The 112,013-nt window shown below is 65.0% G+C and carries 104 protein-coding genes, 1 pseudogene and 2 riboswitches (1 of these 107 running past the window's edge); of the genes and pseudogenes, 62 read left to right on the top strand and 43 right to left on the bottom strand.

The genetic code is table 11. The annotated features are described in order from the left end of the window. Positions 1–839: 839 nt before the first annotated feature. The 3 genes from AC1VNY_RS09750 to AC1VNY_RS09760 all read right to left on the bottom strand — a co-directional run bounded on the left by AC1VNY_RS09750 (position 840) and on the right by AC1VNY_RS09760 (position 3,121). Positions 840–1,580, bottom strand: coding sequence for a phosphotransferase enzyme family protein (locus AC1VNY_RS09750; protein ID WP_482404981.1), 741 nt, complete (start codon positions 1,578–1,580; stop codon positions 840–842). Between the two features lie 115 nt (positions 1,581–1,695). Beyond that, a complete protein-coding gene (locus AC1VNY_RS09755; RefSeq protein WP_482404982.1) occupies positions 1,696–2,040 on the bottom strand; it encodes a hypothetical protein in 345 nt (114 codons plus the stop codon). Between the two features lie 52 nt (positions 2,041–2,092). Continuing rightward, the gene (locus tag AC1VNY_RS09760) at positions 2,093–3,121 is read right to left on the bottom strand and encodes a hypothetical protein (RefSeq protein WP_482404983.1); all 1,029 of its coding nucleotides are present in this window, start codon (positions 3,119–3,121) and stop codon (positions 2,093–2,095) included. Between the two features lie 411 nt (positions 3,122–3,532). Between AC1VNY_RS09760 and AC1VNY_RS09765 the strand changes: the two genes are divergently transcribed. Beyond that, a complete protein-coding gene (locus tag AC1VNY_RS09765) occupies positions 3,533–4,972 on the top strand; it encodes a DUF1254 domain-containing protein (RefSeq protein ID WP_482404984.1) in 1,440 nt (479 codons plus the stop codon). Positions 4,973–5,447: 475 nt separating this feature from the next. Here the strand turns inward: AC1VNY_RS09765 and rpmE are convergent, their stop codons facing one another. Next, positions 5,448–5,675 (bottom strand): 50S ribosomal protein L31, encoded by a 228-nt coding sequence (rpmE, locus tag AC1VNY_RS09770; RefSeq protein ID WP_016845230.1) that lies wholly within the window; start codon positions 5,673–5,675, stop codon positions 5,448–5,450. A 194-nt stretch (positions 5,676–5,869) separates the two neighbouring features. Here rpmE and AC1VNY_RS09775 point away from each other — a divergent pair, with 194 nt between their 5' ends. From AC1VNY_RS09775 to AC1VNY_RS09800, 6 genes are all read left to right on the top strand, one after another. Beyond that, on the top strand, positions 5,870–7,726 hold the full coding sequence (locus AC1VNY_RS09775; protein ID WP_482404985.1) for an ABC transporter ATP-binding protein/permease: 1,857 nt from the start codon (positions 5,870–5,872) through the stop codon (positions 7,724–7,726). A gap of 152 nt (positions 7,727–7,878) precedes the next feature. Continuing rightward, positions 7,879–8,271 (top strand): hypothetical protein, encoded by a 393-nt coding sequence (locus AC1VNY_RS09780; RefSeq protein WP_482404986.1) that lies wholly within the window; start codon positions 7,879–7,881, stop codon positions 8,269–8,271. A gap of 153 nt (positions 8,272–8,424) precedes the next feature. Beyond that, a complete protein-coding gene (locus AC1VNY_RS09785; RefSeq protein WP_482404987.1) occupies positions 8,425–9,915 on the top strand; it encodes an amidohydrolase family protein in 1,491 nt (496 codons plus the stop codon). Position 9,916: 1 nt separating this feature from the next. After that, the gene (locus AC1VNY_RS09790) at positions 9,917–10,840 is read left to right on the top strand and encodes a CobW family GTP-binding protein (protein WP_482405066.1); all 924 of its coding nucleotides are present in this window, start codon (positions 9,917–9,919) and stop codon (positions 10,838–10,840) included. Between the two features lie 213 nt (positions 10,841–11,053). Next, a riboswitch (cobalamin riboswitch) is annotated at positions 11,054–11,249 on the top strand. Between the two features lie 106 nt (positions 11,250–11,355). Beyond that, positions 11,356–13,638 (top strand): TonB-dependent receptor, encoded by a 2,283-nt coding sequence (locus AC1VNY_RS09795; RefSeq protein WP_482404988.1) that lies wholly within the window; start codon positions 11,356–11,358, stop codon positions 13,636–13,638. A 2-nt stretch (positions 13,639–13,640) separates the two neighbouring features. Beyond that, positions 13,641–15,140 (top strand): PepSY domain-containing protein, encoded by a 1,500-nt coding sequence (locus AC1VNY_RS09800; protein WP_482404989.1) that lies wholly within the window; start codon positions 13,641–13,643, stop codon positions 15,138–15,140. A gap of 7 nt (positions 15,141–15,147) precedes the next feature. On the opposite strand, the gene AC1VNY_RS09805 is transcribed toward AC1VNY_RS09800, so the two are convergent. Together AC1VNY_RS09805 and gspD are read right to left on the bottom strand one after the other, a co-directional pair. After that, positions 15,148–15,621 (bottom strand): tetratricopeptide repeat protein, encoded by a 474-nt coding sequence (locus AC1VNY_RS09805; RefSeq protein WP_482404990.1) that lies wholly within the window; start codon positions 15,619–15,621, stop codon positions 15,148–15,150. Positions 15,622–15,697: 76 nt separating this feature from the next. Further along, positions 15,698–18,085, bottom strand: coding sequence for a type II secretion system secretin GspD (gene gspD, locus AC1VNY_RS09810; RefSeq protein ID WP_482404991.1), 2,388 nt, complete (start codon positions 18,083–18,085; stop codon positions 15,698–15,700). Positions 18,086–18,421: 336 nt separating this feature from the next. On the opposite strand from gspD, the gene AC1VNY_RS09815 reads away from it, so the two are divergent. From AC1VNY_RS09815 to AC1VNY_RS09860, 10 genes are read left to right on the top strand one after another with little or no spacing between them, the layout of a single operon-like run. Then, positions 18,422–20,098 (top strand): GspE/PulE family protein, encoded by a 1,677-nt coding sequence (locus AC1VNY_RS09815; RefSeq protein ID WP_482404992.1) that lies wholly within the window; start codon positions 18,422–18,424, stop codon positions 20,096–20,098. A gap of 5 nt (positions 20,099–20,103) precedes the next feature. Beyond that, positions 20,104–21,315, top strand: a complete 1,212-nt coding sequence (locus AC1VNY_RS09820) for a type II secretion system F family protein (RefSeq protein ID WP_482404993.1) — start codon at positions 20,104–20,106, stop codon at positions 21,313–21,315. A gap of 18 nt (positions 21,316–21,333) precedes the next feature. Continuing rightward, the gene (gspG, locus tag AC1VNY_RS09825; protein ID WP_482404994.1) at positions 21,334–21,849 is read left to right on the top strand and encodes a type II secretion system major pseudopilin GspG; all 516 of its coding nucleotides are present in this window, start codon (positions 21,334–21,336) and stop codon (positions 21,847–21,849) included. 15 nt (positions 21,850–21,864) lie between these two features. Continuing rightward, positions 21,865–22,329: a type II secretion system protein gene (locus AC1VNY_RS09830; protein WP_050386340.1), complete on the top strand. Its 465-nt coding sequence runs from the start codon at positions 21,865–21,867 to the stop codon at positions 22,327–22,329. Continuing rightward, a complete protein-coding gene (locus tag AC1VNY_RS09835; RefSeq protein WP_157788057.1) occupies positions 22,304–22,714 on the top strand; it encodes a prepilin-type N-terminal cleavage/methylation domain-containing protein in 411 nt (136 codons plus the stop codon). Before AC1VNY_RS09830 ends, AC1VNY_RS09835 begins: the two co-directional genes overlap by 26 nt. Continuing rightward, the gene (locus AC1VNY_RS09840) at positions 22,711–23,418 is read left to right on the top strand and encodes a PulJ/GspJ family protein (RefSeq protein WP_482404995.1); all 708 of its coding nucleotides are present in this window, start codon (positions 22,711–22,713) and stop codon (positions 23,416–23,418) included. Before AC1VNY_RS09835 ends, AC1VNY_RS09840 begins: the two co-directional genes overlap by 4 nt. Continuing rightward, positions 23,418–24,332: a type II secretion system minor pseudopilin gene (locus AC1VNY_RS09845; protein ID WP_482404996.1), complete on the top strand. Its 915-nt coding sequence runs from the start codon at positions 23,418–23,420 to the stop codon at positions 24,330–24,332. The genes AC1VNY_RS09840 and AC1VNY_RS09845 overlap by 1 nt, the downstream gene beginning before the upstream one ends. Next, positions 24,332–25,405 (top strand): PilN domain-containing protein, encoded by a 1,074-nt coding sequence (locus tag AC1VNY_RS09850; RefSeq protein WP_482404997.1) that lies wholly within the window; start codon positions 24,332–24,334, stop codon positions 25,403–25,405. Before AC1VNY_RS09845 ends, AC1VNY_RS09850 begins: the two co-directional genes overlap by 1 nt. Further along, positions 25,402–25,962, top strand: a complete 561-nt coding sequence (gspM, locus tag AC1VNY_RS09855; protein WP_482404998.1) for a type II secretion system protein GspM — start codon at positions 25,402–25,404, stop codon at positions 25,960–25,962. The genes AC1VNY_RS09850 and gspM overlap by 4 nt, the downstream gene beginning before the upstream one ends. After that, positions 25,962–26,606 carry a hypothetical protein gene (locus AC1VNY_RS09860; RefSeq protein WP_482404999.1) on the top strand — a complete coding sequence of 215 codons (645 nt, stop codon included), beginning with the start codon at positions 25,962–25,964 and terminating at the stop codon, positions 26,604–26,606. The genes gspM and AC1VNY_RS09860 overlap by 1 nt, the downstream gene beginning before the upstream one ends. A gap of 20 nt (positions 26,607–26,626) precedes the next feature. Here the strand turns inward: AC1VNY_RS09860 and AC1VNY_RS09865 are convergent, their stop codons facing one another. Further along, positions 26,627–27,073, bottom strand: a complete 447-nt coding sequence (locus AC1VNY_RS09865; protein WP_482405000.1) for a prepilin peptidase — start codon at positions 27,071–27,073, stop codon at positions 26,627–26,629. A gap of 288 nt (positions 27,074–27,361) precedes the next feature. Here AC1VNY_RS09865 and AC1VNY_RS09870 point away from each other — a divergent pair, with 288 nt between their 5' ends. The 4 genes from AC1VNY_RS09870 (at position 27,362) to AC1VNY_RS09885 (ending at position 32,620) form a co-directional block, all read left to right on the top strand. Continuing rightward, on the top strand, positions 27,362–28,147 hold the full coding sequence (locus AC1VNY_RS09870; protein WP_212060447.1) for an EfeM/EfeO family lipoprotein: 786 nt from the start codon (positions 27,362–27,364) through the stop codon (positions 28,145–28,147). Next, positions 28,144–29,520: a cytochrome c peroxidase gene (locus AC1VNY_RS09875; RefSeq protein WP_482405001.1), complete on the top strand. Its 1,377-nt coding sequence runs from the start codon at positions 28,144–28,146 to the stop codon at positions 29,518–29,520. The genes AC1VNY_RS09870 and AC1VNY_RS09875 overlap by 4 nt, the downstream gene beginning before the upstream one ends. Before the next feature lie 241 nt (positions 29,521–29,761). Further along, positions 29,762–31,813 (top strand): alkaline phosphatase family protein, encoded by a 2,052-nt coding sequence (locus AC1VNY_RS09880; RefSeq protein ID WP_482405067.1) that lies wholly within the window; start codon positions 29,762–29,764, stop codon positions 31,811–31,813. A gap of 120 nt (positions 31,814–31,933) precedes the next feature. After that, complete coding sequence (locus tag AC1VNY_RS09885; protein ID WP_482405002.1) at positions 31,934–32,620, top strand: hypothetical protein; 687 nt, start codon at positions 31,934–31,936, stop codon at positions 32,618–32,620. 12 nt (positions 32,621–32,632) lie between these two features. On the opposite strand, the gene AC1VNY_RS09890 is transcribed toward AC1VNY_RS09885, so the two are convergent. Beyond that, a complete protein-coding gene (locus AC1VNY_RS09890; protein WP_482405003.1) occupies positions 32,633–34,063 on the bottom strand; it encodes a cytochrome c peroxidase in 1,431 nt (476 codons plus the stop codon). A 306-nt stretch (positions 34,064–34,369) separates the two neighbouring features. Here AC1VNY_RS09890 and AC1VNY_RS09895 point away from each other — a divergent pair, with 306 nt between their 5' ends. Next, positions 34,370–36,139, top strand: coding sequence for an alkaline phosphatase family protein (locus AC1VNY_RS09895; RefSeq protein WP_482405004.1), 1,770 nt, complete (start codon positions 34,370–34,372; stop codon positions 36,137–36,139). 104 nt (positions 36,140–36,243) lie between these two features. Here the strand turns inward: AC1VNY_RS09895 and AC1VNY_RS09900 are convergent, their stop codons facing one another. Beyond that, positions 36,244–40,740 carry a DUF5801 repeats-in-toxin domain-containing protein gene (locus tag AC1VNY_RS09900; protein WP_482405005.1) on the bottom strand — a complete coding sequence of 1,499 codons (4,497 nt, stop codon included), beginning with the start codon at positions 40,738–40,740 and terminating at the stop codon, positions 36,244–36,246. A gap of 445 nt (positions 40,741–41,185) precedes the next feature. Here AC1VNY_RS09900 and AC1VNY_RS09905 point away from each other — a divergent pair, with 445 nt between their 5' ends. Both AC1VNY_RS09905 and AC1VNY_RS09910 read left to right on the top strand, forming a co-directional pair. Next, positions 41,186–41,839 carry a FecR family protein gene (locus AC1VNY_RS09905; protein ID WP_170991508.1) on the top strand — a complete coding sequence of 218 codons (654 nt, stop codon included), beginning with the start codon at positions 41,186–41,188 and terminating at the stop codon, positions 41,837–41,839. 37 nt (positions 41,840–41,876) lie between these two features. Then, positions 41,877–42,740: a tetratricopeptide repeat protein gene (locus AC1VNY_RS09910; protein WP_482405006.1), complete on the top strand. Its 864-nt coding sequence runs from the start codon at positions 41,877–41,879 to the stop codon at positions 42,738–42,740. Between the two features lie 19 nt (positions 42,741–42,759). On the opposite strand, the gene AC1VNY_RS09915 is transcribed toward AC1VNY_RS09910, so the two are convergent. From AC1VNY_RS09915 to AC1VNY_RS09930, 4 genes are read right to left on the bottom strand one after another with little or no spacing between them, the layout of a single operon-like run. Next, positions 42,760–43,626, bottom strand: coding sequence for an efflux RND transporter periplasmic adaptor subunit (locus AC1VNY_RS09915; protein WP_038386664.1), 867 nt, complete (start codon positions 43,624–43,626; stop codon positions 42,760–42,762). Continuing rightward, complete coding sequence (locus AC1VNY_RS09920) at positions 43,623–43,829, bottom strand: DUF1656 domain-containing protein (protein ID WP_028333641.1); 207 nt, start codon at positions 43,827–43,829, stop codon at positions 43,623–43,625. Before AC1VNY_RS09920 ends, AC1VNY_RS09915 begins: the two co-directional genes overlap by 4 nt. Continuing rightward, positions 43,826–45,877 (bottom strand): FUSC family protein, encoded by a 2,052-nt coding sequence (locus AC1VNY_RS09925; RefSeq protein ID WP_482405007.1) that lies wholly within the window; start codon positions 45,875–45,877, stop codon positions 43,826–43,828. The genes AC1VNY_RS09920 and AC1VNY_RS09925 overlap by 4 nt, the downstream gene beginning before the upstream one ends. A 2-nt stretch (positions 45,878–45,879) precedes the next feature. Next, entirely contained in the window at positions 45,880–46,368 is a 489-nt protein-coding gene (locus AC1VNY_RS09930) for a MarR family winged helix-turn-helix transcriptional regulator (RefSeq protein WP_482405008.1), read from the bottom strand. A gap of 223 nt (positions 46,369–46,591) precedes the next feature. On the opposite strand from AC1VNY_RS09930, the gene AC1VNY_RS09935 reads away from it, so the two are divergent. From AC1VNY_RS09935 to AC1VNY_RS09950, 4 genes are read left to right on the top strand one after another with little or no spacing between them, the layout of a single operon-like run. Then, complete coding sequence (locus AC1VNY_RS09935; RefSeq protein WP_482405009.1) at positions 46,592–46,786, top strand: hypothetical protein; 195 nt, start codon at positions 46,592–46,594, stop codon at positions 46,784–46,786. Positions 46,787–46,802: 16 nt separating this feature from the next. Further along, on the top strand, positions 46,803–47,030 hold the full coding sequence (locus tag AC1VNY_RS09940; protein ID WP_482405010.1) for a DUF6894 family protein: 228 nt from the start codon (positions 46,803–46,805) through the stop codon (positions 47,028–47,030). Beyond that, positions 47,027–47,263 (top strand): hypothetical protein, encoded by a 237-nt coding sequence (locus AC1VNY_RS09945; RefSeq protein ID WP_482405011.1) that lies wholly within the window; start codon positions 47,027–47,029, stop codon positions 47,261–47,263. Before AC1VNY_RS09940 ends, AC1VNY_RS09945 begins: the two co-directional genes overlap by 4 nt. Before the next feature lie 29 nt (positions 47,264–47,292). Further along, positions 47,293–47,505: a hypothetical protein gene (locus AC1VNY_RS09950; RefSeq protein WP_028333636.1), complete on the top strand. Its 213-nt coding sequence runs from the start codon at positions 47,293–47,295 to the stop codon at positions 47,503–47,505. Positions 47,506–47,559: 54 nt separating this feature from the next. Here the strand turns inward: AC1VNY_RS09950 and AC1VNY_RS09955 are convergent, their stop codons facing one another. Beyond that, the gene (locus AC1VNY_RS09955; RefSeq protein WP_139486795.1) at positions 47,560–48,117 is read right to left on the bottom strand and encodes an HNH endonuclease; all 558 of its coding nucleotides are present in this window, start codon (positions 48,115–48,117) and stop codon (positions 47,560–47,562) included. A 191-nt stretch (positions 48,118–48,308) separates the two neighbouring features. Here AC1VNY_RS09955 and AC1VNY_RS09960 point away from each other — a divergent pair, with 191 nt between their 5' ends. Then, positions 48,309–50,069 (top strand): chloride channel protein, encoded by a 1,761-nt coding sequence (locus AC1VNY_RS09960; protein ID WP_482405012.1) that lies wholly within the window; start codon positions 48,309–48,311, stop codon positions 50,067–50,069. A gap of 162 nt (positions 50,070–50,231) precedes the next feature. Here the strand turns inward: AC1VNY_RS09960 and AC1VNY_RS09965 are convergent, their stop codons facing one another. The 6 genes from AC1VNY_RS09965 to AC1VNY_RS09990 all read right to left on the bottom strand — a co-directional run bounded on the left by AC1VNY_RS09965 (position 50,232) and on the right by AC1VNY_RS09990 (position 58,157). Beyond that, the gene (locus AC1VNY_RS09965) at positions 50,232–51,209 is read right to left on the bottom strand and encodes a peptidyl-alpha-hydroxyglycine alpha-amidating lyase family protein (RefSeq protein WP_482405013.1); all 978 of its coding nucleotides are present in this window, start codon (positions 51,207–51,209) and stop codon (positions 50,232–50,234) included. Positions 51,210–51,342: 133 nt separating this feature from the next. Next, a complete protein-coding gene (locus AC1VNY_RS09970; RefSeq protein ID WP_482405014.1) occupies positions 51,343–53,130 on the bottom strand; it encodes a flavin-containing monooxygenase in 1,788 nt (595 codons plus the stop codon). Between the two features lie 111 nt (positions 53,131–53,241). Next, positions 53,242–54,327 carry a DUF2855 family protein gene (locus AC1VNY_RS09975; protein ID WP_482405015.1) on the bottom strand — a complete coding sequence of 362 codons (1,086 nt, stop codon included), beginning with the start codon at positions 54,325–54,327 and terminating at the stop codon, positions 53,242–53,244. 105 nt (positions 54,328–54,432) lie between these two features. After that, positions 54,433–55,950: an acyl-CoA synthetase gene (locus AC1VNY_RS09980; RefSeq protein WP_482405016.1), complete on the bottom strand. Its 1,518-nt coding sequence runs from the start codon at positions 55,948–55,950 to the stop codon at positions 54,433–54,435. A gap of 15 nt (positions 55,951–55,965) precedes the next feature. Beyond that, positions 55,966–57,156, bottom strand: a complete 1,191-nt coding sequence (locus AC1VNY_RS09985) for an ABC transporter substrate-binding protein (protein ID WP_482405017.1) — start codon at positions 57,154–57,156, stop codon at positions 55,966–55,968. Between the two features lie 29 nt (positions 57,157–57,185). Next, complete coding sequence (locus AC1VNY_RS09990; protein ID WP_482405018.1) at positions 57,186–58,157, bottom strand: NAD(P)H-dependent flavin oxidoreductase; 972 nt, start codon at positions 58,155–58,157, stop codon at positions 57,186–57,188. 178 nt (positions 58,158–58,335) lie between these two features. Here AC1VNY_RS09990 and AC1VNY_RS09995 point away from each other — a divergent pair, with 178 nt between their 5' ends. Next, positions 58,336–59,223: a LysR family transcriptional regulator gene (locus AC1VNY_RS09995; protein WP_038386680.1), complete on the top strand. Its 888-nt coding sequence runs from the start codon at positions 58,336–58,338 to the stop codon at positions 59,221–59,223. A gap of 9 nt (positions 59,224–59,232) precedes the next feature. Here the strand turns inward: AC1VNY_RS09995 and AC1VNY_RS10000 are convergent, their stop codons facing one another. Together AC1VNY_RS10000 and AC1VNY_RS10005 are read right to left on the bottom strand one after the other, a co-directional pair. After that, positions 59,233–60,795, bottom strand: coding sequence for a glycoside hydrolase family 17 protein (locus tag AC1VNY_RS10000; protein ID WP_482405019.1), 1,563 nt, complete (start codon positions 60,793–60,795; stop codon positions 59,233–59,235). Between the two features lie 166 nt (positions 60,796–60,961). Next, a complete protein-coding gene (locus AC1VNY_RS10005; protein WP_028333626.1) occupies positions 60,962–61,615 on the bottom strand; it encodes a DNA-3-methyladenine glycosylase family protein in 654 nt (217 codons plus the stop codon). Positions 61,616–61,747: 132 nt separating this feature from the next. On the opposite strand from AC1VNY_RS10005, the gene gluQRS reads away from it, so the two are divergent. Both gluQRS and AC1VNY_RS10015 read left to right on the top strand, forming a co-directional pair. Continuing rightward, entirely contained in the window at positions 61,748–62,635 is an 888-nt protein-coding gene (gluQRS, locus tag AC1VNY_RS10010; RefSeq protein ID WP_482405068.1) for a tRNA glutamyl-Q(34) synthetase GluQRS, read from the top strand. 118 nt (positions 62,636–62,753) lie between these two features. Beyond that, complete coding sequence (locus AC1VNY_RS10015) at positions 62,754–64,115, top strand: ATP-binding protein (RefSeq protein WP_482405020.1); 1,362 nt, start codon at positions 62,754–62,756, stop codon at positions 64,113–64,115. On the opposite strand, the gene AC1VNY_RS10020 is transcribed toward AC1VNY_RS10015, so the two are convergent. Then, complete coding sequence (locus tag AC1VNY_RS10020) at positions 64,042–64,902, bottom strand: YihY/virulence factor BrkB family protein (protein ID WP_370143883.1); 861 nt, start codon at positions 64,900–64,902, stop codon at positions 64,042–64,044. The two genes, AC1VNY_RS10015 and AC1VNY_RS10020, sit on opposite strands and share 74 nt — an antisense overlap. A gap of 166 nt (positions 64,903–65,068) precedes the next feature. Between AC1VNY_RS10020 and AC1VNY_RS10025 the strand changes: the two genes are divergently transcribed. From AC1VNY_RS10025 to AC1VNY_RS10045, 5 genes are all read left to right on the top strand, one after another. Continuing rightward, positions 65,069–65,263 (top strand): twin transmembrane helix small protein, encoded by a 195-nt coding sequence (locus AC1VNY_RS10025; RefSeq protein WP_028340366.1) that lies wholly within the window; start codon positions 65,069–65,071, stop codon positions 65,261–65,263. 79 nt (positions 65,264–65,342) lie between these two features. Continuing rightward, positions 65,343–65,915: a cob(I)yrinic acid a,c-diamide adenosyltransferase gene (locus tag AC1VNY_RS10030; protein ID WP_482405021.1), complete on the top strand. Its 573-nt coding sequence runs from the start codon at positions 65,343–65,345 to the stop codon at positions 65,913–65,915. A 117-nt stretch (positions 65,916–66,032) separates the two neighbouring features. Beyond that, positions 66,033–66,782, top strand: a complete 750-nt coding sequence (locus tag AC1VNY_RS10035; RefSeq protein WP_211988323.1) for an electron transfer flavoprotein subunit beta/FixA family protein — start codon at positions 66,033–66,035, stop codon at positions 66,780–66,782. Further along, entirely contained in the window at positions 66,782–67,732 is a 951-nt protein-coding gene (locus tag AC1VNY_RS10040) for an electron transfer flavoprotein subunit alpha/FixB family protein (RefSeq protein ID WP_028340368.1), read from the top strand. The genes AC1VNY_RS10035 and AC1VNY_RS10040 overlap by 1 nt, the downstream gene beginning before the upstream one ends. Before the next feature lie 247 nt (positions 67,733–67,979). After that, the gene (locus AC1VNY_RS10045; protein WP_482405022.1) at positions 67,980–68,861 is read left to right on the top strand and encodes a 3-hydroxybutyryl-CoA dehydrogenase; all 882 of its coding nucleotides are present in this window, start codon (positions 67,980–67,982) and stop codon (positions 68,859–68,861) included. 12 nt (positions 68,862–68,873) lie between these two features. On the opposite strand, the gene AC1VNY_RS10050 is transcribed toward AC1VNY_RS10045, so the two are convergent. Together AC1VNY_RS10050 and AC1VNY_RS10055 are read right to left on the bottom strand one after the other, a co-directional pair. Further along, a complete protein-coding gene (locus AC1VNY_RS10050) occupies positions 68,874–68,999 on the bottom strand; it encodes a hypothetical protein (protein ID WP_482405023.1) in 126 nt (41 codons plus the stop codon). Continuing rightward, positions 68,996–70,240, bottom strand: coding sequence for a pyridoxal phosphate-dependent aminotransferase (locus AC1VNY_RS10055; RefSeq protein WP_482405024.1), 1,245 nt, complete (start codon positions 70,238–70,240; stop codon positions 68,996–68,998). The genes AC1VNY_RS10050 and AC1VNY_RS10055 overlap by 4 nt, the downstream gene beginning before the upstream one ends. Positions 70,241–70,335: 95 nt before the next feature. Here AC1VNY_RS10055 and AC1VNY_RS10060 point away from each other — a divergent pair, with 95 nt between their 5' ends. Further along, on the top strand, positions 70,336–71,193 hold the full coding sequence (locus AC1VNY_RS10060; RefSeq protein ID WP_482405025.1) for a LysR substrate-binding domain-containing protein: 858 nt from the start codon (positions 70,336–70,338) through the stop codon (positions 71,191–71,193). A 22-nt stretch (positions 71,194–71,215) separates the two neighbouring features. Here AC1VNY_RS10060 and AC1VNY_RS10065 read toward each other — a convergent pair whose 3' ends face one another. After that, complete coding sequence (locus AC1VNY_RS10065; protein WP_482405026.1) at positions 71,216–71,584, bottom strand: chlorophyllide reductase; 369 nt, start codon at positions 71,582–71,584, stop codon at positions 71,216–71,218. Between the two features lie 85 nt (positions 71,585–71,669). Between AC1VNY_RS10065 and AC1VNY_RS10070 the strand changes: the two genes are divergently transcribed. The 3 genes from AC1VNY_RS10070 to AC1VNY_RS10080 all read left to right on the top strand — a co-directional run bounded on the left by AC1VNY_RS10070 (position 71,670) and on the right by AC1VNY_RS10080 (position 72,733). Then, on the top strand, positions 71,670–72,245 hold the full coding sequence (locus AC1VNY_RS10070; RefSeq protein ID WP_482405027.1) for a DUF2975 domain-containing protein: 576 nt from the start codon (positions 71,670–71,672) through the stop codon (positions 72,243–72,245). 10 nt (positions 72,246–72,255) lie between these two features. After that, on the top strand, positions 72,256–72,474 hold the full coding sequence (locus tag AC1VNY_RS10075) for a helix-turn-helix domain-containing protein (protein WP_229170618.1): 219 nt from the start codon (positions 72,256–72,258) through the stop codon (positions 72,472–72,474). A 70-nt stretch (positions 72,475–72,544) separates the two neighbouring features. Then, the gene (locus AC1VNY_RS10080) at positions 72,545–72,733 is read left to right on the top strand and encodes a putative motility protein (protein WP_069280209.1); all 189 of its coding nucleotides are present in this window, start codon (positions 72,545–72,547) and stop codon (positions 72,731–72,733) included. A gap of 132 nt (positions 72,734–72,865) precedes the next feature. On the opposite strand, the gene tlpA is transcribed toward AC1VNY_RS10080, so the two are convergent. Next, a complete protein-coding gene (gene tlpA / locus AC1VNY_RS10085; RefSeq protein ID WP_051447842.1) occupies positions 72,866–73,558 on the bottom strand; it encodes a thiol:disulfide interchange protein TlpA in 693 nt (230 codons plus the stop codon). Positions 73,559–73,673: 115 nt separating this feature from the next. Here tlpA and argH point away from each other — a divergent pair, with 115 nt between their 5' ends. The 3 genes from argH (at position 73,674) to lysA (ending at position 76,798) form a co-directional block, all read left to right on the top strand. Next, on the top strand, positions 73,674–75,071 hold the full coding sequence (argH, locus tag AC1VNY_RS10090; protein ID WP_482405028.1) for an argininosuccinate lyase: 1,398 nt from the start codon (positions 73,674–73,676) through the stop codon (positions 75,069–75,071). Between the two features lie 92 nt (positions 75,072–75,163). Continuing rightward, the gene (gene lptM, locus AC1VNY_RS10095) at positions 75,164–75,433 is read left to right on the top strand and encodes an LPS translocon maturation chaperone LptM (RefSeq protein WP_028340375.1); all 270 of its coding nucleotides are present in this window, start codon (positions 75,164–75,166) and stop codon (positions 75,431–75,433) included. 99 nt (positions 75,434–75,532) lie between these two features. Then, a complete protein-coding gene (lysA, locus tag AC1VNY_RS10100) occupies positions 75,533–76,798 on the top strand; it encodes a diaminopimelate decarboxylase (protein WP_482405029.1) in 1,266 nt (421 codons plus the stop codon). A 179-nt stretch (positions 76,799–76,977) separates the two neighbouring features. On the opposite strand, the gene AC1VNY_RS10105 is transcribed toward lysA, so the two are convergent. Both AC1VNY_RS10105 and AC1VNY_RS10110 read right to left on the bottom strand, forming a co-directional pair. After that, positions 76,978–77,889: an NAD(P)-dependent oxidoreductase gene (locus AC1VNY_RS10105; protein ID WP_482405030.1), complete on the bottom strand. Its 912-nt coding sequence runs from the start codon at positions 77,887–77,889 to the stop codon at positions 76,978–76,980. Positions 77,890–77,986: 97 nt separating this feature from the next. After that, positions 77,987–78,367, bottom strand: a complete 381-nt coding sequence (locus AC1VNY_RS10110; protein WP_050629459.1) for a carboxymuconolactone decarboxylase family protein — start codon at positions 78,365–78,367, stop codon at positions 77,987–77,989. A 172-nt stretch (positions 78,368–78,539) separates the two neighbouring features. Between AC1VNY_RS10110 and AC1VNY_RS10115 the strand changes: the two genes are divergently transcribed. From AC1VNY_RS10115 to AC1VNY_RS10145, 7 genes are all read left to right on the top strand, one after another. Then, on the top strand, positions 78,540–81,158 hold the full coding sequence (locus tag AC1VNY_RS10115) for a TIGR02302 family protein (RefSeq protein ID WP_482405031.1): 2,619 nt from the start codon (positions 78,540–78,542) through the stop codon (positions 81,156–81,158). Between the two features lie 299 nt (positions 81,159–81,457). After that, positions 81,458–82,795 carry a TadE/TadG family type IV pilus assembly protein gene (locus tag AC1VNY_RS10120; protein ID WP_482405032.1) on the top strand — a complete coding sequence of 446 codons (1,338 nt, stop codon included), beginning with the start codon at positions 81,458–81,460 and terminating at the stop codon, positions 82,793–82,795. A gap of 74 nt (positions 82,796–82,869) precedes the next feature. Next, the gene (locus tag AC1VNY_RS10125; RefSeq protein ID WP_482405033.1) at positions 82,870–83,310 is read left to right on the top strand and encodes a TadE/TadG family type IV pilus assembly protein; all 441 of its coding nucleotides are present in this window, start codon (positions 82,870–82,872) and stop codon (positions 83,308–83,310) included. Then, positions 83,307–83,684, top strand: a complete 378-nt coding sequence (locus AC1VNY_RS10130) for a TadE/TadG family type IV pilus assembly protein (protein ID WP_244980929.1) — start codon at positions 83,307–83,309, stop codon at positions 83,682–83,684. Before AC1VNY_RS10125 ends, AC1VNY_RS10130 begins: the two co-directional genes overlap by 4 nt. Before the next feature lie 174 nt (positions 83,685–83,858). Further along, positions 83,859–84,323 carry a YidB family protein gene (locus AC1VNY_RS10135; RefSeq protein WP_482405034.1) on the top strand — a complete coding sequence of 155 codons (465 nt, stop codon included), beginning with the start codon at positions 83,859–83,861 and terminating at the stop codon, positions 84,321–84,323. Between the two features lie 24 nt (positions 84,324–84,347). Beyond that, the gene (locus tag AC1VNY_RS10140; RefSeq protein ID WP_283067731.1) at positions 84,348–84,605 is read left to right on the top strand and encodes a GlsB/YeaQ/YmgE family stress response membrane protein; all 258 of its coding nucleotides are present in this window, start codon (positions 84,348–84,350) and stop codon (positions 84,603–84,605) included. A gap of 44 nt (positions 84,606–84,649) precedes the next feature. After that, the gene (locus AC1VNY_RS10145; RefSeq protein ID WP_482405035.1) at positions 84,650–85,444 is read left to right on the top strand and encodes a potassium channel family protein; all 795 of its coding nucleotides are present in this window, start codon (positions 84,650–84,652) and stop codon (positions 85,442–85,444) included. A 149-nt stretch (positions 85,445–85,593) separates the two neighbouring features. On the opposite strand, the gene AC1VNY_RS10150 is transcribed toward AC1VNY_RS10145, so the two are convergent. Next, positions 85,594–85,971 carry a response regulator gene (locus AC1VNY_RS10150; protein WP_028340383.1) on the bottom strand — a complete coding sequence of 126 codons (378 nt, stop codon included), beginning with the start codon at positions 85,969–85,971 and terminating at the stop codon, positions 85,594–85,596. Between the two features lie 37 nt (positions 85,972–86,008). Beyond that, positions 86,009–86,875, bottom strand: a complete 867-nt coding sequence (locus AC1VNY_RS10155) for an MJ0042-type zinc finger domain-containing protein (protein ID WP_482405036.1) — start codon at positions 86,873–86,875, stop codon at positions 86,009–86,011. 181 nt (positions 86,876–87,056) lie between these two features. On the opposite strand from AC1VNY_RS10155, the gene ftsE reads away from it, so the two are divergent. From ftsE to AC1VNY_RS10175, 4 genes are all read left to right on the top strand, one after another. Then, positions 87,057–87,716 (top strand): cell division ATP-binding protein FtsE, encoded by a 660-nt coding sequence (gene ftsE / locus AC1VNY_RS10160; protein WP_016845305.1) that lies wholly within the window; start codon positions 87,057–87,059, stop codon positions 87,714–87,716. Next, a complete protein-coding gene (locus tag AC1VNY_RS10165) occupies positions 87,709–88,680 on the top strand; it encodes a cell division protein FtsX (RefSeq protein ID WP_482405037.1) in 972 nt (323 codons plus the stop codon). Before ftsE ends, AC1VNY_RS10165 begins: the two co-directional genes overlap by 8 nt. A gap of 164 nt (positions 88,681–88,844) precedes the next feature. Further along, complete coding sequence (locus tag AC1VNY_RS10170; RefSeq protein WP_028340386.1) at positions 88,845–89,558, top strand: YdcF family protein; 714 nt, start codon at positions 88,845–88,847, stop codon at positions 89,556–89,558. A gap of 13 nt (positions 89,559–89,571) precedes the next feature. Then, positions 89,572–90,333: a lysophospholipid acyltransferase family protein gene (locus AC1VNY_RS10175; protein WP_482405038.1), complete on the top strand. Its 762-nt coding sequence runs from the start codon at positions 89,572–89,574 to the stop codon at positions 90,331–90,333. 42 nt (positions 90,334–90,375) lie between these two features. On the opposite strand, the gene AC1VNY_RS10180 is transcribed toward AC1VNY_RS10175, so the two are convergent. The 4 genes and pseudogenes from AC1VNY_RS10180 to AC1VNY_RS10195 form a co-directional block, all read right to left on the bottom strand. Beyond that, positions 90,376–91,599 (bottom strand): ABC transporter substrate-binding protein, encoded by a 1,224-nt coding sequence (locus AC1VNY_RS10180; protein ID WP_482405039.1) that lies wholly within the window; start codon positions 91,597–91,599, stop codon positions 90,376–90,378. A 160-nt stretch (positions 91,600–91,759) separates the two neighbouring features. Then, positions 91,760–93,239, bottom strand: a pseudogene (locus AC1VNY_RS10185) (aldehyde dehydrogenase). A 107-nt stretch (positions 93,240–93,346) separates the two neighbouring features. Continuing rightward, entirely contained in the window at positions 93,347–93,817 is a 471-nt protein-coding gene (locus AC1VNY_RS10190) for a peroxiredoxin family protein (RefSeq protein WP_028340390.1), read from the bottom strand. A 58-nt stretch (positions 93,818–93,875) separates the two neighbouring features. Continuing rightward, positions 93,876–97,175: an efflux RND transporter permease subunit gene (locus tag AC1VNY_RS10195; RefSeq protein ID WP_482405040.1), complete on the bottom strand. Its 3,300-nt coding sequence runs from the start codon at positions 97,173–97,175 to the stop codon at positions 93,876–93,878. Between the two features lie 260 nt (positions 97,176–97,435). Between AC1VNY_RS10195 and AC1VNY_RS10200 the strand changes: the two genes are divergently transcribed. Both AC1VNY_RS10200 and AC1VNY_RS10205 read left to right on the top strand, forming a co-directional pair. Continuing rightward, complete coding sequence (locus AC1VNY_RS10200; protein WP_482405041.1) at positions 97,436–97,558, top strand: hypothetical protein; 123 nt, start codon at positions 97,436–97,438, stop codon at positions 97,556–97,558. Positions 97,559–97,699: 141 nt separating this feature from the next. After that, entirely contained in the window at positions 97,700–97,825 is a 126-nt protein-coding gene (locus tag AC1VNY_RS10205; protein WP_482405042.1) for a hypothetical protein, read from the top strand. Positions 97,826–97,972: 147 nt separating this feature from the next. On the opposite strand, the gene AC1VNY_RS10210 is transcribed toward AC1VNY_RS10205, so the two are convergent. Continuing rightward, the gene (locus AC1VNY_RS10210; RefSeq protein WP_482405043.1) at positions 97,973–99,769 is read right to left on the bottom strand and encodes a caspase family protein; all 1,797 of its coding nucleotides are present in this window, start codon (positions 99,767–99,769) and stop codon (positions 97,973–97,975) included. Positions 99,770–99,856: 87 nt separating this feature from the next. Continuing rightward, positions 99,857–100,462 (bottom strand): gamma-glutamylcyclotransferase, encoded by a 606-nt coding sequence (locus tag AC1VNY_RS10215; RefSeq protein WP_482405044.1) that lies wholly within the window; start codon positions 100,460–100,462, stop codon positions 99,857–99,859. A gap of 164 nt (positions 100,463–100,626) precedes the next feature. Here AC1VNY_RS10215 and AC1VNY_RS10220 point away from each other — a divergent pair, with 164 nt between their 5' ends. Further along, positions 100,627–101,814 carry a DUF2125 domain-containing protein gene (locus AC1VNY_RS10220; protein ID WP_482405045.1) on the top strand — a complete coding sequence of 396 codons (1,188 nt, stop codon included), beginning with the start codon at positions 100,627–100,629 and terminating at the stop codon, positions 101,812–101,814. A 41-nt stretch (positions 101,815–101,855) separates the two neighbouring features. Here the strand turns inward: AC1VNY_RS10220 and AC1VNY_RS10225 are convergent, their stop codons facing one another. Then, complete coding sequence (locus tag AC1VNY_RS10225; RefSeq protein ID WP_482405046.1) at positions 101,856–102,173, bottom strand: antibiotic biosynthesis monooxygenase family protein; 318 nt, start codon at positions 102,171–102,173, stop codon at positions 101,856–101,858. Between the two features lie 254 nt (positions 102,174–102,427). On the opposite strand from AC1VNY_RS10225, the gene AC1VNY_RS10230 reads away from it, so the two are divergent. The 3 genes from AC1VNY_RS10230 (at position 102,428) to AC1VNY_RS10240 (ending at position 105,805) form a co-directional block, all read left to right on the top strand. Beyond that, complete coding sequence (locus tag AC1VNY_RS10230; RefSeq protein ID WP_482405047.1) at positions 102,428–103,996, top strand: hypothetical protein; 1,569 nt, start codon at positions 102,428–102,430, stop codon at positions 103,994–103,996. A 212-nt stretch (positions 103,997–104,208) separates the two neighbouring features. After that, the gene (locus AC1VNY_RS10235; protein ID WP_482405048.1) at positions 104,209–104,718 is read left to right on the top strand and encodes a hypothetical protein; all 510 of its coding nucleotides are present in this window, start codon (positions 104,209–104,211) and stop codon (positions 104,716–104,718) included. Between the two features lie 97 nt (positions 104,719–104,815). Further along, positions 104,816–105,805, top strand: a complete 990-nt coding sequence (locus AC1VNY_RS10240) for a Bug family tripartite tricarboxylate transporter substrate binding protein (protein ID WP_482405049.1) — start codon at positions 104,816–104,818, stop codon at positions 105,803–105,805. 35 nt (positions 105,806–105,840) lie between these two features. On the opposite strand, the gene AC1VNY_RS10245 is transcribed toward AC1VNY_RS10240, so the two are convergent. The 5 genes from AC1VNY_RS10245 to AC1VNY_RS10265 form a co-directional block, all read right to left on the bottom strand. Then, positions 105,841–106,692 carry a hypothetical protein gene (locus AC1VNY_RS10245; protein ID WP_482405050.1) on the bottom strand — a complete coding sequence of 284 codons (852 nt, stop codon included), beginning with the start codon at positions 106,690–106,692 and terminating at the stop codon, positions 105,841–105,843. A 305-nt stretch (positions 106,693–106,997) separates the two neighbouring features. Then, positions 106,998–107,447 carry a VOC family protein gene (locus AC1VNY_RS10250; RefSeq protein ID WP_482405051.1) on the bottom strand — a complete coding sequence of 150 codons (450 nt, stop codon included), beginning with the start codon at positions 107,445–107,447 and terminating at the stop codon, positions 106,998–107,000. Between the two features lie 90 nt (positions 107,448–107,537). Continuing rightward, a complete protein-coding gene (locus AC1VNY_RS10255) occupies positions 107,538–108,470 on the bottom strand; it encodes a prephenate/arogenate dehydrogenase family protein (protein WP_482405052.1) in 933 nt (310 codons plus the stop codon). Between the two features lie 4 nt (positions 108,471–108,474). After that, positions 108,475–109,572, bottom strand: coding sequence for a histidinol-phosphate transaminase (hisC, locus tag AC1VNY_RS10260; protein ID WP_482405053.1), 1,098 nt, complete (start codon positions 109,570–109,572; stop codon positions 108,475–108,477). Positions 109,573–109,671: 99 nt separating this feature from the next. Then, positions 109,672–110,520: a chorismate mutase gene (locus AC1VNY_RS10265; protein ID WP_411779590.1), complete on the bottom strand. Its 849-nt coding sequence runs from the start codon at positions 110,518–110,520 to the stop codon at positions 109,672–109,674. A 174-nt stretch (positions 110,521–110,694) separates the two neighbouring features. Then, positions 110,695–110,774: riboswitch (SAM riboswitch) on the top strand. 85 nt (positions 110,775–110,859) lie between these two features. Here AC1VNY_RS10265 and metX point away from each other — a divergent pair. Further along, positions 110,860–112,013: the 5' portion of a homoserine O-acetyltransferase MetX gene (gene metX / locus AC1VNY_RS10270; RefSeq protein ID WP_482405054.1), read on the top strand. 52 nt of this gene lie beyond the right edge of the window; 1,154 of the gene's 1,206 nt are visible here — the first part of the coding sequence; it begins with the start codon at positions 110,860–110,862; its stop codon lies beyond the right edge, outside the window.

A 112,013-nucleotide genomic window follows, 5' to 3' on the forward strand; every position in this document is an offset into this window, starting at 1 on the left:
GACGTAAGCGACATTTGTAACGGCGCCAGAGGGTTCAGAACCTTCATTTGTCCCCCGATCGAGCCGCTAAACCGATGCCGGGCGTTCTCGACCTGTAACTTACAGGGGTTCTCACACAGCCTGGGCCAGGAGCAGACGCCGGAACGGCGCGAGCGGTCGGCGTTCTCTCGCCGCCATGTCGACCCCGAGGCACCGGCAGATATTTCTTCAACCCTAGGTAGCCAACCCCGGGCTGTATGGTACCGTGCGCTCGTCGGGACGGCATTTCCGTCCCGGATTTGGGAGGGCCATGTCATGAGATTGCCGTCGAGCCTTGTCGCGCCTTCAGCCGTCGCTGTGTTGTCAACTGTCTGGCTGTGCGGCCCGGCAGCGTCGCAAACGGACCCCGCCAAGCCGCTTCCGTCCATCACGGTCGAGGCACCGAAGCCGGTGGCAAGGCCAAATCGTCCGACCCAGGTGGTGACCACAGGGGCATCTCACCGCAGATCGAGAACCACCCAGACGTCATCGTCAACCGCTCGTGCGCCGGCACCGGATTCAGTGCTGGGCAGGATTGCCGCGCTGGAGAAAGTCGCCAGCAATTGCAACGGTGGCTGCGAATCGAGCCTCCCGCATGGCAAGGATCCTTGGGTCGGGTGTAGCGAGTCGACGGGCGGACAAACCCACGGACCGTTCTCGTCGACGTGCCGAGACAACCTCACCTACAAATCCTACGTCGATTGCGTCGAGACCAAATGGTTCCTGGGCGAGTACCGAAACAGGGCCTGGTGGCTTTGCAGCAGCCTGCAGGCCGCGGGGAAGTTTAAGGTCGCCGAGCTCAAGCGATCGAAACGTCCACACTAGACCGCTCGAACGTCGGCAAGCCGCTTGATTGCGTATGCGTCGTCCCAGCAGACGGCGGCCTCCCACGCGGCCGACGCTTGCGCGGCGATGTCGTGCGCGCTGCTAGCGAGACCGGCGGCATTGTGGGGCAGCACCAGATCGAGGTCGGGGACGTCGACATGCGACTCGTCCCAGTCGATCAGCGCGACCCGATCCGCGGTCACGCGGATGTTGCGCGGATTGGGGTCGCCGTGCACGACGCAGGTCTGACGTCCGGCGAGCCGCGCCCACGCGGCTCGGCATCGGGCAACGCCCTCAGATGGCATCGCGCCGAGGTCGATCTTCGTCCCGGTCTCGGCGTGCAGCAGGTCGGTCGACGATCGCCAGCCCGGGCGCTGCGGCCAGCCCGCCGTCGACCGATGCAGCCGGCGGAGCGTGTCGGCCGCGCGACGCCAGTCGGCCTCAGTCTCGGGCGGTCCGCCCTCCACATATGTCATCACCACCAGACCGTCCGCGAACAGCCGGCCGTCTATCGTCGGGATCGGCACCGGCACGGTGAGACCTTCACGATCGAGGTATTGGAGGAGTTCGGTCTCCCACGCGAGATCAGCGTCGCTCCTCGTGCCGAGACGACCGACCGCGCGGTGCCCGTGGATGCGCACGCTCCATACGTCGTTCGCGACCCCGCCAGTGAGCGGCTCGATGCGAGTTACGTCTTCACCCCACTGCCGGAGTGCCTCCCATCCCGCTGACGACATCAAAGGCACTCCTCATCGCGTTGGCCGGCAAAAGACATTAAGCGGATGTCACCAACGGCCCAAAGCAGACATCACGGCGCGGCGTGATGTGTGCGGTTTGACCCGAAGCGGATATTCATTCGGGAAGCTGGTCGCAGCTCACGCCAGCGTCGAAGTGATGGAGTAACAGGTAATCGTCCCAACCGCGCCGACCTTCACAGGTAACGATTGACGCAGCCCGCATGAACTGTCCCAAAGCGGTCGTCTGATAGAATTGCTCGTACAGAAGCTGCCAAAACAGCTTTGGGTAATCGGTTTCAAACGTCAAATTCACGTAGGCATGCCCGTCACGGCCGCGCTCTGTTGAGCGGCGGCGTATCCAGCTCTTGTCAGTGGACAGGTGCTCAAACTGCGAAAGCACGTTGGCCAAGTCCAACTGAGGATATCGACGAGGATGAATTTGAATGCAAAACTCAGTCATGGCGGCATTCGATGCCTGGAGTGATTTCCAGCGTCTGTCTGATCTTCGGATGCTAGCCGGGGAAGTCGCGGAACTCCTTGACGAGATTGAACGGGATTTTCCACCCGGCGCCTCCCCCGCGCATCAGCATCTTGATGTCTTCCGCCCTGTTTTCTTTTCCGGTTTTCGGATCGATCTCCAGCGTGTGGCCCTGGCTGTCCCAGGGTTTGCTCGCGCTCTTCGAGTAGTAGCCGAGAAAATGCCCGGCTTCATGGGCAGACGTGTTAGGCCCGCGTTGCGAGCAGATGAAGGCAAGGTCCAGCGATCGAGCAAATGAACCATTGGGGAAGGAGCCATTGGACAAAAGCTTATCGACGCAGAAAATGGTCAGATGGGCGCCCTGAGCCTTGTGTTTGACGAAGAAGGTCTTCAGTTTCTCGACCTCGATCACATCGGGAAAGGTCGCCAGGCTCGCATCCTTCATGCCAGTGGCATTGGCGAGCTCCTGTTTGACGGCAGCCTGCGAGTCGTCGATGACCAGCCAGTCGCTTGGCACCCGCTCGAAACGGATGTTGGCCTGCGGCCTCCATATATTGTTCATCGTCAGCAATTCGTCTTGTTCGTTGCAGGGCTTCTTGGCGTGAAACGCCGGAGCGCCGCCGCTCCCCGGAACCATGACATTGCGGAACGCCACCTTGATCCTGATTTCTGGCAGCACGGCGACATGAAGCTTGGCTTCGATCTTCCGGCCGGCCGACCGAGCCACCACCTCCAGGCCGGGAAAGCCAATCGGCTTGATCCGGCCACTGATTTCGAAGAACCGTGCATCGCCATTGAAGGTGGCGGGAAGTGACGCCGCCTTGAGCTGCGGATCGATATCGGGTTCGGAGAAGGTGTCTCTGGCTTGCATGACGCGTCTAAGGGTATCGGCGCCATCGATCTCCCTGATCCCGAGGGCATGGGGGTTAGGATCGACTTTGAGCTTTCTTCCGGGGTCGATCAGCGCCACGATGTTGGAGCCCCCGAACGGCACCACCATCCCCGGCGGGCTGCGGCGCTCATCGATGCCGGAGCGGCGGAAAACCTCTTGAAAGGCGGCCATGTCTGGTTCTCCTGTCCTGGGTTGGTCCGTCGACGCGAAATCTTGCGCGCGGAAATGAGTGCCTGGTTCTGCGGCGTCGGGAGCACAATCTGGCCAGCCCCGCGGCGAGACGCGGAAATTTCGGCGGCGAGGTTTCTGGCCAGTCCCTCCACAACAATTGGACACGGACGGCATAGGCGCAGCCTATCCCGTTTTCCGGAGAACGCGGAAGGCCAATCAATGTCCGCTCATGGCCCAAAGTGAACTCGAACGGCTCTTGCCGATATTCGCCCTTTGACCCAAATCGGATGTCGTTGATCTGAATCAATCGGCGTTCATCTGCGCCGATGTTCGATGAATTTGCTTCAGTGCTCAGCGGGGCCGATTACCGGCGCCGAGCTTTGCATCGGAAAAAAGCAAAGAGGTGGATTCATGAACGCGATTGATCGACGTTCTCTTCTCGCCATTACCCTTGCCGTATCGACGTGCTTCACAGCGACTGCACCGGCAAGCGCGCAATCCGTATCGCCCGCGGAAGCCCAGCAGATTGCCGTCGATGCTTATGTTTACGGTTATTCGTTGATCACGACTGAAGTAACCCGCGTGCAGATGAGCAACGTGCCCAAGGTCGAGGGGTTCACAAGTCCCACGGGTCAGTTCGTCAACGTTCCTCGCTATCCGCCTGCGGACTATCGTGGCGTTTCCGCGCCCAATGCCGATACGCTGTATTCCGTTGCCTGGCTCGACCTTACCGAGCCGCAGGTATTCAGTCATCCGGATATGGGCGATCGCTTCTATCTTTTTGAGATCACCGATCTGTGGATGTCGGATTCCGAGCACTCGCCGAGCAAGCGGACGGCCGGCGGCAAGGCCGCGAACTACCTCTTCACCGGCCCGGGCTGGAAGGGCGAAGTGCCGGCGGACATGAAGCATTTCCCGATGGCGACGCGCAACATGGTCATTCTCGGTCGCACCTATGCGGACGGCACAGAGGCCGACTACAAGGCCGTCAACGCGCTACAGGCGCAATACAAGATCACGCCGCTTTCGTCGTGGGGCAAGCCATACACGCCGGTCGCGCCTCCGGTGAATCCCAATCCGGGCTTCAGCATGACCGACAAGCCGCAGACGGTCATTCTCGCCATGGGAACGGAAGGGTACTTCAATCTGATGGCCAAGCTCATGGCTTCCACGGCACCTGCCGCCGCGGCGGATGCACCGATGCTCGCAAGCATGGCGAAGATCGGGATCGTGCCCGGGAAGCCGTTCGAGATGAGCAAGCTCGATCCGGCAGTACAGGAAGCGCTGAAAGACATTCCCAATATCGCTCTGAAGAAAATCGAGGCCAACAAAGAGAACCTGGGTGGGATCGTCGACGGCTGGTCGATCACGAAGGGTCTCGGCACCTACGGTCCCTCCGATTACATGAAGCGCGCAGTGGTGGCGGCCTTCGGTTGGCCCGCAAATCAGGAGCGTGACGCGGTCTATCCGAATACCGAGAAGGACTCGACCGGACAGAAGCTGAGCGGTGCGAACAAATACACATTGACGTTTGCAAAGGATGCGACACCGCCCGTCAACGGCTTCTGGTCGTTCACCATGTACATGATCGACCAGGGCTGGTGGTTCGTTCCCAATCCGCTGAACAGGTTCACCGTCAGCATGCGCGACAATCCGAAGTTCAATCCGGACGGCTCGCTGACCCTCTACTTCCAGAACGAGTCGCCGGGTGCTGACAAGGAGTCGAACTGGCTGCCGGCGCCCAAGGGCGATTTTGTCCTGATGCTGCGAATGTACTGGCCCAAGGACACTGCGCCTTCGATCATCGACGGAAGCTGGAAAGTGCCGCAGGTGATCAAGGCCGGTTCATAGCCGCGAATAGGCGATTGCCTTGCTCACGAAATGACTCCGGTCGGCGGGAAGCTGCATGCGTCAGCTCCTGGCCGATCGCGACATTGCTGGGTCGCACAGGGGTGATCGGTGTTGGAGCGAAGCGGACATCGTCGAAAGTCGAGCCACACATTCAGTGTCGTCCCGGGCTTGACCCGGGACCCATAACCACAAGTGAGAGTAGTTGCGCGACGCTGGGGCCGCAGCCCTCTTCAACAACACGACCCTGTGGTTATGGGTCCCTGCTCCCGTGCGCAATTGCGCACTAGGCAGGGACGACGATTGTGGATGGAGGCCGTGCCACACATTTGCTGTCGTCCTGGCCTTTGCCAGGACGACCCATCGAAAGGATCGCGGGCTCGTTCAGCCCGCCGATCTGCACCAGCCCCAAAAACAAAAACGCCCCCGTGACGGGGGCGTTTTGCGTGTGATCGCCGGGGCGATTGCGAAGCGGACTTTAGTCCTTCTTGAGGAAGCCCGAAAACTTCTTCTGGAAACGCGAGACGCGGCCACCGCGGTCCATCAGCTGCTGGGTGCCGCCGGTCCAGGCCGGGTGCGACTTGGGGTCGATGTCGAGGTTCAGCGTGTCGCCTTCCTTGCCCCAGGTCGAGCGGGTCAGGTACTCGGTGCCGTCGGTCATGACGACCTTAATCGTATGATAATTCGGATGAATATCGGCTTTCATGACAGTTCCTTCGGCGCGCCGGCGCCCGTCTCAAGATGTCTGGAATACGGGATTTGCGCGGGTCTATAACCCATGGAGCCCGCCAAAACAAGCCAAGAAAGGGCCTAAGCCCATCACCGGATTGGGACTTTACCGGATTTGCCAGCGGGGGGTCGGCGGGCCTATGTGGGGGGCGATAGAACCGGTCTAGATTGATGAGCGTAGCCGAACAGCTTGAGACCCCGCGCGGCGCCCCGCAGCCCCCGCGCGACGCGTTGCTCGATGAGGAAGCCTTCATCGAGAGCCAGATCACGGAGCCGGCGAAGAGCCGTGCCCGGTTGCGGCCGTTGCTTGCGCTCGCGCCCTATGTGGCGCGCTACAAGGGCCGGGCGATCCTCGCGTTGATCTCGCTGACGATCGCCGCGATCACCACGCTGATCGTGCCGGTCGCGGTGCGGCGGATGATCGACATGGGCTTCACGCCCGAAGGCATCGCGATGATCAACAGTTATTTCAGCGTGATGATCGCGGTCGTCGCGGTGCTCGCCTGTGCCAGCGCCTCGCGCTACTACCTCGTGATGACGATCGGCGAACGCATCGTCGCCGATCTCCGGCGCGACGTGTTCGCGCATCTGATTTCGCTGTCGCCCTCGTTCTTCGATTCCGCGCGGTCAGGCGAATTGGTGTCGCGGCTCACCGCCGACACCACGCAGATCAAGTCCGCGGTCGGCGCCTCGGTGTCGATCGCGCTGCGCAATCTGATGCTGTTCTTCGGTGCCGCCGCGATGATGGTGATCACCAGCCCGCGGCTGTCCGGCTTCGTGTTGCTCGCGATCCCGATCATTGTGATTCCGCTGGTGGCGTTCGGCCGCTGGGTGCGGCGGCTGTCGCGCACCGCCCAGGATACGCTGGCCGATGCCAGCGCCTATGCCTCGGAGCTGGTCAATGCGATCCGCACCGTGCAGGCCTATACCGGCGAGCGGCTCGCCAGGACGCGTTTTGCCGGCGAGGTCGAGCAGGCCTATCAGGCCGCGCGCAGCTCGACCAAGGCGCGCGCGGTGCTGACGCTGATCGTCATCTTCATCGTGTTCGCCAGCGTCGTCGTGATCCTCTGGGTCGGCTCGCATGACGTGCTGGTCGGAACCATCAGTCCGGGCCGGCTCGGCCAGTTCATTCTCTACACGGCGTTCGCCGCGAGCGGCCTCGGCCAGCTCAGCGAGGTCTGGGGCGAGGTCTCGGCCGCATCGGGCGCCGCCGAGCGGCTGTTCGAGATACTGCGCGTCAGGCCGCAGATCGCGGCGCCCGCATCGCCGCGCGCGCTGCCGCAGCCGGCGCGCGGCGATGTCGGCTTCGACAATGTCAGCTTCGCCTATCCGACCCGGCCCAACGCGCTCGCGGTCGACGGCGTGTCGCTGGCGGTGCGATCAGGTGAAAAGGTCGCGATCGTCGGTCCGTCCGGCGCCGGCAAGAGCACGCTGTTCCATCTGCTGCTGCGCTTCTACGATCCGACGTCCGGTACGATCTCGCTCGACGGAGTTCCGATCCGGCAGGCCGATCCGGCCGAGGCGCGCGCGCGCATCGCGCTGGTGCCACAGGATTCCGTGGTGTTTGCCGCAAGCGCCCGCGAGAACATCCGGTTCGGCCGGCCCGATGCCACCGATGCCGAGGTCGAGCGCGCCGCCGATCTCGCCCATGCCACTGAATTCCTGCGCCGCCTGCCCGAAGGCTTCGACGCCCAGCTCGGCGAGCGCGGCGTGACGCTGTCCGGCGGCCAGCGCCAGCGCATCGCGATCGCGCGCGCGATTCTGCGCGATGCGCCGCTGCTGCTGCTCGACGAGGCGACCTCGGCGCTCGACGCCGAGAGCGAGACGCTGGTGCAGACCGCGCTGGAGGAGTTGATGCGCCACCGCACCACGCTGGTGATCGCGCATCGGCTGGCGACCGTCTTGTCCTGCGACCGCATCCTGGTGATGGACCAGGGCAGGATCGTCGAGCAGGGCACCCACGCCGAACTGGTCGCCGCGGGCGGCCTCTACGCCCGGCTGGCGCGGCTGCAGTTCGAGGGGATTTGAGCGAATTGGGCCTCGGCGCGCTCCGCCTATGCGATTCCTATGCGATCGGGCGCGCGCTCCCCTCGAAAATCTATTCCCGCGCAACGATAGTCGCGCCGCGCCCGACCTCCCTCGACAGCCGAACGAGGTCCGGCGCGCGGGGTGTTCGACTGATGCGCGAGAATGCGACCGAACCGGAGAGCAAGCTGCTTTGTGCCTGGCAGCTTGCCGTGCTGCGCTTCGCAGTGACGCTTGACGACGACGATCGGATGCACGCGCTCGGTGTGGCCGGCGAGGTCGACCGGCTGGGCAGCGCGGCCGATGACGCCTTCCACTTCTTCCGCAGGACGACCGCAGAGCTGTGCGCGGCGATCTCCGGTCAAAGCGCGGATCAGGATGCCGTCATCCGGCGGTTCCTGGCGCAGATCGACAATGTCAGGCTCAAGCGCGCGGTCGAGGCGGCGATCGCCAACGACCGCACGCCGCCGAAACTCGTGGCGAGCCGCGTGAAGCCCGGCCCCGATCTCTGGCGCGGGCTGCCGTCGCGGCGTGCAACCGGAACGTAGGAAGGGCCTCACTCTGCAATCGCCATCACGGCGCGGCGGATATTCCGTCACAGCATGTCGCCACAACCCTGGCCGGCTTGCTGCGATCAGTGCGATGCGCTTCTCTGTGCTCGACAGGAGACCGGTCGGTTTCGGAATGCGGGGAGTGGCGAGATGGGTGGCTTGGTGATCAGCGGCGGCCGGGTGGTGGATCCGGCCAGCGGGATGGACGCGATCGGCGATGTGGCTGTGGTCGACGGCAAGATCGCCGCGGTCGGCAGCGGCCTCGGCGGCGCCGAGCGGCAGATCGACGCGACCGGGCTCGTGGTGGCGCCGGGTTTCATCGACCTGCACGCGCATGGCCAGACCATTCCGGCCGACCGCATGCAGGCCTTCGACGGGGTGACGACCTCGCTCGACCTCGAGGCCGGCGTGCTGCCGGTCGCGTCCTGGTACAAGCGCCAGGCCGAGAAGGGCAGGGTGCTGAACTACGGCGCCGCCGCCAACTGGGCCTTCGCGCGCATCGGTGCGATGACCGGTTCGAATTCGGAAAGCTCGCTGGAATCGTTTGGCGCCGCGATGCGCGATCGCCGCTGGATCGAAAACGTCGCGACCGAAGGCGAGGTCGGCGGCATCCTCGACCGCCTCGCGATCGGCCTGAACGAGGGCGGTATCGGCATCGGCATTCTCAACGCCTATGCGCCGGGCGCCGGCGTGCAGGAATTGACCGCGGTGTGCCAGCTCGCGGCCACGCATGCGGTGCCGACCTTCACCCACGTCGCCTACATGTCGCGGATCGATCCCGAGAGCGCGGCCGAGGCCTATATCCGCCTGATCGGGTATGCCGGCGCCACCGGCGCGCATATGCACATCTGTCATTTCAACTCGTCGAGCAAGACGGATATCGAACGCTGTGTTGCGCTGATCGCGAAAGCGCAGGCGCAGGGCCTGCCGATCACGGTGGAGGCCTATCCCTACGGAACCGGCTCGACCGTGCTGGCGGCGACCTTCTTCAGCGATCCGAAGTTCGAGGAGCGCAACGGCCTCGGTTATGATTCGGTGCAGCGCGTGACCGATGGTCACCGTTTCGGCAGCCGCGAGGAGTTGCTGGCGGCACAGGCCGAAGAGCCCTCGACCTTGGTGCTGTGGCACGTGCTCGACATCGAGAACAACGCGCATCATCGCGATCTGCTCGACATGGCGGTGCTGTATCCGGGCGGCGCGATCGCCTCCGATGCGATGCCGTGGACGCTGTCGGACGGCCGCCCCTACACCGGCGACGCCTGGCCGCTGCCCGACGATGCCACCTCGCATCCGCGTTCGGCGGGCTGTTTCACCCGCTTCATCCGCGAATGGGTGCGCGAGCGCAAGAAAGTGTCGCTGCTCGAGGGCATCCGCAAATGCGCGCTGATCCCGGCCGAGATCCTGTCGGCGAGCACGCCGGCGATGCGGGCCAAGGGCAGGCTGCAGGTCGGCGCCGACGCCGATGTCGTGGTCTTCGACTTCGAGACGCTGAGCGATCGCGCGACCTTCTCCGCGATGAATCGTCCGGCGGAGGGCGTGCGGCATCTCGTGGTCAGCGGCCAGCCGCTGATCAGCGATGGTGTGCTCGATGTCGCGGCGCGTCCCGGCCGGCCGGTGCGCCGGCCCGTCGCCGGGGGCTGAGGTGCCGGTCCCGATCCTGCTGGTCGCGGGCTTCCTCGGGGCGGGCAAGACCACGGTCGTCAACCATCTGCTGGCGCATGCGCAAGGGCGGCGCATCGCCGCCGTGGTCAACGATTTCGGTGCGATCAATATCGACGCGGAGCTGATCGCGGGCGCCAGCGACGGCGTGGTCAGCCTGAGCAACGGCTGCATCTGCTGCACGCTGGAGGGTGACCTGCTGCGCACCCTCGCCACGCTGCTGCGGCGTGATCCGCGTCCCGAATTCATCGTGATCGAGACCAGCGGGATCGCCGATCCCGCCGACATCGTGCGCAACCTGATGGATCCCGTGATCTGGAAGGAGGCGCCGCTGGAGACCGTGCTGTGCGTGGTCGATGCAACGCAGCCTGCGGCGATGCTGAACGATGCGCTGCTGCGCTCGCAGCTGCGGGCGGCGGACGTGGTGGCGCTGAGCAAGGTCGATCTGGCCGATGCCGCCGCGTGCGCCGCGATCCGCGACGCGTTGCGCGCGATTCGTCCCGCGGCCGTGGTGGTTGATGCGTTGCATGGCGAGGTGCCGGCCGCGCTGCTGTTTCCGGCGGATCTCGATCATGTGCCGGCGCCGCGCGAGACCGCGCCGCGACGGCCGGTGTCCGATCGCTTCGAGACGCTGAGCTGGACCTCGGAGCGGCCCGTCGTGCTGCTGCGCCTGCAGCAGGCGATCGGCAGACTGGCGCCGAAGCTGGCGCGGGCGAAGGGATTGTTCGAGACGGTGGAGCAGCCCGGGCGGCTGACGGTGTTTCAACTCGCCGGCGGCCGCGCGACCTTGGCTGCGGGCGGCGTGCCGTCGCCCGGCGTGCCGCGCACGCGCATCGTGTTCATCGCCGAGATGGGTGCGCTCTCGCGAGCGGAGATTGATGAGGTGATGGAGGGATGCGTCGAGTGATCCGTCACCCTGAGGAGCGCGTAGCGCGTCTCGAAGGGTCGACGGCCCGGCTGGTGGCCGTCGATCCTTCGAGACGCCGCTTCGCGGCTCCTCAGGATGACGGGTCTAGGAAGTCTCTGCGTCAGCCATGACATCGCTGTGTCATCGCCGCAGCACCATCCCGCAAAGCATGTGTGCGACAATCGCATCGAATTGACAGCCCTGCCGCCACCACCTATCGTTTTTGCCGACGGTTCCCTTCGGGGATCAAAAGGGAATGCGGTGCGAGGGTAACCCCAATGCCGCAGCTGTCCCCGCAACTGTAAACGGCGAGCCTTTCGTCAATTTGCCACTGGGCTATCAGGCCCGGGAAGGCGTCGACAGGCGATGACCCGTGAGCCAGGAGACCTGCCGTCAGTCGTGGTCACACGCGAGCACATCGGGCGGGGGCGTCCTGGTGGGATCGGAGCACTGCCTTGTGGGCAATGCGCCAGTCCGCGTTCGCGGTGACGTGCCACGTTACCGCGAGTCCTTTCATGTCTCCGTCCTCTCCCGTTGCGCGCAAATGGCGCCTCGGTCTTCTCTGCTCCCTGTCATCGCTGCTGCTGCCGGCCGAAGGCTCGGCACAAACACCTCCTCCAACCAGGCTCGATCCGATCGAGGTCGCGCCTTTCGCTGCGGCAAAGCCGAAGCCTGCGGTGCGCAGCCGTGACGTGGCCGCCGCGGCGCGGCCGCGGCCAAGGCCCGCGACGGCCGCACCAGCCAGCAACACGCCGCGCGCCGCGGCGTCAGGCGCTTCGGGATCGGCATCGCCGACGCTCAACGCCACCACGCAGGGCGGCACCGGCAGCCGGCTCAATCTGACGCCGCTGCAGACGCCCGCCAGCGTCGAGATCATCACGGCGCAGACCATCGCCGAACGCGGCCAGCATAATGTGCTCGATGCCGTCACCCAGGACGCGGCCGGCTTCATCGCAACGCCGGCGCCCGGCAATGGCGGCCTGTCGTTCAGCACCCGCGGCTTTTCCGGCAGCAACTCGGTGATGACGCTGTATGACGGCACGCGTTTCTATATCGGCTCCGGCACGCTGACGTTCCCCTACGACACCTGGTCGACGCAGCGCATCGAGGTGCTGCGCGGGCCGGCCTCGGTGCTATACGGCGAGGGCGCGATCGGCGGCGTCATCAACGTGATTCCGAAGAAACCCCTCAATACGCCTTATAACGAGGCCGAGGTCTCGCTCGACAGCAACATGACGCGGCGGCTCTCGGTGGACAGCACCGGTCCGATCAATCCCAATGTGTCGTACCGCGTCAACGCCACCGGCAACATGTCGGACGGCTGGGTCGATCGCGACAAGACCTCGAATGCGGTGGTCTCCGCCGCCGTGCGGGTGCAGGCGTCGGACAATCTCGCCTTCACGCTGTCGGAGGATTACGGCGACCGCAGTCCGTCGCGTTATTTTGGTACGCCGCTGATCAACGGCTCGATCCAGGACGCGCTGCGCTTCAAGAACTACAACGCATCGGACAGCGCGATCCGCTATCAGGACAGCTGGACCCGGTTCAAGACCGAGTGGGATGTCGCCGACGGCATCAAGGTCAACAACACGCTGTATTACCTGACCAGCGAGCGGCACTGGCGCGACATCGAGAACTACACCTGGAATCCGAAGACCCAGCTGATCGATCGCACGAGCTATATCGAGATCTTCCACGACCAGAAGCAGCTCGGCAACCGGATGGATACGACCGTCAGCGGTCACGTATTCGGACTTGCGAACCAGGTCGTCGCCGGGTTCGACGTCAACCGGATCGACTTCACCCATATCAACAACTCGCCCTATGGCGGCGCGTCGTCGGTCAATCCCTACGTGTTCGATCCGGGATCGTTCTTCGCGACGACGACGGCGACCACGCCGGGCTTCAACGCGATCGTCAATCAATACGCGCTGTTCGCCGAGGATCGGCTCTCGCTGACCGATCAATTGTCGCTCGTCACCGGGGTCAGGTATGACCGCCCCGAGGTCGACCGCACCGACTACAAGACGCCGGCAAACAGTTTTGAGACGACGCTATCGGGCACGAGCTGGCGCGCCGGCCTCGTTTACGAGCCGATCAAGAACCTCGCGTTCTACGGTCAGTATGCGGTCGGCGTCGATCCGGTCAGCAATCTGATCTCGCTGTCGACGACGCAAAAAACCTTCCAGCTTGCGACCGGCAAGCAGACCGAGATCGGGGTCAAGCAGGCGTTCTGGGACGGCCGCGGCGAGTGGACGCTGGCCGCCTACGAGATCGTCAAGACCGGGCTCACGATTCCCGATCCCGGCAATCCCACCGGCGGCCTGGCTTTGCAGATCGGCCAGCAATCATCGCGCGGGGTCGAAGGATCGATCGGGTTCGCGCTGAGCGACGGCTGGCGCGTCGACGCCAATCTTGCGCTGCTGCGCGCCAGATACGACAACAACAGCCAGGTGGTCGGTGGCAAGATCGTCAGCTTCAACGGCAATGTCCCGGTTAACGTGCCGCAGCAGGTCTCGAACGTCTGGCTGACGTGGGATTTCGCGCCCAACTGGTCGGTCTATGGCGGCGTGCAGATCGTCGGTGCGATGTACTCCGATCTCGCCAACACCCAGCTGCGGCCGGGCTACAACGTGGTCAATGGCGGCGTCAAGTGGAAGCCGGATGACCGAACCACGGTCGCGTTCCGCCTCTACAATCTGTTCGACAAGGTCTACGCGGTGACCTCGAACGGCACGGGGCAGTGGCTGCTCGGCATGCCGCGCACGGCCGAATTGTCCGTCAACGTGAAGTTCTGACCATGCGCAACGCTGTGATCCGGCGCGGGCGGCGGTGGCTCTATATCGTCCATCGCTGGATCGGCATTGCGACGTGTCTCCTGTTCGCGATGTGGTTCATCACCGGCCTCGTCATGATGTACGTGGCCTTTCCGCGCCTCACCGACAGCGAGCGCCTCGCCGCGCTCCCTGTCATTCCTTGGAATAAGGTGCAGCTCGCACCCGATCGCGCGATGGCGATCGCGGACGTGGAGCGTTATCCGCGTGACTTGCGGCTCGCGATGATGGGCGACACGCCCGTCTATCGCGTCACCGGGTGGAAGGGAGGGACGATCACGATTTCGGCGACCGATGGCAGCGTGATCGACCGCATCACGCCGGACCAGGCGCTGGCCATCGCACGCCATCATCCGCGCGCGGTGCAACCCCAACTGCTCGACACCGTGACGCGCGACCAATGGTCGGTCACGGCGCGCTTCGATCCGTTGCGGCCGCTCTATCTGATCGGCCTCGGCGACCCTGATGGCACCGAGCTCTATGTCTCATCGCGCAGCGGCGAGATCGCGCTCGACACCACGCGTCCCGAGCGCATCTGGAACTGGCTTGGTTCGATCCCGCACTGGATCTATCCGACCGTGTTGCGCAAGGAGGGCCCGCTGTGGCGGGATGTGGTGCTGTGGATCTCGGGGGTCTGTCTTGTCGTCGCGGTCACCGGCTTCTGGATCGGCATTTTGCGCCTGCGGCTGACGCGCCGCTACGCGAGCGGCGCCGTCTCGCCCTATCGCGGCTGGATGGCCTGGCATCACATCGCCGGCCTGATCGGCGGCATCTGCGTCTTGACCTGGATGTTCAGCGGCTGGCTGTCGCTCAATCCCGGCGGCGCGTTCTCCGGTCGCGGCGTCACCCGCGAGATCGCGGTCGGCTATAGCGGCCATGACACGCCCGACATCGTCGCCGGCTTCCAGTCGTCGCCATCGATGCCGGCGGTGGAGGCGCGCTTCGTCTGGATCGGCGGACACGGGTTGATGTTGCTCGACGACGGTAACGGCGGCCGCAGCATCGCCGACCCTGTGACCGGTGCGCAGATGATCCTCTCGCGCGACGAGATCATCGCTGCCGCCCGACACGCAATGCCCGGCGCTGCAATGACATCAGCGCGGCAGCTCGATGAACCCGACGCCTACTGGTACACGCTGCACCATACACGCGAGCTGCCGGTACTGCGGATCGGCTTCGACGATCCCGCCCACACCTGGCTGCACATCTCTCCCGTCACCGGCGAGATCCTCGACCGCAGCGACGACAGCCGCCGGTCCTACCGCTGGCTGTTCAACGCGCTGCACAGCCTCGACTTCCCGCTGCTGCTACGCATCTCGCCGGCGCGCGACGTCGTGGTGTGGCTGCTATCGGCGGCTGGCACGATTATCTCGATCAGCGGGATCGTGATCGGCTGGCGCCGGTTGCGGCGGCGCAAGGTGCGAGCGAGGCCAGTGTCGGCGAGCCTCGTGCGCAAGTCCACGTAAGCCGCGATTACTTGACGGTCAGGTGCACGTCCGGCGCCGGCCGATCGGGGGCCCATTCCAGTGCAAACCGCTGACCGGCAATGATCTCATAGGTCGAGAGCTTGGATGCGACCGCATCGCGGAACCGGAGATAGGCATCGCGCTGCCGCCCGTTCGAGCGGGCCGCGGCCAGATTGAGCCATTTGTAGGCCAGCACGAAATCTGTCGGAACGCCGTGACCCTTGTCGTACATCAGGCCGAGCTGGGCTTGCGCAAACGGGTCGCCCTGCACGGCGCCGCGATAGTAGCAGTCGGCGGCGGCTGCATAGGCCTGCGGCACGCCGAAGCCGTGCTCATACAAGAAGCCGAGCATGCCGAGGGCGCGCGCATTGCCGCGCTCGGCGGCCGGCGCGAGCTCCCGAGCCGCCCGGACATAGTCGCCGCGATGGAAGGCGGCCGATCCGCGCGCCACGCTGTCGGCGCTCGCGACAGAGGTGGTCATCGCCCAAGCCACGATCGCAAGCCAAGCCGAGAGGCGCGTCCGTTGTGCGAGAATGCGGCGCACCCTGCTGCCCGGCTCAGTGATAGCTGGTGGTGATCGGTGCATTGGTCGATGTCGTGGCGATGCTGCCGCGCAATTTCGATCGAAGCTCCTCGGCCACGGTCTGGGCGTCGGAACCGTTGCGGATGATCTGCGGGCGGATGAAAATGATCAGCTCGGTACGCTGGGTGCCGTTGCTCTGATGCCCGAAGGCGTCACCGAGGCCCGGAATCTGGTCGAGCACCGGAAGCGCATTGCGGGCGCCGCTCTGCTGTTCGCTGATCAGGCCGGCCAGCAGCACGGTCTGACCGTTGGCGACCGAGATCTGGCTCTTGACCCGGCGTTCCGAAACCGTCGGCGTCAGGTTGACCGTGCTGCCGCTGCTTTGGGGAACGTTGCTGATCTCCTGCTCGACGTCGAGCCGCACGGTGCCGTTCACGCTGACGCGGGGCGAAACCTTCAGGATGATGCCGGTGTTGCGATAGTCGATGGTGTTGACCACCGTGTTGCTCGTGGTCAGCACCGTCGCGCTGCCGGTCGAGACTGGGACGACGTCGCCGACCTGCAGCGTCGCGACCTGGTTGTTGATCACGACCAGCGAGGGATTGGACAGCACCTTGACGCTGGTGACGGCATGCAGCGCATCCAGGATCAGGCTCGGCTGCGTCGCATTTCCGATCAGGAAGTTGAAGCCCGGGAAGCTCTGGTTGATGAAGGCATTGGTGAGCGATCCCGCGACCGAGACCGCGCCGGTGGTCGCGTCCGTGGTGGTCGCGGGCGCGGAAGTGGCCTGGGTGCCGAGGATCGAGCCGGTGTTCGGCTTCAGGCCGAGGTTCTGGCTGGTGAGATAGGTCTGCACGCCATAGGACAGGGTGTTGTTGAGCGTGACCTCGGCGATCGTTGCGTCGATCGCGACCTGGAGCTGCGGCTCGTCGATCTGCAGCAGGGTCGACTCGATGATGCGGTAGTTGGCCTGGTCGGCATAGATCAGGAGATTGTTGTTGACGACATCGGGCGTGATCCGGACGTCCTGCATGACGGGCTGGCCGTTGCCGCCGCCGGCGCCGCGCCCGGCATCCAGCGCGGCGTTGTTGCCCTGGCCCGGATTGTTGGGATTGTTCGCTTGCCCGCCGGCGCCGAATCCCTGGCCCAGGCCCTGGCCTGTTGCGCCTGTCCCCGACGTGCCGCGGGATGCGAAGCCGCTCATGCCTGAATTCGCGCCGTTGTTGTTGTTGAGCGACAGACGGTCGGCGACGCTCGAGGTCGACGAGGTGCCGGAGCCGGGCGCGAGCTGGCTGTCGGCACTGTCGAGCAGGTTGCCGGACGATCCGCCAAGGAACATGTCGGTCAGGACCCGCGCGATCTGGCGCGCATCGCCGTATTTGACGCGGTAGACATGGACCGAGGTGCGCGCCGTATCGTTGCGGTCGAGGCGCTTGATCCAGGTCGCGGCCGTGTGCAGCATGTCGGGCTTCTTGGTCACCACCAGCACCGCGTTCAGGCGCGCGATCGGCATGAACTTGATGACGTTCTGGCTGAGGCCGTTCTCGCCGGAATCGACGATCTTCTCCAGCTCGGCAATGACAGGTGCGGGCGAGCCGCTCGAGATCGGGAAGATGCCGACGGATTGGCCGCGCATCCAGTCGACGTCGAAACTGAGTACGGTATCGACCGCGGTGCGGCGCTCGGCGCCGGTGCCCTGGATCAGCAGCAGATTGCGCGTCGTGTCGGCGCGGATCGCGCCCGCCCTGGTGGCGAAGCTGTCGGTCAGCTTCATGAGGGTCTGCGCCGACACATATTGCAGGGGGACCACCGAGATGCCGAAACCGGGTTCCGGATTGGCCGCCGCGGCATCGACGCGGCCGCCGCCGACGGCGTCGCCGAGCGGCGTCAGGCGATAGCCTGCCGTATCCTTGAGCAGCACGACGCCGCTCAGGCGGAGTGCGTTTTCAAGCACGAAGACCATGTCGGACTTCGGCACCGGGCGGACCGAGACCAGGCTGACCGTGCCCTGCACGCGCGGATCGATAGTGTAGCCGACATGCAGGATGTCGCCGAGCACCACCTTGGCGACGGTCGCCACCGGCGTGCTCTCGAAATTCAGATCGAAGCCGTTGCCGTTGGATGTCGGCTGCGGCCGCGCGTCGGCGACGGCCGTGACTTCGCTTCCGTCATACATCGCCGCGCGGACGCTGCCGCTCTGGCTGCCGCTCGTCGCCGCTTGTGCGTTCACCGATTGCGGCTGGCGCTGCGCCAGATCCAGCGAGCGCACCTTGTCGGTGACGTCGAGTTGGGATGCGTCCACGCTCTCGCCGACCGTCGCGGAATTGCAGGACGCCAACAACCCCAGTGACGTCAAGGCAAAAATGGCTGCGAGGCCGCCACGGATCGTCGGGCAGCGGCCCACTGTGCCTACGCGTTGCATGAAGGCCCTTCGCTTTGACTAACTGAAATTTCGATTGCTTGCGACGATCGGTCCTACCCCGGAGGGACTCTTAGCGATCGAACATGACAGAAATAAATTGGTTACATGATTGTCGTTCGCGACCTGCCCATCGCATCGCACCTAAATAGTGCAGCCGGCGCGCTGCTTGTGTCCGCGATGCCACCCTCAAAGTTTCTTGAGCGGGACGAAGGATGTGACTTCGCACAGCTGTCACACTTCGGATCGATAACCGCACAATTGCCGGGAGCCGAACACGACGGCACGCAGCGGCACTTGGCACGAACTGATCCGGGATAGTGTGGCGGGATATCGAGAATGGCCAACGACCTGTCCGTTCGGTTCGTGGATTATCTGCGTCAGAACAATCACCTGGCGCCGATCGAGGGGCCGGCTGAGCGGACCGGGCAGGGCGCCGACGTCAGGCAATTGAAGCTGTGGGAGGTCGCCAGCCTTTCACCGACCGAATTCGCCGACGAAGCCGCGCGCTTCTTTGCGCTTCCCCGCCTGACGCTCCAGGACATGACCTCGGCCGAGCCGCTGGTCGGGTCGTTCTCGCCGCGCTTCCTGCGCGAGACCATGGTCTATCCGTGCCGGGCGGCGGACGGGACCACGGTGCTCGCGGTCGTCGATCCGACCGACCAGGCGACGCTGCGGGCGGCACAGATCGTGCTTGGCGCTGATATCGATGTGAAAGTGGCTTCGTCTGAAGACGTCGCCATCGCGCTGAACAACTCTTCCAGCGCCGAGGAGGCCGAGGCCGCCGATAGCGCGGCGGCGTTGCCCCGGGAAGACGACATCGAGAGCCTGCGCGATCTCGCCAGCGGCGCGCCGGTGGTGCGCGCGGTCAACGATCTCATCGAGAAGGCGGTCGAGCTTCGCGCCAGCGACATCCATATCGAGCCGTTTTCCGCCGGTCTGATGGTGCGCTTGCGGATCGACGGCCTGCTCCGGCCGGTCGCCGCGCTGTCGGGCGTGCTGCCACAGGCGGTGGTCTCGCGCATCAAGATCATCGCCAATCTCAATATCGCCGAGCGCCGCCTGCCGCAGGACGGCGCGGCGCGGTTGCGGGCCGGTCGCACCGACATCGATATCCGCGTCGCGATCATGCCGACGCAGCACGGCGAATCCTGTGTCATCCGTATCCTGCCCAAGGATCGCGGCCTGCTGGTGGTTGAAAAGCTCGGGTTCTCGGAGCCCGACGAAGCCAAGCTGCGGCGGCTCTTGAAGCTGCCGCACGGCATGGTCGTGATCACGGGACCGACCGGCAGCGGCAAGACCACGACGCTGGCGACGATCCTGTCGATCCTCAATGAGCCCAGCCGCAAGATCCTGACCATCGAGGATCCGGTCGAATACGAGCTTCCCGGCGTCAACCAGTCCCAGATCAAGCCCGCGATCGGCCTGACCTTCGCCACCGCGCTGCGGTCGTTCGTTCGCCAGGACCCCGACGTGATCATGGTCGGCGAAATCCGCGACTCCGAGACCGCGCATGTCGCGGTGCATGCGGCGCTGACCGGGCATCTGGTGCTGACGACACTGCACACCGAGACGGCGGCTGCCGCAGTGCCCCGTCTGCTCGACCTCGGGGTCGAAGGCTATCTGCTGCGTTCGGTGCTGCGCGGCGTGATTGCACAGCGTCTGGTCCGGCAACTCTGCGAGCGCTGCAAGACGGCGCGGCCGCTGGCGACGGCCGATTTTGCCGAGGATCCCCGGCTCGCCGCGCTCGGGTTCCGGGCCGACGAGATCGTTCGGGAGCCGTGCGGCTGCGAGCGCTGTGGCGGGACCGGCTATCGCGGCCGCCTCGGCGTGTTCGAACTGCTCGAACTATCCAATGAACTGCGCGAACTGATCGGGGAGCGAACCGACGGGCTGAAGATCGATACGATGGCGATCCGGGAGGGCATGACCACGATGCTCGATGACGGGGTCGCGAAATGCCGCGCCGGATTGACCTCGCCCGCCGAGATCCTCCGCGTCGCAACGGTGCGGTGAACGCCGTGCCGAATTATCGCTATCGCGCTCTGACCCAGGCCGGCGAGATCGTGAACGGCACGATCTCCGCCCCGACCGCGGCCGAGGTGGCGCGGCGGATCGAATATCTCAAGCTGCTGCCGATCGAAACCACCGAGGACAAGCGCGCATCCGGCGCCGCCGGCGGCCGCAGCCTGTTCGGCGGACCGAGCGCCGCCGAGGTCACCACGTTCACGCGCGATCTCGCGCTGCTGCTCAAGGCTGGCGCGCGGCTCGACGATGCCCTGGAGCTTTTGTCCGGCGACGCCGATGTCGGCCGGATGCGTCCGGTGGTGACGAAAATCCGCGCCGCCCTCCTCACCGGCGAGAGCTTTGCCGACGCGGTGGCGGATCATCCAACTCTGTTCCAGCCGATGTACATCGCTCTGGTCCGGGTCGGAGAAATCTCCGGCACGCTCGATTCCGTGCTGGAGATGCTGGGGACCGAGCGCGCGCGGTCCGAGCAGATGCGGCGCAAGCTGACCGACGCCATGCAATATCCGGCCTTCGTGCTGGTCGCGGCGTCCGGCGTGATGCTGTTCTTCCTGCTGTTCGTGCTGCCGCAATTCTCGACCGTGCTCGGCGATTTCGGCGGCAAGTCGGATACCGCGCTCGCCAGCTTCATCGCGGTGTCGGATTTCCTGCGCGCCAATGCCACCGCGGCAAGCCTGATCAGTGCGGCGACGATTGCGCTCGCGTGGTGGCTGCTGCGTCAGGCGCGCGTGCGCGCCGCCCTGGTCAACGCCATCTCGCGCGTGCCGGGTATCAGCAGCGCCTTCCAGTTCTACCGCGCCAGCCTGTTCTGCCGCAATCTCGGCGTCCTGCTCGGCAGCGGCGTCAACCTCACCGCCGCGCTGCGCATCCTGGTCGACATCATGTCAGTGACCGGAAGCGAGGCGAACTGGACCGCCGCCGCCGACCGCGTCCGTCACGGCGGCAAATTATCGGAAGCACTCGCCGTGGCGGACAGCCTGCCGCCGATGGCGGTCCGCATGCTGCGGCTCGGTGAAGAGACCGGGCAGCTGCCGGTGCTGGCCGGGCGGGTCGCGGAATTCTACGAAGCAAAATTGCAGCGCAGCCTGGACCGCGTCGTCGGGATCGTCGGTCCGCTGGCGATCGTCACGATCAGCACCGTGGTCGGCGGACTGATCGTGTCGGTCATGACGGCGCTGCTCTCGGTCACGCAGCTAGTCGGTTAGAGCAGGGGGTCATCGGCCATGATATCGCGCAACAGCATCATAAAGGAATTCGCCACGCGAGCGGAACGCGCCCGCACACCGTCGCAAGGCCAGAGGCGTTCGGGGCAGGAGGGCTTCACGCTGGTCGAGATGCTCGTGGTGATCGCGATCATCGGCCTCATCATGGGGCTGATCGGCCCGCGCGTGCTCAATTATCTCAGCGAATCCAAGGTCAAGACCGCGCGCATTCAGCTGCAGAGCTTCTCCAGCGCGCTCGACCTGTTCTATCTCGACGCCGGACGCTTCCCGTCCACGGCTGAGGGGCTTGCCGCGCTGGTCCGGCGCACGCCGGGGGTCGCGGCCTGGAACGGCCCGTATCTGAAGGGCGGCAACGTCCCGAACGATCCCTGGAACCACCCTTATCTCTATCGCTCGCCCGGCGAGCACGGACCGTACGACATCGTCTCCTACGGCTCCGATGGTCAGGAGGGCGGCAGCGGGACCTCCGCCGACATCTCGCTCGAGAAGACCACCGCGGCCAACAACGACCAGTAAGGATGCATGGCAAGCATGAGTGACGCGACGCAGCGCGGTTTCACCCTGCTCGAGATGGTGTGCGTGCTCGCCATCATCGCGCTGCTGGCGGCCGTGTTGCTTCCGTTCATTCCGCACCAGACCTCGCGATCGCGCCTGCAGGCCTATGCGCTGCAGACCGCGACGCTGCTGAAGGCCGATCGGAATGCGGCGATCGAGCGCAGCACCAGCGTTGCGACGCTGGTCGATGCACCGAGCCGGGTGATCCACTCCGGCGCGTCGCGCATGACGGTGCGGATCCCCGAGGACGTGCGGTTCGATGCCGTGCTGCCGCAGAGCTGTCAGCGCCGCGCCGCACTGTCGACCATCCGCTTCTTCGCCAATGGCGGTTCCTGCGGCGGCTCCATCGCGCTGACGCGGCTCGATGCGGGATATGAGGTCCGCGTCAACTGGCTTACCGGAAGGGTAGAAATCGTTGCTCGCGACGTCGCCGCCAACTGACCGCGCTGATGCGGGGTTCACCATCATCGAGGTGCTGGTGGCGCTGGCGCTGGTGGCTGTCTCGATCGTTGCGATCGGCGCCGTCATGGGCGTCAAGACGCGCGGCGTGCGAGCGCTGGAGCAGCACGTGGCGCTGATGCAGGCGGTGCGCACCTTGATGACGGTCGGCATTCCGCCCCGCGCGGAATTGCAGTCGGGCACCTCGACAGGGCAGGCGGAAGGCTACCGCTGGACCATCGACGTCGCTCCGCTCGGCGGCGACTGGAAGGTGCCCGAGGGCAACGTGCCCTGGGCCCCGGAGCTGGTGCGGATTCGTGTCAAATCTCCGGGCGGCGCGCTGTCCGACATTCGCACCGTGCGCCTGATGCCGAGGTCGTCGGAATGACCCGGGCATGGGCAGACCGGCGAACGGGCGAGCGCGGCTTCACGCTGATCGAGACCATTGTCGCGCTGGCGCTGATGGGGCTGTTGCTGTCGGCGCTCGCCAGCATCACGGCGCAATGGCTGCCGAGCTGGAACAGGGGCCTCGACCGGATCCAGCGCAGCGAACTGATCGGGATCGCGCTGGAACGGATCGGCGCCGATCTTGCCGCCGCGGAATTCGTTGCCGCCAACCGCGACAGCCACAAGCCGCTGTTCGACGGATCGGAACTGTCCGTGATGTTCGTGCGCACGTCGGTGGGACCGAATGCCGGGCCGGGGCTCGACGTGGTGCGCCTTGGCGAGGTCAGCGATCGCGGCGAGTTCGTCACGGTTCGCACGCAGACGCGCTTCACGCCGCTGGCCGACGGGGTGTCGCTGTCGGAGCAGGTCCATCTCGGTAGCCCGGTCGTGCTGCTGCGCGCGCCCTATCGACTGTCCTTCGCCTATGCCGGCGCTGACCGGGCATGGAAGAGCGCGTGGAAGGACGCCGACAGGCTGCCGACGATGATCCGGCTGACCGTGCGCGATGCGGCGAGCCAGCGCGTCCTGTCGGTGTCGACTATCGCGCCGGTCCATGTCCAGATTCCGAGCGACTGCACCAAGCCGGACGGCAATTGCGGCGACAAGCAGAGTTCCGGCAGTGCTACCGATCAGGGGAAGACGTGATGCGCGCGTCCGGGAATACCGGCCGATCGCCGGCCAATCGCGGCTTCGTCATCGTTGCCGTGCTCTGGATCCTGCTGGCGCTGTCGTCGCTGGCGATCATCTTCTCGGCCTATCTGGCCGCGTCGGCGCGGGCGCTGGCGGCCAGCGACCTGTCGTTGCAGACCGAGGCGCTGGTGTCGGCCGGGCTCGAGCTCACCGCCTATCAGCTGACGCTGACGGACGACAAGACGAGGCCGCAGCAGGGGACGTTTCAGTTCGGGCTGGACGATGCCAGCGTCGGTGTCACCTTCACGTCGGAGGCCGGCCGTCTGGATCTGAATTACGCATCGAAGGAGATGCTGATCGGCCTGTTCGTCGTGCTCGGCGCCAGAAAGGACGCCGCCAGCGAATACGCCGACCGGATCGTCGGCTGGCGAACCCGGCCCGCGCCGGGCAGCGAGAATGTGGAGGCGGCGCGCTACAACGCGCTGGGCTATTCGCCGCGGCAGGGGCTGTTCAGCCATGTCAACGAGCTGGCGCTGGTCGCCGGCATTCCCGAAGCGTTTGTCGATCGCGTGTTGCCGTTCGTGACGGTGTTCAACGGCGGTCCGGATGTTGATCCGACCATAGCCGCGCCGGAAGTCGCTCTCGCCGTCGATAAGGCATCGGGGAAGGACCAGGACGGCTTCGGGGCGCGTCCGGCTTCGCCGAATGGAATTGCTGCTGGAACGCAGGCCTCAAACCAGCAAAGCGCGGCATCGACGGCGCAGAGCCCGTGCTACCGGATCGCAATCTCGATCCGCTTCCGCAACGGTCACCGCACCACATCCGAGGCGGTGATCGCACTCGGCGACAAGGTCGAGCCTTATCGGGTGTTGTCCTGGCAAAACGATGTCGAGCCGCGAAACCCGGTTCTGCTCCGCAAGAGAGGATGATGGCAATGCTTGCCGAGGCACGGCAATGGTTCGAGCAATGGATCGGCGCGGTCGCGACCGCCGTCGACGGCGTCGCCGGCAGGTTCATGCGCCGGCGCAGCATCGAGCTCGACGAGAATAGCGACGGCACGTTCACCGCCCGCCTCGCGGTCTCGAAGGACGGCTCGCCTTCGATGCCGGTTTCGTTCGGGCTCGATCACGACGTGCCGCAGCCTCCGCTGCCAGCCGACTGGAAGACCGCGTTCGACGGCAGCCGCATCGAGGTGCGTTTGCGATCGGATCAGATCGTCAGCCGCGTGCTCGATTTCCCGAGCCAGGCAAGCGACTTCCTCGACGGCATGATCCGCGCGCAGGTCGACCGGCTGACACCATGGAGCGCCGGCGATGCCGTCTTTGGCTGGAGTTCGCCGCAGCCGATCGCCAATGACCGCATTGAAGTGGCGTTCGGCGCGACCGCTGCGACGAAGGTCGATCCGTTGATCCGGATGGCGAGGATGCTCGGCGCCGCCTCCATCGCGGTCGCTGCGCCGGCGGTTGGCGGCGACGGCGCCGCGCAGCAGGTGACGCTGCTCGACAAGCCGCTGCGCGGCCTTGCCGGGCCTTCGGTTCCGCGCCTGTTGCGCGTCGGCCTGGCCTCAACGGCGGCCGCGGCGGCAGTCTCGCTGCTGCTGAACATCTATCTCGGCGGTTGGCTGCAATCCGAGCAGGACGACTTGCAACACCGGATCGCGCAGCGCCGCGCCGCGCTGCGTCTCGATGCCAGTGGCGACTCGTCCGGGCTCGGCCTGCTGGCCAAGCGCAAGCAGACGACGCCGTCGAGCGTCATGGTTCTGGAAGCGGTCTCGCGCGTGCTGCCGGACACGACCTATGTGACGGAGCTCCGCATCGAGGGCAACAAGGTGCAGGTGGCGGGACTGACCCAGGATGCGCCGTCCCTGATCCGGTTGCTGGAGCAGTCACCGCAATTCACTCGCGCGACGTTCTTCGCGCCGACGACGCGCGCGGCGAATGAATCGGCCGAGCGGTTCCACGTCGAGGCCAACATCTCAGCCTATTTTGGGTCCGGCTCATGAGCGCAGCATCCCGATCGCTGACGGCTGTCAGCACCTCGCCAATGGTCGCGACCGCGAGCTATCTCGGCCTCTTCGTGCTGCTGCTCTTTGCCGTCATCTCATCGCTCTCTGACATCATCGGCCTGCGCAGCGATGTCGCGGCAGCGGCTGGAATGCTGGAGCAGCTGGAGGGGCGATCCAGGGCGAATACCGCGCCCGGTCAACCCGCAATGCCGACCGGCTCGGCCTATCTCGAGGGTGCGACCGTCACGGTGGCCGGCGCCACCTTGCTGCAACGTGTGTCGGGGGCGGTGATCAAGGCCGGCGGCAACGTGCTGTCGACGCAGCTCGATGTTCCGAACGCACCGGCCAAGGCCGGCTTCATCAGCATGGTCGCGAGCAGCGAGATCGAGCAGGCGCAATTGCAGCAGGTGCTCTACGATCTGGAAGCCGGCATGCCGTTCCTGTTCATCGACCAGCTGGTCGTGCAACCCGTCGCCGACGAGGCCGCGGGCACCGATCCCGGCAAGCTGCGCGTGCTGCTCGGCGTCTCCGGACAATGGCGAGGAGCCAAATGATGCGACGCTTCGCAGCGACCATCGTGCTGTTGGCGGTGTCGGCCTATTCGGCGCCGGCTGCGGTGCCTGCCGCATCCGGCGATGCATTGGACGCCGGGATGCTCGACGACACCCGTCTCGGCGGACCGGTGCTGAATTCACCGCCACCGTCCGAACCGGCGACGTCGGTCCGGGTGGCCCCGTCGCCGGCACCGACGCCCCGGCCGCTCAGCGCAAATCCGTTATGGGGCATCCCGCTCAAGACGCTGTCCAACACGCGCGACCGCCCGGTGTTCTCGCCGTCGCGGCGGCCTCCGCCTGCCGTCGTTGCGGAACCGGAGGTCAGCAAGCCAGCGCCGGCGCCGCCGCGCAAGGTCGCGATCGAGCCACCGCCGCTGTCGCTGGTCGGCACGATCGCGGGAGATGACGAAAGCTTCGGTATATTTCTCGATCAATCGACCAAGACGGCGCTGCGGCTGAAGATCGGCGATGACTTCCAGGGTTGGAAGCTGCGGACGATCAACGGACGCGAAGTCACGATGCAGAAGGACGATCAGGGGGCAGTGCTCACATTGCCTCAGCCCGGTGCTGACGAGAGCGGCGATGTCCGCCTCGTTCCGGTCAGCACGGAGAGGAAGCCTTTGGCCGCGCGGCGCCAGATGTGACTGCGTATCCGGCCGTGGCGCTAGTTCAGCGCAAGCCAGCTCTGAAGGGCCGGCGTCACGAGAAGCCCGAGCGCCAGAAATGGGCCGAACGGAATCGAGGTCTGGCGCTTCATCTCGTGACCGGCGAGTTGCAGACCGCCGGCAACAACGAGCGCCGCGAGTGCCGCGATCAGCAGCAGGGTCGGAATGCCCGCCGCGCCGACCCAGATCGCCGCGGCGGCAAGAAACTTGACGTCGCCAAGCCCCAATCCGTCGACTTGCCGCAAGGCGAAGTAAACACGCTGTAATAGCAGGAACAGGACGCCGACCAGGACCGCGATTCCCATGGCGGTGAAGGCGGCCATCGTGCCTTCGGTGACGACGACGTTTGCGAGACCGAGCGCCGCGATCGCAAGGTTCAGCCAATTGGGAATGATGCCGTGGCGAAGATCGATCAGCGCGACGGCGCAGCAGAGTATGCAAAGCACGCCGTAAGATCCGATAAGATAAAGAGCTTCGCGATCAATCTGCATGGCGACGACAGATGTGACAGATGCGGGCGTTGTGTTGCAACAACTCACGCGCGTTGAACAGTCCAATTTCGATCGGTCTACAGCAGCGCAAACGAGTTTGCGAGATTGTGATCGTCACCGACGCTGGCGAAGCAGAAAAGATGCGACAAAAGGTCCGCGCTGTCACAAATCCGCATAGGATACCGACAATAGTTCGCCCCACTACATGCCGCGAGCCCTTCGTGGCAGACGAGTGGGTTGACTATGCACAAGATGCAAGTGGCGGCGTGCCTTGCTTTGCTGGCAGCGTTCGCAGGCGTGCGCGCCGCGAATGCCGGCGCTCTCGAGGAGGGCGCCGAGCGCTACCGGCCATATTTGATCGAGGGCGTCGCCAGTGCGCTGACAGGCGCGCGTGCGTTGCGCGAGCGCGCCGCGGCGGCGGATTTGCCTGGAGCGAAGAAGGCCTGGCTGTCGGCGCGCGCCGGCTGGGAGCGCTCGGAGGTGTTCACCGCAGGCTTCGTGCCCGAGCTCGACGCGCAGATCGACGCCTGGCCGAATGCCGACAGCGGGTTCCACGCCATCGAGGCGAAACTGTTCGGAGCTGCCAGCACCGACGTTGCCGCCGATGCGACCGGCCTTGTCGAGCATTTGAACGATCTGCACGGCAAGCTCAAGGACATCAAGCTGACGCCGCAAGGCCTGCTGGATGGCACGGTGCGGCTCGCCTACGAAGTCGGAGAGAGCAAGGCCGATGGCGGCGAGTCGCGCATCAGCGGCACCTCGCTGGACGACATGCGCAACAACATCGCCGGCATCGACTTCGCCTACCACACGATCTTCTCGGCCGCGCTCAACACGGTCGACGGCAAGCTCGACGAGATGGTGACCAACCGGATCGAGCAGCTCGAAGCGATCGTCGCCACGCCCGACCTGCCGCATGTCAACATTGCCGATCTGCGCCAGACCAGCGAGGAACTGGTCGTTGCGCTGCAGAGCGCCTCGGCAAAGCTCGGGCTGCAGCGGCCGACCCTGGAGGCCCAGGCGCGATGAGATCGCTTCACCTCCGTCTGGCTGCGCTGCTCTCCGGTGTCATCGCCCTGGCACTGCTCGGGCGTGCGGTGGCGTTTCCGGTCGACGGTGACAAGACCGTGCTGCCTGTTGCGACCGAGCTGAACGAGGATGCGCTCGACAAGCCGCGCGAGGTGTTCCAGTCCGAGCGGACCGGAGCCAAGTCCTATCTGGTGAATCTCGGCGATCTCGCGTTCAATTCGCCGGGGCTGCTCGGTGACGTGGCGCGACAGGCCGGCGTGAGCTGCGGCACCTGCCACGTCAATGGCGCGAACAACGCCAAATTCTTCATGCCGAAGATGTCGAGCCGGCCCGGCACGTTCGACACCACCGGTCCGTTGTTCAATCCGAAGGCCAACAATCTGGCGTTCGATCCCGTACGGATCCCGAGCCTGCGCGGCGCCCGTTATCTTGCGCCCTACGGCGCCGACGGCCGCTTCGCCTCGCTGCGCGACTTCGTCCACAACGTCATCACCAACGAATTCGCAGGTCCCGAGCCGTCGCCGGCAACGCTCGATGCGATCGTTGCTTATATTCACGACATCGACTTCCTGCCCAATCCGAGCCTTGGTCCCGCCGGACGGCTGGCCGGCAAGATCAGCGACGCGGAGCGCCGCGGTGAAGCGCTGTTCGCGAAGCCGTTCCCGCACGATCCATCATTGAGCTGCGCGGGATGCCACGTTCCGTCGTCCGGCTTCGTCGATCACCAGCAGCACGACATCGGTTCCGGCGGCCTGTTCAAGACGCCGACGCTGCGCAACGCCGACTTCAACGCGCCGTACTTTCACGACGGCCGCTTCGACAATTACAACCAGGTTGTCGACTATTTCGACCGGACTTTTCAGCTCGACCTCTCGCCGCAGGACAAGGGCGACCTCGTTGCCTATCTCACGGCGGTCGGCGATGGCGTGCAGCCCTATGAGCGCGACGGTGCCGGTGCAACTCTGAAAGAGATCAACGATTTCTCGATGGTGCTCGCGACCGCGATTCCTGCCGGTGACAAGGACATCGTCGCGCTGGCGGTCGATACGATCGGTCGCGAACTGCGCGAGTTGACCGAGCAATATCCCGATCGCAAGAACACCAGCGTCTCGGGCGGCGAGCAGCAGCGCGTGCTTGCGCGCAACGGCCTCAAGGAGCTCGTGCTCACGCTGCGGCGAATCGAGATGGCGGTTGCGGCAGGGCGCAACGCGGATGCCGCCACCGAGTTCAGGAATTATCGCAATCTGATGGCTGCTGCGGTGCCTGCGCTGTTGGCCAGCGCCGAGCCATGGTCGCTATTCAATCAAGACGTGCATGACCAGCATTATGCTGCGCTTCGCCAGGTGATGCGCTCCAAGCACCTTTCGCGCTGATTGCATTGTAACGTGATGATTTTGCGATCCGCGGCGTGGCGCGGATGCTCGATCAATTTTCTAGCCCTGATTGCATCGTTGAATCGTGGAGCCGCAGCGCAGCGGCAGATGTCTCCACAGAAAATATTTGAACGTTTCGAAATTTCTCGCGCGTTTTCACGTAAGCGAAAACCATGCGTCATATTGTCGCACTAAGCAGTGTGTGTTGCTAACCGCAAACACCCTGAGGTCGACAATGAGTTTGAATTACAAAAAGCACTGGCGAACCAGCACCGCGCTCTGCATCGCGTCAACGGTGCTCGTCGCAACAGCCGCATATGCCGCTCACTATCCGGGCGGCCGCAGTGATTGGGACAAGCGTCCGCATCACAATCACCAGGCGCACGAAGAGGGCGATCGTGCGAAGCACGAGAACCATGGCCATCATGGTGACGGCGATCACGGCGTGAAGACCGCGTCGCCGATCAAGCACGTCATCATTCTGATCGGTGAAAACCGCGGCCTCGATCACACCTTCGGTATCTACAAGCCGAAGGGCAAGGGTCAGACCATCTCCAACCTGTTGTCGAAGGGCATCGTCAACGAGGATGGAACGCCGGGACCGAACTTTGCGCAGGCGCAGCAGTCCTCGGTCGCGGGCCAGCCCTTGTACTATATCGGCGCACCGACGATCGGGAAGTCGCCCTACAACGCGACCAACCCGATGCCGCAGCCGAACACGGCCGGCACGCCGACCGCGCAGAGCGACACCGGCGCTCCGTTCAAGACGATCACTGAGGCCAGCGTCGAGAAGGACATGGACCCGGCCGATCTCGATATCCTCACCACCGGCTTCAGCGGCCTGCCGACCAATGTGCTGGATACCCGCATTCCCGGCGCCGGCGGTCTGAACGGACCGTTCCAGCTGCAGGGTGAGCAGATCAGCGACGACGACTACACCGGCGACTCGACGCATCGCTTCTATCAGGATTGGCAGCAGGAAGACTGCAGCGCCGCCAACGCCACCAAGAAGAACAATTCGGGCTGCCTGAACGATTTGTTCCCGTTCGTGATGGCGACCTATTCGGCATCCAACAAGAGCATGGCCAACTCGATGGGCTACTACAACGCCCAGCAGGGGCAGGCTCCGGTCCTGAAGATGCTCGCCGATCGCTTCACCCTGAGCGACAACTTCCACCAGTCGTTCCACGGCGGCACCGGCGCGAACCACTTCATGCTCGGTACCGGCGACGCGGCCTTCTGGAGCGACGGCAAGGGCAATCCGGTGACGCCGCCGGCCAACCTGATCGCCAATCCGAATCCGGTCGCGGGTTCGGTCAACCGCTACACCGTCGACGGCAATTGGAGCAATTGCTCTGATGTCTTCCAGCCCGGCGTCAAGCCGATCGTCACCTACCTCAACAATCTGCCATACGCGGCGGAGCCGAACTGCAAGCCCAACCACTACTACATGCTCAACAACGTCAACCCGGGCTATCTGCCGAACGGCGCGCTGTCGGGTGGCAACAACGTGCCGCCGTCGTCGGTCCGCACGATCGGCGATGCGCTCATGGAGAAGAACATCTCCTGGGCGTTCTATGGCGGCGCGTTTAACGACGCCGTGGCGCTTTCCAACGCCGCGGTCGCCGCCAATCCGTCGAACCCGAACCTCAGCGCCGCTGCGGTCGCCGATCCGGCGCACGCGCTCGGTGTCGCCTACTGCCAGATCTGCAATCCGTTCCAGTATGCGACCTCGATCATGGCCAACCCGGCCGTGCGTCAGGCTCACATGAAGGACACTGCCGATCTGATCACGGCGATCCAGAACAACACGCTGCCTGCGGTGTCGTTTGGCAAGCCGGACGGCCTGCTCGACGGTCATCCGCAGAGCTCGAAGGTTGATCTGTTCGAGGCCTATGTCCTGAACGTGCTCAACTCGCTGGACAACAACCCGGAGCTGAAGGCTGAAACCGCGGTCTTCATCACCTGGGACGAGGCCGGCGGCTATTGGGACTCCGGCTACCAGCAGTCCATCGACTTCTTCGGCGACGGACCGCGCATTCCGACCCTGATCCTTTCGCCCTATTCGACGGGCGGCAAGGTCAATCACAACTACGCCGACCACGTTTCGCTGCTGAAGTTCATCGAACGCAACTGGGCTCTCCAGCCGCTCACGAACCGCAGCCGCGACAACCTGCCGAACCCGAGCTATTCGAAGAACAACGAGTACGTTCCGACCAACAGCCCGGCATTGTCTGACATGTTCGACGCGTTCGACTTCAGCAAGCCGGTCACGTTGTCCTACACCGAGTGATCAAGCTCTCGCACACAGCGAGGACCTGACTCCATCCAAGGCCGGCGCCGATCGAACCAATGGTTCGGTCGGCGCTGTCTTGTTCTACCCGCCCACCACCTGATCGACCGGAGACATGCGATGAAACGCAACGAGAGGACGTGCTCGATCAGCAGCAGCGTCGCGGCCGGCCTGTTTGCCGTCACCATCCTGGCCAGCGCGGCGATCCCGGCCATGGCACAGCAGTTTTCCGCCGACCTCGTCGCGAACAAGGACGATACGTCAGCCGCCATGGGAGCCTTGCGGGTCTCCGGCGGAAAAGCACGGATCGAGACAACCGCGCTGCCCGACGGCTTCTTCCTGATCGATACGGGCAAGCCCGTGGCCTATTTCGTCCGTCCGGCGGCACGCGTTTACATGGACGCGCGGCAATCGAGCCCGCTCACCCAAATGTTCATTCCGGTCGATCCGGATGATCCCTGCCGGCAATGGCTGGCGATGGCGCGGCTGTCCGCGCCGATCGACCTCGCGACGTGGCACTGCCAGCGCGATGGAGAGGAAACCATCGCGGGGCAGAATACCGACGTCTTTCGAATCGCCGCGCCGTCCGGTTTGAGCTTTGTCGGCTGGATCGACCGCGCGCGCAGATTTCCGGCACGGATCAAGACCGCGGATGGGACGGTGATCGCTGTCGATCACATCCGCGACGAGCCGCAGGCGGCGCAAATATTTGAAATTCCCGCAGGCTTGCGCAAGTTCGACCCGCAAGCGCTGATCCGTCGGATCCAGCAGAGCGACGTATGGGTTGAGCCGCCGGCTTCGGAGTGAGCACGCCGTCCGTTACTGCGACTGCTGGCTTGTTACCGGCAGGATCCGACCGAGCGCGGTGTAGTGCGACTGATGCACGTTGCTGTTGAACAGCGACCAGGGTTCGGCCTTTTTCAGGGCGACGGGTACGTCGAAATGCACCAGCTGGGCAAAGTTGCGATATTCCGCCATCGCATCGTCGATACGGCCGGCGGCGACGTTGAGATCGATGCGGCGCAGGGTGAGAACGAGGTCCTTCAGGATCGCGCGCGCCGCCAGCCGCTCGTCCTTGCCACCGATCGCGGTGTTCCTGATGTCCGGGATGTGCTCGGTCAGTTCGCGCAGTTCGGCCCCGACCCCGGTCACGGCCAGTGACACCACCGCGGTATCGGCAGCCGGGATCGCGACCTCGAGGACGCTCGAGAGCTCGAGCACCTCTTTCATCCGGAGCATAACGCCGTCCTTGTCGAACGGGCGTTCGCCGTCGCCGACCGCATTCAGATAGGCCACAAGGTCCTGGGCGTCCTGGGTCGACAGTTCGAGGTCGAACACGCGATCGAAATGATCGACCACCTGTTCATAGCTGTCGTAGCGGCCATCGTGGAAATACGGGGCGTTGAAGTTGGCGTTCAGCAAAGTCGGGGTCTTCACCAGTCCACCGGATCCGACGTCGTGGCGCATCTGGTCGTTGAAGGTACCGCCCGGAACATGACAACCGGCGCAACTCAGCTCGGCCTGCTTCGGGAACGGCTTGAAGAACAGCGCCTCGCCGCGGCGCTCGGCCAGGCTCGCCTCCGCGGCAAGCCTGCCGCCGGGCGCAATCTTCGGATTGGGGAGGAAATCGATATCGTTGATATAGGCGACCAGGCCGTCGAGAACCTCGTCGCGCGGCTTCGGACCGGAAAATTCATTGACGATGACGTTATAGACGAAGTCGCGCAGCGAGGTGATGCGGCCGTCATGTCCATAGGGGGCGAGGAAGCGGGCGCCGCGCAGGCTCGGAATCCTCACCGGATCGAGGATGCTGTTGAACGTTTTCGCGTTGAAGACAAGGCTGGTCGTATCGAAGGTGCCGGGGCGGGAGGATGCACCCGGAACGAACAGTTTCGGGTTCGATGCGCCGTTGACGTGACAGGTGCCGCAGCTCATCTCGGCCTGACGCGCCTTGCCGCCCAGGATGGAAGGCGAGTTGAACGCGAGATCGCCGAGATTGACCAAATAGGATTTTCGCCCGCCGACGGCTTCGGAATGAAAGAGTTCGCGCGGCCGCGCCAGCGCCTCCTCGGAAAATTCGGTGCCGGCCGGCAGCACGGTCTGGTCGCCGCCGAGCGGGAACGCCGTCGCGCGCAACGGGAGCAGCGCAACGACGAGTGCCAGCCACGCGACCCGTGCCGGTCTGACGCCGCGATCGGCAGCTGTCGCACGACGTTTTCCGGAGCTGGACGCCAGAATATCCCAAGCCATTGCGCGAAAACGCCCCTGTCACAAATGCATATGTGCTGCCGTGCGTCGGAAGATGTCACGGAGGTGACAGTTCCCTGTCGGCAGGATCAATGACCATCTGACTGGATAGACGAATTTTGATTGCGGTTTGATGACGCTCGATCAGCGCACCGCAACGCAGTCTGCGTATGACAGCATGAAAGTCTGTTGGTGCGCGAGCATCTTTCCGCGCGTTTGCGCGCGCGTCGAAAAACAGTCATCCCAGCGAAATGTGTTTTGCATAGCGTGTAGCTCCATTTCTATTTCTTTCTAAATCAGGAGAGCACTATGCGGCTTTGGGGAGCCATTCCGGCGCTCGCGGTTGTTGCTGGCGCCGTTGCCATCTCGCCGGTAGCAAACGCAGAGAATTTGGTCGAAAAGATCGTTGATGAGTTCAAGCACGAGATCAGGGACGAGCTGCGCGATCTACGGGATCGCGGTCATGAAGGCGTGCGCCAGTACAAGCACATCGTCGTCATCTATCAGGAGAACCACAGCTTCGATAACCTCTACGGCCACTGGGGCGATGTCGGCCGCGACCGGATCAACGGCACATCGGATGCCGATTCGGCGCACACCCTGCAGGTCCGGCAGGACAACCAGACCGTCTATTCTTGCCTGCTGCAGAACGACGTCAACCTGACCTCTCCGTCGCCGCAGCCGACAAGCTGCACCGACAATACGGGCACGGTCGCGATCCTGAGCGCGTTCAAGAACAAGCCGTTCGAGATCAACGACTTCATTCCGACCTCGGCTACCACCTGCCCGAAGCCGCTCGGCGCTTTCGCGGCCCATGGCTTCCTCAACGGCACCGGCGCCCCCGGCGGCTGCACCGCGGACATCGTGCACCGCTTCTACAGCGAGCAGTACCAGCTCAACGGCGGCCGGCAGAACCGCTACATGACCGGCAGCGACGCGGCGGGTCTGGTGATGGGCTATTACGACACCAAGAAGCTGCCCATCTACACCTATCTCCACGGCCACAGCGCGCCGAACTACATCATCGCGGACAGCTTCTTCCAGGGCGCGTTCGGCGGTTCGTTCCTCAACCACCAGTTCCTGGTCGCCGCCGCGGCGCCGCAGTTCGTCGGTGCCCTGAATGACGGCAGCGCCAACGACTTCCACTCGATCGTCGATGCCAGCGGCATGCCGACCAGCACGCCGCTCTACACGCCGCTCTCGACCGTGAAGGATGCGCAGCTGACGGCGAAGTGCAATCAGGCCGGCCTGCCGGCGGGCCTCGCCTGCGGCGACTACGCGATCAATACCACGCAGCCGTTCTATCAGCCTTATTCGCCGGGCACCGCCGACATCAAGCGCCTGCCGCCGCTGCACACGCCGAACATCGGCGATCGGCTGTCGGCAAAGCACGTCGATTGGGCCTGGTATTCGGGCGGCTGGTCCAACGCCAACGGCGACGTCGGCGCTTCGGGCTGGACCAACGGCAACGGCACGACCTGCACCGATCCGAACCATGTCTCCACGGCCGTGTTTCCGAACTGCCCGGACGTGGATTTCCAGTACCACCATCAGGCGTTCAACTACTTCGCCAACTACGCGCCCGGAACGCAGGCCCGCAAGGATCACCTGAAGGACGAGGCTGAGTTCATCCAGGCCGCCAAGACCGGCCGGCTGAAGCAGGTCAGCTTCATCAAGCCGATCGGCGAGGAGAACGAGCATCCGGGCTACACCAGCGAGTCCGAAGGCAGCCAGCATCTCGTCGATCTGGTCAAGGCGATTGTCGAGGGGCCGGATGGCAAGGACACGCTGATCGTCATCACCTATGACGAGTTCGGCGGGCAGTGGGATCACGTTCCGCCGCCGCCGTTCAACCGCCATGGTGCCGAAGCCAAGGCTGCGGACCAGTGGGGCCCGGGCACCCGGATTCCGGCGCTCCTGATCGCCAAGCGCTTCAACAAGTCGGGCGTCGCGCATGAGGACTTCGACACCACGTCGATCCTCAAGATGCTCGAAAAGCGCTTCGACCTCGACCCGCTGGTGACCCGCCCGGTGCGCAGCCTCTCGGCGGCGCTGAAGGCCGGCGAGGGCTGGCACTGACACGAGAAACGGTTCTGGCCCGCGTCAACGTCCGACGCGGGCCGGAGTGCCGGCCACGCGCCCAAGGGATTGCTACACGAAGGGATCTCTACACGACGGGATCGCTACATGATCAGATCGTGTAGCGGATGGGTCACGACGGTGTCCGGCGTATGGTCCGGGAAGAAATCTGTTTGCGCCGGGATAGCCGGCCCCATTGCCGGCGTTCCACCAACTGCAACTCCTTGTGCCAGCTGAAATCCGGCTGAATCGTCGTGACCGAACCACGTGGGGCTTTGATCGAATTGTGGAGGAGACACAGCTCCCTGCTGTTCAAGACTCGAAGGCTCCGCGAAATGAAAGGACTGCCCGGTCGTTCCGCTGTCTACGAAGGGCAACATGGCCTGAGATAACGCCGCGTCCTCGTGGCCACTCGTCGACATCGGGCTAACGGCAGGCACTGGAGCGCTGGCGCCGACCGGCGGCGCGGGGCTGTCCGGGCTGGCGGCAAATATGAAGGCGTCCATCCCCGCCGTGTGACATTGAATATCGACCTGAAGGTTGGTCGTAGCCGAATCGCCGTCCGCATCGACCGCCGTCACATCGAACAGGAGATCCGCATTGATGCTGGTCTTTTCGGTATAGCTGATGTTGTTGACCGCGAAGGTGGGACACCCGGCCTCCACCCTATCGTAATCGACCTGGACTTGGCTGAACGACCTGTCAACGTAAAGCGTGTATGTCGTCGTCGTGGCATCAAAGGAGTAGGTATCGATCAGCGAAGCATCCGATGTCTCCTGGACCACGAAGCTGGCGCCGCCGCAGAGCGGCCTGGGAACATCGATGCAGAAGTCGTGAACGTCGGCGCTGCCATCGAGAACCTTGAAGATCACACCGGCGGTGCCGTAGCCCTGCCATTCAGTGAGATTGAAGCTGACCTGCGATTGTTTCTCGGTGAACGCGAGGTTCAACTGCTCGGCCGGGTCCATTTGCAATCCGCTGTCGCCGACCGCAATACCGCAGTCCGATGCCTTGACATCGAGCGGATGGCCGGCGCAGTCGGACCCGGTAATCACCAGTTGTCCGTCCGGAGCAGTCAATGACGGCGTACCGCAAATCGGGGCATCAAAATCCGAGCCGCTGACGGTGACGTCCTTCGACGGCCCGGCGTGCTCGAGATCAAAGCAGAAGGTTCCATCCGGATCGATCAGCAACTTGAAATACGGATCGTCCAGCCTGCCGCCGCAATCGGTTAGATACGCGTCGAGTTCGACGCCGCCGCCCACCTCATGGGTCGTATAGTAGAAGTTGTAATCATCGCCATGTCCGGTGACGTGCACCGCGGTAACGCCGTTGCCCAGGCATGACGTGGCCAGATCATATCCCGTGCAGCCTACTGGACCGTTGTGGACGGCAACGAACATCGCGGCATCGCCATCCGCGCCGAAATTGATATCGTAGGTGCCTGTCGCAGTCTGATGGTCCTGAGCAGCAACGAAGGTCTCCGGGAAGCCGCAAATGCTCGGGTGATCGTCCGTGATCGTCAGTTGCTTGCCGAGGTCGATGCACGCGCTCTGGAAGTCGCCATCCTTGTCCGTGATGGTGGCAACCAGGCTTACGACGCCGGCGGTCAGCGACACGGCTTCGCCACTGTCAGGGTTGTCGCAGGACGGATGCGTCACCGCGCGATATTCGGTGAAGGTGACGCATCCCGTGACCGGATCAACCGCGATGGTGAATGCCAGCGCCCCGCTTGCCGTGCCGACATGGCCTTCGATGGTGTTGCCATTCAGAACCAGCACGTCGGAGCAGCCGGTATGCGAATCGATCAGACCGGATGGGGTGCAGTCACCTCCGTTGATCGTCAGTGCATAGTGAGTCGTCGCGCCGTCGGCGCCCTGGAGCGAGGTGAACGCCGTCGAGAAATCGGCGGAAATTTTCGTCAGCGCGGCGTCCGGCGCCGAGCCCGCGATGTGGTCGTCCAGCGCCGTTGCCGTCAGGTGCGTCTCGCTCAGCGTCAACGACGGAGCGGTGCAATTGGCCCGGATGCAGGGGCCATCGTCGCTGATGCTTAGCCTGCTGCCGAGGTCGAGGCTAGCGCTCTGGAAGTCGCCGTCCTTGTCCGTGATCGTGGCGTTCAGGCTCACGAGGCCCGCGGCCAGCGATACGGCTTCACCGCTGTCCGGGCTGGTGCCGAGCGGCTGCTCCACCGGCCGGTAGTCGGTGAAGGTCACGCGTCCCGTGGCTGGATCGAGCGTGATGGTGAATGCCAGCGTGCCGTTGGTCGCGCCGACGCGGCCTTCGATCGTGTTGCCGTTCAGAACCAGCAGGTCAGCGAGGCCGGTATGCGAGTCGATCAGCCCCGACGCCGTGCCGTTGCCGCCGGTGATCGTCAGCGCGTAGCGGATGGTCGCGCCATCGGCGCCTTGCACCGAAGTGAACGCCGTCGAGAAATCGGCGGAAGTCGACGTCAACGCCGCGTCCGGTGCCGAGCCGGCGATGTGGTCGTCCAGCGCTGTTGCCGTCAGATGCGTCTCACTCAGCGTCAGCGATGGAGCCGTGCCCGCCGCCTCGATGCGCGGGCCATCGTCCGTGATTGTCAGCTGCTTGCCGAGATCGATGCTGAGATCCTGGTACTGGCCGTCGCTCTCGGTGACCGTCGCGATCAGGTTGACGAGGCCGGTCCCCAGCGCGATCCCTTCGCCGCTGTCAGGGCTGGTGCCCGACGATTGTTCGACTGCGCGGTGCTCGACGAAGGTCACGCGACCCGTGGCCGGGTCAACCGTGATGGTGAACGCGAGCGCTCCGCTTGCTGTGCCGACATGGCCTTCGATGGTGTTGCCGTTCAGAACCAGCAGGTCAGCGAGACCGGTATGCGAGTCGATCAGCCCTGACGCCGTACCGTTGCCGCCGGTGATCGTCAGTGCGTAGCTGACCGTCAGACCCGGTGCGGTGACGAATGCCGCCGAGAACTCGCCTGAGGTCGTCGTCAACGCGGCGTCCGGTGCCGAGCCGGCGATGTTGTCGTCCAGCGTCGTCGCTGTCAGATGAGTCTCGCTCAACGTCAGCGATGGCGCCGTTCCGATCCCGATCAACGGGCCGTGGATGACGAGTGTCACCGTCTGCGGGGTACCGCCTATCGTGGTCACCGTGAAGCTGTCGGTCAGCGTGTCGCCGACATGGAGGGCTTGCACGGAGCTGTTGGCGTTGTCGAGCGTATAGGTCCACACGCCGGCCGTTGTCAGTGTGAATGAGCCGTAGCCACCAACGCTTGTCGTCGGCGCGTTCACGGCGGTGAAGGTATTGGCGGGATCGTCGACGTCGGTGTCGGTGAGCGTGCCCTTTGCGATGAGCAGGCCGGGCGAGGCATGACTGACGCCGACCGCACTCACCGCCGAGCCGGCCTTGGTGCCGGAAATGATGGAGGCGTCATCGGCGCCCAGGATGCTGATGTCGAAGCTCTCGCTGGCCGAGAGCGAGCCGTCCGACACCGTGATCACGAAGCTCTGGGTCGTGTTGGCTTTCAGCGCGTTGATTGCGGTATTGTTCGGAACGAAGGTGTAGTTTCCGGTGGCGCTGTTGAGATAGAGCGTACCAAATGTGCCGACGCTCGATACGTCGTATGTCCCTTGTCCCAGCACCGTATTGCCGGTGGCGCCTCCGCTGATGCCGAATTTCAGTGCGCCGCCCTTGATGCTGGTCGCGGAAAAGGTCCCGCTCGCCGCATTGAAGTCGTCAAATATCACCGTATCGATTTCAGTCGGCCCCGCCCCGAGGTTCAGCTTCGGTGGAGCCGGCGGCAGCTTGAAGAGATCATTTTTCGCGAAGATCGCCACCGGCAGCGGCCCGAGCGTATCTTGCACCGGCGACAGCGGGGACTGCTGAATAAAATTGATCGGCAGCAGCAGCTGGCCCCCTTCGAGAGCGGGCATGCCGGACCCTTTCGATGCCGGTCCCTTCTCGAAATAGGCAAGCGTCTCCTGTTGGGCCTCCCGTAATTCCTCCATGTGCGCAGGGGAATTCGTGGCATGGCTTATGCCGACGGAAGATCCTCTTCTGCTCAGAGTGATCGTCTCTTCAGGATCCTCGACGATGATATGACGGGGGATCGCCTCCTTGGTCACGAGCTCGAACACGCCGTGGTGGAGGTCCTTGTATTTGATGTTGTCGTCGTCCAGGAAGGTGACGTTCGGCTCCGCGGCCCGGGCGTCCTCCAGCAGTGAGAAGGTCAGGGCGGCCAATGACAGCATGCCGAGGCCGCTGGCCCGAATGGTGCCGACCGGTGTGTCCGCGGTCAGGACGCCAGACCCTGCCAGCCGGCTGCCGATGAGGCGGAAGAGGCTTCTGGCTTTTGCGAACGGGCCCGGCCGCAAGCCCCCGCCGGGATCCTGCGCGATGTCGCCCAACTCCAGCCGGGTGCCGGCCGGCAAATTGAGCACCCTGCCATCGACCAGGCGGATTTCGATCCGCCCGCCGGCTCCGACCTCGATGACGTCACCCTGGTGAACGGGATCGCCAGCCACGATTTGAAGCGGTACGCCGCGGGCACGCGCGATCGTGCCGCAACCGATCGCCGTCGAAACAGTGCCAACAACACGGGGCGGCTGGCCCAAAACGGCCATGCACGCGTCCCCGAACTCTACGCCGGACGCAACAAACATTGGCTTTTTGCCTGTTGGGCGGTTCGAGCGGAAGGTGGTGCCGCAGTCTTTTTATTTTGGCTTGGTTCGGCCACGCGGCGAAAAACCCCGCGCCGTCAGCCATAGGCTTGTCCGCTGAAACGTCCTGATTGAAACCAAATTCGGCAGTAAAAATCGAATTCCAGTACTGCGGGGAGCAATACGAAAATGACAGAACAGCTGTCCTTTATCGCGCGTGCAGCCCCACAAAATTAATAGTATGATTACCATGCAAATTGTCCACTTATTAATTTTTAGTCGAACTGCGTCAGGCATTTAGGCCTGTCCGCGACAACTCGTCTGGCACTCAAGGTCCTGCAGTCTCGGCCCGGCGGTCCCGACCACCCATCGAGCCACGACACGACAAGACCTTCTCGAGGAGGGGATCGTGCGCATCCATTTGATTGTTCAATTGCTTGCAAGCTTCGTCCTGGCACTCGCAACGCTCACGCCCGGCCAGGTGCAGGCGCAAACCGAACCGGCCCAGCCCGCGGTCGACAATATTCAATTGAAATTCATCGGAAGGGTCGTAGCCGCCACCGGTTCGGTCACGATCGAGCATCCGAGTGCGGTCGTCGTTCAGGCAGGGCTGCCCGGCAAATTACCCCAGGCGCAGGTTGGCGACCCCGTTTATCTGGGCGACGTGGTGCAAACTGGAGCTGACGGACGCGTCGGGATCAATTTCACCGACGGCACTTCGTTCAATCTGTCGAGCAACGCCAAGATGGCGATGACCGAGTTTGTGTACGATCCAAACGGCAAGTCAAACTCGACCTTGCTCAAACTGACCAACGGGACGTTCACCTTCGTTGCCGGCAACATTGCGAAGACCGGCGACATGAAGATTGACACTCCCGTGGCAACGATGGGCATTCGCGGCACCACGCCACGCATCGAGATATCGGACGATGGAACGGTGAAGTTCGCCACGCTCGTTGAAGAGGGCAAGAGCAAGGTCAGGAAGGTCGGGACACGAACGCCGCAGCAACCTGAGCAAAACACTCTCCACAAGTTCAATCCAAACATCTGTCGAGGGTGCTAGGCCAGGCGCAGCCCGTTTCGTGCAAGTAAGGCCCGATATGAAACTTCGTGCAAGCGTCGGCGCAATTGTCAGCCTGACATCGCTTCTCGTTGCGATGCTCCCCGCGTTGCCTGCGATCGCGCAGAACCCGAAGAAGGACAACTATCTCCGCACTATCGGATTGTGCAGCGGCCTCGATCGCACACCGGCCGACGCGCGCGTTGCTGCCTGCACGGCGCTGATCGATGCGGGTCAGGACATGACCCCTGCCGGCCTCGCGATCGCCTACAACAACCGTGGTAACGCCTACGCTGCCAAGGGGGACTACGACGGCGCCATCCGGGATTTTGATCGATCGATCGAGCTCAATCCGACCTACACCAAGCCGTTCAACAACCGCGGCGTGGCCTATCTCAGGAAGCGCGAATATGATCGCGCAACCGACGCCTTCGATCAGGCGATCAGGCTCAACCCGAGTTACGGCGAGGCCTTCGCCAACCGCGCCGGCGCCTATTTGAAGAAGAACGATTATGCGCGCGCGGTGCAGGACTACGATGAGGCCATTCGCCTCAAGCCGAACCTGGACGGGGTGTGGAGCGGACGCTGCTGGAGCCGGGCCATCCTTGGCGAATTGCAGGCGGCGCTGGAGGATTGCAACAAGGCCCTTCAATCGGGGCCCGCCAACGCCGCGACGTATGACTCGCGTGGCCTGATCTATCTGAAGACCGGCGAGCTTGGCGCGGCGATTGCCGACTACAGCTCCGCACTTCGCATCGACCCCAAGCTCGCAAGCGCACTGTATGGACGGGGGCTCGCGAAGTTGAAGCGAGGCGACAAGGCCGGCGGCAATATCGACATCGCGGCGGCCAAGGCGATCCAGGGCAGCATCGGCGACGATTTCACGCGCTACGGCGTGCGATAGGCGAGTGCGGCCCGGCCGGCTAGTCCATGATCTCGACCGTCGCCGAACGGCCGGCGACCAGCGCGATGCGATCCGGCAGATGGTCCAGCGCGATGCGCACGGGAATGCGCTGCGCGAGCCGAACCCAGCTGAAGGTCGGATTGACGTTTGCGAGCAGGCTCGCGCCCGCCGCGCGGTCGCGATCCTCGATGCCGGCCGCAATGCTCTCGACATGTCCGGTGAGCCGCACCGGCTCGCCCATCAGCCGGATCTGCGCCTTGTCGCCGACGCGAATGCGCGCGAGCTTGGTCTCCTCGAAATAGCCTTCCACGTGCAGCGTGTCGGTGTCGACCAGCGCCATCACGCCCTTGCCTGCGGTGACGTAGGCGCCCGGCCGCAGGTCCATATTGGTGATGGTGCCGTTCACCGAAGCGTGCACCTCGCTGCGATCCAGATTGAGCTGCGCGACGGCGCGGTCGGCGACAGCTTGGTCATAGGCCGCCTTGGCCTGCAGCTGCGTCGCCAGAACCTGCTCCTGCTTCTGCTGCGACACCGCATCGGTGGTCAGCGAGCTGTAGCGTTTGAGGTCGGCGTCGGCCTGATCCAGCGTCGCGCGATGGCCGGCGACCGCCGCGTCGGCCTGCTGCAACGCCAGGGCAAAGCGTGCGCGATCGATCCGGAACAGGATGTCGCCGCGACGCACCGGCTGATTGTCCTTGACCAGCACGTCGGTGACGAATCCGGAGACGTCGGGAGCCACCTGGATCACGTCGGCGCGGACCCTGCCGTCGCGGGTCCATGGCGATTCCATATAGTAGACCCAGAGCGCGCGAGCGACAGCGAGTGCGGCGATGACGGCGACCGCGGTCAGCGCAACCCGGCCGAGCCAGGCGAAATTCCCCTTCATGGCAGAAACTCCGAAAGATAAACCACGACGCCGAGCAGGCATACATACAGGGCGAAATTGAACAGCGCGCGATGCCACACCAGCCGGTAGAACCCGAAGCGCTGCATGATCCGGCTCACCACCGCGCTCAGCGCATAGGCAACGATCAGCCACAGCAGCAGCGCCGGAACGAGCACGCCGTAAATGTCGAGCTCATATCTCATGCGGCAAAACTCTCCTCGGGCTGCGATCGATAGGCGGGCGCATCCGGAAACAGGCCGCGGCGGATGCCGACGAGGCCGAGCAACGCATCGTCCCGCGCGCGCTCATTGGGATCCTTGACGACCGCGGACAGCGCTGCATCGATGGACGTCAGCAATTCGGCCGACATTGCCTCGTCCGCATGGGCGCGAAACGCCGCCGCGAGGTCGTCCAGCATGTTGTCGATGGCACGCACGGTCAACGCGGCGAGGCCGTAACGGGCCCGCCGGAGGTCGATGATGTTGAGCCCGATGCGCAACTGGACCAGGCTGTCGGCATCGCGGCGGTCGCTCTCGGAGATGAAGGCGATCCGCTGGACCAATAGGCCGAGCCGATGCAGCATCAGGCCGGCAAACTGCGCGCGATCGCCGTGGCCGCGTCGCTCGGCCGCGACCGCGAGCGTCTGCCAGCTCGACGTCATCAGCCGCTTGGCGATCCATTCGGCGCCGACGCCGCGCGCGATCCGCGTCACGATCTCCGCGATGACAACACCGAGGAAGAAGGCGACCGACGTGTTGGCGAAACTGGCGAAATCCGCGCTGTAGGTCGACTGCAGTGCGAGCAGCGTCGCGGTGTTGGCGGCGAGCGCCATGCCGATCGGCGCGGTTTTTGGCCGTGCGATCAAAAAACCGTACAGGAGGAAGGTCGGCGCCAGCGCTGCGATCAGGACCTCGACATGGGAGATGCCCGGCACCAGTGCGAACTGGTAGATCGCGACGACGACGATCGCGACCAGCGAAAACAGTCCGAAGGCCCGGATGCTGCGCGCCGGCTCGTCCTGCGCGGCGAAGAAGGAGCAGGCGACCGCCGCCATCATCGGCGCCGAGGCGCCATCGGCCCAGCCGGTCGCAATCCACAGACCGCAGCAGATCAGGATGGCCACCGCCGCCCCCGCGGCGGACCATAGCGCCATGCCGTGGTCGCGATGACGGACCGGCGCGGCCCCCGACTCCGGGTGGAACGCCAGCGAGACGGTGGAGATGTCCCGGCCCGCGGCAATCGCATCACCTATTGCGCGGCAGTCGGCCGAGATGTCGACAAGCTCGCGCAGCCGGAGCAGCAGGCTGATCATGATGATGCGCTCCCGCGACGCGACGCCGTCGAGCGCGGATTGCCGCTCGGCGATTGCGGCGCGGATCTGCTCGCCGGATTGCCGCTGGCGATCCTCGTCCACGATCCATGCGGCGAGATCGTCGATCAGGCGCCGTAGCTCCGGTTGCCTTTGCAGCGCCGCCTCGCTGACTGCGGCAAGCCGGTCTTCGATCGACGTGATGATCGGCAATAGCATCAGCATGCGCAGCCGGACCTCACCGAGGCCACGCACGGTGCCGACGTCGGCCAGGCGGTCATAGGAGACATGGGTCGCCAGCATATCGATCTCGACGATGTCGGTCGCAAGACGAAGGCGTTGGGCCCGGCGCGTCTCGCTGGTCCCGCGGTCAAGCAGCACGTCGCGCGACAGGCGGCGCGCATCCGCTAGCCAGCTCCTGACGCGGCCGCCGACCGCCGGCGCGACGCTGCGCGGAAACACCACTGTCGATACCAGGCTCGCGCAGATGATGCCGAGCGAGATTTCCTCGACCCGTGCCAGCGCGACATCGAAGATGCTGCCCGGGTCAGCCACCGACGGAAAGCCGATCAGTGCGACGGTATATCCGCCCAGCATGAAGACATAGCTGCGCGGCGTGCCGTCGAGCAGCGACAGATAAAGGCAGAGCGCGACCCAGAGCGCGATCGCGAGGCACAGCAGTTCCGGCGCATTGACCAGGTTCGGCACCAGGGCGACCGTGACGCTCGCGCCGACCAGCGTGCCGATCACGCGGAAGAACGCCTTCGAGCTGGTCGCGCCGGCCAGCGGCTGGGAGGTGATGTAGACCGTCGCCATCGCCCAATAGGGGCGCGGCAGATCGATCGCCAAGGCGATGACGAGCGCCAGCATCGACGCCGCGAACGTCTTCAACGCGAAGACGAGGTCCGCGTGGCGGACCAGGAACGGCTCTTCCGCGCGCATGACTATTTCGCCTCTGGAGCAGTCTTGGCTGGTGCAGTCCTGGCGTCCTGCAGACGGCTCGCCCGCTGCTCGATGAGCTGCAGCGTCTCGAAGGTTACCGCAAGTTCCGCGCTGCCGATATCCTTCAGCAGGCCGGCCCGCACGCGGCGCAGTACCCGGTTGATCTCCTCGACCTTGGCTTCGCCGGTCGTGGTGAGATGCAGCGTCTTGGCGCGCCGGTCGGTCGGGTCCTCGCGACGCTCGACGAAGCCTTCGGACTGGAGCAGATCGATCAGCCGCACCAGTGAGGGCCCCTCGATTCCCAGTTCATCGGCCAGCACGCCCTGCCGGACGGTTTCCCCCTGGCGCGACAACACCAGCAGCGGAATCGCCATCGCGTAGGACAGGCCGTGGTCGGATAAGGCCTGATCCGACTCGCGGCGCCAGATCCGGGCGAGCCTGGTCACCAGGCGACCGATCTCGGCGTGGATATGGGATTGCGAAGGCGGCATGCAAATTAGATAGGATGCGAACTATTAGGATGCAATAATATATCTCCGAACATCGCGGATATCACGCGAATGCGATCCTGCGTGAGGGAGCGTCAATATTGCTGCACGATCGACCTCGATGCGCTGGTTATGGTGATCGCAGGCTCGGTTGCGGGCGGACCTTGAGCGCGGCCGGTTAGGAACGCATCGGGTTACAGACGCTTCTGTTCCTGAGGAGATTGTCATGAACAGAAAGCCCGTCACGCCAGATTCCGGACGCCCGAGCGACTGGGGTTCCCACGCGCAAACCGACAAGCCGTGGAAGGGAAACCCGGAGAAGGAGCAGCGCTCCGGAGACGCGGGGCGCTCAGGAGACGCGAAGGGCTCCGGAGACGAGAAGCCGGATCTGGAAAAGTGGCATGAATCGAACACGCAGTGATGCGCGGAGATAGCGAATGCCCGCCGTTCACTTCGCGATCGTGAATGATGAGCGCGTGATCGATGCAACCGGCCAGCCGGTTGCCGACCGCGATGAAGCCATTGCCGTGGCCAAGCGGCTCGCCATCGACCTTGCCGAGACCCGACAGGAATATCTGGGACGCGGCTACTTCATCTCGGTGATCGGCAGCGACGCCCGCGAAATTCACCGCGAAAGCATCGACAGCGCCGAGAAGAGCGGATGAACGATGCCGCCCCGGCGGGCGGCAAGAGAACAAGGCTTCGAGAGCAAGGCTTTGAGAACAGGGCTTGGAGAGACCGAATGGATATGGGCCTTGAAATCATCTACGGCATCGGAGCGCTCGTGCTTCTGACCGCTTTGATCTTCGGCGTGCTTCAGCACCATTTTCGCAGCAGGCGCGCGGTGCAGGCCGGCGAGGAGATCGTCCGCGAGAGATACAAGCGGAATGAGACCTGACGCAGCGCCGCTCGCGCAAGGAGGAGACGATGGGATTGGCTCAATATGCGGTGATTGCGGCCGGTGAGGAATGGGGCGTCCTGCACGACGGCAATCTCAACGGCGGATACGCCACCAAGGAAGCTGCATTCGAATCGGCTGCGGCCGCCGCGGCTCTGGCGATCAGGATGGGGCACGAGGTCCACGTCAGCGTACCCGGACGCGAGGAGGGCGAGGCAGCGCTCACCAAGCGGCCCGCCTGAAACCACAGCAGTACGGCTTGCATTCGGTGTGAGGACGACGCGGACCAGCGCGCTCTACGGATCGAGCTCAGTATCCCAGTAGAGATAATCGAGCCAGCTCTCGTGCAGATAGTTCGGCGGAAACAGCCGGCCGTTGCGATGCAGCTGATGCACGGTCGGTGCGTAGGGCGTCTGCTTCGGAAACATCTTGGCCTGCTGCGGCGTCAGATTGCCTTTGCGCAGATTGCAGGGCGAGCAGGCGGCGACGACATTCTCCCAGGTGGTCTGGCCACCCTTGCTGCGCGGAATGATGTGATCGAAGGTGAGGTCGTCGGCCGACAGGCAATATTGGCAGCTGAATCGGTCGCGAAGGAAGACGTTGAACCGGGTGAAGGCAGGGTGGGTGGTCGGCTTGACGAAGGACTTGAGGGATACGACGCTCGGCAACTGGATTTCGAAGGAAGGACTTCGTACCGCGCGGTCGTAATATTCGACGATGTTGACACGATCGAGGAACACCGCCTTGATCGCGTCCTGCCAGGACCAGAGCGACAGCGGGTAATAACTCAGCGGCCGGAAGTCCGCATTCAAGACCAGCACCGGCCAACCGCCTTGCGAGACATGTGCGTTCAAATAACGCTCCTGACTCCCATTAGCTGCGAAGCAGCATGCACTCACATACTACAGGCAGCGTGACGGGATTGTGAAGAGCAATGAGCGGCTTATCCGCCGCGCCCTGCCATGTTCCTGCCCCGATTGCCTCCCGCCCGCGAGGCCCGTAAAGGGAGCCGCAAGGCCCTGTCGGCCAGTGACGGACCCTGCCGATGACCACGACGTCGAGCTATCTTGAGGCGCCGCGCCGGTTGCGCGCGTTCGTGCGCGCGCACGAGACGAGCCTTGTGGTGCTGGCGGTGCTGATCGGCGCCATTGGTGGCCTCGTGGTGGCGGTCATGAGCGGCCTCGTCACGGTGCTGCATTCGGTGCTGTTCAATCTGCAGCTCGGCGACCGGTTGTCGAGCCAGCCCAGCATCGATCTCGTGCGCGCGCTCGTGGTTCCCACGATCGGCGGCCTGCTGCTGGGATTTGCGTTCCTTCTGTTGCTCCGGGTCCGGCCGGCCCGCGAAATCGACCCGATCGAGGCCAACGCGCTTTATGGCGGACGGATGTCGTTCCGCGGCAGCGTGATCGTGGCGCTGCAGACGATCTGGTCGAGCGGCGTCGGCGGCTCGGTCGGGCTCGAGGCCGGCTATACCCAGCTCTCCAGCGGCCTCGCCGCCTCGCTCGGCCGCGGCTTTCACCTCCGCCGCAACGACCAGCGAATCATGGTGGGATGCGGCGCGGCGGCGGCGATCGCCGGCGCCTTCAGCGCGCCGCTTGCGGGCGCCTTCTACGCTTTCGAACTAGTGATCGGCGGCTATACGCCGGCCAGCCTGACCCCGGTCGGCGTGGCGGCGGTGACCGGCTACTTCGTCGCCCATGCCTTCGAGCCGCTACCGCTCGGCGTCGGCGTCGGAACCGTCGGCGATGTGCTCGGGCGGGATCTTGCGATTGCCGCGCTGCTCGGCATGGTCGCGGCGCTGACCGGCATTGCGATCATGCGCGGGGTCACGCTGTGCGAGGCGCTGCTGACCAAGAGCCGGCTGTGGCCGCCGTTGCGGCCGGCGCTCGGCGGGCTTGCGGTCGGCGCGATGGCGCTATTGACGCCGCAGGTGATGTCGTCGGGCCACGGCGCGCTGCGCTTCGCGGGCATCGTGGCGATGCCGCTTGCCTTCATCGCCGGCGTGTTCGCGCTGAAGGCGGTGGCCTCGATCATCTCGCTCGGCTCGGGCTTTCGTGGCGGATTGTTCTTCGCCACGCTGTTCATGGGCGCGCTCGGCGGCCGGCTGTTCGCCGCCGGCGTCGACATCGTTTGGCCGGGGCTGAACCTCGATCCCAACGCCTATGCGGTGATCGGCATGAGCGCGCTGTCGGCCTCGGTGATCGGCGGCCCGCTCACGATGTCGTTCATCGCGTTGGAATCCACCGGCAACCTCTGGCTCACGACCGCGGTGCTGGTCGCGGTCATCATCTCGACCACGATCACGCGCGAGCTGTTCGGCTATTCATTCGCGACCTGGCGTTTGCATCTGCGCGGCGAGACCATCCGCAGTGCCGCCGATATTGGCTGGATCCGCGATCTCACGGTCGGCAAGATGATGCGGCAGGACATGACGACGGTGAACGCCGCGATGCCGATCGAGGCGTTCCGCGAGGAATTCCCGCCGGGCTCGAAGACCCAGGTCGTCGCGGTCGACGGCGAGGGGCATTACGCCGGGCTTGCGCTGGTCGCCGAAGCGCACGCGCCGGATCTCGAGGCCGACAAGGGCCTTGCCGCGATTCTGCGCTACGCCGACGTGGTGCTGCATCCCGGCATGAACGTCCAGGAGGCGATCGCGGTGTTCGACGCCGCGGAAGCGGAATCCCTCGCCGTGGTCGAGGGCGCCGGCGACCGGCGGCCGATCGGCCTGCTCACCGAAGCGCACGCCATGCGGCGCTATGCGGAAGAATCCGAGCAGCGCCGCCGCGAGGTGATCGGCGAGATTTGATTGCGCGGGAGCGCTTTTCGACCCGTCATCCTGAGGAGCCGCGAAGCGGCGTCTCGAAGGATGCACGGCCCCGCTGGTGGCCGTCGACCTTCGAGACGCGCGCGATGCGCGCTCCTCAGGGTGACGGTGATATAGTAGGCGCTCTGCTTCAATACAGCGCGGCTACCCCGTCACCCGCTCCAGCTTCTGCAGGCATCGCGTCACGCGCACTGCGGCCGGCATCTCGGTGTCCGGAAAGCTGGTCTTCCAGTCGGTGACGCCGACCTCGCCGACATAGATGTCGCCGCGTGAATCCAGCGCGATGCCGTGCGGCGCCAGGAATTTTCCGGTCTCGACGCCGGGGCCTTGCTCGCCGCCGAGCCGCGCGATGCGCTTTCCGGTGTGATCCACGATCGACAGCCGCGGCCCGAGATTGGGCACCTTGCGATTCACCGCCATGCCGGGGCCGAGCTCGCCGATCACGAAGTTCGGCTGCTTGCCGCCGCCGCAGCAGCACAGCGCGCAGGGTCGGTGCAGGTTGTTCCACTGCGTCTCGTATTTGCCGTTGCCGTCGAACACCTGGACGCGATGATTCTCGCGGTCGGCGACGTAGACCCAGCCGTCGGCGTCGGTCGCGATGTTGTGCACGATGTTGAACTGGCCGGGATCGGTGCCGGGCTCGCCCCAGGTTTTGATCAGCTTGCCATCCGGCGTGTATTTGTGGACGCAGGCATTGCCGTAGCCATCGGAGACATAGATCTCGCCCTTCGGCGACAGCGCGGTGTGGGTGCAGCGATGGAACGGCTCGCCGCTCATGAATGGCGCCGGCTTGTTCGGGATGCCGATCGTCAGCAGCACCTTGCCGTCGGTCGAGCATTTGCGCACGGTGTGGTCGCCGTCATCGGTGCAATAGAGATTGTCGTCGGCATCGATGTGCAGGCCGTGAGCGCGCGAGAATACGCCTTCGCCCCAGCTCTTGATGAAATTCCCCTCGCGGTCGAGCACCACCATCGGATGGTCGCCGCGGTTGAAGACATAGACGCGGTCCTTGCTGTCGACCGCGACGGAGGCGACGTCGGTCAGGCTCCAGCCGTCGGGCAGCTTTGCAAAATTCTCAACGACGCGATAGCGGTGTTCGCCGGTGCCCAGGATGGTTGGCATTGGCTTATCTCCTTGTTTTCGTCATTCCGGGATGCGCGCAGCACAGGCCCGGAATCCTTTGGTCCGCAGAGGTTGTGGTTTCGATGGAGTCCGGGCTCGCGCTGCGCGCGCCCCGGAATGACGGTGGTGGGAGCTACGAAAGATCCGCCTGCGGCCCGACGTCGCGCGGCAACAGGCCTTCCTCGATCGCCTTGATCTGCAATGCGAGATAGCGCGAGTTGATGCGGCATTGCGCGAGGCTGCCGGCAATGAACCACAGGCCGGGCTGCGGCGTGCGGGTGTACATGTTGCGCAGCTCCTGGCCGTCGCCAAAGCCCCAGATTGGGCCGACGCGCGCGGCCATCGCCTCGCCGAACAGTCTTTTCACCAGCTCTTCCTGCGGCCGGTAGCCGGTCGCGAGCACGATCAGGTCGGCGGCAACGATCTCGCCGTTGTTCAGCCGCGCGCCCTCGCTCACGAAGGTCTCGATGTCGGCGAATTGCTGCAGGTCGACCGCACCGCTCGCGACGAGATCGGAGCAGCCGACGTTGAAGTAATAGCCGCCGCCGCGGGTCAGGTACTTGAACTGCCAGCCGGTGCCGCCATCGCCGAAATCAAGCTTGAAGCCCTTGCGCGCGAGGCCGTCGAGCAGCGGCTTGTCGAGTTGCTTCGACTGCTCGGTCATCAGCACATGGCTGCGCTTGGCGAGCACGAGCGGCATCGAGGTCGCGATCAGATCATTGTCCTCGAGCGTACCTTCATTGTAGGCAGCATAGGCAAGCTGCGCCGACGGCTCGATATTGGTGATCAGCGTCGAGGAGCGCTGCACCAGCGTGACCTCGGCGCCCGAGGAGTGCAGGTCCTGCGCGATGTCGTGGCCGCTGTTGCCGGTGCCGATCACGAGCGCCCGCTTGCCAGTCCAGCTCTCGCCGTCCTCGTAGCGGCTGGAATGCATGACCTTGCCGGAAAAATTCTTCAGACCGGGGATATCGGGCAGATTGGGGATGCCGCTGACGCCGGTTGCCATCACGACATGGCGCGGCTGCATCTTGTGGGTCGTGCCGTCGGGGCGGCGCAGCTCGACGGTCCAACGCCCCGTTGCGTCGTCATAGCTGCCGCCGACAAATTCCGTGCCGGTCCAGAAGTTCAGCTCCATGGCATCGACATAGGCTTCGAACCAGTTGGCGAGCTTGTCCTTCGGGATGTAGGTCGGCCAGTTCGGCGGGAATGGCATGTAGGGCAGGTGATTGACCTGCACCTGGTTGTGCAGGGTCAGCGCGTGATAGCGCTTGCGCCAATTGTCGCCGACGCGCGCCTCGCGGTCGACGATCAGCGCGTCGATCTTGAGCTGTTGCAGCCGCGCGGCGATCGCAAGCCCGGCCTGTCCGCCGCCGACCACCAGCACATCAGGGTTGCGGTCGGCATATTCGGCGGATGCCTTGCGCAGGTCGAGCCAGTTGGGGCCGCGGAAGTCGCGCGAATAGGCCTGTCCGCGCGGCCTGGTGTGGCCCTGCTGCTCCTCAAAACCCTTCAGCTCCTCGAGCGCGGTCAGCAAGGTCCAGGCCTTCAGGCGATCGTCGTCGGCGGCATCAGGGATCAGCCGCACGATGCCGTGGCCGCGGCCGACCGCCGTCTCGAATTTGAAGATCGCCTCGATCGCATGGGTACCAGCGCGCGTCACCCGTCGGGGCGGGGCGCGATCGGCATCGATGCGGAAGTCATGCGGCGCGCTGTGACGCGCATGCGCCGGCAGCTCCTCGATGATCGCGAAGGCCCGGTTGACGGTCTGGATGTTCCAGCTCAGCGCCAGCACGTCGCGCCAGTAGCTGTCGGGATGGAACAGCGGCTTCAGCAGCACATCGTCGGGGCTGGCCAGCGCATCTTCGAACTGCACGAGCCAATTGTCGGCGGCGACCGAAATATCGTCCGTCTTGTCGAGCATTGAGCGTTTCTCGTCATCGGCCGCCTTGCTGACGTTTTCTTGGCGGCGTTCCCTTTCCGCAAAGCCTATACCTATTCGAAGGCACGCAGAAAGGGCGCGACGGGATAGCGCCTATTCGGCCAGCGACAGGATCAGGCCTTGATCCGGCGGAACGCGGCCCTGCAGGGTATCGAGATAGGCCTCGCGCACCGCGGCCGGGCCGCGCCGCTCGACCACATCAAGCCATTTCGGCAGATGCGGCACGAGCTCGGCCCAGGCGGCGCCAAAACGCTGGTCGATGCCGCCGGGACCCCATTCCTTGGCGCGCTTTCGGATCTGGTCCGGGGCGAAGAACCACACCGGCTTGGCGCCGGGCAGCGTGGGCTCTTCCGCCTCGCTGGCGCGATGCGTCAGCCCGACCCGGCCGGAATAGACCATCTGCGCGCCGAAGTGCCGGTGCAGGGCCTCGCGCAGCGCACTGTTGCCGGCCATGTCGACATAGGCTGTAGGTTCGGCCGACGGGATCGCGGTGACCTGATCGTAGGTCACGACCTCGTCGTAGCAGCCGAGCGAGCTGACGAAATCGACATTGCCCCTGGAGGTCAGCCCGATCACCGGGATACCCCGTTTGTGCACGAGATGGGCGAGCCCGAACGCGGTCTTGCTCGAGGCCGACGACAGGATGACGCGCCGTGCGCCGTAGAACGCATTCTCGGCCAGGAAGTCGTCGACCAGGAAGGACAGCATGAACAGCGGCAGCAGCAGCGCGCGGAAATCGCCCTGCCGGCCGGCATAGGTCGGATCGCCGGAGACGCGGGCATAGGCATTGTAGACCGGCGAGACCTCCTGCCGGTGCGCGGCGCCGTCGCGCAGGCCGCGCTTGCTGACGTCGGCCGCCTCGATCACGAGATGGGTCGCCATCGGGAAATAGCCGAACAGCGTTTCGCCTTCTGCGATCATGGGATGTTTCGATGCCAGCACCTCGCCAAAGCCCCACACCGGGATGATGCCGTAGCCCTCGGGCGCCGGGAACAGGTGCCAATATTTCAGCTGCTCGCCGATCACGGCATAGGTGATGTTGTTGGCGGTGAAGGCGAAGCGGGTCACCTTCACCAGCAGCGCGTCGGCCGGCAGCGCCGCGGCGTCGGGCAACTGCGTCTCGATCACCTTGCATTGCTGCAGATCGTTGCGGATGACGATGAAGTCGGTCGAGTTCATGGCGGATGATCCGGGCCTTTGGTGCACCTGCATCGTTGCGTCGATCGCCGGCCTTTTGCAACAGCAACTAAGTTTCAAACGCCGTTCGCTTCGCCGTCACATCGCTCAGCCGAGCTGTCCTTCGCGGTAGAGGTCGCGCAGCTTACGCTTGAAGATCTTGCCGGTAGCCTCGCGCGGCAACGCGTCCATGAAGCGGATCTCCTTCGGCACCTTGAAATTGGCGAGCTTGTCGCGCAGGAAATCCTGGATCGCCGCAACCGAAAGCGTGCTGCCGGCTTCCGGCTCGACGCAGGCGAACAGCCGCTCGCCATACTCGTCGTCGGGGACGCCGAACACCGCGCAGTCGCGCACGCCTGCCATGCCGATCAGGGCATTCTCGATCTCGGCGGGATAGATGTTGACGCCGCCCGAGATCACCATGTCGCGCTTGCGGTCGCACAGGAACAGATAGCCGTCCGCATCGAGATAGCCGACATCGCCGACGCTGATCAGGCCGTCGTGATCGGCCTCGGCGCGTGCCCTGGCATTGCCGTGATAGTCGAAGTCCGAGATCAACGTCTGACACATAAAGATCTCGCCGGGCTCGCCGACGTCGCATTGCGTCCCGTCGGGCCGGAAGGTCTTGACGATGCCGCCTTCGATCGCGCGGCCGACGGTGCCGGGCTTGGCCAGCGCTTCGGCTGACGAATGCCAGACCGGAATGCCGGTCTCGGTCGAGCCGAGATATTCGTTGATGACCGGTCCCCACCACTCGATCATCGCGCGCTTGACGTCGACGGGGCAGGGCGCCGCGCCGTGGACGATGAAGCGCAGCGACGACATGTCGTAGCGGCGCCGCGTCTCCTCGGGCAGGCGCAGCAGCCGCACGAACATCGTCGGCACCATATGCATGTGGGTGACACGGTGGCGTTCGATCAGTTGCAGCAGATCCTCCGGATCGAAGCGCGGCTCGAGCACGATCACGCAGCCGTTGCGGAACGCGAGCATCCCGTAGGAGTGCGGCGCCGAATGGTACATCGGGCCGTTCATCAGGATCACCTGGTCCTCGTTCGGCTTGACGCCGTAGGTGATGGCACCGACGCGCGCGGCCGCCGCCTGCTGCTCTGATGGCATCGGCTTGCGCCGCACGCCCTTCGGCAGTCCTGTTGTGCCTGAGGTGTAGAACATCGGCGCCGCGCCGATCGGTGCGTCGGTCAGCGGTTGGTGCGTCTCCCGCCAGACGTCCCAGTCGGTCATGCCGGCGGGTACGCGCGTGAGCGCCGGCGCCACTCCGTAGGCCGCGGCGATCTCTGGCGGCGTGGTCACCACCAGCAGCTTGATTGCCGGAGGCAGCCCGTCGCGGATCTGCGGCAACAGATCGGCGTGGCAGACCAGCGTGTCGGCGCCGCTGTCGGACAGGATGTAGCCGACCTCGTCGGCCTTCAGATGCCAGTTGATCGGCACTACCGGGCTGCCGAGCGCGGCCGAGGCCGCGACCACCTCGAACAACGCGAAATCGTTGCGCAGCATCATGCCGACCGGCTTGCCGCCCTGCACGCCAAGCGCCCGGAAGCCGCTGGCCGCCCGCGCGATGCGGGCGTGAATGTCGCCGTAGCTGATCTGTCTGTCGCCGCTGATGATCATGTCGCGCCTCGTCTCCTAGCGATCGTCCAGGATCTCGCCGAAGCTGATCCAGCTCTTGCCGTTGAACCGGCGCAGCCGCAACTGCTGGAACGGCAGATAGTCGTCCGGCCCGGTCGATACCGTCATGCCCGGCAACAATAGCGGCAGCGGAACGTCGCGCAATGACGCCGCCTGGCGCATGATGTTCTCGCGGCTGAAATCGTCCTTGCAGGCCTTCAGCACGGCCATCAGCAGCGTCGCATAGTGATAGCCCGCCGAGTAGTTCGAGTTGCTGAGATCCGCATTGGGCAGGTATTGCTTCATGAAGGCAAGATAGTCCTTCACGGCGGGATCGTCGGCCCATTGCGCGTCCATCGTGTCCTTCTGGTTGCTGGACGAGATCAGGCCGACCGCGTTCTCGAGCCCGGCGGGCTCCAGGAACGAGATCGACGACGCGGAGGTCGGCACGAAGAACAGATCCGGCTTCCAGCCGATCTCGGCCACGCCCTTGATCATCTGGGGCGTGAACTTGCCGAGCACGACACCAAACAGCACATCGGCGCCGGACGCCTTCAGGGTTGCGAGCTGCGAGCTGATGGTGGGCGCCGAAGTCTCGTAGCTCGCTTCTGCGACGATCATGCTCGCGGCCTTGCCGCCGAGCGCGCGCTTGAAGCCGGCGACATAGTCGCGGCCGAAATCGTCGTTCTGCGCCAGGATCGCGATCTTCGCGTCAGGCTTGGCCTGCAGCACATATTTGGCATAGACGACGCCCTCGGATTCGTAGGACGCCATGCCCGGCATGGTCCACGGATAGGTCTTCGGGTCGGCCCATTTGGTCGCGCCGCTCAGCACGAACAATTGCGGGATCTTCTTGGTGTTGAGATAGCGGTGCACGGCGTTGTTGGTGGCGGTTCCGAGCGAGCCGAACATCATCAGCACCTCCTCCTGCTCCACCAGCTTGCGGGTCTGCTCGACGGTCTTCGGCGGCGAATAGGCGTCGTCCAGCGTGATGAACTTCACCTGCCGGCCGTTGATGCCGCCCTCTGCGTTGACCTTCGCGAAAAACGCTTCCTGGGCGCGGCCGATGGTGCCGAAGCCGGAGACCGGTCCGCTATAGGGCAGCGTCTGGCCGATCCGGATCGCCTCGTCGCCGTTGTCGGCGGCGGCCGTGCTGGTGATCGCGCAGACCGCGAGCGCGGCTGCCAGCGCGTGTTGCGCTCGTTTCATGGTTCACTCCCGGACTTTGTGAAACAGCGTCAGGCGCTGGCGCGCAGGAAATCGCCGCGCGCCGCGGCGAACTCGGACTTGAGCCGCGCCACCAGTTCGGCGACCGGCGGAGCATCGGAGATCTGGCCGATGCCCTGGCCCGAGCCCCAGATGTCGCGCCAGGCCTTGGCCTTCATGTTGCCGCCGGAGCCGAAGTTCATCCTGGATTTGTCGGCGACCGGCAGATTGCCCGGATCGAGGCCTGCTGCCGCGATCGACGGTCCGAGATAGTTGCCGTGCACGCCGGTGAACAGGTTCGAATAGACGATGTCGTGCGCGGCGTATTCGGTCAGCGCCTGCTTGTACCTGATATCGGCGTTGGCTTCCTCGGTCGCGATGAAGCGGGTGCCGATATAGGCGAGGTCGGCGCCGAGCGCGAGCGCGGACGCGATGCTCCAGCCGTCGGAGATCGCGCCCGACAGCAGGATCGTGCCGTTGAACCACTGCTTGACCTCGCGCACCAGCGCGAACGGCGACAGCGTGCCGGCATGGCCGCCGGCGCCGGCGCAGACCAGGATCAGGCCGTCGACGCCCTGCTCGGCGGCCTTGCGCGCGTGCTTCACGTTGATGACGTCGTGGAACACCACGCCGCCATAGGAGTGCGCGGCCTCGACGATCTCGGACGGCGGGCGCAGCGAGGTGATGATCACGGGCACCTTGTGCTTCACGCAGGTTTCCATGTCGCGCATCAGCCGGTCGTTGGACGCGTGGCAGATCTGGTTGACGGCGTAGGGCGCGACCTTCTTCTCCGGATGCAGCGCCTGGTACTCGCCGAGCTCGTTCTCGATCTGGGTCAGCCATTCGTCGAGCTTCTCGACCGGACGGGCGTTCAGCGCCGGGAACGAGCCGACGATGCCGGCCTTGCACTGCGCGATCACGAGCTCGGGCCCCGAGACGATGAACAGCGGGGAGCCGACGACCGGCAGTTCAAGCTTGTTGGCGAGCGAAGCGGGCAGCGTCATTTTCGGATCCTCCATGCGCCGCCCGGCCGGCGGCCGGGACGGATCGCGATTTGTTATGATGGCTGGAGCAGCGGCTCTCTTGGCGCGGCAATATAAGGCTGGACGGCTGCGCCATGGCGTTCAATATTGAACATCGGATTGACCAGAAATGAACGATGTCGCAGGAAGGGGAAGCGGCATGGACTGGGAGCTTTGCAAGACATTCGTGGCGGTGGCGGAGACGCGCAGCCTTGCCGGGGCGGCACGGCGGCTGCGCATCAGCCACCCCACCGTCGGTCGCAATGTCGCGGCGCTCGAGCGGCAACTCGGGACCCGCCTGTTCGCGCGTTCCAATGACGGCCTGTCGCTGACGTCGCATGGCCGTAAATTCCGCGAGCACGCCGAAGCGATGGCCGCGGCGGCGCTCCGCGCGGAGGCGGCCGCGTCTGCCACCGGCGAGCAGGCGCGCGGCGTCGTGAAGCTGTCGATCGGCGCGACGCTGGCCGCGCACTGGCTGATGCCGCGCCTCGGCCCGTTCCTGCGCGATCACGCCAACATCCAGCTCGAGATCATCACCCATCCGTTCCCGGCCAGCGTGCGCCGCCGCGAGGCCGACGTGGTGCTCAGGCCGGTCGATGCGGGCGAGGAGAACCTGATCGGGCGGAAGATCGGGCGGCTCGGCACCGGCTTCTACGCTTCCCGCGACTATGCGGCAGGGCGCAAGCTGCCGGAGCGGCGGGACGAGTGGCGGGGCCACCATGTGATCGGCTTTGCCGACCAGGCCTCGAACGCGCATCTGGCGCGCTGGAGCGACGTCATCACCCGGCAGGGCACGCTGGTGATGCGCTGTTCATCGCAGGGCGACATGCTCGCGGCGGCGCGGGCCGGGCTCGGGATTTGCGCGCTGTCCTGCCTGGTCGGGGCCGACTACCCCGATCTGGTGCGGGTCGCGCCGCAAAAGCTCTCGAGCCTCTCCGATCTCTGGCTGCTCGCCCATCCAGATCTGGTCGAGCTTCCCGCGGTGCGCGCCGTCATCGGCTTCGTCACCGACTGCGCGCGCGAGGACCGCGTCAGGCTGCGTGGCTAGAGCGTGTTGTCAGGCCCGCGCCCGCAACAGTGTCACCGCGAGCAAGACAAAGGCAGCGCAGGTCCACAGCGACTGCCAGTTCTCCGGCCCTTCGTTGAATCCTGTGTAGATCGCCGTTGCAACGAAAATGCCGGCAAAGATCGGCTCCGCCAGCGGGCGGATTCCCTTGGTGGGAGGATTGAGCAGCGTCACGGCCGCAAAGGGCACCGCCGCCATGGTGAGGGGCGCAAAGGGAAAGTCGATGAAGCGCGGGTCGAACACGAGGCCGATTGCGGTCGCCGTGCCGATCACGACGGTGATCATCAAGGCCAGTCCGTGCATGGTCACCAGCACCGATTCAGTGTGGTGACCCTTCGGACCCAACACTTCGAAAAAGCTGGGCGGTGCGCGGCCCGACATCAGGGCGTTGGCGCCCAACACCGGCGAAGCCGTGGCCGCCACCAGCAGCGAGCCCCACACAAGCCAGCCTCCCGTTCCGTAGCTTTCATAGACCAATCTTTGCTCGGCGACGCCAAACAGGATGCCAGCCGTGGTCGCCGATAGCGCGACCGCAAGCCATGACGCGAAAGCAGGCTTTCTCGGCTTGCGGCGCAAGGTCAGCCAAGCCGCGCCGAAGACAAGGATCGCCAGGCCCATTCCGCTGACCATTTGCGGCTTCCAGAGCGGAAAATTGCTGACCGGCTGGCCCGGCGGATATTTCGGCATGCGCTGCTCGGAATCGAACAGCCCCCAGGAGCCGCCGACCGTGCCCTCGATCTCTCGCTTCCAGCCTTCATCATAGGCCTCGAACAGGTTGACGCGGAAATGCTCGCGCCGGGCAAGGTCGAGGACCTCCGAAACCACTCGCGCCTGATTGATGCGGGACGGCAGCGCGGACTCGCGCATGCGCCCCTCGCTCGGCCAACCGATCTCTCCGATAAAGATTTCCTTGCCTGGAAAAGCTGCCGCGATCTGCCGGCGCATCTCGTCGGCGTGAGCGGCGGCATCTTCCGCCCGGATCGGAACATTCTCCCAATATGGCAGAATATGAACCGTGACGAAGTCGACGGCGTCGGAAAGTTCGCGATTGCTCAGCCAGAATTCCCAGACGTCGGCGTAGGTGACCGGGACGGAGACCTGCGCCTTGATCGAGCGGATGGTGGCGGCGAGGTCGGAAGCCGACATTTCCTTGCGCAGCAAGACCTCGTTGCCGACCACGAGTGCAATGATCGTATCCGGATATTCCTTGGCGAGGCGGATCGCGGTGGCGACCTGCGTTGCATTCTTCTTGCGGTCCCGATCGAGGAAGATGCCCTGGATGACCTTCAGCCCCGCCTTGGCCGCGAGTGCGGGAATCTGATCGAGACCAAGATCCGTCGCATAGGTGCGGATACAGTCGGAAATCTTCGCGAGTTGCGCGAGATCTTCCGCGATCTGTTCCGGCGAGACCTGCGTCGCCGGCGAAAGTGATGTCTGATTGTTACGGAACGGCGCGTACGAGATGCACTGCACCTTGTCGTTCGGATCGATCGGCGCGCGCGGCAGGTTGACCGGGATGCCGAGCCACCACCACACCGCGGCGATCGCGCCCAAGGATACCGAGAGAAGCGTCAGCGGGATACGGAGAGAAATCAGGTCCGTCTCCTTGCAATAAGGACGTGCTGCGCGTGCTAATTGGGCGAGGCCGGCAAATTGAAAAAGTATCTGTCCGCTGATTCTATATCACGCGATCACGCAGTTGGCGTGTTTTTCTCGACGACTACTTTGCGCCGGCGATCACGCCCTCGCGATTTCTGAGCACGCGATAATACGCCCACCACAGATGCGCTGCGGCGCCGCGCAGCGGACGCCACGGCTCCGCAAGCGGCGCCATCTGCTTCGGCGTCGGCCGCTCCTTCAAGCCAAGCCCGACCTTGACCGCTTCCTGCACGGCGAGGTCGCCCGCGGGCCAGGCATCGCCATGGCCGAGGCAGAACAGCAGATAGACATCGGCGGTCCACGGGCCGATCCCGGGCAGCGCCGTCAGCGTGTTGTGCGCCGCATCGGCCTCCTCATTGGCAAGGACGTCGAGGTTCAGCCGCTCCTCGGCGAGTTCGCGCGCGATGTGCTTCAGCGTCTTGATCTTGGCCGCCGACAGCCCGAGCCGGCCGAGCCGGTCGGCCCGCGCCTTGCGGATCGCGTCATGATGGAACGGGTCGAACGCCGTGCTGACGCGCCCCCAGATCGCCGCCGCACTCGCGGTCGAGAGCTGCTGGCCGCAGATGATCGCGGCAAGCCCGGCAAATCCGGGCTCGCGCTGCCTGATCGCCGGCATGCCGGTCAGTTCCAGGATCGGGCGCAGGCGGCGGTCCTGGTCGACCAGTTTGTGGATCGCGTCGTCGAGGTCGGCCTGGGTTTCGAGATGAATCAGCATTTGCGGGGTCTGCATCGGCTTGTCAGGCGCGGGCTTGACCCGCGCATCGATCTTCTATCGTAACAGAGTCTTGTCCGGGCGCATGAACCAGAGTCGCCGGGCAAGCCCGGCAATGACGCGTGACCGATGACCATGCCACCCGTTTTCCGCTTCGCGCCGAGTCCGAACGGCTACCTGCATCTCGGCCACGCCTATTCGGCGCTGCTCAACCACGATCTCGCGCGGCAGTCGGGCGGACGCTTGCTGCTGCGGATCGAGGACATCGACGCGACGCGCTGCCGGCCGGAATTCGAGCAGGCGATTTATGAGGATCTGGCCTGGCTCGGCGTCGGCTGGGAGACCCCGGTGCGGCGGCAGTCGGAGCATTTTGCCGCCTATGGCGCGGCGCTCGACCGCCTGTCGGCCCACGAACTGGTCTACCCGAGCTTCGAAAGCCGGACCGAGATCGCGCGGCTGGTCGCGGAGCGCGAGGCCGGGGGCGCGTGGCCGCGCGATCCGGACGGCGCGCCGCTTTATCCGGGGCTGGCCAAATCGCTGTCGGCCGAGGCGCGCGACCGGCTGATCGGGCAGGGCGTGCCGTTCGCGTTGCGGCTCGACATGGCCTCAGCCCGCGCGCGCGCCGGCGAGCTGTGCTGGCAGGACGCGGGTGAGGGGCCGGCTGGTGAGAGCGGAGACGTCGTGGCCCGGCCTGAGGCCTGGGGCGACGTGATCCTGGCGCGCAAGGAGACTCCGACCAGCTACCATCTCTCGGTTGTGATCGATGACGCCCTGCAGGGCGTTACCGACGTGGTCAGGGGCGTTGACCTGTTCTGGTCGACCAGCGTGCATCGGCTGTTGCAGGAACTGCTCGGGCTGCCCGTGCCAAACTACCGGCACCATCGGCTGATCCGAGACGCGGCCGGCCAAAAGCTGTCGAAATCGACCCGGGCGACCGGACTGCGCGAATTACGGGCGGCTGGGGCGAGCCCGGCCGATATCCGCCGCCTGGTCGGTTTGCCCTGGGATTTTGGCCAGGTTTGATCGCAAAGGAGTGCGGTTACCATCATGGCGCTTTTGCGCAGACGCGCCGTAAACGCTGCCGTGACTCCGGCACGCCTGGCATGCCATGTTGTTGACCGGGGCGGGGATCACGGAGACCATGGCGTCAAAATCGCGCGCACGGCGCAGCAAGCGGCCATCCAAAAGGACGCCGCCGAAGACGCGCGCCGCCAAAACGCGTGCTACCAAGACACGAACTGCCAAGACACGAACTGCCAAGGCAGGTGCCGCCAAGACGCGTACGGCCAAGGCCAGCGCCACCAAGGTGGCGGCCAGGCCGCGCCGCAAGCGGCCCTTACCAAAGCCGGCCCCGAAGGCCGGTCCCGGCATGGTCGATACCGCACTTGCTGCCTTTGCCCATGAGGTGCGGACGCCGCTGACCGGAATCCTTGCGATCAGCAATCTGCTCGCGACATCCGATCTCGGCGAGCGCGAGCGGCGCTGGGTCGATACCATCAAGGCCGGCGCCGAGCATCTGGCGAGCCTTGCGACCCTGTTCGTCGACGCCGCCCGAAGCGAGGGGCCGGGGCTCGAGATCCGGCAGGATTTCTTCGACCTGCGCACGCTGGCGCGCCACGTCGCGGATTCGCTGGCCGGCCGCGCGGCAGCCAAGGGGCTGCAGGCTTCCGTCGAGGTCTCCGACCAGTTGCCTGCCTTCGCGGTCGGCGATCCCGTCCGTCTGCGCGCGGCGCTGGAAAATCTGATCGACAACGCGGTGAAGTTCACCGAGCAGGGCAGCATCGAGCTGCGTATCGCGCCGGTGGCCGCGGCCAAGGGAAGGTCGGGCGACAAGATCGGCGTCGCGTTCGCGATCTCCGACAGCGGCATCGGCCTGACGCTATCTGAGGTCAAGCGCCTGTTCCGGCCGTTCTCGCAGGCCAACGTCTCGATCGCCGCGCGGTTCGGCGGCGCCGGGCTCGGCCTGTCCTCCGTCAGGCAGCTCGCGCGCGCCATGGGCGGCGACATCGTCGCGGACCGGCGCGCCGGCGGGGGCACCACCTTCACACTCAAGGTGGAGCTGGCGCCTGCCGAAGGGCCGGACGGCACCGGCTCCGGCGCGAGCGCGGCGGCACTGATGTCGCAAGGGCTGCGGCTGCTCAGTGTCGAGGACAATCCGTTCGGCCGCGTCGTGCTCAACACGATCCTGGCCGAGCTCGGTCACCACGCCGAATTCGTCGGTCAGGGCGAGGCCGCGCCCGACCGGCTCGTGCAGGGCGCGTTCGATGCCGTGTTGATGGACATGGTGCTGCCCGGCATCGGCGGCATCGAGGCGATCAAGCGCATCCGCGCGCTGCCGCCGCCGCACGGCCGTATCGTGATTGTCGGGATTTCCGGCCGGGCCGAGGACGAAGCCGCGGCGCGCGCTGCCGGCGCCGACGGCTTCCTGGTCAAGCCTGTGTCCCCGCGGGCGCTCGCGACTGCGCTGCATGAAGCGACACGCCGTGCGGCAGCCGCGACTTGATGATCGCCGCGTTCAGCTCGCCGCCGAACACGAAGATCGCGGCGATGAAATACAGGAACACCAGTGCGATCACCACCGAGGCCAGCCCCGCATACATCGTGACGTAGTTGTTGGCGAAGCGTGCGAGGTACATGCCGAAGCCGATGCCCGAGAGCAGCGAAGCCACCATGGTGAAGATGATGCCGGGCAGGATCTGCGTGAAGCTGCGACGGCCCGCCGGCAGCCAGGCATGCAGGATGAAGAGCGCGACGACCAGCGCCAGGATCGTGACGCCGTAACGGGCGGTGTTGAGCAGGCTCTCGTTTGATTCGACGAAGAACGGGATATAGCGCCGCGCCGCCTCGATGATCAGCGGTCCCAGCACGATCAGGAAAGCCATCGCGAGCGAGGTGAACGCCGCGACCAGCGTGTAGCCGATCGACTCCAGCCGCAGCCAGTACCAGCGCCGCGGCTCGATCACGGCGTAGGCGCGGTTTAGCGCCACCCGCAGCGCCTCGACGCCGTTGGAGGCGAAGTAGACCGCGAGCACCGCGCCGATGGTCAGGATGTCGCCGCGGGTGTTGGTCAGCACGTCGTGGATCTGGCCGGACAGCGCCTCGGCGACCTGCTGCGGCCAGACCTGCAGCATCAGCCCGACCGCCTGGTCGGCGAGCTGCTTGGAGCCGAAGAAGCCGGCCACCGAAGTCAGCACGATCAGGAACGGAAACAGCGCCATCAGCGTCGACAGCGCGATGTGGCTCGCGATCGCCCAGCCGTCGTCGGCGAGGAACGTGTAAAAGGCATCCATCACGACGTCGGTGACGTAACGAAGCTGCTTCACATTCCACCCGGCATTGTCGACAACCGCTCGGCCCGAGAACCGACCCAGCATCTGATATTACGCGCTGAAAAGCCAGTTGGTTGCATCGCCGGGCTGTGTGGAAGTCCGCGTCCTGCGGTGTTATGTACCGCAAATGACATCTCTCCTCAGCACGATCATTCTTCCCATCGCCGTCGGCGCCGTCGCGCTGGTGCTCCTGCTCGGCCTCATCAACATGATGAAGGGCGGCTCGCCGAACACGTCGCAGAAGCTGATGCGGCTGCGCGTGCTGCTGCAGTTCGTCGCCATCGTCATCGCAATGCTCGCGGTCTGGGCGATGGGGCGTTAGGTGAGGTAGATTTGTCGGGCTATTCCCCGCCTCTCGCGATCGGAGGGGTGGACTCGAACATCGAACACCGGAGCCTGCCATGGTCGTTCTCAATCGGATCTACACGCGCACCGGCGATGACGGCACCACCGCGCTCGGCTCCGGCGAGCGGCGGCCAAAATACGATCTGCGCATTGCCGCCTATGGCACGGTCGACGAGACCAATGCCGCGATCGGCGTGGTGCGGCTGCATCTTGCCGGCAGCCCCGAGGTCGATGCGATGCTCGGCCGGATCCAGAACGATCTGTTCGATCTCGGCGCCGACCTCGCGGTGCCCGAGCGCGAGGGCAAGGCCGAACGTCTGCGGATGTTGGCAAGCCAGGTCGAGCGGCTCGAGCGCGATATTGACAGCCTGAACGACCAGCTCGCGCCGCTGACCTCGTTCGTGCTGCCCGGTGGCACGCCCGCCTCTGCCTATCTGCATCTCGCCCGGACGATATGTCGCCGCGCGGAACGGATGATGGTGGAACTCGCCGCCCAACCCGATGAGGCGGTCAATCAGGCTGGCATCCAGTATATGAACCGCCTGTCGGATTTCCTGTTCGTTGCCAGCCGCTTCCAGAACAATAAGGGAGCGGGAGACGTGTTGTGGGTGCCGGGCCAGAACCGCTAAACTGGTTCAAAACCGGGGGACGGTTTTTTGGCTTTGGCGCGTTGACCGGGAGAAACGGGACCTTTAGGTTCCGCGCCAGCCAACCGAAACCCATAAAATCAAAGCGAAAGAGGATCGATGAAGGTTCTTGTGCCGGTAAAGCGGGTCGTCGACTACAACGTCAAGGTCCGCGTCAAGAGTGACGGGACGGGCGTGGAGCTCGCCAACGTCAAGATGTCGATGAACCCGTTCGACGAAATCGCCGTCGAGGAAGCGCTGCGGCTGAAGGAAGCCGGCAAGGCGACCGAAGTGGTGGTGGTGTCGATCGGACCCGCGCAAGCTTCCGAGACCATTCGCACCGGACTTGCGATGGGTGCCGACCGCGGCATCCTGGTCAAGGCTGAAGGCAATGTCGAACCGCTCGGGGTTGCCAAGATCCTGAAGGCGGTGGTCGAGGCGGAGCAGCCCGGCCTCGTCATTCTCGGCAAGCAGGCGATCGACGACGACTCGAACCAGACCGGCCAGATGCTGGCCGCGCTGCTCGGCTGGTCGCAGGCGACCTTCGCCTCCAAGCTCGAGGTCGAAGGATCCGACTTCAAGGTCACCCGCGAAGTCGACGGCGGCCTGCAGACCATCAAGCTCAAGGGCCCGGCGATCGTCACCACCGACCTGCGCCTCAACGAGCCGCGCTATGCATCGCTGCCCAACATCATGAAGGCGAAGAAGAAGCCGATCGACGACAAGAGCGTCGCTGACTACGGCGTCGATGTGACGCCGCGTCTGGAAGTGCTGAAGACCGCGGAACCGGCAGGCCGCAAGGCGGGCGTCAAGGTCAAGGACGTCGCCGAACTCGTGAACAAGCTCAAGACCGAAGCCGGGGTTCTCTGATGACGACGCTGTTGATTGCTGAACACGACCACGAGACGCTGAAGGACGCGACCAACAAGGCGCTGACCGCGGCGAGCCAGCTCGGCGGCGATGTCCATGTGCTGGTTGCCGGTGGCGGCCAGGGCACCAAGGCGGCGGCGGAAGCAGCCGCCAAGCTTGCCGGCGTCACCAAGGTGCTGGTGGCCGAAGGCCCCGCCTATGAGCACGACCTTGCCGAGCCGCTGGCTGCGCTGATCGTCGCGCTGGCTCCCGGCTATGACGCGTTCGTCGCGCCCGCGACCTCGCGCTTCAAGAATGTGATGCCGCGCGTCGCAGCCTTGCTCGACGTCATGCAGGTCTCCGAGATCATCAAGGTCGTTGCGCCCGACACCTATGAGCGGCCGATCTATGCCGGCAACGCGATCCAGACCGTGAAGTCGAAGGACGCCAAGAAGGTGATCACGGTGCGCACCTCGACCTTCGCCGCCGCCGGCGAAGGCGGCAGCGCGGCGATCGAGAACGCCGCATCGGCGGCCGATCCCGGCCTGTCGACGTTCGTCGGCGAGGAAGTCGCCAAGAGCGACCGTCCGGAGCTGACCTCGGCCAAGATCATCGTCTCGGGCGGCCGTGCCATGCAGAGCCGCGAGAATTTCGCCAAGTACATCGAGCCGCTCGCCGACAAGCTCGGCGCCGGCGTCGGCGCCTCGCGCGCCGCGGTCGATGCCGGTTATGCGCCGAACGACTGGCAGGTCGGCCAGACCGGCAAAGTGGTGGCTCCGGAACTTTATGTCGCGGTCGGTATCTCCGGCGCGATCCAGCATCTGGCCGGCATGAAGGACTCCAAGGTGATCGTCGCCATCAACAAGGATGAGGACGCGCCGATCTTCCAGGTCGCCGATTACGGCCTGGTCGCCGACCTCTACCAGGCGGTTCCGGAGCTCACCGAGGCGCTCGGCAAGCTCGGAAAGTAAGCGACAAGACACCGGCGGGATGGGTAAACTCCGGCCGGTGTTATTATTTTCGAGGCAATGATCCGGAAACGTTTTTCCGAAAGGATCATGCTCGACAGGGGAAATGGGATCCGGGTGCGATTACCTGTAATCACATCATGGTCCCGGGAAACGTTTTCCGGCGGATTGGGCAACCCGGAAGGCTTCGCTTCGGGTATCGTTGGAATTGGGCAGGCGTGATGTGCGCGCCGTTCCGGTGGATGACAAGATGACGGTGGCAATCAAAAAGGTCGGCGTGATCGGTTCGGGTCAGATGGGCAATGGCATTGCCCATGTGGCGGCGCTGGCCGGCTTCGACGTGGTGCTCAACGACGTGTCCGGCGACCGACTGAAGTCGGCGCTGGCGACCATCAACGGCAATCTGACCCGCCAGGTCGCCAAGAAGGCGATCAGCGAGACCGAGCGCAAGCAGGCGCTCGACCGCATCACCTCCGCCGAGTCGCTCGACGCGCTCGCCGATTGCGATCTCGTGATCGAGACCGCGATCGAGAAGGAAGAGACCAAGCGCAAGATCTTCCATGAGGTCTGCGCGGTGCTGAAGCCCGAGGCGATCGTCGCGACCAACTCGTCGTCGATCTCGATCACAAGGCTCGCCGCCTCGACCGACCGCCCGGAGAAATTCATCGGCATTCATTTCATGAATCCGGTGCCGGCGATGGAACTGGTCGAGCTGATCCGAGGCATCGCCACCGACGACATGACCTTCGACACCGCGAAGGCGTTCGTCGCCAAGCTCGGCAAGCAGGTCGCGGTGTCGGAGGATTTCCCCGCCTTCATCGTCAACCGCATCCTGTTGCCGATGATCAACGAGGCGATCTACACGCTGTATGAAGGCGTTGGTAACGTCGAGGCGATCGATGCCGCGATGAAGCTCGGCGCGCACCATCCGATGGGCCCGCTCGAGCTCGCCGATTTCATCGGCCTCGACACCTGCCTGTCGATCATGCAGGTGCTGCACGAGGGGCTGGCCGACTCCAAGTACCGGCCGTGCCCGCTGCTGGTGAAGTATGTCGAAGCCGGTTGGCTCGGACGCAAGAGCCAGCGCGGCTTCTACGACTATCGCGGCGACAAGCCGCTCCCGACGCGGTAATCCATCGCGCCTTCAGGTCAGTGCCCGCAGCAGCGCAAGCGCCGCGGGCACCAGACCGATAATCATCGTCACACCCGTTCCAAGTCCGAACAAATGCGCCGCCAGCGCGAGGCGCTGGCTCGGTGCGTGAGGCGTCATTGCAGCGCCGCGCAGGCGCGCTTCAGCCGCCTTGCGGCCTCCTCGATGGTCGATGACGGGTTGGCGAAGCTGAGGCGGATATAGGGCGACAGCCCGAGATCCTCGCCGGGAAACACCGCCACATCGGCCGCCTCGAGCAGATAGGCCGAGAAATCGCGGTCGGTCCGGATCACCTTGCCATCCGGCGCGCGCTTGCCGATCACGCCGGCGCAGGCGACCAGCAGATAGAACGTGCCTTCCGGCGGCGTGCAGGCCAACCCGGCGCATTCGTTCAGCAGATCGGCAAAGCGGTCACGCTTGGCGCGCAGGATGGCGGCGCGCTCAAGCAGCACATCCTGCGCGCCGTCGAGGGCGGCAACCGCCGCCGCCTGGCTGATCGACGACGCGCCGGACGTGGTCTGCGACTGGATGGTGATCATCTCGCGGATCAGCGTCGATGGTCCGGCGGCATAGCCGATGCGCCATCCCATCATCGCGTAGCTCTTGGCGAGGCCGCTGACGGTCAGCGTCCGCGGCTTGAGGCGCGGCTCGATTTCCGCAAGCGTCGGCGCGGGCGCGCCGTTGAACACGATGTGCTCGTAGAGCCCGTCGGCCAGCACCCAGATGTCCGGATGCCGCAGCAGGACCGCAGCGATCTCGGACAGATCCTCACGCGAATACAGCGCGCCGGATGGGTTGACCGGATTGTTGACGATGATCCAGCGGGTTCGCGCCGAAATCGCCGCCTGCAAATCCTCTGCGCGCAGCTTGAAGCCGTTGTTCTGCGCGCACGGCACCACCACCGGCGCCGCGCCGGCAAGCCGCACCTGATCGAGATAGGGCGCCCAATAGGGCGCGGGGATGATCACCTCGTCGTCGGGCGCCAGCGTCGCCAGCAGCGCGTTGAACAGTGCCTGCGTCGAGCCGTTGGTGATGACGATTTCGTTCAGCCCGTAGTCGAGATGATGGTCGCGCAGCAGCGCGGCCCGCACCGCCCGCTTCAGCTCCGGCGTGCCGTCGACATCGGTGTAGCGGGTTTCGCCGCGCAATGCCGCTTGATGCGCCGCCGCGATCACGTGATCCGGCGTCGGGAAATCCAGATTGCCCGACGACAGCTCGATGATGTCACGCCCGGCCGCGCGCAGTTCGCGGGCACGGCGCCGCAGCACCGACGCGGGCGATGCCTTGATGCCGCTCATCCGCGGCGAGAGGGATAGCAAGACGGATGGCAAGACGGATGGGATGGCTGAAGCGGGCGCCATGGCGGTTCTCCTGTCGGGTTGGATCCAACCTAGGAGCTTCTTGATCATTGAAAAATCATATGGAATAGTATTTCAATGATTGTTATTTTAAATGTATGGCCATGAAAGCACTCGACATCGAGGCAGTGCAGGCCTTTGTGCTGGTCGCCGATCTCAGCAGCTTCACGCGTGCTGCGCAGGCGATGGAGACCACGCAGTCCGCGGTCAGCCTGAAGATCAGGCGTCTGGAAGACGGCCTCGGCCGGCGGCTGCTGGAGCGAACGCCGCGGCTGGTTCGGCTGTCGGCTGAAGGTGCCGCCTTCCTCGGCGCCGCGCGCAATCTGGTGGCCGCGCACCAATCGGCGATCGGCTCGTTTGCCGTCGAGCATCGGCGATTGGTCGTCGGCATCAGCCACCACATCGTCGGATCGGAGCTCGCCTCGCTGCTGAAGCGGATGAACACCACCGATCCCGGGCTGGTGATTCAGCTGCACGTCGATACGTCGCGTTCGGTGCTCAGCGCATTCGACGACGGCAAGCTCGATGCTGCGATCGTGCTTCGCCACGACGCCAAGCGTCGCGATGGCGACGTGCTGTTCGAGGAATCGTTCGGCTGGATGGCCGCGCCTGATTTTCACCATCGGCCGGGCGAGCCGTTGCGCCTCGCCACGCAAGCCGCGCCGTGCAGCGTGCGGGCCATGGCGGTCGAGGTTCTCGACGCCGCCGGCATCGCCTGGACCGAGGCGTTCGTCGGCGGCGGGCTGTCGACGATCGGAGCCGCGCTCTCCGCAGGCCTTGCGGTCGCGGCGCTGGCGCGGCGCGTGGCGCCGGCCGATACCGTCGACCTCGGGCCGCGGCTTGGCCTGCCGCCGCTGCCCTCCCGTGATGTGGTGCTGCACTCAAGGCTGTCTGACGCGCGGACACGGCAGGCGCTGCGTACCCTCGGCGCGGCCTTCGCGGCAAACGCGGCCTGACCTCGCAAGCATTGGCCGCTGCTCACTCCGTCAGGCGGCACCCCGCGCGCTTGAGCATGTCGCGGATGATCAGCGGCGTGGCCGGTGTTTCGGTCGCGGCGGTGGCCGCCGCGCTCGCGATCGCGTCGCGCGCCTGCTGCGCATCGAGTGTCAGCCGCCGCGCGCAGGGCGGCAGGCCGCGCGTGGAATCGAGCAGCCAGCCGGCAGTTTCGCCGGTACCGGCCAGATAGGCCGTCAATGTTTGGCGCGCGGTCGGATTGGTCGCGGCCTGCTCCAGCATGGCCCTGACCTGCGCGACCGAGATCTGTCCGCGCGATGTCGAGGGCTGCGCATGCGCCGCTGTCGTCAAGAGAACGGCGGCGCAGATGGCGTGAACGGGACGAACGAGCATGACTTCCTCTCCTGAGGCATGTTGACTTGCAGGTATTAATTATCGTAAAACAATAATATTCGATCAGCAATCCCGAGGTTGAGCCATGTCCGCGTTCCTCTCGTCAGACCTCTCCCCATCCGCGCGGCCGGCGCGTCTCGAACGCATCCGCGCGGTCAGCCGCATGCTCGCCTATGCGTGCACCGGCATCTCGTTCCTGCTTGCGGTCGGCTTGCTGGCCTACTGGCTGGCGAGCCCGGATGAAGCGATCCTGCGCGATGCAGGGCTGACCGGCATTGCGTTCCATCCGATCGGCTGGCTGGTCCGCCTGATGGGTCTCCTCGTCTCGGCATTGCCGCTGGCCTGCCTGATCTGGGGACTGTCGCGCGTGCGCCGCTGCTTCGCGTCGTTCGCGCAAGGCCGGTTCTTCACGGCCGCAAACGTCGCGGGGTTGCGTGACCTCGCGATCGCGATGCTGCTCTCGACCCTGCTGAAGCCGGTAGTCGGCGCGCTGCTCTCGATCCTGCTGAGCTGGCAAACCTACGCGCAGGGCAAGTCCGTCGTCATCGCGTTCGGGTCGGACACGCTGCTGGCGCTGCTGTTCGCGGGTCTGGTTGCGGTGACGGCCTGGGTGATGGCCGAAGCCAATGCGATCGCCGACGAGCACGCGCAATTCGTCTGAGGTCGTTGCGATGCCGATCCGGGTCCGGCTCAACGTGATGCTCGCCGAGCGCAATGTGAAATCGAAGGAGCTGGCCGAATTTGTCGGGATCACCGAGGCCAATCTGTCGCTGCTCAAGCAGGGCAAGGTGAAGGGCGTCAGGTTCGATACGCTGGAGCGGATCTGCACCTATCTGAAGTGCCAGCCCGGCGACCTGCTGCGCCATGAGGACGATGATGCGTCAGCCTGACGCGGCCATCGATTACCCAAGCATTAACTTTCGCGCGTTACCTCAAACCCCAGTTTTGGGAGTGCCGCGTATGGACATGATGAGCATGGTCACCAGCATCCTGTCGATGCAGCAGGGCAATTTGCAGGGTGAGATCGCGACCCGCGTCACCAAGCAGAACCTCGACGCCGAGAAGTTCGCGGTTCAGACCCTGCTCGGCACGCCATCCACCGCGAATTTGTCGCCCGGCATCGGCGACAACCTCAACGCCGTCGCCTGATCCCACACTCCAAGCGCGCTTGTCCTCATCCTGAGGAGCCGCGCAGCGGCGTCTCGAAGGATTGAGGCACCGACGGGCCCGCATGGTTCGAGACGGCGCTCCGCGCCTCCTCACCATGAGGGTCTGAGATCTCTAGAACCCGGCTGCGGCCGGCTGCAGCGCGGCCTTCACCAGCTTGATCGCGTCGTCGCTCGCCCATTCGGCGGGACCGGCGATATTGGCGATCTCGCAGCCGTTGCCGTCGACCAGCACCGAGGTCGGCATGCCCAGCGCCTTGCCTATGTTCTTAAGGTCCTGAAAAACCTTGGCTTTCTGATCCGAAAAATAGCCGAGATTGGTCAGATTGGCCTCTTTCAGGAAGTTCTTCGGCTTGTCCGGGTCGCGGGTGTCGATGTTGATCGCGACCACCTCGAAATCCTTGCCGCCGAGCTTGGTCTGCAGGCTGTCGAGCGCCGGCATTTCCTTGCGGCAGGGCACGCACCAGGTCGCCCACAAATTGACCAGCACGGTCTTGCCGCGCCAGTCCGAGAGCTTCTTCGGCTGGCCGTTGGCGTCCTCGAAGGTCAGGTCGGGCAGCCTCAAGGGGGTGGTTGCCATGGTCAGCGCCGCGACCTCGCCATGAGCGAGCGGAGCGATCTTCTTCGCCAGAGCCACCGCGCTGTTGCAGGCGATATCGCCGCCCGCGGGATGCTTGAGGCTGGAGACCCCGACATAGCCGATCACGGCCCCGGCCAGCACGGCGCCGATCACCAGCGGGATACGCCACTTGGCGGTCGGCCTGGCGGTCGGGTTGGGTGGGGTCGTCTCGGGCATATCGTTTGTCATCCTGGGTCAGATGTGGCTAAGCAGTGCCGGGAATACGGCCGGAACTGCGGTGCTGTTTCGCCGCCTCCGGCCATGAAACCGCAAGGCTGAAATACAAATTCGTGAGCGAGATGTCATGAGCAACAAGATGTGGGGCGGCCGGTTCTCGGAGCGTCCCGACGCGATCATGGAGGAAATCAACGTCTCCATCGACGTCGACCGTCACCTTTATGCCCAGGACATTGCCGCGTCCAAGGCCCACGCCGCGATGCTCGCCGCGCAAGGCATCATCACGTCAGCTGATGCGAAAAATATCGGCAAAGGTCTAGACACGATTTTGTCAGAGATCGGCAAGGGCGATTTCGATTTCAAGCGTGCGCTCGAGGACATTCATATGAATGTCGAGTCGCGGTTGTCCGAATTGATCGGGCCCGCGGCAGGCCGGCTGCACACCGCGCGCTCGCGCAACGACCAGGTCGCGACCGATTTCCGGCTCTATGTCCGCGACACCATCGATGAGACCAATGCAGCGCTGGCCGCGTTCCAGCAGGCGCTGGTCGCCCGCGCGCTGGAGCATGCCGGCACGGTGATGCCGGGCTTTACCCATCTGCAGACCGCGCAGCCCGTGACCTTCGGCCATCATCTTCTGGCCTATGTCGAGATGGCGGGCCGCGACCGTGGCCGCTTCGCCGACGCACGCAAGCGGCTGAACGAATCGCCGCTGGGAGCGGCCGCGCTCGCCGGCACCTCGTTTCCGATCGACCGCGCCGCGACCGCGAAGGCGCTGGGCTTCGACCGTCCGATGGCCAATTCGCTCGACGCGGTATCCGACCGCGATTTCGTGCTGGAGACGCTGTCGGCGGCGGCGATCTGCGCCGTGCACATGTCGCGCTTCGCCGAGGAGATCGTGATCTGGACCTCGCCCTTGGTCGGCCTCGTCCAGCTCAGCGACAAGTTCACCACCGGCTCGTCGATCATGCCGCAGAAGCGCAATCCGGACGCGGCCGAGCTGGTGCGTGCCAAGACCGGCCGCGTGATCGGTGCGCTCACTGCGCTCCTGATCGTGATGAAGGGCCTGCCGCTCGCCTATCAAAAGGACATGCAGGAGGACAAGCAGGGCGCGATGGAGGCCTTCGAGGCGCTGTCGCTCGCGATCCGCGCCATGACCGGCATGGTCGAGGACCTGGTGCCGGACGAAGCCAGGATGAAGGCCGCCGCCGGCGAGGGCTATGCCACCGCGACCGACCTCGCCGACTGGCTGGTGCGCACCCTGAAAATGCCGTTCCGCGACGCCCACCACGTTACCGGGCGCATCGTCGGCCTGGCCTCGAAGCAGGGCGTGGCGCTGCACGAGCTGCCGCTCAAGGCCATGCAGGAGGTCGAGCCGAAGATCACGGCCGACGCGCTGAAGGTGCTCAGCGTCGAATCCTCGGTGCAGAGCCGGACCTCGTTCGGCGGCACGGCGCCGAAGAATGTGATGGCGCAGGCCAAGGCCTGGGCCAAGCGGCTGGAAAAAGAGCGAAAATTGGGCTGAACCGGAAAATTTGGCCGTGATTTCATGGCGCTCCGCCTCTCGCCAGAGCACGCCAATGTTTGTATGGTGCCGCCCGAATTGGGGAATTCGTCGTGATTAGCAAGAACCGCCTGACCCCCTCGGGATGGGCCATCATTGTGCTGGGCGTATCAGCGCTGGCGCTCGGCGGCTGCGGCCGCAAGGGACCGCTCGACCTGCCGCCGACCGCGAACGTCGCGCCGGGCGCGGCACCGAGCGACACCGAAAGCGAGCGGGCGGCACAGCCCAGCGTGTTCAATCCGACCTATGGCTCGGATGCCGCGCCGGCCGCGCCGCGAGGCAATAAACGGCCCTTCATCCTCGATCCGCTGCTCGGCAATTAATATCTGGAGCATGATCCGGAAAAGTGGAAACCGGTTTTCCCTCGCGACAAACGCGGAAGGCGTTTGCGCGGAGATCATGCTCAAACAATCTAGCGTGTCATGAACCATTTCGACTATCGCGACGGCGTGCTGCATGCCGAGGCGGTCAATCTCATTGAGCTGGCGCAGGCCGTCGGCACGCCGTTCTATTGCTATTCGACCGCGACGCTGGAGCGCCACTACCGCGTCTTCACCGAAGCCTTCGCCGGCGAGAAGGCGCTGGTCTGCTACGCCATGAAGGCGAACTCCAACCAGTCGGTGCTGCGCACCCTGGCCAAGCTCGGCGCCGGCGCCGACGTGGTGTCCGGCGGCGAATTGAAGCGGGCGCTGGCGGCCGGGATTCCGCCCTCGAAGATTGTGTTCTCCGGCGTCGGCAAGACCGAGGGCGAGTTGCGCGCCGCGCTTGCCACCGACATCCTCTGCATCAATATCGAGTCCGAGCCGGAGCTCGAGATGCTGTCGCGTCTCGCGGTCGAGATGAAGAAGACGGCCCGCATCTCGGTGCGGGTCAATCCCGATGTCGATGCCGGCACCCATGCCAAGATTTCGACCGGCAAGTCCGAGAACAAGTTCGGCATTCCGATCGCCCGCGCCCGCGAGGTCTATGCCCGCGCGGCAAAGCTGCCGGGCATCAAGGTCACCGGCACCGATGTGCATATCGGCAGCCAGATCACCGATCTCGGGCCGCTGGAGGTCGCTTTCCGGCTGCTCGCCGAATTCGTGCAGACGCTGCGCGCCGACGGCCACGACATCTCGCATATCGATTTCGGCGGCGGCCTCGGCATTCCCTATTACATGGATCGCGCCGCGCCGCCGGCGCCGGACGCCTATGCCGCGATGGTCAAGCGCGTCACGCACAATCTCGGCTGCACGCTGATGTTCGAGCCGGGCCGCATGATCGTCGGCAATGCCGGCATCCTCGTCACCCGCGTGATCCATGTGAAGCCGGGCGATGCCAAGAACTTCGTCATCATCGATGCCGCGATGAACGACCTGATCCGGCCGACGCTGTATGAGGCGCATCACGATATTCTGCCGGTGCGCCAGCCTGCGCCCGGCACCCCGACCATGATCGCCGACGTGGTCGGCCCGGTCTGCGAGACTGGCGATTACCTCGCGCTCGACCGCTCGCTGCCGCAGCCGAAGGCCGGCGATCTGCTGGCGATCATGACTGCCGGCGCCTACGGCGCGGTGCAGTCCGGCACCTACAACACGCGGCCTCTGGTGCCCGAAGTGCTGGTCAAGGACGACCAGTACGCCGTGGTCCGCCCGCGCATCGACGTCGACGCCCTGATCGCGATGGACAAGCCCGCGCCGTGGCTGTGATGGCCGGTGTCGCGCCTCGTTCTCGGTGTCGTCCCTGCGAAAGCAGGGACCCATAACCACCGCTATTGGTTGTTCTAGTGAGCTGGGGCCCCAGCTCAGCTAACCACAAATGCCTGTGGTTATGGGTCCCGGGTCGCGCTTCGCTTGCCCGGGACCCAACGTTTATTTCGGCGAGAGCGCTATTTGGCGGCGTGACTGCCGCCCTTGCCGCCGCCGACGATCACCCCCGCGGCCTTCTCGATCGGCTTGATCGCGGCGGTGAAGTCCGAATCCGGTCCCTCGTCGCGGATGATGACTTCCCAGAGCCGGCCGACCGCTTCGGCGACTTCCATCGAAAGCCCGAGCGAACGCATTTCCTCGACCGCAAGCCGCACGTCCTTCACCATCAGCCCGGTGGCGAAGCCGAAGTCGAAGCTGCGCGGCAACACCGAGCGCGGAAACTTGTCGCGGCTCGCGGTGTTCAGCCCGGACCCGGCATTGATGACGTCGATCATCACGGCCGGATCGAGCCCGGACTTCACGCCCATCACAACCGCCTCCGAGGTCGCGACCATCGCGGTCGCGGACAGGAAGTTGTTGGCGAGCTTCATGGTCTGGCCGGAGCCCGGCTTGGTGCCGATGAAGAACACCTTGCCGATGACGTCGAGCGCGCCCTTCACCAGCTCGAAATCGGCGCGCGGGCCCGACACCATCACCGCCAGCGTGCCCTTCTCGGCGCCGGAGACGCCGCCGGAGACCGGGCTGTCGATCTGCACGATGTTCTTCTTGGCCAGCAGATCGTGGATCTTCACCGCCATCTGCGAGCCGACGGTGGAGAGGTCGATGAAGCGTTTGACGCGCGTGCCCTCGATCACGCCGCCCGCGCCGGTCGCGACCTCGAGCGAAGCCTGCAGCGAGGGCAGGCTCGCCATCACGGTCTCGACGCGGTCGGCGATGTCCTTGGGCGAGGTTGCGGCCACCGCGCCGAGCGCAACCAGTTTGCCGAGCGCGTCCTTGCTGGTGTCGAACACGGTGAGCTTGTGGCCGGCCTCGATCAGCCGGCGTGCCATCGGGAAGCCCATCTTCCCGAGGCCGATGAATCCGATTTCCATGAGTCGTTTCCTCTACGTCGTTATGTGCGGAGCGCGCGCCCCTCATTCAATGTCGTCCCGGCTTTAGCCGGGACGACGATGCGGAGGCCGCAGCGCCTCACGCCTTGTCGAGTTCGGCGAACACCTCGCGCGCGATGCGGAAGCTGTCGACGCCGGCCGGGATGCCGGCATAGATCGAGACCTGCATGAAGATCTCGCGGATCTCGTCGCGGGACACGCCGTTGGTCAGCGCGCCCTTGATGTGGGCCTTCAATTCGTGCGGCCGGTTCAGGATCGAGATCATGGCGAGGTTGAGCATGCTGCGGGTCTTGCGCGGCAATTCCTCGCGGCCCCAGACCGCGCCCCAGCAATATTCGGTGACGAGTTCCTGGAATGGCTTGTTGAAGCTGTCCGAATTCTTCAGCGCATTGTTGACATAGGCTTCGCCCAGCACCGCCTTGCGGATTTCGAGCCCCTTGTCGTGCGTTTTTTGGTCCATATCGCGTTCCTCATGCGTTAATGCGATGGTTCGGCCGCGACGTTACGGGGTCGAACCGCCGCAGTCACGCCTTCGTGTTATGCGTATTTCCCGGTGTGGGTTACGCCTCGGAACGGGTGCCTCAAGGCCGCCGCCGTGCTAGCCTGACCTGCCGGCTACCCCGGAGATTTTATTGAGCGGAGCCAACATCGATCCCTCTGACCCCTCACGCGCCGTCCGCGACAGCGATGCGGTCGCGCGGCTGAAACTGACAGAGGCTCTGCAGCGGGCAAGGTTCGCGATTGCGTGGGAACGGGCCTGGCCGCATCTGGCGCGGTTCCTGACGGTCGCAGGATTGTTCCTGGTCGCGTCCTGGGCCGGCCTGTGGCTGGTGCTGCCGTTTGTCGCACGCGTGGCCGGCGCCGGCTTGTTCGCAATTGCCGCGCTCGCGGCGCTGTCGCCGCTGGTGCGCTTCCGATGGCCGAGCCGCGAGGAGGGCCTGAGCCGGCTCGACCGCGGCGCCGGCATCCGCCATCGTCCGGCGACCACGCTCTCCGACACGCTCACCAACAAGGACCCGTTTGCGCTGGCGCTGTGGCAGGCGCAGCGCGAGCGCACGCTGGCCTCGATCAAGCGCATCCGCGCCGGTTTGCCGCGGCCGCGCGTCTCGCTGCACGACCCCTGGGCGCTGCGCGCGCTGGTCATCGTGATGCTGGTCGCGAGCTATGTCGCCGCCGGCGACGAGCGCGGTCTGCGGGTCGCTTCCGCATTCGACTGGAACGGCATCATGGCGCCGGCCAATGTCCGGGTCGATGCCTGGGTGACGCCGCCCAACTACACCGGCAAGCCGCCGATCATCCTGTCGAACGCCAACAAGGACGCCAGCGCGGCCGACGCCACCCCGCTCGCGGTCCCGGCCGGCAGCACGCTCCTGGTGCGCTCCAGCGGCGGCAGCATCGACGTTGTCGTCGGTGGCGGCGTCACCGAGGTCGCGCCGGACGGGCAGGCGCCCAAGGGCACCAACGAGCGGCATTTCAAGATCACCGGCGACGGCACCGCGCATGTCCGTGCGCCGGCCGGCCAGCCGCAGTGGAAATTCACCGCGACGCCGGACCGCCCGCCGTCGATTGCGCTCGCCAAGGATCCTGAGCGGCAGGCGCGCGGCGCGCTGCAGATGTCCTACCGGCTCGAGGACGATTACGGCGTCAGCGAAGCGCGCGCGCAGTTCGCGGCGCGGCCGACCGATGCGCCGAAGGAGGCCGACGGCAAGAAGGATGCCGACGGCAAGGCGGCGCAACCACGGCCGCTGTTCGAGCCGCCGCAATTCGCGCTGGTGCTGCCGAACGCGCGTACCCGCAACGGCGTCGGCCAGACCGTGAAGGACCTCAGTGAGGATCCCTATGCCGGCGCCGACGTGACCTTGACGCTGACGGCCAAGGACGAGGCCGGCAATGAGGGCAAAAGCGAGCCGTTCAACATGCGGCTGCCGGAGCGCCTGTTCACCAAGCCGTTGGCGCGCGCGCTGATCGAGCAGCGCCGTATCCTGGCGCTCGACGCCAACCAGAACGGCCAGGTGTTCGCCGCGCTCGAGGCGCTGATGATCGCGCCGGAAATGTTCATGCCGGAGACCGGCCATTACCTTGGTCTCCACACCGTGAGCCGGCAGCTCGAGGCGGCGCGCACCGACGACCAATTGCGCGAGGTCGTCGCCAGCCTGTGGTCGCTCGCCGTCACCATCGAAGACGGCAACATCTCGGACGTCGACAAGGCGCTGCGTGCGGCGCAGGACGCGCTCAAGCAGGCGCTGGAGCGCGGCGCGACCGACGAGGAGATCAAGAAGCTCACCGACAATCTGCGCGCGGCGCTGGACAATTTCCTGCGCCAGATGGTCGAGCAGTTCCGCAACAATCCGCAGCAGCTCGCCCGGCCGCTCGATCCTAATGCCAAGGTGTTGAGCCAGCAGGATCTCAAGAACATGCTCGATCGCATGGAGCGGCTGTCACGCTCCGGCGACAAGGATGCGGCGCGGCAGCTGCTCGAGCAGATGCAGCAGATGCTGGAAAACCTGCAGATGGCGCAGCCCAATCAGGGCGACGACGACATGCAGCAGTCGCTCAACGAGCTCGGCGACATGATCCGCAAGCAGCAGCAATTGCGCGACAAGACCTTCAAGCAGGGCCAGGATTCCCGCCGCGACCGCATGCGCGGCAAGCAGGGCGAGCAGTCGATGGGCGACCTGCAGCAGGACCAGCAGGCGCTGCGCGACCGCTTGAAGAAGCTGCAGGAAGAGCTCGCCAAGCGCGGCATGGGACCGGACCAGCGCGGCCAGAAGGGCCAGAAAGGTCAGGGTCAGAAGGGCGACCAGGCGCAGCAGGGCGATCAAGGCGGCGACCAGGGCGATGACGGCGATGATGGGCTCGACCAGGCCGATTCCGCGATGGGCGACGCCTCCGGGCGGCTCGGCGAGGGCAATGCCGACGGCGCGGTGGATTCGCAGGGCCGCGCGCTGGATGCACTGCGCAAGGGCGCCCAGAGCCTTGCCGACGCGATGCAGCAGGGCGATGGCGACCAGCCGGGCGACAGCCCCGGCAACCGCGCCGGCCGCCAGCAGAGCGGCGGCAACCAGACCGATCCGCTCGGCCGTCCGTTGCACGGCCGCGAATTCGGCGACGATTACACGGTGAAGATCCCCGGCGAGATCGACGTGCAGCGCGTCCGCCGCATTCTCGAAGAACTGCGCCGCCGCCTCGCCGATCCGTCGCGGCCGCAGATCGAGCTCGACTACATCGAGCGGCTGCTGAAGGATTATTGAGGCCTGCGCCTCGACCTCGACTGTCGTCAGCCGCGAAAGCGGTGACGGCATTCGAGAGACATCGACGCCTGAATCGAACGGCCGTTGCAACCTGGATGCCGCGCTTTCGCGGGCATGACGCGAAATCTGCACGACGGCTGTAAGCTGGCAGACGGCGGCTTCCGCGGGCAACACACCTCGCGTTCCAATCGGTGCGATCGGGTCCGCGGGCCGTCCGCCGGTTTCGCACAATTTCATTAAAATTGCAGGGTTCCCGTTGGCGCGCATTTAAGTCGCTTGCGTCACCGTACTTCGGAAAATTGGCAAGCGTCTCAGGAGAGCACATGAGGCACAGCCGTTTATTCATTGCATCGTCATACCGGCCATTGCGTATTACTCGCCGGCACCAACAGAAGACCAGCCTGTTTCGACACTTCGTTCGAGACCAGTCGGGCAGCTATGTCATTATTTCAGCGCTGCTCATGCCGGTCCTGGTCGGCACGGCAGGGCTCGGTACCGAAGTGGGATGGTGGTACTACAAGCATAAGAACATGCAGAGTGCTGCCGACTCCGGCGCGGTAAGCGCCGCAACGGCGGCAAGTGCAGGCGCCGACCTTTTGTCCGAAGCCAATGCGGTCACGGCAAACTACGGTTACGCGAACGGGGCGAACAACGTCACGGTCACGGTCAATCAGCCACCGAAAACCGGCAGTCATACGTCGAACCTGCAGGCGATCGAAGTCATCGTGAGCCAGCCGCAACAGCGGTTGCTGTCGGCCTTGTTCGGCTCGGCTCCTGTGCCGGTCACCGCGCGCGCGGTCGCCCTGCCGAATTCCGGGACGGGCTGCGTGCTTGCGCTCAACGCCAGCGCCAGTCCCGCGGTCAACGTGAGCGGCGGCAACCAGCTCAACCTGATCAAGTGCAACCTTTACAGCAACTCGGGTGCAAGCCCATCGCTCAACGTCGCCGGCAGCGCGACCGTCTCCGCGAATCAGGTCGGCGTCGTCGGCGACGTCTCCGGCACGAGCAACATCACCGCCACCAACGGCGTCAAAACGCACATGCAGCCGATGGCCGACCCGTATGCGAACGTCTCTCCGCCATCGAAGCCGAGCTGTTCGAATGCCAAGATCACGGTCAATTCCAACGGAAAGACGAACTCGCTCAGTCCCGGCTGCTACTCGGGCAGCATCACCGTGAATGCCGGCGCAACGCTGAATCTCGATCCGGGCATCTATTATCTGGACGGCGCCAATCTGAGCGTCTCGGGGAACGCCACCATCACGGGTAGCGGCGTCACCCTGGTCTTCACCGGCTCGGGAAGCAAGTGGGGCACGGCTTCGATCGGCAGCAACGCGATCATCGATCTGACCGCGCCGACCTCGGGCTCCACGAAGGGCATCGTCATGTATGGCGACCGCAACATGCCGGCCGGGACTGCCTTTAATCTCACGGGTGGCGGCACCCAGAACTTCGGCGGCGCCATCTACCTGCCGAAGGTCAACCTCAGCTTCAGTGGTGGTAACGGCACCAGCACATCCTGCACCAAGATCATCGCGGATACCCTGACGTTCACTGGCACGTCGAATGTTCAGGTCAATTGTTCGGCGCTCGGCACCGCGACGATCGGCTCGCAGACCGCGCAACTCATCGAATGAGGTTGGCCCCGATGCAAATCCAGAAATCCTTACCCACGAGCCACGGCGGGTTGCTTTGCTCTCTGACACGGCGCATGAGCGCTGCCGTTCACGACAGACGCGGCGTCGCGGCCATCGAATTCGGCATCATGATTCCGTTGCTGTCCCTGATGGTCGTCTCGGTAACCGACATAGGGCTCGCGCTCTATCGCAAGATGCAGGTCGAGAATGCGGCGCAAGCGGGAGCGCAATACGCGATCGTGCGCGGCTTTGACGAGACTGGCGTTACCAGCGCCGTGACAGCCGCCACGAATTCCACAGCCATCAACGCTTCGCCCAAGCCGTACCAGTTTTGCGGATGCCCGACGAGCTCGGGGGTCAGCACCGTCAGTTGCGGCGCGGTCTGCCCCAGCGGCGCGCAGGCCGGAACATATGCCATGGTTTCGGCGCAAGGGACCTACTACACGCTGATCAATTATCAGATCGTGGCGGCCTCATACACTTATAGCGCCCAGTCCACTGCGAGGCTGCAGTGAAGCTCACAACGCTATGGCGGGACAATCGCGGGGCCTCGGCGCTGGAATTCGCGCTGACCGCTCCCGTGTTCTTCCTGTTCATATTTGGCATCATCGAATTCGGACTGCTGTTCTGGACCCAGCTCGGGCTGCAGCACGGCACCGAAATGGCGGCGCGTTGCGCGACCGTCAACAGCACGCTCTGTCCAAGCGGCAGCGCCATCACGAATTACGCCGCGCAGCAGGCGTTCGGCCTCACACTTCCGGCGCAGACATTCACCTATTCCACGTCAGCCTGCGGCAACGTGGTCAGCGCGAGTTATGCATTTCAATTTGCACAATTTCTCAATCTGTCCCCGGTGACGCTGACCGCCCGGGCATGCTTTCCGAGTTGAGCTCGTAACCCTGGCTGGCCTTCCGCGCCGCCAGCGCGTCCGCGACTGCGCCATTGATTCAGATCAACATCGCACCTTCCAGGGGCCCGCACAGTTCGCCGGATTGATCCTGCCAGAACTTAATATGCGCCGATTGGAGTCTCCATGAGCTGAAATTTATTACAGGAGGGTAAAATGAGCCGCGGAATGCCATCGATGACTGCGCTCCTTGGAATGCTCGCCCTTGCCGGCTATCAGAACCGGGACAAGCTGATGGAAATGTTGAACAACGCGACGGGTGCTTCGTCCAAGACGGGGGGCGGGCAGGCGCAGGCACAAGGCGATTTGTCGAGTGTCTTCAGCAGTATGCTGGGCGGTGGAGGCGTCGGGGGCCTTCTTGGTGGCGGTCTTAGCGAATTGCTCGATCAGTTCACGAAAAACGGACAGGGAGAAGCTGCCGAGTCATGGGTGGGGCCGGGCCCGAACAAAGAAATAGCACCTCCTCAGCTCAAGCAAGCGATAGGTCAGGATGTTCTGGCAATCCTGGTGAAGCAGACCGGACTGTCGCAAGAAGAGCTCCTTGCGCGACTTTCGCGCGAGCTGCCAACAGCCGTCGATAAATATACGCCGGACGGTCGCTTGCCTCCCCGGGACGTTTGATCGCCGCGCACAGGAGGCAGCGAGATGAGCATCATCTGGACCATCATTGTTGGGTTTCTGGCGGGTGTCGTTGCGAAGTTCATCATGCCCGGAGGCAATGAACCTTCGGGGTTCGTGTTGACGACTATTTTGGGTATCGTCGGGTCGATCCTGGCGTCTTATCTCGGACAGGCGCTCGGCTGGTATAAGGCGGGCGAAGGCGCGGGCTTCATTGGCGCCGTTGTCGGAGCGATCATCCTGTTAGCGATCTATGGGTTCTTTGCCGGAAAGCGAACTGCTTGATCTAATCAGCCATGGTGGCTCCGCAGATCCCGGATAAGCATGGGTTGCTTGACTTCGTTGCCAGCCCATTCGAGTTGCTGAAGGGGGCACTTCGTCAGCTCTACGAGGGCGAATCTTCGGCCGCCGTGCGGTTCAGATACGCCTTGCTTGTGCTCGATGCCGTCACGGTGTTGTTTGTCATCGTGACGTCGTTCCTTCCTCGGGGCAGGGCTGTTGAATCGCTCGACCTGGTGTTAGGCGTCCTGATCCTTGCGGATTTCTCGGCGCGGTTGATTATCAGCCGGCATCCGTTGCGGGAATTCACCCGTCTGTCGACATGGACGGATATCGTCGTGGTAATTTCATTTCTTGCGCCGCTTGCCGGAGAAGCTGGCGGATTCCTGCGCACACTTCGAACATTGAGATTGCTCCGCGACGTCCGGATGGTGGCGCGGCTTCGTGCTGACAGCTCCTTCTTCCGGCAAAACGAGGAAGTCGTGTTTGCCGTCGCCAACCTCGCCGTGTTCATTTTCGTGATGACCGGAATAGTCTACGAGACTCAGAAATCTCACCACAATCAGATCGCCAATTACGCCGATGCGCTTTACTTCACCGTCACGGCGCTGACCACGACCGGTTTCGGTGACATCACCTTACCCGGCACGACTGGCCGGCTCATTACCGTGGTCATAATGATCTTTGGCGTGACGCTTTTTCTGAGTCTCGCCAAAGCCTTGTTGGCGCCGGCAAAGGTGCGGTTTTCGTGCCCGGTCTGCGGCCTGCAACGCCATGATATCGATGCCGTTCATTGCAAGGCATGTGGCACGGTATTGAATATTCCTGATGAAGGGTCCGGCTAGCCAGATGCCGCCGAGTACACGGTCGACCCACGTGCAGGGCGGACTTGGTCTTTCGTCCGTTGTTGGCCCATCTCGGACCTCGGCCAGTGTCTGCTTCTGCGCCGCTGCTGAGGATCTGGCATACGTCGCGCCTTTGACCAATACATGCCCTAGCTGGCCTTCCGCGCCGCCAGCGCGTCCGCGACTGCGGTGCGGATATCGGCCACCGAGAACGGTTTCGTCACCACGTCATGCACGATCGCCTCGAGACCGGAAGCGCGCTCGCGCTGATGGGCGAAGCCGGTCATCAGCAGGATCTTCAGCGCAGGGAAGTCGCGCGCCGCGGTCAGCGCCAGCGCGATGCCGTCCATCACGGGCATCTGGATGTCGGTGAGCAGAAGGTCGAACGCGCCTTCGTCGCGCGTCAGCACCTCCAGCGCCTCGGCGCCGTCCTGCGCGGTCACGGTTTCGTGGCCGTCCATGGCGATGGCGCGCGCCACCAGCGAGCGCATCGAGTCTTCGTCGTCGGCGATCAGAACACGCGTCATGGTGATTAGTCGGTTCCCGATGGAGTTGGCCGGCGGCTCACGCGCGGCTGCCGGTGAGATCACGCTTGTTGAAGAAGCGTACGTCGATATTGCGGCCTTCGGGCGGCGGCGAGGCGAGGCGCGACTTGAAGAAGGCTCGCTCACCGGGATTGAGCACCGGCTGCTCCAGCACGGCGTTCCAGGCGTAGATTTCGGCGCCTTGCGCGTCGCGGACCGAGAAGCGCAGCCGCGGCAATTCGACCGGCTTCCTGGTCTGGCCGACGATCATGCCCTCGATCACCAGTACCGGTTTGCCGTCCACGGTCTCGTTGGTGATCTTGAGATCCTTGAAGGCGAGCCCGCGCAAATTCACGTCGAGCCCGGCCATCTTGTAGAACAACGCGGTCTGCGGCAGCAGCCGCACCACGTCGTTGCGCCAGACGAACAGCGCGATGACCAGCGCGGCCATGGCGCCGCAGGTGGTCGGCAGGGCGCCGACCACGGGCATGAACGGAATTCGGGGCAGGGCGGGCAGGCGGAACAGACGGGGAAGCCGGGGTAGGCGGAAGCGCCCCCTGGTTCCGGCGTCCCCGGCGTCGGCATGGGCGGCGGCATCCGCCTCGGCCAGCGTCGGCCATTCCGAGGCGGCGTCGCTGCCCTCGGCGGGCAAATCGGCCGAAATCGAGGGGCTCTCGACCACCGGGGTCCCGTCAGCCTCCTCCCGGCCCATGGCCTCCCATTCGGCGGCGAGATCGGAACCGGCGGACTGATAGGCCAAAGTGGGCGCGGCCGCCCCGATGGCGTCCTCCGGCCGGGCCAGCCAGACCTCTCGGCAGCGGGAACAACGGACGGTACGTCCGGCCTCGCCCAGGGTGGCCGGATTGATGGCGTAGGATGTTGTACAATGCGGGCAAACAATATGCATGGAGGCCGAATCTCCACCGTGTGGATGCCCGGATGCTACTTAGCGACCGTTAACGAATCGGAAACCATAACCGAAGCACAAGCTTTCTGTGCGGTTCGCGGACGCTCGGCCGAAGTTCGGGCCGTCTTCGCCATCGGTGTGGGGTATTGGGCCATCGGCCCTCTCGAACGGAGCTAGCGCATTGGTTCGGTTCGAAAATGTCGGTCTGCGCTACGGGCTCGGCCCGGAGATTTTGCGCGACCTCTCGTTCATGATCCCGGCGCACTCGTTCCAGTTCCTCACCGGGCCGTCGGGCGCGGGCAAAACCTCGCTGCTGCGGCTTTTGTTCCTGTCGTTGCGGCCGACCCGCGGGCTGGTCAATCTGTTCGGCAAGGACGTCTCGCTGCTGAGCAAGGACCAGGTCGCCGACCTGCGCAAGCGGATCGGCATCGTGCTGCAGGATTTTCGCCTGCTCGATCACATGACCACCTATGAGAACGTCGCGCTGCCGTTCCGCGTGATGGGCCGCGAGGAATCGAGCTATCGCCGCGAGGTGATCGACCTCTTGAAATGGGTCGGCCTCGGCGAGCGCATGGATGCGCTGCCGCCGATCCTGTCGGGCGGCGAGAAGCAGCGCGCCGCGATCGCGCGCGCGGTGATCTCGCGGCCGCAGCTGCTGTTGGCGGACGAGCCGACCGGCAGCGTCGATCCGACGCTCGGGCGCCGCCTGCTGCGGCTGTTCATCGAGCTCAACAAATCCGGCACTGCGGTCATCATCGCGACCCACGACATCACGCTGATGGATCAATACGAGGCGCGGCGGCTGGTGCTGCATCAGGGACGGCTGCACATCTATGAATAGGAGCGGCGACGAGAAAGTGTCGTTGGTCGATCTCGGGCGCGAACGCCCGCAGGTCCCGGCCACCGCGCGCAACATGTCGCCGATCGTGCCGCGGGCCTCGATCTCGGGCCGTGCGCTGGTCGCGGTCGTCGCGATCATGACCTTCCTCGCCTCGTTGACGACAGGCACCGTGCTGCTGGTCAGCGCGTCGGCCGCCGAATGGCAGTCGGAAGTGTCGAGCGAGATCACCATCCAGGTGCGCCCCTCGCTGGGCCGCGACCTCGATCGCGATGCGCAGGCCGCGGTGGAGGCGATGCGGGCGCAGCCCGGCATTCTCGAGGTCCGTCCGTTCAGCAAGGAGGAATCCGCCAAGCTGCTGGAGCCGTGGCTCGGCAGCGGGCTCTCGATCGACGAACTGCCGGTGCCGCGCGTCATCGTGGCTCGGGTACAGCCCGGCACCACGCTCGATCTCGCCGGCTTGCGCGCGCGGGTGACGCAGGCGGCGCCGACCGCAAGCGTCGACGATCACCGTGCCTGGATCGAGCGCATGCGCTCGATGACCGGCGCCACGATGTTCGCCGGCGTCGGCATCCTCATCCTCGTGATCATTGCAACCATCATCTCGGTGTCGTTCGCGACCCGCGGCGCGATGGCCGCCAACCGCCCGATCGTCGAGGTGCTGCATTTCGTCGGCGCCGGCGACAGCTTCATCGCCAACCGCTTCCTGCGGCATTTCCTTCGGCTCGGCCTCCAAGGCGGGCTGATCGGCGGCGGCGCGGCGATGCTGGCGTTCGGCTTCTCCGAATCGATCGCCAACTGGTTCTCCGGCACGCCGGTGGGCGACCAGTTCGCGGCCTTGCTCGGCACGTTCTCGCTGCGTCCGTCGGGCTATCTGGTGCTGGCGATGCAGGCGGTGCTGATCGCGGCGATCACCGCGTGGGCATCGCGGCGCACCCTGTTCGCCACGCTCGACGACATCGACTGACGGCGCCGCGAAAACTCGAAATCATGGCGCCGCCTCGTGATTGCATTTCGTCGCCCAGGTGTGATTTCGCGCGCATGCACGCGGCCCTGGCGGAGGGGAAAACCGGTTTCCACTTTTCCGGATCATGCTTTAAAATCCCCCGGGGGGAAGGATAACCGCATCACATGAGTTTGCAGTCCGACGATACGTCGCCGAATGGCCTTGCCGCGCGCCCGCGCGGCTGGCTGCGCGCCGCCATCGTCGCGCCGCTGGCGCTTGCCTTCGTCGCCGCGGCGGTCGGCTTTGTCGGCTTCCTCTCGCAATTGCGCGGCGTCGAGACCGATCCGCCGCACAACGCCGACGGCATCGTGGTGCTGACCGGCGGCTCGTCGCGGGTGTCGGATGCGATGGAGCTGCTCGCCGCCGGCTACGGCAAGCGCCTGCTGATCTCGGGCGTGCATCCGACCAACGACGCCCACGACATTTCCCGCTCGGTTCCGGACAGTCAGGGGCTGATGCGCTGCTGCGTCGATCTCGACCGCTCGGCGGTGAACACCCGCAGCAATGCGGCGGAGACGCGGCGCTGGGCGCGCGAGCGCGGCTTCAAGTCGCTAATCGTGGTGACCTCGAACTACCATATGCCGCGGGCGCTCGTGGAACTGTCACATGCGATGCCCGATGTCACACTGATCCCGTTCGCGGTGGTCGGCGACAAATGGCGCGACGAGCCGTGGTGGACGAGTGGCGGAACGTTCCGTCTCTTGCTATCGGAGTACGCCAAATATGTCGCCGCGGAGATGCGGGTGCGGCTGGCCGATCTCGGCCTCGACCTGACCTCCGATCTCGCCGAGCAGCCGGCAACGCCGCCACCCCGCCCGGCTACGGCGCTGGCGAATTAGTACTGGGACTTAGATGATCTTCCTGCGTTCGCTGATCTTCAACGTGCTGTTCTATCTGGTGCTGGTGGTGCTTTGCATCATCGCGCTGCCGGCGCTGCTGCTGCCGCGCGGCGCGCTGATGGCGATCGAGGCCGCGTGGGCCAACACCAGCCTGTTCCTGATGCGCGTGATCTGCAACATCAGTGTCGAGTTCCGCGGCGTCGATAAGATTCCGAGCGGGCCGCTGGTGGTCGCCTCGAAGCACCAGTCGTTCTGGGAGACCTTCGCACTGGTGCGCTTCTTCGAGCATCCGCTGTTCATCCTGAAGCGCGAGCTGATGATGATCCCGGTGTTCGGCTGGTACCTCAAGAAGGTCGGCATGATCTCGGTCGAGCGCGGCGGTGGTCCGCGTTCGCTGATCAAGACGCTAAAGCGCGCGGCGGCCGAGGTGAAGCTCGGCCGCCAGCTTGTGATCTTCCCCGAGGGCACCCGCACCGCGCCCGGTGCGGCGCCGAACTACAAGGCCGGCGTCGCGCAGATCTATGCCGAGAGCGGCGTGCCGTGCCTGCCGATCGCGCTCAATTCCGGGCTGTTCTGGCCGCGCCGCACCTTCATGCGCTATCCCGGCACGCTGGTGGTCGAATTCCTCGATCCGCTGCCGCCGGGATTGCCGCGCGATGAGTTCATGACCCGCCTGCGCGACCAGATCGAAACCGCCACCACCCGCATCGTCGAGGCCGGCCGCGCCGAGCAGGCGAAATTGTTCGGCGGTGTGCCGAGCAAGGCGAAGGGGTAGGCCGCGATGCGGTGAGTTACCGCATCGCGAATGGCGTCGCCATCACTGACCGGCCGCCGCGTCGGTGTTGAAGGTCTCGCCTTGCGGCACCCAGCTCTTCCCGTCGAACGTCGCGATCTGCATCTGCGTGAACGGCGCATAGCGGTCCGGCCGTGTCGAGATGGCGATGCCGGGCAGGAGCAGTGGCGCGACGACCTTGTTGAGGTTGGTCGCCTGCTTCAGCAGGTTCTCGCGCGTCAGATCGTCGCCGCACATCTCGATGATCTTCACTGTCATATAGGCCGAGATGTAGCCGGTGACGTTGCTGCCGTCGGCGATGTCGCCTTGCGGATACCACTTCGCCAGGAAATCCTTGAACTCCTTCACATCGGCCGCGTTCTCCCAGCTCGGATCAGTGGGCGTCTTGAACGCCAGCGCGGTCAACAGTCCCTTCGAGGCTTCGATGCCGGCCGGCTCCATGACGCCCTTGATCGATGAGGAGACGCTGACCACGTAATTCAGCGGTTTCCATCCGAGCTCGTAGACCTTGCGGATCGCCTGCGCGCCGAACTTGGGCGTCGCCATCGTGAACAGCGTGTCGGCGCCGGATGCTTTCAGGGAGACGATCTGCGAGTCGACGGTGGGATCGGAGACCTCGTAGGTCACCTCCTTGACGATCATCGTCTTCGCCTTGTCGCCGAGGCCATCCTTCAGCCCCTTGACGTAATCCTTTCCGGCATCATCGTTCTGCGAGAACACGCCGAGCTTCGCGTCGGGCTTGTTCTTCAACAGGTATTTGGCGAAGATCATGCCCTCCATCTGGTAGGGCGGATAGAGCTGGGTGGTCCACGGGAAGTTCTTCGGGTCGTCCCATTTGGCCGCGCCGGTCGAAATGAAGATCTGCGGGACCTTCTTCTGGTTGAGGTACTTCTGGATCGCTGAATTGGTCGGCGTGCCGATGGTGCCGATGATTGCCAGCACCTCGTCCTGTTCCACGAGGCGTCGCGTCTGCTCCACGGTCTTCGGCGGCGAATAGGCGTCGTCCAGTGAAATCAGCTTGATCTTTCGGCCATTGACGCCGCCCTTCGCGTTGATCATCGCGTAATAGGCCTCTTCCATGCGCCCCTGGGTGCCATAAGCGGACGCTGGACCGCTGTAGGGCATGGTCTGGCCGATCTTCACTTCGGTGTCGGTGACGCCGGGGCCGTATTTCTTGTCGGCGAACGTCGGTTGGGCGGCCGCAAGTGTGAGCGCGCAGAACAATGCGCCTGAGTAACGAAGCGTCATGGCGAATCTCCCCAAATATCGGCCACACTCTTCGGTGTGTGCCGCAGGCACTCATGATCGCTGCTCCGCGCTGCACGTCAAGTGCGGCCGCTTGGCGCGCGGGTGCCGTCGTACCTCTGTCCGTCCGAAAGAGGAAGCAAGCGACGTCAGTGCAGAAAGCTTACCGCATCACGAACGGGTTCGCCGGCACGTCCGTCGCGGTCGAGATCCAGACGCTCTTGGTCTCCTGATATTCGCGGACCGCGTCGATGCCGCTTTCGCGGCCGACGCCGGAGTGCTTCATGCCGCCGAACGGCATCATGTAACTGATGGCCCGGTAGGTGTTCACCCACACGGTGCCGGCGCGCAGTTGCTTCGGCACGCGGATGGCGCGCGCGAGATCCTTGGTCCAGATCCCTGCGGCAAGGCCGTAGATCGTGTCGTTGGCGATCCGGATGGCGTCTTCCTCGGTGTCGAAGGAGATGATCGACAGCACCGGGCCGAACACCTCCTCGCGCGCGATCCGCATGGTGTTGTCGACATCGGTGAAGATGGTCGGCTCGACGAACTGGCCGCCCTTGATGCCGTCGCCGGTGGCCGGCTTGCCGCCGAGCAGGCAGCGCGCCCTCGGCTTTCGCGATGTCGATATAGTCGAGCACTTTGTTGTATTGCGCCGGCGTCGTGATCGGGCCGACATTGGTGTCTGACTGCATGGGATCGCCGATCTTGGCGGACTTCGCCAGCTCCAGCACCCGCGCGACGAATTTCTCCTTGATCGAGCTCTGCACCAGAAGGCGCGACCCCGCGATGCAGGTCTGCCCCGTGGCGGCGAAAATGCCGGAGATCGCGCCGGCCGCGGCGGCGGTGAGGTCGGCGTCCTCGAACACGATGTTGGGCGACTTGCCGCCGAGCTCGAGCGAGACGCGCTTCAGGCTCTTGGCCGCGGTCTCGTAGACCTTTGCGCCGGTCGTGTCCGATCCGGTGAACGTGATCTTGGCGACGCCGGGATGGGCGATCAGCGCGGAGCCCGCCTCGGGACCGAAGCCGGTCACCACGTTGAAGATGCCGTCGGGAATTCCGGCCTCCTTGGTCAGCGCGGCAAATTCCAGCGTGCTGGCCGAGGTGAATTCCGACGGCTTGACGACCACAGCGCAGCCGGCGGCGAGCGCGGCGGCGCATTTCCAGGCGACGAACAGCAGCGGCGAATTCCAGGCGGTCAGTGCCGCGACCACGCCGACCGGCTCATGGGTCGTGTAGGCGAAGGTGTCCGCCTTGTCGATCGGCACCAGGCCGCCCTCGAGCTTGTCGACGAGCCCGCCGAAATACCACCACCATTCCGGATGGTAGCGCAGCTGGCCGAGCATCTCGGCCATCAGCTTGCCGTTGTCGCGCACCTCGATTTCGGCAAGACGCTCGGCATTGGCCGCGACGAGGTCGCCGAGCTTGCGCATCGCCTTGCCGCGTGCCGAGGCCGTCATCTTCGCCCAGGGGCCGCGCCACATCGCCTCATTGGCGGCCTTCACCGCCTTGTCGGCGTCGGCGGCGGTGCCGCGCGGAATCTTCGCCCAGGCCTCGCCGCGATAGGGATCGATGCTGTCGAACCATTCGCCATTGGCGGGGTCGACATGCTGGCCGTTGATGTAGAGCTGATAGGTTTTCATGACATCCTCCCGCAAGGCGATGGTTCTGGTTGGCGGAACGCTATCACGCAATACGCGACGCCGTCATAACGCAGTCGCGTGAGCCGGGTTGCACCCGGGGCGGGCCGCTATCGGCCATGCGGCGCGGCAAGCTCGGCGGCGATGATCGCGCCGAGCGCCATGTCGCTCTGCTGTCCGAAGCCATGATGCACGATGTTGCCGTCGCGGCCGATCAGAATGCTGGTCGGCGTTCCCTGCATGCCGTAGCGCTGCATGGTGACCGGGATCGGCGTGCCTTCGCCGGCCTCGTCGACGCCGATCGGGAAGGTCAGCCGGTACTCGTGGATGAAGGCTTCCAGCGACACCTCCGTCATCGCCGCGTGGTGCTCAAATACGGTGTGCAGCCCGATCACCTGCAGGTCCGAATGCTTGAACAGCTCGAACGCGCGCTGAGTCTGCGGCGTGCCGTGCGCGACGCAGCCGGGGCACAGCATCTGGAACGCGTGCAGCAGGACCGGGCGGCCGCGCAGCGCGGCCAGGGTCAGGGGTTCGCTGGTGTTGAACCAGCGCGACGCGGCGATATCAGGTGCGAGAGTCACAGCTGGGTTCCTTGCGTCTGCCACCGCGCGGCAGGGTGGCAAGATCGGCGCGGGTCTGTCAACGACCGGCGCTTGATGCTGCGGCCCGCCGCGCGCGGCGCGCGGCGCGGCGGCGCTGGGTCCAGAGTCTCGCGCGGTCGAGATAGAGATAGACCACCGGCGTCGTGTAGAGCGTCAGGATCTGGCTCAGGATCAGCCCGCCGAAGATCGCGATGCCAAGCGGCTGACGCAGCTCGCTGCCTTCGCCGAGACCGATCATCAGCGGCACCGCGCCGAACAAGGCGGCGAGGGTCGTCATCATGATCGGGCGGAACCGCATCAGGCAGGCTTCGTAGATCGCATCGCGCGACGACAGCCCGCGCTGGCGTTCGGCATCGAGCGCGAAGTCGATCATCATGATGGCGTTCTTCTTCACGATGCCGACCAGGAGGATCACCCCGATCATGCCGATGATGTCGAAATCGGTGTGCGACAGCATCAGGGCCGCCACCGCGCCGACGCCGGCCGAGGGCAGCGTCGAGAGGATGGTCAGCGGGTGGATGTAGCTCTCGTAGAGCATGCCGAGCGAGATGTAGATCGTCGCCAGCGCGGCGAGGATCAGGAACAGCTCGTTCGCCAGCGCCTGCTGGAAGATTTTCGCGGAGCCCGCAAACCCGCCGGAAATGCCCGCGGGCATGCCGAGCGCGTGCATCGCGTTCTCGATCGTGGTGGTCGCCGTGCTCAGCGAGACGCCCGGCGGCAGGTTGAACGAGATGGTGCTGGAGACCAGGAGATCCTGGTGGTTGACCGAGAGCGGCGTCTCGCCGTGCTCGAAGCGGGCGACGCTCGACAGCGGGATCATGGTCTCCGCGCTGGTGGAGACCGCGGTTCCGGTCGATGCGACGCCCTTGCCGGTGGCGCCGATCGAGTTGGTGGCCTGGTTGCGCACCACATTGGCGGCGACCGCGCTGACCGAGCTTTTCTGCGAGGACGAGGCCACCGTGCCGGCCACCGCGTTGGTGCTCTGCGTGCCGCTCGCCGAGCCGCCCGAGGTCGAGATGTAGACCTCCTTCAGGGTCTGCGGGTCCTGCGAGAAGCGCGGCGCGACCTCCATGATCACGTGATACTGGTTGCGCGCGACGAAGATGGTCGAGACCTGGCGCTGCCCGAACGCGTCATAGAGGGTGTTGTCGAGCTGGCTGACCGTGATGCCGAGCCGGGAGGCGGCGTCGCGATCGATGATCAGATTGGCCTGCAGCGCCTTGTTCTGCTGGTCGCTGTTGACGTCGGCAAGCGTCGGCTCCTTCTGCAATGCCGCGACGAGCTTTGGCGTCCACTCGTTCAGCTCCTCGAAGGTCGAGCCCTTCAGCGTGTACTGATATGCCGCGTTGCCCGAGCGCCCGCCGGCGCCGAGGTCGCCGATCGATTGCAGGAACAGAGTGGCGCCCGCGACGCTTGCCAACGGCTCGCGCAGCCGCTCGATCACCTTGTCGGCGCGCAGCCGGCGCTCAGCCATCGGCTTCAGCGAGGCGAACACGGTGCCGGTGTTGGTGCCGCCGGGACCCACGCCGCCGCCACCGGTGAAGCCGACCGCGGTGTCGACCGCCGGATCCGACTTCACGATGTCGATGAACTGGGTCAGCTTCTGCTGCATCAGCTGGAACGAGGTGCTCTGGTCGGCCTGGATCGAGCCGATCAGCAATCCGGTGTCCTGCTGCGGCACGAAGCCCTTGGGCACCACCTTGTAGAGATGGAAGTTCAAATAGAGCGTCGAGCCGAGGATCAGCATCACCAGGAGCGGATGGCGCAGCGCGAGGCCGAGCGTCGCGCGGTAGCCGTTCAGCATCAGCTCGAAGATGCGCTCGCTGATCCGGTAAATCCGGCCGTGCGGCTGGCCCTCCTCCTTGCGCAGCAGCACCGCGCACATCATCGGCGTCGTGGTCAGCGAGACCACCAGCGAGATCACGATCGCGATCGTGATGGTCATGGCGAATTCGCGGAACAGGCGCCCGACCAGGCCGCCCATCAGCAGGATTGGCACGAACACCGCGATCAGCGACACGCTCATCGACAGCACGGTGAAGCCGACCTCGCGGGTGCCGACCAGCGTGGCCTCGAGCCGCGACAGCCCGGCATCCATGTGGCGAGTGATGTTCTCCAGCACCACGATGGCGTCGTCGACCACGAAGCCGGTCGCCACCGTCAGCGCCATCAGCGAGAAGATGTCGAGCGTGTAGCCAAGCAAATACATCACGGCGAAGGTCGCGATCAGCGACACGCCGACCGCCACCACCGGGACCAGCGTCGCCCGCGCATTGCGGAGGAAGGCGAACACCACCAGGATCACCAGGGCCACCGCGATCAACAGCGTGATCTCGACGTCGTGCAGCGAGGCGCGGATCGTCTTCGAGCGGTCCATTGCGAGGGTGATGTCGACCGCGGGCGCGACCGAGGCCTTCAGCTGCGGCATCAGCCCTTTGACGCTGTCGACCATCTTGATGATGTTGGCGCCCGGCTGCCGGTACACGATCATCACGACGGCCGGCTTGCCGTTGGAAAGGCCGAGCGTGCGCACATTCTCGACGGAATCGATCACGTCGCCGACGTCGGTCAGGCGCACCGCCGCGCCGTTGCGGTAGGCGACGACCAGCGGCCTGTAGTCGGCCGCCTTGCGGGCCTGGTCGTTGGCGTAGATCTGGTAGCGCTGGTTGCCGACGTCGATGCCGCCCTTCGGGCTGTGCGCATTGGCGCTCGAGAGCGCGGCACGGACGTCCTCGAGTCCGATGCCGTATTTGTAGAGCGCCGGCGGGATCAGCTCGACGCGCACCGCGGGCAGCGAGCCGCCACCGACCGAGACTTCGCCGACGCCCTCGACCTGCGACAGCTTCTGCGCCAGCACGGTCGAGGCGGCGTCATACAGCTCGGCCGGCGTCAGCGTGTCCGAGGTCAAGGTGTAGATCAGGATCGGGGCGGAGGCCGGGTTGAACTTGCGGTAGGTGGGGTTGGCGCGCAGGTTGGTCGGCAGATCGGCGCGCGCCGCGTTGATCGCCGCCTGCACGTCGCGCGCGGCGCCGTTGATGTCGCGGTCGATGTCGAACTGCAGCGTGATGCGGGCGGAGCCGAGCGAGGACACCGAGGTCATTTCGGTGACGCTGGCGATCTGGCCGAGATGACGCTCGAGCGGGCTCGCCACGGTGGAGGCGACGTCGGCAGGGCTTGCGCCGGGCAGCGTCGCCTGCACCATGATGGTCGGGATGTCGACGTCGGGCAACGGCGACACCGGCAGCTTGAAGAACGCAATGATGCCCGCCACCACGAGGCCAAGCGACAGCAGCGTGGTGCCGACCGGCCGTCGGACAAAGGGGGCGGAGAGGTTCATCGAATTTGCGAGCGCTGTTTGCGGATGAGCTTCTATCCGTCCGCGCCGGGATGCAAAAGCCTAAATGTCACAGGGCGGCGCCATACCGCCGCCGCGATGTGTCTGACCGCAACACAGCGCCCGACGGCGGCCGTAGTCTCGATCGTGTAGTTCTCGATCAATGCGCTCGAATCCGGTGCGGTGCGCGTCACGACGCGTGGGAACGCGGGTGGAACTGAGCTAGGTTTCGCCCCTGATGATCGCAAGGGGGCGAGGGTGCAATGGCACGACTGATCGCACTGGCCGGGCTGCCCGGCACCGGCAAATCCGGCATTGCGCGGCAGCTGGCGCCGCGCATCGGCGCGATGTGGCTGCGGATCGATTCGATGGACCAGGCGATCTGAGAATCGCCCTCCGCGCCGCGCGATCTCGCCGACTGGACCTACCGCGCGGCGCAGGCCGTCGCCACCGACAATCTCGCGCTCGGCTTCGACGTCCTCGCGGACTGCGTCAACGATTGCCAGGCGTCGCGCGAAGGATGGGAGTTGGCGGCGCAACGGGCCGGCGCCGATGTGAAATGGCTGGAGATCGTGTGCAGCGATCCGGCCGAGCACCGTCGGCGGGTCGAGACGAGAACGAGCGACATCGCGGGGCTCGCTGTGCCGGATTGAGATGCCGTCGCGCGCCGCGCTTACGATGCCTGGGATCGCGATCGGCTCATCGTCGACACGGCGCATCGCAGCCTTGCGGCCTGCGTCGACGACGCGTTTGCGCTGCTGGGCAGATGGGCGCGCCGGGCCGTGGGCGCCGCATGCGGGTTACTTTGCCGCATTCTGGCTCGCGCCGACGAAGTAGAAATCCTCGCTTCCCGGCACCGAACCATAGCTGAAGGGCTGCTGCCGGCGATCCGTCGCCGCCATGACGTCGTCGCGCACGAGGTCGAACAGCTTGCGGATCTCGATCCGCGGCGTCTGCATGCGCTTGATCAGGGCGGTCACGAACGGGCTGTGACCACCGTCGCCGTCGAGCGCGACCTGGCCGTGCTTGGCGGCGTAGACGACCAGCGTGCCGCTGTCGGGCTCGACCTGGGCCAGTCCCCTGCCGATGGAGCGCGATGCGACGGTGCGCTTGATCTGGTTGGCGAAGGGATTGTCGCGACAGGCATCGAGAATGACGAGATGCAGCTTGCGTGCACCTTCGGTCGCGCCCAGCACCTGGGTCAGGGCTACCGCCTCGAACGGCACGTCGCGGTCGGTGGCGAGTTTCGCATCGACCGGCACCAGATAGTTCTCGCCGGCCATCTCCATGCCGTGCCCGGCATAGTAGATCACCGCCCAGTCCGCGCCATCGGCCGCGTTGGCGAATGACTTCAGCGCCTCGACCAGGCTGTCCCGCGTGGCATCGTTGACGAGGCGGACATCCTGAAAGCCGACGGCGCGCAGCGTATCGGCAATCGCCGCCGCGTCCTGGCCGGGGTTCGGCAGCACCGGTACGGAGCGATATCTGGAATTGCCCACGACCAGGGCGACGCGCCGCTCCGAATTTGCTGCCTTCTGACCCGCGCCGATCGGCGCGATCGGCACCGCCGCGGCAAATGCGGGGGTTGCCTTCGCCGCACCGTGATCCGCGATCACGCTCTTGTCCGTGGCGGCGACCTTGTCCAGCCGTTGCAGGCCTTCCCTGGCGACGCGCTGGCCCTGCGTCCGGTCGAGCTGATCGAGGCCGATGACCTCGAGCGCGTGGCGGAAGTCGGCGCGCGCACCCTCGATATCGCCCTTCTTCTCGCCTGCGAGGCCTCGGCGCGCGTAATTCAGCGCGCCCTGCGCATCGAGTTGCGTGGCGCGGTCGTAGTCGCGCACGGCCTGATCGAGCTCGCCTTTGCTGGCCAGCGTCAGGCCGCGCAGCGAGTAGAACTCGGATTGCCCGTCCTGGATGGCGATCGCACGTTCGATATCCCGCGACGCATTGTCGATGTCGCCGGCGCTGATCTCGACCACCGCCCGGCAATAATAGGGGCCGCCCGCGCGCGGCGCGACCTTGATCGCATCCTGGCAATGCAGCGCCGCGAGCCGGTCCTTGCCGCGGAAATCGTAGACCAATGCGCGATTGACATAGGCGTACCACGAGCTCGGATCGAGCTCGATGGATCTGCCGTAGTCGGCGAGCGCGCGATCGTAGTCCCCGGTGGCGACGAACAGCTCGGCGCGATTGTTGAACCAGCCGGCGCTGAACGGGCCGGCAGGCTTCAGCCGGATCGCCTGATCGAAGTCGCTCAGCGCGCGGTCATAGTCCTGGTTCTGCAGGAAAACCTTGGCCCGCTGGCCATAGGACGGCGCGAACGACGGATTGATCGCAATCGACTGATCGTAGTCCGCCTTGGCTTTCTCCAGATCGCCCTTGTTATGCCAGGCGAGCGCGCGGTTGTAATAGGTGATCGAAAGGTCGCGTCCCCTGGGATTGGCCGCGATCAGGCGGGTGCAGGCGGGGATCGCGAGCTCGGGGTGCGGATCCCCGGCGTCGCACGCCGCGCCATCCTCTCTGAGACCTGCATAAGATGGGGAATTCAGCAGCAACAGCAGGCCGATTGCGGCGAGCTTGGGCAATGAGAGGCGCATTCCGGTCATTCCATTCCAACGACCGGAAATTGAGACCAGAATGTTGTTCGCGCCGTGGCGAAAAATGCGCGAGCGAGGTTCCGCGCCTCAGCCCGGATCGAGCCTGTCAGTCGCGCGCGCATCACGATGCAGCGTGCCCGCATCGTGCAGCATCGCCGCCAGCTGGTGCAGCTGCGTGTCGCGAAAGCCCTGCCTCTCGATCGAGGCCACGGTCGAGAGCACATAGTCGCGGTTGTTGCCGGAGCGGCCATGGCCCTGCAGCACCAGGCGCTGCTGCTCGGCGAGCGACAGCCGCCCGGCATATTGCACATGGCCGCGATCGACCACATAGGCCAGCGCAGAGACGCGCTCGCGCGCGGCATTCTCCAGCCACACCGAGCGCATCACCTCGCGATAGACGTTGGTGGTCTGCTCGCGTCCGCGCAAATAGGTGATAGTGTCGTGGCGCAGGCGGGCGGCGACGCGGAACGCGATGCCGCGGCAGGCGCCGCCGCGGTCGAGCCCGAGCACCAAGCCCGGCTTCTCCGGCGTGCCGCGGTGGTCGAACGAATAGACGCAGAGCGCGCGATGCTCGCCGATCAGCCGCGCCGGCACCTGTTCCAGGAACTCGAAGCCCGGCTTCCACATCAGCGAGCCATAGCCGAACACCCAGAGGTCGCCGTCGGTTTCGGAATGGGGAGGATTTGCTGACATCGCGCTGATGGGCTAGCAGAACGGGCCGTCGAAGCGAAGCAGATTCCGTGATGTTTCCAAGGCTTGCTCAAGGCTTGCTGGAGGCTCGCTCAAGGGTTGCTCGGGGCTTGTTCAAGGCTCGCGGCCGCTTAGATTTTGACAAATTCGCCCGCCAAAGGACCTGCATGTCGGATCAGACCTCCGCCCCCCGCCGCCGCTCGCGCTTCGGCCTTTATGCCGTCCCCGTCGCGGTCCTGATCGCCGCGGTCGCGTGGAGCGCCTTCTGGTTCTTCGCCGCCTCGCAGGTCGGCGTGCAGGCCGATGCCTGGCGCGCGCAGGAGGCGAAGGCCGGCCGGGTCTATGATTGCGGCGACCGTTCGGTGGCGGGTTACCCGTTCCGGTTCGAGGTCCGCTGCACCGATCCGAGCGTGATGCTGGTCTCGCAGACCGCCTCGCCGCAGATGGCGTTCGTGGCGCGGCTTGCCGAGATTCTGGTCGTGGCGCAGGTCTACGATCCCAAGCTCGTGATCGCCGAATTCAAGGGCCCGGCCACGATCGCCGAGCGCGGCGCGCAGCCGACGCTGTCGGTGAACTGGAGCAAGGGACGCAGCAGCGTCGTCGGCCTGCCGGCGGTGCCGCAGCGCGCCTCGCTGGTGTTCGACGATCTCGCCATCGACCGCACCGGCGGCGCGGCGCCGGCGCCGCTGGCGCGGGTCAATCACATCGAACTGCACGGCAGGCAGGTCGACGGCTCGGCGCCGGACAGTCCCGCGATCGAGACCGTGCTGCAGATTGCCGGCGGCACCTTGCAGGACGTGCATCCGCTGCTCGCCCAGCCGTTCAACGCCGACATCCATGCGCGGCTCAACGGCCTCAAGGATTTCTCGCCGAAGCCGTGGCCGGATCGCTTCCGCGAGATCCAGGCCGCCGGCGGCAGCGTCGAAATCCAGCAGTCGCGGATCGAGCAGGGCGATGTGCTGTCGGTTGCGGCCGGCACGCTGCGCCTCAACGCGCAGGGCCGCATCGAGGGCGAATTGCAGATGACGGTCGCCGGCCTCGAGCGCGTCATCCCCGCGCTCGGCATCGACAAGATGCTGGAGGAAGGCGTGCCGCAGTCGACGCTCGATCGCGTCGCGCCGGGCGTGAAGAGCCAGGACCTCAGCAATCTGTTCGGCGCGCTGGATCGCGCCATCCCCGGCCTCGGCAAGGTGATCAAGCAGAACGCCAATGCCGGCATTTCCGCCGGCATCAATTCGCTCGGCACCGAGGCCACGCTCGAAGGCAAGAAGGCGCGCAGCTTCCCGCTGCGCTTCGCCGACGGCGCGGTGTTCCTGGGGCCGCTGAAAGTCGCGCAGATTCCGCCGCTGTTCTGAACCGCGGCGGATTGCGCCGACGCGAACTCGCCCGCGCACTGTCAGGCGTGCTCAAACGGGCCGACCTCGCGGATCACCTTGCAGATCTGCAGGAAGCCGCTGGCGTAGAACTCGGCATGTCCTCGCCTCATGGTTTCGACATGGTCGGGGTGATTGCGCCAGGCTTCGAGCGCCTCCTCCGAAGCAAAGCGAAACAAGGTGAGCTCCTCTCCATCCTCCGCCTTGAACGATTTGACCGAAAGGAATCCCGGAAGGCGGCTGACAATGTCGTACATGCGTTCGCCCAGCCGGTTGTATTCGTCGAGCGGGACGTTCTCCCGTAGCTTCAAGTCACCAACGACAATGACTTCACCGATCATGCTGCAGTCCTCCGTCGATCCAATGTCCGTGGCAGGTTGAAAACAATCGCCCCAACACAATTCGAAATCGCGACCGGTGTTGTTACGCCTCCACCCAGGGCGTTCCTCGCGCGCGATATCGTCGGTCGCGGCAATCTATTCCCGCCGCCCCGATGAGAAAAACGTGACCGGAATAATGCGCCCCGGCGCGAATATCACTCCGCGAGTACCGCTCCCTTTCGCCTGAGGAAGCAACCTCGTGTGGAGGAGAAGCGATGCGAATTCTCGGGGGAATTCTGCTCGGCAGCATGCTGCTGTCGGCAGGTCCGGCGTTGGCGGAGGACGATGCGTCCGAGCTGCGTGCGTTGAAGGCACGGCTCAAGCAGCTCGAGCAGAAAATGGAGACGCAGGCGCGCAAGGAGGAGGCGCTGGCCGCAAGACAGAGCGCAATTCAGAACGCGCAGATGACGGCGAAGGCGCCGGTGCCGTTCGATCCCTGCGCTTCGGGCAAGCTCTGCTACAAGGGCGTCACCTTCACCTTCGGCGGCTGGGTCGATCTCACCGGCATCTATCGCAGCCGCAACCTCGCCTCGGACTCGGGCTCGGTCTACAACTTCATCCCGTTCCCGCAGAGCAAGAACTACAACACCGGCGAGTCGCGCTTCACCGCGCGCCAGACCCGCTTCTCGGTGCTCGCCGAAGCCAACGCCACGGAGAACGTCCACGTCGCCGGCTATGGCGAGCTCGATTTCGAGGGCGCGGCCCAGACCGCCAATTCGGTCGCGACCAATTCGTTCAATCCGCGGCTGCGGCAGGCCAGCATCGAGATCGACCGCAGCGATCTCGGCTTGCATGTCCTCGCCGGCCAATCATGGTCGCTGAACACGCCGAGCAAGGCGGGCATCGATCCGCGAGGCGCCGATACGCCGGGCGTGATCGATTTCGAACTGGTGCCGGGCTTCCTCGGCGCGCGTCAACCGGGCGTTCGGGTCTGGCAGGACATCGGGCCCGAGTTCAAGCTCGCGGTCTCGGCGGAGAATCCGCAGACATCCTTTTTCGGCGGCAACAACCCGCTGGTCGGCACGCCGGCTGTCGGCCCGCAGGGCGTGCTCAATCCGAACCTGCTGGTCAATCTCACCGGTCCGGGCGGCAGCTTCTTCAACAGCCTGAACAATGTCAGCCTCAACCACGTTCCGGATCTCACAGTGAAGGGCGCGTGGGATCCGCGGCTCGGGCCCTACAAGCTGCATGTCGAGGCGTGGGCGCTCTACCGCGACTTCTATGATCGCTTCAATTTCGCCAATCACGACGTCAACACGGTGAGCTTCGGCGGCCATCTCTCGGCCGAGATCGTGCCGAAGCTGCTCGAGGTGCAGGCTTCCGCCTCTTACGGTGCGCTCGGCCGCTTCACCGCAACGCCATTCCCGGATGCGACCGTGCGCCAGGACGGCTCGATCCAGCCGCTGCCGATCACGGCCTTCCTGGTCGGCTCGGTCTGGCACACGACGCCGTCGCTCGATCTCTACGCCTATGCCGGGCTCGAAAAGACCAAGGCGACCTTCTCCAATGTCGGCACGGTGCCGTTCGGCTACGGCAATCCGCTCTACAACAACCTCGGCTGCAACATCGAGAACTCGCCGGCCGCGACCTGTAACGGCAACACTTCGGAGGTGAGGCAGTACACCGCGGGCTTCTACGACACGATCTTCAAGGGCTCCTACGGCACCATCAAGGCCGGCGCGCAATATTCCTACACCCAGCGCTTCGCCTTCCAGGGTGTCGGCGGCGCGCCGAAGACCGACGACCATATCGTCATGACCCAGATCCGCTATTACCCGTTCTAGTCCTCCGTGTCGCAAGATCCTCATGGTGAGGAGCGCGAAGCGCGTCTCGAACCATGAGGCCCGGTCCATGGCCTGCATCCTTCGAGACGCCCGCAAGCGCGGGCTCCTCAGGATGAGGGGAAGTCGGTAGTGACCAGGATGGCTTCGCGCGCGGTGGACATTGATTCCGATGCGGCCAAAACCGATGCCGCTTCTGGAAAGGGAGGCTACAAATGAGGATCGTGACCAGACCGAAGCAGAGGGCCGTGATTGCGCGCGAATTGATGATGGTCAGCCGCGCCGCGCATGTGCTGCAGCGAACCGGCCTGGCGATGGCCGGTGCCATGGCCGGCACCTTTGTCGCCGCCCAGCTCGCCAAGGGCCATGTCGCTGTCTTCGGCACGGTGATCTTCATCGCAACGACGATCGTGATCGGCGCCGCCGGCTTCTATCTCGGCATCGATATTCCCAAGCCCGCGATGCGCGGCACGGGGCGCATCGATGCCGTCGAGCTTATGAGCGCGGGCGGCATCTTCCTCGCCGCGCTGGCTGCGCTGGTGTCGGTCTACGGCATCGTGTTCGACGAGATTCCGCCGCGCGCCTGGGAGTTCGTGATCGGCTCCTGGTGGTTCGGTGGCGGCATCATGCTGGCGACCGCCGGCCTCGTCGGCCGTCAGCGGCCGGCGCAGAAGACCGCCGCGATATCGGCGGGGCCGATCCGGGATCAGCGGTTGCGGCGGTGAGCACGGTCGCAGACCTGCAGCCCTGCTGCGCCAATCTGTCCCGTAGCTGCGATCGGCCGATGCGATACCCTCACAAAAAAATCGGGGAGGGACTTCAATGCCAGCGACATTCAGCCGCCGTCACGTCATCGCTGCCGGAGCTGCGGCCGCCGCGATGCCCTTCCTGTCACGCGGAGCCTCGGCGCAGGCCGCGTGGCCTTCGCGGCAAATCCGCATGATCTGCAGCTACCCCGCCGGCGGGCAGACTGATCTTTTGGCACGGGCCTTCGGCGAATTCATCGCAAGGCAAGTTGGGCAAACCGTCGTCATCGAGAACAAGGCGGGCGCCTCGGGCTCGATCGGCGCCGCCGAGGTGGCGCGCGCCGCGCCTGACGGTCACACCATCCTGTGCTCGATCTCGACCACTTACGTGATGAACCGCGCGATGATGAAGAACCCCGGCTACGACATGGACAAGGATCTGACGCTGGTCAGCGTGATCCCGGGCGCCGGGCTGCTGCTGGTCGCGAGCCCGAAATTGGGCGTCAAGACACTGGCGGAATTCGTCGCCTATGCGCGCAGCAGCGGCAAGGTGAATTTCGGCACCTACAGCGCGGGCTCCGCGCCGCACATGACGATCAACGAGCTCAACAAGCAGTATGGCCTCACCATCGAGCCGATCCATTATCGCGGCGAGGCGCCGATGTGGACCGGGCTTGCGGAAGGCACGCTCGATGTCGCGATGGGCAGCTACACCGCCGCGCAAACCGTGCTGCAGAGCAACCGGGGCGTCGTCTTCGGAGTTCACTCGAAGAAGGTCGACGCGATCCCCGAGACCAGGACGCTGCCCGAGCAGGGCGCGACGTCAAAATTCTTCACCGTGAGCGGCTTCTCGGGTTGGGCATTGCCGAAGGCGACGCCGCAGCCGATCGTCGATCGGCTGTCGGAGATTTGCGTCGCCGCCAATAGCGATCCGAAGGTCAAGGAGGTGCTCGCGACCTTCGTGCTGGAGCCCGCGATCGGCTTCAAGGACAGCAATGCGCTGTATCAGCGCGAATTGCCGGCCTGGATGGAGGCCGCGCAGTCACTCGGCCTGCCGCCGGCTTGAAGCGATCCGGAACTGAAGGATGGCTGCATCGACGGTCACCATTCGTCGTAGAACCACTCCCTTGGGATTCGAGGCCGCGCTCTTGCGTATGGCGGGATCGACGTCCGCTCGGGCTTGCGCGCGGCCGGAGCCGGCTGCGTCGGAGGCGGTAACGCCTTCGGCTCGGAAACCTTCGCGAGTGCCCGTTTCATTTCTTCCTGGCTCGCCTTGAGTTCCTCAATGGCTTTGGAGTTCTCGCGGGCCATCTGTTGCTGGTTCGCCTTTAGTTGCTCGATATTTCGCTCAACATTCGCGAGGTCGCGTGCGATCGTTTGCAGCAGCTGCGTCTGATCGGGAAGGGCTGTGTTGGCTGTCGGCGCGGCCTCCTGCGGTGGTGCGGTCTGAGGCAACGGCGTCGCTTGGGGCGGAGCGGCGTCTGCCGCGGCGACCTGAACGGCCGGTGGAGCGGGCTGCGCCGGAGGCTGCGGATCATCCGGCGGCAATGCTGGAGTTGAAACGAGCTGCGGCGCCCAACGGGCGACAAGCAGCTTGGCTTCCCCACCATATGACGACTGCAAAGCCAGGGCAGCGACAACGATACATGCTGCCACCGACAAGGCGGTGAGGGCCCGGAATATCGGTCTTCCGGGTCGCGATTGCGAGGCAGGTCCGGAAGAAGAGGGGCTCGGCCCGGAAGAAACAGGGCTAGGTTCGACCGAGGGCGGGTTTGGCTGCGTCGAAGGGCGGGACGCGGCATCGCGCTCCATTCTTGCGAGCTGTTCACTCAAGCGCGTGAGTTCTTCATCGGCGCGCGCAATCTGCTTTTGGGCTTCCGCGAGTCTTTCGTCGGCCCGCGCGCTCAGGCTATCGTTCGATCCAGCTGGATTCGGAGTGGGTGTGGAGTTCATTGACGTATCCCTTTCCGTCCAATGTCACCCAAGAGTACCGACTCGGCTATCCGTCAGGGGCGATCAGCCCCCAGCACTCGCTTCAGTCTTGTCCAAAGAATGGCGGGATGATAGCGCGCCCGAGGTCTCGTGATAATGGGGCGAGGTGCCGGCCCGGGCTAGCCGGAGGTCAGGTCCGCTTGGGTCAACAGCCGACGTCATTCCGCGCCGCCGGATGCGCGCTTTAGACCACAAGCTGACATCGCAGCAGACCACAAGCTGACATCGCAGCCTTGGGAGTTGTCCCTGGGGCAATGCAAAAGGCCCTAGCCAGCAGGGTCTGAGGCGTCCCGCTCCACCAACTCGAAGGTGATGCCCTCGGGACCCTCGAACAGCCGGAGCTTCCGGCTGATGTAGTCCATCTCGTCGCTCAGCATGGTGACACCGTTGGCCACCAGGTGCGCGGTGGCCGCCTCGATGTCGTCGACGCGGAAGGCGAGGTGATTGAAGCCCAGCTTTCGCAGATTGGTCGGGTGCACCCCCGGATCGGTTCCTGGGGGCGGGTCGAACTGGAGCAGCTGGATCTCGAAATCCGCTCCTTCGAGTGCGAGCGTGATGTGCTGCGCTCTCATGGCCGGCATGCCCATGTACCGGGCGGGAACGCCGCCGTCGATGGTCGCGACGTGGGTCTTCCTGAAGCCAAGCAGTGCGAAGAACGCGATCGCCGGGCCGGCATCTGCCACTGCGATCGTCACATGATCCGGACTGAGTATCATCTGATCGCTCCCTGTCATCAGCGACGCGCCGGCTTTCCTGCTGGAGGCTACCAGCTCGCTCCGTCCGCCGGTAGTCGGACCGAGCCCCGCCTACGTCTTCAAATTCGCATGCGGCCGGCCGAAGTCGGGCGCGGCGGAATCTTGGCCGGTCTCGACGATGCCGCGGCGGATGGCGCGGGTGCGGGTGAAGTGGTCGAACAGCGCTTCGCCGTCGCCGCGCCGGATCGCGCGGGTCAGCTTCGACAGATCCTCGTTGAAGGTGCCGAGCATCTCGAGCACGGCGTCCTTGTTGGCGAGGAATACGTCGCGCCACATCGTCGGGTCCGAGGCCGCGATGCGGGTGAAGTCGCGGAAGCCGCCGGCGGAGAATTTGATGACCTCGGATTCCGTCACCTGCGCCAGCTCGTCGGCGGTGCCGACGATGGTGTAGGCGATCAGATGTGGCAGATGGCTGGTGATCGCGAGCACGAGGTCATGATGGTCCGGCGTCATGATCTCGACCTTGGCGCCGAGCGCGGCCCAGAACGCGCGCAATCGGTCGGTCGCCGCGGGATCGGTGCCTTCGGGCGGCGTGAGGATGCACCAGCGGTTGATGAACAGCTCGGCGAAGCCGGAATCCGGCCCCGAATGCTCGGTGCCGGCCACCGGATGCGCCGGGACGAAGTGGACGCCGTCAGGCAGATGCGGCGCCATGTCCTTGACGACGGCGCCCTTCACCGAGCCGACGTCGGAGATGATGGCGCCGGGCTTCAGATGCGGCGCGATCTCGGCGGCGACCGGGCCGCAGGCGCCGACCGGGATGCAGAGGATGACGAGGTCGGCATCCTTCACCGCCTCGATATTGGTCTCGACGACGCGATCGACGATGCCGAGCTCGGCGACGCGCGCACGCGTCTTCTCCGAGCGCGCGGTGGTCACGATCTCGCCGACCAGCCCTTGCGCGCGCGCGCCGCGCGCGATCGAGCCGCCGATCAGGCCGAAGCCGATCAGCGCGATGCGTTTGAAGAGCGGGGCGGTGGTCACGATGTCACTTTCCGGCCAGGAAGTCGCGCAGCCCCTCGACCACGAGGCGGTTGGCCTCCTCGGTGCCAATGGTCATGCGCAGCGCATGCGGCAGCTTGTAATTGTTGAGTGCGCGCAGCACGAGGCCGCGCCGCGTGAGATAGGCGTCGGCTTCCGGCGCGGTCTTGCCCTTGTCGGTCGGGAAATGGATCAGCACGAAATTGGCGACGCTCGGCGTCACCTTCAGCCCGAGCTTGCCGATCTCCTCGGTCAGCCAGTTGCGCCATTGTTCGGTGTGGGTCCGCGACATCTGCACATGCGCCGTGTCCTCGATCGCCGCCACCGCCGCCAGCATCGCCGGCGTCGTGACGTTGAACGGACCGCGGATGCGGTTGCAGGCATCGACGATATGCGCCGGCCCGAACATCCAGCCGATCCGCAGCGCCGCAAGGCCGTGGATCTTCGAGAAGGTGTGCGTCACCACCGTGTTGTCCGTGGTCGCGACCAGCTCGATGCCGAGTTCGTAATCGTTGCGCGAGACGTAGTCGGCATAGGCGGCGTCGAGCACCAGCAGCACGTGCGACGGCAGCGCGGCGCGCAGCCGCTTGACCTCGTCGAACGGGATGTAGGTGCCGGTCGGATTGTTCGGGTTGGCGAGCCAGACCAGCTTGGTCTTCGGCGTCACCACCTTGAGGATGGCGTCGACGTCGGCGGTGAAATTGGTCTCGGCCGCGATCACGTTCCTGGCGCCGTTCGCCATGGTGGCGATCGGGTAGACCAGGAAGCCGTGGGTGGTCGAGATCGCCTCGTCGCCGGGGGCGAGATAGGTGTGCGCCAAGAGATTGAGGATCTCGTCGGAGCCGGCGCCGCAGATGATGCGGTCGGGATCGAGCCCGTAGGCGCGGCCGATCGCCTCGCGCAGCACGCGCGAGGTGCCCTCCGGATAGTCCTCGAGATGGTCAGCCGCGGCCTTGTAGGCCGCGATCGCCTTCGGAGACGGCCCGAACGGCGTCTCGTTGGCGGACAGCTTGAACACCTTGCGGCCCGGTTCCGGCACCGGGCTCTTGCCGGGCGTGTAGGGCGCAATATCGAGGATGCCGGGGTTCGGCACAGGGCGGGACATCATCAACTCCGAACAGAGCGTTTTCGAGCGAAGTGGATACCGGTTCGCGTGAAGAAAACGCGTCAAAACAAAAGTCTGGACGGGCGGCTGGCTCTTGCTTCAGGTCCTGGCCGATCCGTTAGAGGGCACCGTATAGCGCGTTGCGTGGCTGCCGACGAGGGCCGACGAGCGGACCGAGGCGCCGGCCTTGATCAAGGCGAGCTTGATGGCCTCGAAATCGTGGCCGGTGACCGAGACCAGGAGCGCCGCGCCGTCGAAGGCGGTGTCGGGGACCGCGACGATCTCGGCGAGCGGGGCAAGCGCGCGGGCGACATCGGCGTTCCAGCCGGAGACGCGCACGCTCCAGGTCTGCACTTCGGTGACCATGGCGTCGTCGGCGACCCGCGAGATCACGAACACCGGCAACGCGGCGGGATGGTCGGCGCGTTCGAGGAACGGCAACCGCGCGATGATCTTCGGCGCGCCACTGGCCTCGAGCGCATTCCACCACGGCGTGCGGCTCGCGATCGCGGAGACCAGCGCGAGGTCGCCCTTCGACTTCGCCACCGCCTCGACCGCGGCCTGTGCGCTGAAATGCGACACATAGGGCACCACGAAGCCGAAGTGAAACCGCGCCGAGTCGCGCATGGCCGACTCGCCGACCGAAACATCGGCATGCACCGCGAACGGCGCCTGCACGTAGGTGAAGGTCGAGATGATGACGCGCCAGATGCTCTCGATGGTGTCGAGCGGCAGGATGCCGCGATGACGCCGCACCAGTTCGCGCATCATGCTGGCCTCGCGCGCCGGGCGGAATGCGGAGCCGACCTCCTGGGTCTTCTTGACCTGGATCAGGCGGTCGATGATGTCGCCGCGCGCCATCAACAGGCGGTGAACCTGCTCGTCGATCGCATCGATCTCCTTGCGCAGCTCCTGCAGCGAGGGCGGCGACGGGGGTGGGTTGGACATGCTCTCAAACCTTGTCGTCGGGGCGGCCCGTTGCCGCGTCGGACAGGGTCCCTGATTAGGAAAGACGGGCAGCGAAAGCAAAGAGAAACGTCGCAGGCGTGCGTTGCGCATTCGGTTAACCAATTGGCCGTGGGCAGGGCTGTCTTGACGGCGGGGGGCGCGGGGACTACGTTCCCTGCGTCCCGTGGTCATTTGAGCCGGCCGGCTTGCAGCCACGTTAAACAACTCGCTAAACAGGCCGGGGACCTTATCAGCTCCCGGCCGAACCTTTGTTCAGGCCGGGTTTTTTATTGGCCTGAGGTCCGTCGAGCCCTCCCGCGCGGAGGCAGGGTCGCCTAGATGAGCAACGTGCGTCCGATACCGAGCCCACAAACCCCGAGCGATGATCGCGCCCATGAGGCCGACCATCCGTCGTCACTGGTGGCGAAGTTCGGGATGGACCAGCCGCTCAAGCTCGATTGCGGCGTCGATCTCGCACCGTTCCAGATCGCCTACCAGACCTATGGCGAGCTCAATGCCGACCACTCCAACGCGATCCTGGTCTGCCACGCGCTGACCGGCGATCAGCACGTCAACAACATCCATCCCGTCACCGGCAAGCCCGGCTGGTGGGAGACCATGGTCGGCATCGGCCGGCCGATCGATCCCGATAAATACTTCATCATCTGCTCCAATGTGATCGGCGGCTGCATGGGCTCGACCGGCCCTGCGTCGCTGAACCCCGCGACCGGCAAGGTGTGGGGACTCGATTTCCCGATCATCACCATCCCCGACATGGTGCGCGCGCAGGCGATGCTGATCGATCGTCTCGGCATCACGACGCTGTTCTGCGTGGTCGGCGGCTCGATGGGCGGCATGCAGGTGCTGCAATGGACCGCGGCCTATCCGGAGCGCGTGTTCTCGACGCTCGCGATCGCCTGCTCGACGCGCCACTCGGCGCAGAACATCGCGTTCCACGAGCTCGGCCGCCAGGCCGTGATGGCCGATCCGGACTGGCGCGGCGGCCGCTATGTCGACGAGGACACCCATCCGCACCGCGGATTGGCCGTGGCGCGGATGGCCGCGCACATCACCTATCTCTCGGACGCCGCGCTGCACCGCAAGTTCGGACGGCGGATGCAGGACCGCGAGCTGCCGACCTTCTCGTTCGATGCGGATTTCCAGGTCGAGAGCTATCTGCGCTACCAGGGCTCGTCCTTTGTCGAGCGCTTCGATGCCAACTCCTATCTCTATCTGACCCGCGCGATGGACTATTTCGACATCGCCGCCGACCACAACGGCGTGCTGGCGAAGGCGTTCACCGGCATCCAGACGCGGTTCTGCGTGGTGTCGTTCACCAGCGACTGGCTGTTTCCGACCTCGGAATCGCGCGCGCTGGTGCATGCGCTGAACGCGTCGAGCGCGCGGGTGTCGTTCGCCGAGATCGAGACCGACAGGGGGCACGACGCCTTCCTGCTCGACGTGCCCGAATTCCTCGAGATCTCCCGCGCCTT

The sequence above is a fragment of the Bradyrhizobium ferriligni genome, from assembly GCF_056837965.1.

Excerpts from the sequence above, each read along its gene's own strand:
- AC1VNY_RS09750 (WP_482404981.1), bottom strand. The coding sequence starts at position 1,580 with ATGTCGTCAGCGGGATGGGAGGCACTCCGGCAGTGGGGTGAAGACGTA.
- AC1VNY_RS09755 (WP_482404982.1), bottom strand. The coding sequence starts at position 2,040 with ATGACTGAGTTTTGCATTCAAATTCATCCTCGTCGATATCCTCAGTTG.
- AC1VNY_RS09760 (WP_482404983.1), bottom strand. The coding sequence starts at position 3,121 with ATGGCCGCCTTTCAAGAGGTTTTCCGCCGCTCCGGCATCGATGAGCGC.
- AC1VNY_RS09765 (WP_482404984.1), top strand. The coding sequence starts at position 3,533 with ATGAACGCGATTGATCGACGTTCTCTTCTCGCCATTACCCTTGCCGTA.
- rpmE (WP_016845230.1), bottom strand. The coding sequence starts at position 5,675 with ATGAAAGCCGATATTCATCCGAATTATCATACGATTAAGGTCGTCATG.
- AC1VNY_RS09775 (WP_482404985.1), top strand. The coding sequence starts at position 5,870 with ATGAGCGTAGCCGAACAGCTTGAGACCCCGCGCGGCGCCCCGCAGCCC.
- AC1VNY_RS09780 (WP_482404986.1), top strand. The coding sequence starts at position 7,879 with ATGCGCGAGAATGCGACCGAACCGGAGAGCAAGCTGCTTTGTGCCTGG.
- AC1VNY_RS09785 (WP_482404987.1), top strand. The coding sequence starts at position 8,425 with ATGGGTGGCTTGGTGATCAGCGGCGGCCGGGTGGTGGATCCGGCCAGC.
- AC1VNY_RS09795 (WP_482404988.1), top strand. The coding sequence starts at position 11,356 with ATGTCTCCGTCCTCTCCCGTTGCGCGCAAATGGCGCCTCGGTCTTCTC.
- AC1VNY_RS09800 (WP_482404989.1), top strand. The coding sequence starts at position 13,641 with ATGCGCAACGCTGTGATCCGGCGCGGGCGGCGGTGGCTCTATATCGTC.
- AC1VNY_RS09805 (WP_482404990.1), bottom strand. The coding sequence starts at position 15,621 with ATGACCACCTCTGTCGCGAGCGCCGACAGCGTGGCGCGCGGATCGGCC.
- gspD (WP_482404991.1), bottom strand. The coding sequence starts at position 18,085 with ATGCAACGCGTAGGCACAGTGGGCCGCTGCCCGACGATCCGTGGCGGC.
- AC1VNY_RS09815 (WP_482404992.1), top strand. The coding sequence starts at position 18,422 with ATGGCCAACGACCTGTCCGTTCGGTTCGTGGATTATCTGCGTCAGAAC.
- gspG (WP_482404994.1), top strand. The coding sequence starts at position 21,334 with ATGATATCGCGCAACAGCATCATAAAGGAATTCGCCACGCGAGCGGAA.
- AC1VNY_RS09830 (WP_050386340.1), top strand. The coding sequence starts at position 21,865 with ATGAGTGACGCGACGCAGCGCGGTTTCACCCTGCTCGAGATGGTGTGC.
- AC1VNY_RS09840 (WP_482404995.1), top strand. The coding sequence starts at position 22,711 with ATGACCCGGGCATGGGCAGACCGGCGAACGGGCGAGCGCGGCTTCACG.
- AC1VNY_RS09845 (WP_482404996.1), top strand. The coding sequence starts at position 23,418 with ATGCGCGCGTCCGGGAATACCGGCCGATCGCCGGCCAATCGCGGCTTC.
- AC1VNY_RS09850 (WP_482404997.1), top strand. The coding sequence starts at position 24,332 with ATGGCAATGCTTGCCGAGGCACGGCAATGGTTCGAGCAATGGATCGGC.
- gspM (WP_482404998.1), top strand. The coding sequence starts at position 25,402 with ATGAGCGCAGCATCCCGATCGCTGACGGCTGTCAGCACCTCGCCAATG.
- AC1VNY_RS09860 (WP_482404999.1), top strand. The coding sequence starts at position 25,962 with ATGCGACGCTTCGCAGCGACCATCGTGCTGTTGGCGGTGTCGGCCTAT.
- AC1VNY_RS09870 (WP_212060447.1), top strand. The coding sequence starts at position 27,362 with ATGCACAAGATGCAAGTGGCGGCGTGCCTTGCTTTGCTGGCAGCGTTC.
- AC1VNY_RS09875 (WP_482405001.1), top strand. The coding sequence starts at position 28,144 with ATGAGATCGCTTCACCTCCGTCTGGCTGCGCTGCTCTCCGGTGTCATC.
- AC1VNY_RS09885 (WP_482405002.1), top strand. The coding sequence starts at position 31,934 with ATGAAACGCAACGAGAGGACGTGCTCGATCAGCAGCAGCGTCGCGGCC.
- AC1VNY_RS09890 (WP_482405003.1), bottom strand. The coding sequence starts at position 34,063 with ATGGCTTGGGATATTCTGGCGTCCAGCTCCGGAAAACGTCGTGCGACA.
- AC1VNY_RS09895 (WP_482405004.1), top strand. The coding sequence starts at position 34,370 with ATGCGGCTTTGGGGAGCCATTCCGGCGCTCGCGGTTGTTGCTGGCGCC.
- AC1VNY_RS09900 (WP_482405005.1), bottom strand. The coding sequence starts at position 40,740 with ATGGCCGTTTTGGGCCAGCCGCCCCGTGTTGTTGGCACTGTTTCGACG.
- AC1VNY_RS09910 (WP_482405006.1), top strand. The coding sequence starts at position 41,877 with ATGAAACTTCGTGCAAGCGTCGGCGCAATTGTCAGCCTGACATCGCTT.
- AC1VNY_RS09915 (WP_038386664.1), bottom strand. The coding sequence starts at position 43,626 with ATGAAGGGGAATTTCGCCTGGCTCGGCCGGGTTGCGCTGACCGCGGTC.
- AC1VNY_RS09920 (WP_028333641.1), bottom strand. The coding sequence starts at position 43,829 with ATGAGATATGAGCTCGACATTTACGGCGTGCTCGTTCCGGCGCTGCTG.
- AC1VNY_RS09925 (WP_482405007.1), bottom strand. The coding sequence starts at position 45,877 with ATGCGCGCGGAAGAGCCGTTCCTGGTCCGCCACGCGGACCTCGTCTTC.
- AC1VNY_RS09930 (WP_482405008.1), bottom strand. The coding sequence starts at position 46,368 with ATGCCGCCTTCGCAATCCCATATCCACGCCGAGATCGGTCGCCTGGTG.
- AC1VNY_RS09935 (WP_482405009.1), top strand. The coding sequence starts at position 46,592 with ATGAACAGAAAGCCCGTCACGCCAGATTCCGGACGCCCGAGCGACTGG.
- AC1VNY_RS09940 (WP_482405010.1), top strand. The coding sequence starts at position 46,803 with ATGCCCGCCGTTCACTTCGCGATCGTGAATGATGAGCGCGTGATCGAT.
- AC1VNY_RS09945 (WP_482405011.1), top strand. The coding sequence starts at position 47,027 with ATGAACGATGCCGCCCCGGCGGGCGGCAAGAGAACAAGGCTTCGAGAG.
- AC1VNY_RS09950 (WP_028333636.1), top strand. The coding sequence starts at position 47,293 with ATGGGATTGGCTCAATATGCGGTGATTGCGGCCGGTGAGGAATGGGGC.
- AC1VNY_RS09960 (WP_482405012.1), top strand. The coding sequence starts at position 48,309 with ATGACCACGACGTCGAGCTATCTTGAGGCGCCGCGCCGGTTGCGCGCG.
- AC1VNY_RS09965 (WP_482405013.1), bottom strand. The coding sequence starts at position 51,209 with ATGCCAACCATCCTGGGCACCGGCGAACACCGCTATCGCGTCGTTGAG.
- AC1VNY_RS09970 (WP_482405014.1), bottom strand. The coding sequence starts at position 53,130 with ATGCTCGACAAGACGGACGATATTTCGGTCGCCGCCGACAATTGGCTC.
- AC1VNY_RS09975 (WP_482405015.1), bottom strand. The coding sequence starts at position 54,327 with ATGAACTCGACCGACTTCATCGTCATCCGCAACGATCTGCAGCAATGC.
- AC1VNY_RS09980 (WP_482405016.1), bottom strand. The coding sequence starts at position 55,950 with ATGATCATCAGCGGCGACAGACAGATCAGCTACGGCGACATTCACGCC.
- AC1VNY_RS09985 (WP_482405017.1), bottom strand. The coding sequence starts at position 57,156 with ATGAAACGAGCGCAACACGCGCTGGCAGCCGCGCTCGCGGTCTGCGCG.
- AC1VNY_RS09990 (WP_482405018.1), bottom strand. The coding sequence starts at position 58,157 with ATGACGCTGCCCGCTTCGCTCGCCAACAAGCTTGAACTGCCGGTCGTC.
- AC1VNY_RS09995 (WP_038386680.1), top strand. The coding sequence starts at position 58,336 with ATGGACTGGGAGCTTTGCAAGACATTCGTGGCGGTGGCGGAGACGCGC.
- AC1VNY_RS10005 (WP_028333626.1), bottom strand. The coding sequence starts at position 61,615 with ATGCTGATTCATCTCGAAACCCAGGCCGACCTCGACGACGCGATCCAC.
- gluQRS (WP_482405068.1), top strand. The coding sequence starts at position 61,748 with ATGCCACCCGTTTTCCGCTTCGCGCCGAGTCCGAACGGCTACCTGCAT.
- AC1VNY_RS10015 (WP_482405020.1), top strand. The coding sequence starts at position 62,754 with ATGGCGTCAAAATCGCGCGCACGGCGCAGCAAGCGGCCATCCAAAAGG.
- AC1VNY_RS10020 (WP_370143883.1), bottom strand. The coding sequence starts at position 64,902 with ATGGATGCCTTTTACACGTTCCTCGCCGACGACGGCTGGGCGATCGCG.
- AC1VNY_RS10025 (WP_028340366.1), top strand. The coding sequence starts at position 65,069 with ATGACATCTCTCCTCAGCACGATCATTCTTCCCATCGCCGTCGGCGCC.
- AC1VNY_RS10030 (WP_482405021.1), top strand. The coding sequence starts at position 65,343 with ATGGTCGTTCTCAATCGGATCTACACGCGCACCGGCGATGACGGCACC.
- AC1VNY_RS10035 (WP_211988323.1), top strand. The coding sequence starts at position 66,033 with ATGAAGGTTCTTGTGCCGGTAAAGCGGGTCGTCGACTACAACGTCAAG.
- AC1VNY_RS10040 (WP_028340368.1), top strand. The coding sequence starts at position 66,782 with ATGACGACGCTGTTGATTGCTGAACACGACCACGAGACGCTGAAGGAC.
- AC1VNY_RS10045 (WP_482405022.1), top strand. The coding sequence starts at position 67,980 with ATGACGGTGGCAATCAAAAAGGTCGGCGTGATCGGTTCGGGTCAGATG.
- AC1VNY_RS10050 (WP_482405023.1), bottom strand. The coding sequence starts at position 68,999 with ATGACGCCTCACGCACCGAGCCAGCGCCTCGCGCTGGCGGCGCATTTG.
- AC1VNY_RS10055 (WP_482405024.1), bottom strand. The coding sequence starts at position 70,240 with ATGGCGCCCGCTTCAGCCATCCCATCCGTCTTGCCATCCGTCTTGCTA.
- AC1VNY_RS10060 (WP_482405025.1), top strand. The coding sequence starts at position 70,336 with ATGGCCATGAAAGCACTCGACATCGAGGCAGTGCAGGCCTTTGTGCTG.
- AC1VNY_RS10065 (WP_482405026.1), bottom strand. The coding sequence starts at position 71,584 with ATGCTCGTTCGTCCCGTTCACGCCATCTGCGCCGCCGTTCTCTTGACG.
- AC1VNY_RS10070 (WP_482405027.1), top strand. The coding sequence starts at position 71,670 with ATGTCCGCGTTCCTCTCGTCAGACCTCTCCCCATCCGCGCGGCCGGCG.
- AC1VNY_RS10075 (WP_229170618.1), top strand. The coding sequence starts at position 72,256 with ATGCCGATCCGGGTCCGGCTCAACGTGATGCTCGCCGAGCGCAATGTG.
- AC1VNY_RS10080 (WP_069280209.1), top strand. The coding sequence starts at position 72,545 with ATGGACATGATGAGCATGGTCACCAGCATCCTGTCGATGCAGCAGGGC.
- tlpA (WP_051447842.1), bottom strand. The coding sequence starts at position 73,558 with ATGACAAACGATATGCCCGAGACGACCCCACCCAACCCGACCGCCAGG.
- argH (WP_482405028.1), top strand. The coding sequence starts at position 73,674 with ATGAGCAACAAGATGTGGGGCGGCCGGTTCTCGGAGCGTCCCGACGCG.
- lysA (WP_482405029.1), top strand. The coding sequence starts at position 75,533 with ATGAACCATTTCGACTATCGCGACGGCGTGCTGCATGCCGAGGCGGTC.
- AC1VNY_RS10105 (WP_482405030.1), bottom strand. The coding sequence starts at position 77,889 with ATGGAAATCGGATTCATCGGCCTCGGGAAGATGGGCTTCCCGATGGCA.
- AC1VNY_RS10110 (WP_050629459.1), bottom strand. The coding sequence starts at position 78,367 with ATGGACCAAAAAACGCACGACAAGGGGCTCGAAATCCGCAAGGCGGTG.
- AC1VNY_RS10125 (WP_482405033.1), top strand. The coding sequence starts at position 82,870 with ATGAGCGCTGCCGTTCACGACAGACGCGGCGTCGCGGCCATCGAATTC.
- AC1VNY_RS10135 (WP_482405034.1), top strand. The coding sequence starts at position 83,859 with ATGAGCCGCGGAATGCCATCGATGACTGCGCTCCTTGGAATGCTCGCC.
- AC1VNY_RS10140 (WP_283067731.1), top strand. The coding sequence starts at position 84,348 with ATGAGCATCATCTGGACCATCATTGTTGGGTTTCTGGCGGGTGTCGTT.
- AC1VNY_RS10150 (WP_028340383.1), bottom strand. The coding sequence starts at position 85,971 with ATGACGCGTGTTCTGATCGCCGACGACGAAGACTCGATGCGCTCGCTG.
- AC1VNY_RS10155 (WP_482405036.1), bottom strand. The coding sequence starts at position 86,875 with ATGCATATTGTTTGCCCGCATTGTACAACATCCTACGCCATCAATCCG.
- AC1VNY_RS10165 (WP_482405037.1), top strand. The coding sequence starts at position 87,709 with ATGAATAGGAGCGGCGACGAGAAAGTGTCGTTGGTCGATCTCGGGCGC.
- AC1VNY_RS10170 (WP_028340386.1), top strand. The coding sequence starts at position 88,845 with ATGAGTTTGCAGTCCGACGATACGTCGCCGAATGGCCTTGCCGCGCGC.
- AC1VNY_RS10175 (WP_482405038.1), top strand. The coding sequence starts at position 89,572 with ATGATCTTCCTGCGTTCGCTGATCTTCAACGTGCTGTTCTATCTGGTG.
- AC1VNY_RS10180 (WP_482405039.1), bottom strand. The coding sequence starts at position 91,599 with ATGACGCTTCGTTACTCAGGCGCATTGTTCTGCGCGCTCACACTTGCG.
- AC1VNY_RS10195 (WP_482405040.1), bottom strand. The coding sequence starts at position 97,175 with ATGAACCTCTCCGCCCCCTTTGTCCGACGGCCGGTCGGCACCACGCTG.
- AC1VNY_RS10200 (WP_482405041.1), top strand. The coding sequence starts at position 97,436 with ATGGCACGACTGATCGCACTGGCCGGGCTGCCCGGCACCGGCAAATCC.
- AC1VNY_RS10210 (WP_482405043.1), bottom strand. The coding sequence starts at position 99,769 with ATGCGCCTCTCATTGCCCAAGCTCGCCGCAATCGGCCTGCTGTTGCTG.
- AC1VNY_RS10215 (WP_482405044.1), bottom strand. The coding sequence starts at position 100,462 with ATGTCAGCAAATCCTCCCCATTCCGAAACCGACGGCGACCTCTGGGTG.
- AC1VNY_RS10220 (WP_482405045.1), top strand. The coding sequence starts at position 100,627 with ATGTCGGATCAGACCTCCGCCCCCCGCCGCCGCTCGCGCTTCGGCCTT.
- AC1VNY_RS10225 (WP_482405046.1), bottom strand. The coding sequence starts at position 102,173 with ATGATCGGTGAAGTCATTGTCGTTGGTGACTTGAAGCTACGGGAGAAC.
- AC1VNY_RS10230 (WP_482405047.1), top strand. The coding sequence starts at position 102,428 with ATGCGAATTCTCGGGGGAATTCTGCTCGGCAGCATGCTGCTGTCGGCA.
- AC1VNY_RS10235 (WP_482405048.1), top strand. The coding sequence starts at position 104,209 with ATGAGGATCGTGACCAGACCGAAGCAGAGGGCCGTGATTGCGCGCGAA.
- AC1VNY_RS10240 (WP_482405049.1), top strand. The coding sequence starts at position 104,816 with ATGCCAGCGACATTCAGCCGCCGTCACGTCATCGCTGCCGGAGCTGCG.
- AC1VNY_RS10245 (WP_482405050.1), bottom strand. The coding sequence starts at position 106,692 with ATGAACTCCACACCCACTCCGAATCCAGCTGGATCGAACGATAGCCTG.
- AC1VNY_RS10250 (WP_482405051.1), bottom strand. The coding sequence starts at position 107,447 with ATGATACTCAGTCCGGATCATGTGACGATCGCAGTGGCAGATGCCGGC.
- hisC (WP_482405053.1), bottom strand. The coding sequence starts at position 109,572 with ATGTCCCGCCCTGTGCCGAACCCCGGCATCCTCGATATTGCGCCCTAC.
- AC1VNY_RS10265 (WP_411779590.1), bottom strand. The coding sequence starts at position 110,520 with ATGTCCAACCCACCCCCGTCGCCGCCCTCGCTGCAGGAGCTGCGCAAG.